We start from the raw sequence: 113131 nt of genomic DNA, 5'->3' as shown, positions 1-113131 counted from the left end.
CGCAGATCTTGTCGCACACCACCAGGACCGAGAGACCGGCGCGAAGCAGTGAGGCCGCCCGGTCCACCTCCATGTAGTAGGCGCTCTGGGTCGCCGCGGACTCGGAGAGCTGGTCCGGCCGTTCCACGACCGTGCCGGTCTGCGTGGCCTCCCGGCCGGCCGGTGGCTCGGGTGCCCCCAGGTCGCGGGCGTGCAGCCGGTGGCCCTCGGCGGTGTACAGCGGGGTGGCCGGGTCGAGTTGGTCCGCGGTGAGACGGGTCGTGACGAAGGCGCGCAGAGGCTGGTCGAGCCAGTCGTCGCGCAGCGGTTCGGTGAAGTGATAGGGGCCGCTCGCCGCGACCTCCCGCAGCCGTGCGTCCAGGGGACAGGAAGTCCAGTCGGCCAGCCCTTCGCCGTCCGCGGTCACGACTGTGAGCGGCAGTCGTACGGTCATCGCGGCTCCCCTTCTTGATTGCGCAGCCACCGATGGAGCCCCACCCCGTCGGCGTAGCCCCGGATCCCTCCGCGCGCCCGGACGAGTGCCGGACGCGCTCGGCGCAGCTCGGCCAGCCCGCGCCACCAGACGCCCATGGGGCGGGCCTGCTCCAGGGCTCCGACGCGCGCGGCGCGGACCGCGGCCTCGGTGCGTCGGCGGTAGGCGACGCCGTAGCGGCTCAGGGCCGTCTCGTACACGTCCAGCACGAAGGCCCAGTGCTGGATCCGGATGCGGGACATCAGCTCGCCCCGCCACAGCGCCTGTGCCGCGCTCGTGGGCGGCACGCACAGTTCCCTGAGGAGCAGCTGCCGTCCGCCCTCGCTCGTCAACGCGGTGAGGAGGACGTCGAAGGAGGCCGCCCGCGCCGACTCGGCCGGGTGGTCGAGGAGCCCGGTCAGCGGGGAGGCGGCGCGCAGGCTCCGCCCCAGTTCGGGGTCGAGGCCGGTGCGCAGCGCGTGGTGGACCATGAGGTGGGCGACGGGCCATTCGTAACCGCGGTTCGGCTCGGGCATCGCGGTGATCAGCCGGCATGCCTGCCGGGGCCGGTCGCGTGCTCCGATCGCGGCGGCCAGCAGCGCCGTGCCGAGCCGGGGTGGGCGAGGGTCGTCGAACGGGGGCGGGTAGAGCCGCAGCCGGGCGGCCGAGACCGCGGCGGCACGGCTGAGCGCGTCGGTCAGCGCCGACGAGGGCGTGTACAGGGCGGCGGCGTCCGTCAGATCTCCTTGGGGCAGGGGTGCGCTCATGTCACCGCTCGTCCACCGCAGCGTCCGCGCGGCGGTATCGGCCGCGGTCATCGCTCGTCCACAGCGGGCAGTCCCCCATCGTCGTGTCGTCGACCCGGCCGAAGAAGCGCAGCCGTCGGCGCTCCCCGTCGAGGTTGATCAGGCCCGCCACCTGCCAGGGGCGGCCGAAGGTGTTCAGATGCAGCCGGTCGTCGGTGTCCGAGAGACCGCCCCCGGAGAAGAGGTGTGTGTGGTACCAGCCGACGAGTTGCTCGTCGGCGTTGCGGCGGGCCAGTTCCTCGTTGACCGCGCGGAAGGAGTCACCGGTGAACGTGAAGTGGAGAGCCCCCGCGCCGGTGTCCTCCGCCGGGGTGATGTGGCTGACCTCGACCAGGTAGCGCTCGCGCGAGCCCTCCAGCCGTCGGGGTCGGCCCAGCAGGAAACCGCCCTCCTCTATGTTCCTGGACAGCGGGAGGTCCCTGGTGAGCAGATCGTGGAGAGAGCTCGGCAGCAGCACCCCGACGGAGCCCTGGCCTCTCCATTGAATGCCGAGCTCCTGACGGGACACCAGCGGCTCCGCGGGTGCGGCGGCCGGGGTCACGGTGAAGGGGAGGTTGCGCGGCCGGTCGAGGTCGACGTCGATGGCGCCCTCGATCTCCGGCGTCGGCCGTTCCCCGAAGAGGGATTCGCCTCGTAGCGTCTCCCGCATCCGGACCGTCCAGGTGTTCTCGTCGGGGTCCAGGGGCCGTACCAGGGCCGTCAGCTGTTCCGCGAAGAGCTGCCCGAAGCCGAACTGCCGCTCCTTGGACGGGGCGCCGTCGTACAGGAAGCGCACGCGTACCTCGTCGTAGTCGGGGTCCATCCTGATCCGCAGGGGAGGCGCTTCGATCCATCCGGTCCGGTGCGACGTGTGGAAACTGATGGCGAGCCGGCCACCGCCGGTCTCGACGCCCAGGCGGCGCAGCGCCTGGCGGACCAGGGGGACCAGTGCCACCCGGCCCACGTAGCGTTCGTCATCGCCCTTCAGCAGCTCCAGTTCGATCACCTCGTCCGCCCCGTCTCCTCGATCCACAGGGCGTCCACGCGGGAGCCGACGGGGGCGTCGGCGTCCGGGATCGTGGGTTCCTCCGCGATCTGCTTGCCGCCGATGCTCTTGATCATGGCCTGACCTTCCGGTGAGCGGGCCCAGCGCGCGGCGATCGGGTCGGGGAAGGTGGTCGCCTCGGTGACGTCGTAGTTGCGGTAGCAGGCGATGTCGACGACGAGCCGGCACAGCAGGCCGAACGGCATGTCCGGGCGCCAGCCGTCCATGAGCGGGCCGAGGCAGGCCTGGCCCTGGAGGGCTCCCGTGCGGATGCTCTGCCAGATGTTCGGATGGAACACGGGCGTGTGCCACACCACGAGCGGGGCACGCACGGGGAAGTCGCGGGTCAGCACGATCTGCGCCTCGTGTCGGCCGATGACGGGCGGAAGCAGCGGCTGCGCCTCGTAGTCCTCGGGCAGGCCGAACCCCGGGACCTCGAAGCCGATCAGATAGCGGATCGGCACGTCCGGGGGGTCCATCTCAAGGATCTTGAAGTCGATGTCCTGGTGGGCCATGGCATAGCGCTTGAGCTGGGCCCTGGCGCGGTACACGGCGTCGGTGTGCAGTACGGGGCTGGCGCCGGCGATCGCCTGGGTGCCGACCTGCATCCGGTCTCCTTCCTGGATGCCGGCCTCGTGCAGGGTCTGTCCGCGTTCGAGGCGCCTTGTCTCGCCGCGCTCGCCGATCACGAGGTCCACGACGGTCCTGACCCGTCGGCCGCGGTTGTCCGTCATCGCCTCGGGGCGCTGCCGGACGATCGCTTCGGCGATGTCCTCCGTGAGCGTGGTCGAGGGAACCAGGTTCATCTCGTACGGGGTCCCGTCCGGCGCGGTGACGGTCAGCAGCCGGTAGAGGAAGGGACGGTCAGGGGCCTCTTCGTACTGCAGTTCCACGTTCTCGCCACACTCCTGACGGATGGGCTTGGCGATCCGGCTGATCAGTTCGACGCCGTCGTCGTCCTGTTGGGGCACCTGTGCGGCCGACTGGCGCTGCGAGGCGTACAGCAGGTCGACGTTGTCGACGCCGAGGGTGTTCTGGAGCAACTTCAGGAACTGTGTGTGGTGTTCACTGCCGATCATCACCATCAGCGGGAACTTGCCGTCGCTGGTGAGCGGCAGGGCGGCGGGAGCCACCGGCTCGGCCGGCCCCAGTTCGGCCTGGAGTTCCGCGTGGAGCGCCCGCAGGTCGGCGGCACCGGGCATCATCTTGGTGGCCCGTGCGAGCAGTGTGAGCAGCCCGTCCACCATGACGCCGGCCTGGAGATCCTGAATGATCTTCGTCCAGAAGCCCAGCGCGGTTTCGAACTTCGGCAGGCGCCCCGCCGGGAAGTCGATCTGGGTGAGGATCACGTCCGCGTGTTCCTGGGTGCGGAATGCCTTGGCGAGCGCGTCTGCGAGCGCGCCTACGTCAGTCAACGGGAGGGTCCTTCCGGGCGGGCGCGAGTTCGAGGTAGCGGACCGAGCGCGGTGCCCGGTGGCGGAGTACGGGGACGAGTTCTCTCGGGGCGATGCCGACCTCGCTCAGCGACACGTCCGGTGGTGCTTGCGACAGCAGATGGGAGGCGGCCAGAGGGTTCTCGTCGCCGGTGACCGAGGCCCAGGTGAGGGCGGTCTCGCCAGGTTGGAGCAGGGCGAGCAGATCCTTCACCGGGGACTTCGCGGTGAGGTCGACGGGAACCACGGGCCGCGCCTCCTCGTGCAGCGGGCAGTCGGGATCGCGTTTCTCGTGTACGACGTTGGCACGTCCCTGCGCCGGTTCCAGACGCACCGTCCCTCCCGCGGGCCGTTCGCCGAACAGTGTCCGGAGCAGCGTGGTGGCCAGCCAGGCCCCGACCAGTGCCGAGACGGGGGCGGACGCTCCGGCCTCCGTGACCGCGGTGACGCTGCCGCAGCTCCAGGGGTCGTCCCGGACGGCGCGCTGCTGTGGGCTCAGCCCGCAGCCGAAGCACCGCTCACCCGGGGCGTAGAAGCGCACCTCGCCGCCCCACGGGTGGGTGCCCGCGTCGAGCATCGGGGCCCCCACGAGGTTGCAGCGGGTGGCCAGCGCGAGCCGTGCGGCCACGCTGTCCAGGGCGCTCACCACCGCCGAGGCGTCCCTGAGTTCGGCCAGTCCGACCCCGCTCAGCAGGCCGGACGCGCGTGGTTCGCAATCGAGGTCCGGCACGAGTTCGCTCAGCGCACGCGCCGCCGCCTCCGCCTTGGGCCGCCCCACGTCGGAGGGCCGGAACAGCGCCCCACGGCTGAGGTTGCTCTCGGAGACGGTGTCCGGATCACACAGGACGAGGCCGCCCACCCCGGCCTGGGCCAGCAGCCGGGCGCATTCCGTACCGAGGGCACCGACACCGACGACGATCACGCGTGCGGAGCGCAGCACGTCCTGGTCCCAGCCCGGTATCAGCCGGTGGCGCTCATGGCGCCCGGTTCCGGTGCGGTTCACGAGCCGTCCAGCTTCTGGAGGTTGGTGGGGCAGCGCGTGAGAGCGCCTTGCACGGTCCAGCTGTCGTAGCAGACGAGTCCCCGTCCCGCGTCGCGGTGCACGCCGAGTCCGCACCGGGGCTCCGCCGGGCTGCACGGGCACACCACCGCCAGCTCGAACGGGCGGAAGGACTGGCAGCACAGGACGCAGTGCCGCCTGGGGATGACGTCGACGAGCAGCGGGTGGCCGGGCTGCAATCGCGTCAGGTGCAGGCCCTGGCGTGGTGGGTTGGCCCGGTCCGCGGCGGCGTAGAACACCTCGACACGGTCCGTCCGCACCGGTTCGGCGACGACGTCGTCGGGCAGTGGCGCACAGGGCAGTTCGGGACTCTGGTGACGGACGTCCGGGTCGTCGTCACCCCGGTACACCACGTACACGGCGTCCCCGCGCCGGAAGGTATGGCCGCACACACGGCAGTAGAGGTCGAACCAGAGCGAGTCGCCCGTGGTGCGGGCCGGACCGTCGTGGCCGGAGTTCGCGGGGTCCTTGGCGTGCTGATTCCCTGTCTTGAAGGCGCGTACCCGCTCCTGTGTCCACGCCTGTTCTTCGGGAGAGACGCCGGAAGGCGGTTCTGTGGTCATCCCGGCACCTACCCTTTCCGGGGAAGAAAGCGGAATTCGTCTTCCGGGAATCCGGAGAGGGCGACTTCCGCCAGAGCGAGGGCATAGGCCGACGACAGTTCACGACCTTTGGCCAATGCTTGATAGAAACCGCGGGTGAAAGCGAGCGCGCACTCGTCGCCCAGCGCCTGGGTCGAACCGATCACCGCCCATGAACTCTCGGACAGCGCTTCGCCGTAGGCGCCCGTGTAACAGGAGTTGAGGACCACGCACTTGAGTGCGGTGTCCGAGTCCGCCGCCTCGAACGCGCGACCGAGGGCCCGGGCGGACACGGGGGCGGACCCGCCCAGCGCATCCTCGAAGATCAGCATTCCGTCCACACTTCCGTGGCCGGAGAAATGCACGACGTCGGGCCGTGCGTCCAGCAGCGCGGGCAGCACGTCGGTGGCACGCGCCGCCGGGCATACCGTCACGTCCAGCCGGGCCGGCTCCCGGATCTCCCGCAGGATGCGCTCCTCGGCCTGCAGACGCAGCCGCGCACGGTCCGTGGGATCGGCCAGGAAGACCAGCACACGCAGCGGACCAGGGGTTTCAACCGATCCTGGCCCGGATCCGGGCGCCGTTGCGGCAACCTCCCCCGCCAGGTGCGCGAGCGTCGGCTCACCCGGAAACCGAGCCGCGGCGGCCGCGACCGTCTCCTGAAGGGAGTGCGGCTCGAAGGCGCCCCGGTACATCTCGGTGAACGCCCCGAACCACCAGTGGGAGGGCGCCTGGGAGCCGAAGGCGGGCAGCCGGGCCGGGTCCACTCCGAGCGGCACGAGCAGCGCTGACGCACTGATGCCGTCGGGGAACAACCGACCGAAAAGATCAAGTACCGTGGAATCGATCAGTCGTCTGTACAGACTTTCCGACATGATTCCTCCCCCCTCAGGAACCCATGAAAAACGCCCCGTCCGCACACTGCGGGGCGTCACTGTGAAAGCAGCGTACCCCTAGGCCAATGGCTGATTCAGAAAAACACCGTAACCCCAACAGCCCACCGCTACTCTATGGTTGACCGGGCGGCGGGGCCATGCGTGCACAAGTCCGCTCGATGGCATCCAGGGTGGGGGATGGGGCGGAAGTGGCACCGGAAATTCTGGAGCTGTACCTGACCGGGGGGTCCGGCACAGCGAAGCAGCCGTATCACGTCTTCTTCGACGGCCGGCAGACAATTCGAAATGGCGTTCGCCTGCGGTACGGCCACAATCAGAAGAACGAGACAGTGGTACAGAAGAGCGTGCCCGCGGGCAGCACCGCACAGACGCTGATCGCCCGCGAGGCCCGCCTCGGCCGAAGACTTCAGGACGCCGGGGCAAGATCGTATCCATCGCAGCTGAGCCGCTGCGTCGGCGCCGACCCGGACGGGCCGCACCCTTTCACACTGATGACGTGCCGTGGCGCCACACTGCGCGAACTCCTGGAGAACGGACAGCTGCCGCTGTCCCCGGCGGGCGTCAACCAGGCGGTCACCGACCTGCTCACCGGCCTCGCCTTCCTGCACACCGACCGGATCGTGCACACCAGGATCGACCTGGACAGCCTCCGCTGGGACGGCACCGGCCTGCAGATCTGCGACTTCGGTCATGCGGTGACCGAAGCCCGGACCCGCTCCCTGCCCGACCTCCCCGCGCCATGGAATCCGCCCCGCCCCGCCCGGTCGACGGTCGCGCACCCTGCCGACGACATCTACACGGCGGCACTCGCCGTGTTCCAACTGGCCACCGGCGAGGCGCTGCACACCGCGCAGGGCGAGCCCGAGACGTCCGAGGGCATGCGGGCCCGGCTCGCGCTTCAGGACGCCGTCCTCCAGGACCTGCTGCGGCACTGGGACCGCCGATCCGGCCGCGCGTCGGACCACGCGTTCGCCGACTCCCCCGAGCACCGGCCCGACGCGCGCACCATGCTGCTGAGGTGGCAGCCACCGGCTCCCCCGCATCCCGTCCCCCGTCCGGACGTGGACCTCCGCGAAACCCGCGCCCGTGAGGACTTCACCCGGCTGCGTATGCACCAACGGGCCTTCGTGCCGCCTCCGTTGCCCGACCTGCCGGCGCAGGAGGGCGGCCCGCTGCGCCGCGGGGCGGACAACAAGTTCGTCGTGTCCACCCCTCTCGCGTACACCATGGCCGCGGCGTTCGGAATCGCCCTCGTGACGCTACTGCTCATGCTGGTGGTCTGAGATGGCGCACGCCTTCTGGCAGAACACGCCCGCATCGAACGGCAGGAACAGACGGGTCCGACTCATCTGCCCCATCTGCCTCCACGACATCCGGAACTGGTCCACCCTGCCGCTGGCCATGCTCACGGACGACGGCCAGGAGATCAGCCTGGTGCGTGGCCCCGCCGAGGGCGCCGAGTCCTGGGCGCAGCGGCTGGCCACCGCCTATCGCAGGTGTCCTGGCGGGGACGCCGGTGAACCCCACTTCCTGCCCCAGGCGTACGGCGAGTACCGGCGCGTGGTGGTGGGAGTGATCGGGGCCAGCCAGGCGGGCAAGACGCACCTGCTCGCCGCCATGATCGGACACCTGCTCCGCAGCGAGGCGCGGCTGCGGCGCATCGGGCTCCAGGTGGATCCGCTCGACCTGCGCATCCACCAGCGGTACATGAAGCAGATCGTCGAACCGTTCCTGGCCCACCGCCGGGGCCTGCCCGCCACACCCCGCGAGGCGATCGAGTTCACCGACGCCCTCAAGATCACCAATCTGCGCGCGGGGGTCCGCCACGCGGTCTCCTTCTTCGACGTCGCGGGCGAGATGCTGGAAAGCGCCGACGACAGCGCTCGCTTCCTCGGCGCGGTGGACGCGCTGCTCTTCGTGGTCGACCCGACGGCCATCCCCCGGATGACCCGGCGGGACGTCCCCACCATCAGTGACAACGCCTTCGACCATGTGCTCAGCCGGCTCGCCGGACGGCCCGGCGCCCACGGGGAGTTCCTGCCGTTCCCGGCCGCGGTCGTGGTGGCCAAGGCCGACATGCTGGAGTTCGGCGCCGAGCCGCTCCCCGGATACTGGCTGCGCCGCGACCGGCAGGAAGCGGACGAGGAACTCGATCTCTCCTCCGTCGAGGGCGAGAGCTCCGACGCCTTCGCCTTTCTCGCCGGCCGCCGCGCCGAGGCCTGGCTGCGGCCGGCGATGCGCTGTTACCGCAGCACGCTGCACTTCGCCTCCGCGACCAACTCCGCACTGTCCGGGGACCGTTACCCGGAACTGGCCTTCCGGCAACGGCGCGTGCTCAAACCGCTGCTGTCCCTGTTGGCGATGGCGGACGTGCTCGATCACCGACTCCTGCGACCCGGGGATGACGATGCTGGGTGAGACCGCACGGAACGAGGGCCGGCTGCATCAGATCGTCTTCCGCTGGAGCGAGCAGTCGCTCAGCGGTCACCGGGGTCTGGGTCCGGTGGCCAGCTCGCTCGGCCCCGAGCAGGTCACCCAGTGGGAGCACCGGCTCCAGGACATGATCTGGGCGGCGCCGGCCGAGGACGCGGCGGTGGCGTACCTGGAGTTCGGCGACGAGGCGGCCGTGATCAGGCGGGTGCCCGCGTCCGACACGACGGGCCGCGAGTCGACCCTCGCCCATGTCATCGTCGGCCCCGGGCTGGACCCCGCCCTGGCACTCGCGCTGAGCCGTTCCGGCTGGCCCGGCTGGATCGGCGTCGGGCACGAACCGATGGACAGCAGCCTTCCGCCACTGTGGATCGATGACCTTCGCGCGGCCGCGGTGTCCGGCGCGGAGGGGCCGGACGGTCTGCGCGCGGGCGCGGCCGCGCTGGCCGGCCCGGTACTGGCCGACGTGGTCACGGCGGCGTTCACGGATCCCCGGGCGGAGCTCACGGTGATCGCGCCCGGTCGTGACCCGGCCGCCGTCATGTTCGCGATCCTGGAGCTGCTGGGCGACGTGATTCCCGGCCCGTTCACCTTCTCCACCTTCGAGGCCACGGACACCGGAGCGGGCCGGCCACGGGTCGTCTTCCTCGCCGACCGGCCGCAGTTCTCGCTGCGCACCTCCGCGCGCCGCAGGGTGCCGCTGCCCGAGCCCGGCGCGCCCCCGCCGCCCGCGTCAGACGCCTTCGACGCCTTCGACGCCCCTGACGAACTGGCGGTCTTCGCCCTGGCCTGGTGCCGGGTCCACCGGGGACGGGGCAGCACGGGTCTGCGACCGCTGTTGCCGGACCGGCCCCTCACCACCCCGAAGGAGGTGCGGTCCTGGCTGCGCTCGGAGGCCGTCGTCAACGGCGTGCTCGCCGACCCCGTCGACCTGCTCCGGCGTGCCGGTGAGGGCGACGTCACGGCGCAGGAGGCACGGCTGCTGGACGACGGTCTCACCGGGCTGGACCTGGACGAGGCGCTCACCCGCCTTCCGGACGCGGCTCTGCGGGAGTTGTCCCTTGCGTGGCATGTGCAATCGCCCCCCTACGAGCGCTGGCCCGCGCTCGGGCGCCGCGTCCACGACGCGCTTCTCCTGGTGGTGCTCTCGGCCTGGAAGAAGGACGACGCCATCGCCCTGATCGAGGCGGTGGGTGACCGCGAAACGGTCGCGACCCGGCTGGTGACGGGTCCCGAACCGGGCGGCGGCGAGCGCCGCGGTCGCCGCCTGCGTCGGGTCCGGCGGCGGACCGGGCCGCAGCCCCGCCTCGCGCCCGCGCCGCAGTGCCTGCCCGCGGTCGTAGTGGCCTGCCGCGCGATCGGGCTCGACGAGCATCAGCTCCATGAGGTGCTCGCCTCGGTACTGCGCCCCGTCGCGCCGACGGACCTGGTGCGGTGGATCGAGGACCATGCCTCATCCTCGCCCTCTGCGGTCGGGACGGTCATCCACGCCCTCCCCGTCCCCCTCGCCTCCCGCGGGAAGAGGGACATCGCGGGGTACGACGCCTTCGCCGCGGCCGGCGCCCTGACCACGGCCGTGGACGCGGTCGCGGTCGCCGATGAGATGCCGTACCCGCCGGCCGATGTGCTGCGTCGCCTGCTGGTGCAGTTCGCCGACGGTGGTCTCGACGACGCGGGCCGTCTGGAGCAGCTGCTCGGGAACGCGGGCCAGGCGCTGCGGCCGGCGCTCATCGGCGCCCTGTGGGCCCTCGTGACGGACCGGCGGACCCATCGGCGTCTCGGCCGGCTGGTCATCCACGAGTACTTCGCCTCGCACGACATCGTCCTGCCCGTCGAACCCGAGCGGCGGCCAAGGCGTCCCGTGCGCGGCGGCGCCCGGCCCGAGGTCCGTGACTGGTTCGCCCTGGGCCTGGTGGGTGTGGGGATTTCCACGATCGTCGCCGCGGTGGCGCTGCTGATCGTGCTCGTCAGTGTGTGACGCCGTGGTGGGCGAACAGGGAGAAAGAGAACAGTGACAGACAACCGGACCGGTCATGACCAACTGGCCCGAGCAGCCACACGACTGGAGTCCTACCGGCGGCACTGCGACACCACCGGCTCGGGTGTCCTCGCGGGCCTGGCCGCGGAGCTGCGCCAGGGGGGCGGCAGTCTCATGGGCACCGATCTCGCCGTGGCCTATCCGGCGGAGTCCCTCCTGTCCCCGTCCGCCGACTCGGGCCTGCTGGTACGCACGGTGGAACTGCTGCGGGACGTCCTGCTGTTCGCGCCGGTGGCCTTCACCTGGTACCGGCTGTCCGACGCACTGGGCGCCTATCGCTCGTCGGACAGCAAGGACTCGTTCTTCACGGCCTGGCAGAACGGAATCGGGGACGTCCCCACGCTGGATGCGACGGCGTCCGACGTCACGTGGATCGTGCTGGTGGTCATCGCGCTGACAGCCCTCATCCATGTGGTCGGCCGACGGGCGGACCGGCGGGCGAACCTGTCCGACGCGCTCACCCGGGACCTCGCCTCGGCCACGTTGCTCGTCAGCGTGCACACCAGGGCGGGCGATCAGACGGGGGTGTCGGTCAGGACGCTGAACCAGATCGGCACACAGATCGCCCGCAGCAGCGACGCACTACAGGTCGGTATGTCGGGCGCGGCCACGGCGATCACACAGGCGATGACCACGGGCCCGGTGGCCGGCCTTCAGACGGCCCTCGACGAGTGGCGACGCTCCACCGCCCAACTCGCCGCTGTGGCACAGTCGTTGCAGGCTCCACAGCAGACGCTGGACCGCATCACGACGTTGCAGACCGCGCTCGGCCAGCAGTTGCAGGCGCTCGGCAAACGACTGGAGTCTCTGGTCGGCGAACTCGCCGAGGCCACCTCGGCAAACCGCGAGCACGCCCACTCGTACAGTCTCGTCTCCGACCAGGTGTCGGCCGCGACGTCCGAGGTGGGCACGGCACTGACCACTCTGAACGACCGGGCCGAGGTCTTCGGTGAGATCGTCGACCGGCTGCGCTACATGATCGCGGCACTCGACGGCGAGGGCGACCGGCGCTGGGACGGCAGGGCGTTCGACAACGTACCGCCGGTGGAACGATGACGAGGCGGGGCGAGGGGCGCCGCACCTCGCGGCACAGCGGCACGGCCGTGCTGGCGGGATGGCTTTTCGCGGATCTGCTGCTGATGCTGTTCCTGGTGGCGATGGCTTCCGTCCCGGCGGATCCCAGCCGGGTCAAGGGTTCCCCGACCGCGAGCCCGAGCGGCACCCCGCCGACCGGGAGTCCGAGCGCGAGCCCCAGCGGGTCGCCGCGGCCCGAGGGCCTCGATCCGGACTACATCAAGGTGGAGATCAAGATCAGTCCCGACTCGGTACGGGACCACGACACCTCGCAGCTGCGGAAGCGTCTCACCGAGGAGCTGGCCCGCAAGAACCCGAAGGGCCTGCCGGTGGGGTTCGTGCTGGTCTTCGCCTCCGGGCCGAACAGCCTCGTGGGGCAGTCCCAGGCGATCGACACCGCCGAGACGGTGGTGAGCGACCTGCGCGACAAGGAGCCCGGCTTCGCCAGATCGGCTGGCCTCGGCTACTGGGAGGCGCCGGGCGGCTACTTCGACTTCAAGATCTTCCTCCTGCGCTGACACCGGGGCGGCGGCCGGGGCGGGCGCGCCGCGGAGCGAGGCGGAGGCGCTCCTCCTGAGCGGGGTGCCGGGGAAACACCGTCCGCACAGGCTCGTTGACATCCTTGGTTCGGCCAGGTGGTCGCGGACGATCGCCCGCAGTTCCTCGTCGGTCATGTCGTCCGCACCTCGGAGCCCTGAGCCCACAGGAGACGGAGATCAAACCTTCACGTGCCGGGCCAGCCAGGACATCATGTCCCTGAGCTCCCCGATCGCTTCGAGGACGACGTCCACCGCCTCCGGGGTGTGCAGCCAGGCCTCGCATCCCAGCGGTCGAGCGGCGATCAGCGAGCGGTGCATCAGGAGTTCGGCGCGGGGATGATCAGCTGGGTAGTCCCGGGGAACCCGCTTCATGAGATCACCCGTGACCCCGTAGTTCCGGTCTCTCAAATCCTCGACGACGGCGACAAGTCTTCGACCACTGTCTTCCGCGGCCACCGCCTGCCGGAACCTTTTGATCTGCTCGGGAACCGGGTACCACCAGGCCCCTTGGATCCGCAGGCCGTCGAGATCGAAGCGGAGGCCCATTTCTACATTGCGCGCGAGCCGGATCACCGCGCCCTGGTGTTGCCACCACCAGGGATTCGTGCGGTAGTGCCAGACGGAGAAGTCCTCGTATTCCAGGTTCGTATCCGCGACTTCGTTCAGCAGCGCGATCATCGGCTGCCGTACCAGCCGCTCGCGATCCTCTCGGCACTCCTCGCGCAGAGCCTGCGAAGGCTCGCCCTGCAACCGCATCAGGACGTCGAACGCCCCCTCGGGCCATCCCGCGAAAGGTCCGCGCATGCGGGTACTTTAGCCCGCGCCCGCGGCCCTGCGCCGTGGGAGCGCGCAGGGCGACGAGATGGGGCGGCGGGGTGAGTTCCGCCATCGTGCCCAGCGGGTCGGTGCGGACCAGTCCGTGCATGGGACGCGCTCGGTCCGTACCCCCACGGCCGGCGCCGACCGACAGCTGCGCTCGTCGTCTTACTCGAAGTGCCCCTCCCCTGAGACCTCGGCGTGCCCCTCCCCGGAGACCTCGGCGTGCACGTACGCGACGGCGAGGGCCGGCGCGACCCGCACCGGCGCCGAACCCCAGCCGAGATCCTCGCTCCGGATCACACCGAACGTGAGTCCGCCGGGCGCCGTCGGAGAAGTGCGCGGTGTGCGCGGCATCTCCGAGGAGCACCAGGTTGTCGTGCCGCCACACCCGGCTGTGGACCACCCGGAGGTCTTCACGAACGGGAAGGTGATTCGCTCCGTCGGCGCCACCGTCCCGTCCCGGATGAATCTTGCCGAACCTCGCCGATCCCGGTCCCGGAAATCTCCCCGCGCGCGTCCCTGGTCTCCGATCCGACACCTTCGGGAGCCACGCCGAACCGATGACCGGAGCACAGCCGCGCCGAGTCCGCCATGGTGGCGAAAGTCGAGCCGCAACCGCCGCCGCAGCCTGCTCCTGGAGGATGTCCAGCAGCACACGCCGGGCGACGGCCGTGAACCCGTACCCGCCATACCGAGGTTCCCGCCCGCCGACGCGAACCTCCATGTCACGCCACGAGCGGCCGGCCGCGACGATCCGGTCATGCGTCTCGCGGTGCGGATCAAGCCCGCCTTCCAGCGCTCCGACGAACGTCACCGGAGACCGATGTGGTGATCCTTCCAGGCGCGTTCACTGGTTGCCCGATTTGCGACATACGATTTGCATCCCTGCCTACAGCCGCGCTCGGGGCGGGATCCCGAGCCGGTTTCGCCCGCCCTTGGACATGCCGCCGAACACCGGCACGATCAAGGCGCGCGCCTCGTCGTCCGCGTCGGTCGCCGCGCCCGCCTCGGGCACCCGCAGCGGCACGCCGTAGCGCACGGACAGCGAGAGGTCGTTGCCGAACAGGGCGCCGCAGCAAGCCCCCTGCAACTCGCCGGTCACTGCCGCGCACCAGCCGGTGCCGGGGGCCGCGCGAGCTGCCGGAGGACGCGAATGAGCCAAGTCACCTCGGGAGATCAGCGATCGGTGGATCCAACCTCAAAAGCCCGAGCACAAATTCCACACATCCCCCTCTTCATAACGGCCCCAATGGTCTAGATTGACCGTGCTTCAGCTGTTCGGACACGAGGCGACCATTAATGATCTATAGGTCCGGCGCTACGGAAAGCCAGCAGCCGCATCACCGGCGCCGGACGTGGGGGTGATCAGTTCCTCGAGCCCGTGACGGGTCTTGGGTGCGGGGAGCACCCGAGGTTTCGACGGGTTCCCGCGCACCTCGAGAGTCCGGCAGATCGAGCAAGTCCGCTGCCGCCAGGGTGAGTTGTTCAAGCAGCCCTGAAGCAGCCGGGCTGTCATGCGGGGCGGGAATCTCTCGGAGGAGGACAGTGCGGCAGTGCGGGAGGCGGGGGCCTCCCGAGGGAGGACCAGTGCGGGAGGCGGGGGCCTCCCGGAGGGGGGAGGCACAGTGTTGGGCGAACACGTCGAGCCACTGGGAACCTGGGGGGTTCTGTGCGGCAAGGGGGACTAGTCAGCCCGTTTCCGTCGGCGCGCGGGCGTCTGGAGAACGGCGCGATCGGACAGCCCGCGATCGAATGGGAGCAGCGGTACCGCCGCGCCGTGATCACCAGCGATACGGTGGCCACCGCATTCGTGGTGGCGGCGATCGGCAACTTCTTCGGGGCCCGGGACGCGGCCAACTGGCACGAGAAGTGGGGAATCCTCGCGTTCGGCACCGAGCTGCTGGTGCTGGGGGCTCTTGCGGTGAGCCGGTCGTGGGCTCCGGCCGTACTCGGCCAGGGCGCCGAGGAATTCCGCCGGCTCGGGCGCTCACTGTTCACGGCGACCGTCGTGCTGGCGCTCGGCGGGATCGCCCTCACCTCGCGCAACATCAAGCTCTGGATCTTCGTCGCGATCCCCGCGATCGCGCTGATCACCATGACCGCGCGGTATCTGCTGCGCCTTTGGCTGCACAAGCAGCGAAAGGAAGGGCGGTGTCTGCGACCGGTGCTCGCCGCCGGGAGTCTGGCCACCGTCCGCGACCTGATCACCCGGACCCGCAAGTTCCCGCACCTCGGCTGGCGGGTGGACGCGGTGTGCACGACGGACGGTCTCGGGGCCGACGGTGACCAACTGGACGGAGTGCGGGTCGTCGGCCGGCTGACGGACGTCGCGGGCCACGTCCACCGCGACGGCTACCGTGTCGTCGCGGTCACACCGGACCCGCACTGGTCACCGGACCGGCTGCAGCGGCTGGCCTGGAATCTCGAGGGCAGCGACGCCGAGATGATCGTGGCCCCCGTGCTCATGGAGGTGGCCGGTCCGCGGCTGCACATAGACGCGGTGCTCGGGATCCCTCTGCTGCGGGTCAGCATGCCCACCTTCACCGGGGGCCGCCGGGCGGTCAAAGGGGTCGTCGACCGAATAGGCGCGACGATCCTGCTGATGCTGTTCGCACCGCTGATGGTCTTCGTCGGGCTGCTCGTGCTGCTGGACAGCCGCGGTGGGGCGTTCTACCGCCAGCGCAGGGTGGGCAAGGGCGGCCGCGAGTTCACCATTCTCAAGTTCCGCACCATGGTCGTGGGGGCTGACAGGGCACGTGCCGGGCTGGCCGACCGCAACGAGGGCGCCGGCCTGCTGTTCAAACTCCGCCGGGATCCGCGGGTGACCCGGGTGGGAGCGGTGCTGCGCCGGTACTCGATCGACGAGCTCCCACAGCTTTTCAACGTGCTCACCGGATCGATGTCGCTCGTCGGTCCGCGGCCTCCGTTACCGGAGGAGTCCGCCGCGTACGGCCCGGACATCCGGCGCCGTCTGCTGGTCAAGCCCGGACTCACCGGCCTGTGGCAGATCAGCGGACGCAGCGACCTGTCGTGGGAGGAGGCGATCCGGCTGGACCTGCGGTACGTGGAGGACTGGTCGCTCGCCCTGGACACAGTGATCTTGTGGAAGACGCTGCGTGCGGTGCTCTACGGGCAGGGGGCCTACTGATGCGCCGGAGTCGCCGTCCGGCCGACGCGCGGACCGCAGGCCCGAAGGGCCTGCCTGGGGGGAGGAACGGATCATGAGGATCAGCGTTTTCGGGCTCGGCTACGTGGGCTGCGTGTCGGCCGCGTGCCTGGCCAGCATGGGCCACGAGGTCATCGGGGTGGACGTGAACCAGGTGAAGGTCGACCTGGTCAACGACGGCAAGGCCCCGGTGGTCGAGGAGCGGATCGGCGAGCTCATCGCCGAGGTCGTGCGGACCGGAGCGTTACGCGCCACCGGCGACGTCCGCGAGGCGATCATGGGCAGCGAGGTGTCGCTCGTCTGCGTGGGCACGCCGTCGGAGCCCAACGGCAGCCTGTGCACCACGTACTTGGAACGGGTCACCGAGCAGATCGGCGCCGCGCTGGCGGAGCGGGGCGGACGGCACACCGTCGTGTTCCGCAGCACCATGCTCCCGGGCACCTGCCTGAACCTGCTGGTACCGATCCTGGAGAAGTCCGTCGGCGGCATGGCCGGGGTGGACATCGGGGTCGCGGTCAACCCGGAGTTCCTGCGTGAGGGCACGAGCGTGCGGGACTTCTTCGACCCGCCCAAGACGGTCATCGGCGAGCTCGACCCGGCCAGCGGCGATGCGGTGATGGCGCTCTACGACGGCTTGCCCGGCGAGGTGTTCCGGGTGCCGGTCCCGACGGCCGAGGCCATCAAGTACGCGGACAACGCGTTCCACGGACTCAAGATCGGCTTCGCGAACGAGCTGGGCTCGGTGTGCCAGGCGCTCGGGGTGGACTCGCACCAGGTGATGGACGTGTTCCTGGCCGACCGCAAGCTGAACATCAGCCCCGCCTACCTGCGGCCCGGCTTCGCCTTCGGTGGCTCCTGTCTGCCCAAGGACCTGCGCAGCCTGGTCCACGCGGCACAGCGGGCCGACGTCTCGGTGCCCATCCTGGCCCATGTGCTGGCCTCCAACTCCGACCATCTCCAGCGCGCGGTGGACCTGGTCGAGCGCACCGGCAAACGCCGGGTCGGCCTGTTCGGGCTGTCCTTCAAGCCCGGCACCGACGACCTCCGCGAGAGCCCGCTCGTCGAACTGGCGGAGAGGCTCTTCGGCAAGGGTTACGACCTGCGGATCCACGACGCCAACGTGAGCCTCTCCCGGCTGCTCGGCGCGAACCGCGAGTACGTCGAGACCCGGCTGCCGCACCTCGCGCAGCTCCTCGCGGATTCCGTCGACGAGGTGCTCGAACACGCCGAGGTGTGCCTGGTCGGAACCAGGGATCCGGCCGTGCTGTCGGCGCTGCCCCATGGCGGCGACGGCCCGGTGATCGTCGACCTCATCCACCTTCCCGACGCCGAGGCGCGCCGGGCCGAACCGGGGTACATGGGCCTTGCTTGGTAACGCGACCGGAGGCGACCGGCCGGACCGGCGTGCGCTGATCCTGGTGGAGAACCTGTCGGTGCCGTTCGACCGGAGAGTGTGGCAGGAGTGCACGACGCTGCGCGACGCGGGCTGGACGGTGCACGTCATCTGTCCCCAGGGCAGTAAACGGGACACGGAGGCGGAGGCGGAGATCGACGGGGTGCGGATCCACCGCTACCCGTTGCGCGCGGCCACCGGCGGGCCGGCCGGCTACCTGCGGGAGTACGGATCGGCGCTGTGGCATACCTTCCGGCTTGCCCGGAAGGTCGGCCCGGTCGACGTGGTCCACGCCTGCAACCCGCCCGACCTGCTGTTCCTGCCGGCGCTGTGGCTGAAGCGGCGCGGAGCGCGGTTCGTCTTCGACCAGCACGACCTGGTACCCGAGCTGTACCTCTCCCGCTTCGACCGCGGCGAGGATCTGCTCTACCGCGCCGTGTGCGCGCTCGAACGGCGGACCTACCGGGCCGCTGACGTCGTGCTCGCCACGAACGAGAGCTACCGGGACGTCGCGGTGCGCCGCGGCGGCCGGCGGCCGGAGGACGTCTTCGTGGTGCGCAGCGCGCCCGACATCGACCGGTTCCACCCCGTGCCGCCCGAGCCGGAGCTGAAGCGCGGCAAGCCTCATCTGCTGTGTTACCTCGGCGTCATGGGCCCGCAGGACGGGGTCGACTACGCCCTGCGGGCCCTCGCGAAGCTGCGCGACGAGCTCGGGCGCACCGACTGGCATGCGGTGTTCGTCGGCGCCGGCGACACCTTCGACGCGATGGTGGAGCTGTCCCGGGAGCTCGGGCTCTCGGAGCAGGTGCAGTTCACCGGGCGCGTTCCGGACGCCGATCTGGTGCGCTACCTGTCCACCGCGGACGTGTGCCTCTCCCCCGACCCGCACAACCCGCTCAACGACGTGTCGACCATGAACAAGGTCCTGGAGTACATGGTGATGGGCCGGCCGGTCGTCTCGTTCGACCTCCGGGAAGCACGGGTCTCCGCCGGTGACGCCGCCGTCTACGCGCCCGCCGACGACGAGGCGGAGTTCGCCGGACTCATCGCGCGGTTGCTGGACGACCCGGAGAAGCGGGCCCTGATGGGCAAGATCGGCCAGGAGCGGATCAGCGGACCGCTCTCCTGGCGGAACTCCCAGCGAGCGCTGCTCTCCGCCTACGCCGCCGCCTGCGGTGACCACACTCGGATGCCGGCGGGCGACCAGGACGAACCAGGGCGGAGGCCGCACCGTTGAACGATGACACGATACGCCTGGTCACGATCGGGCGGATCATCCGTCGGCGCTGGCGGCTTCTCACCATCCTCGCCGTGGTGGGGGCGCTCGCCGGCTACGGCACCTCCCTGCTGTTTCCGCCGCGCTACACGACATCGGCATCGGTACTGCTGCCGGGTGCGTGGGAGGAGCGCGAGCTGCTGACGCAGACAGAGGTCGCGACCAGTTCGGTGGTGGTCGACCGCGCGGCCGCCGCACTCCACTGGCATGGGGTCAGCGGCACCGAGCTCCAGGATCAGGTGAGCGCCAAGGCCGCCGACGGGAACATCATCAGGATCTCGGGCACGGCCGACACCCCGAAGCGGGCGCAGCAGCTCTCCGACCAGGTCGCCCGGCAGTTCGTCACCTTCGCCGCGCGGATCGTGGACGACAACACCGACCCCGAAGCGGCGGCGCAGCTCGAGGCACTTCAGCAGATGGTGGTCCAGACCAACCGCCGTATCACCGACCTGGCCGACGCGGCCGATCCGGGGCAGACCGTGGAGAGCGTGCAGACCCGCACCGAGCTCGAGAAACTGCGCACCTCTCTGCAGGAGGCCATCACCAAACTGGACCAGGCCGGCCCGACCGCCAACAAGGCCAACATGGTCGTCATGGGGTCGTCCGCCCGGCCGACCGGCGAGGCACCGCCGACGAGGGTGCAGCTCATCGTCGGCGGGGCGCTGCTCTTCTTCCTGCTCGCGGTCATCGGCCATCTCACCGCCGCACGGATGAGCCGCCGGCTGCGCACCGAACCGGAGATCGCCGCGGCGCTGGGCTCGACGCTGCTGGGCACCGTCGACGTACCTGGCGGACGGTCCGCGCACCGGCCGGAAGGCCGCGGCACTCGGGCCCCGATACGCCGTCTGCTGGGCGTCGACATCCGGTGGGACACACCGACCCCGCAGACCTCCGGCGACGAGGCCGCCAGACAGATCCGCTACCGGCGGGTGTGCGCCCGCCTCCGGGACCTTCTGCCGGCCCCCCGGCAGCTGCTGGTCGTCGTCCCGGACGGCGACGAGATCGCCCGCCGGGCCGCCGGCCAGCTCGTCGCCGAGGCCGAGAGCGGTCCTTCCCCGAACTCTTCGAGCGGGGAATACCCCTTGCTGCGGGTGGTGGGGGTCTCGGTGTCCCGGCCATTGGTGCCGGACCGCCACGACGAGTCCGGTGCCCTGGTCGTGCTCAGCGCGGGCAACTGGACCGCGGAGGAGCTCGCCGGCATCGCCGAGGCGTGCGCGGACGCCAAGCACGAGGTCGTCGGCATCGTCCTCGCCGGCACGGTCCGGGCCCGGGCGACGCGCTCCGCCGGCCGTCCTCGCAATGCCGCCACGCCGGCGTTCGCGGTCGGCGAAGACGCAACGGGAGGTTCAAGGTGACGACGAGTACGTCTTCGGAGTCGTCGGCCGCCGCTCCGCTGCTGGACCTGCAGGCGCTTGTGGTGGCGGTGCGGAGGCGGCGCCGCGTCTGGTGGACCATGGCGCTGCTGGGGCTGCTCGTCGGCACGGCGGTGGCGGTCCTGCTGCCGCCGCCGCCGACCGCCGTGGCCAAGGTGCTGGTCGCGCATCAGGAGGACCAGCCGAACGATCCCGGAACGCTGATCCGCACCGACGTCGGACTGCTGCAGACGACCCGGATCGCCGCCAAGGCCCTGGAGTCCCTCGGGTCCGCGGAGAAGCCGGAAGACTTCATGCGGGACTACGGGGCCGTGGGCCTGACCAACAACCTGCTGCAGATCACTGTGACCGGTGACAGCGAGGCGCAGGCCGTGGCCCGCGCCAAGGCGCTGGGCGACGCGTTCGTCGCGGACCATGTGGCGCGGATAAAGGACGCCTCCGACGCCGAGGCCAAGGCCCTGCTCGACCAGCGTGACCGGATGCAGGGCGAACTCGCCCAGGTCAACAAGGCGATCGGGGACGGATCGGCGCAGAGCGGGCCGAAGGCGTCGGCGGACCTGGAGTCGCTCTTCGCCAGCCGGGCCGAACTCACCTCACGGATCACCGATTTCAGCCAGCGCGCCGCGGAGGCCCGCATCGGCACGCCCCGGCTCGTCGCCGGCACACAGGTCGTGGACGCACCGCGCGCGGTGCGGCACTCGCTGCCCAAGACCGCTGCCACCAACGCCGTGATCGGGCTCGTCCTCGGGCTCGTCCTCGGGCTCGCGGTGGCAGCGGTCGGCACGGTGGTGGCGGACCGCCCGGTGCTCCGCCGGGAGATCGCGGCGAACCTCGGCGCCTCGGTCATCGCGGAACTGCCCGGCCGGCCGGCCGGGCTTTGGCGGCGCCGGCGGATCCGGGCAGCACGCCAACGGCTCACCACGTCCCTGGCCCGCACCGTGCGCGGCTCCGCGGAACCGGTGTCACTGCTGGAGCTGGGCTGTGCGCGCGGCACGAGCGTGATCGCCCTGGACCTCGCCAGGGCACTGGCGGCGGACGGGCCGGTGGTCGTCGTCGACGGTCTGCCCGGCCCGCAGCTCGCCAGGCGCCGCCCGAAGCCAGGAGACCCGACCGTGGTCACCGGCGAGCGTGTCTCGTCCGGGTCGCATCAGGAGCGCCTGCTCGGCGTCGGCTCGGTGGCGCCCGGCACGGCGTGGACCGACCTCCGGTACCTCGGCGCTCGGACCGTGCTCGTCGTGCGTGCCGGGCACGGTAGCGCCGCATGGCTGCACACCGTCGCGCGACAGCTCGCGGACCAGCGCATTCCGGTGATCGGTGTGGTGCTGATCGACCCCGATCCGCGTGACCGCACCGACGGCACGCTGTGGGACGGGCTGCACACCGCGCTGCGGGGCCAGACCGAGCCGCGGGCACGCCAGAACGCGGCGGGCCCGCGACGGACCGAACGGCTGCCGATGTGGGCCGGACGCGTCCCGGACAGCGACCAGGAGGCGCGCTAGACATGTGTGGCATCGCAGGCACTTACCGGTGGCCGGACGGGAAGGCCGTGGCCGACCGGCTCACCGAAACCCTCGCCCACCGCGGTCCGGACGGGTCGGGCCGCTACAGCCACCCCCTCGGGGACGGCGAAGTGCACCTCGGGCACCGCCGGCTGGCCATCATCGACCTGTCCGAGACCGGCGCCCAGCCGATGGCCTCGGACGGCCTCGTCCTGACGTACAACGGCGAGCTGTACAACGCGCCGGAGCTGCGTGCCGAGCTGGAGGCCGCCGGGGCGCGCTTCCGTGGCACCTCCGACACCGAGGTGCTGCTGGAGGCCTGGCGGCGCTGGGGAACGGACTGCCTGCCCCGGCTGCGCGGCATGTTCGCGTTCGGGATCTTCGACGAGCGAACCGGTGAACTGGTGCTCGCCCGCGACCAGCTCGGCATCAAGCCGCTGTTCCTGCTCCGGCGCGGCGCGGGTCTGGTGTTCGCCTCCGAGCTCAAGGCGCTCGCCGCCGTGACCGGCGGGTCGCTGGAGGTGGACCACGCCGCGCTGGTGGCGTCGCTGCTGTACTACTGGGTGCCGGACTCACGGTGCGCGTTCCGCGAGGCGGAGAAGCTGCCGCCGGGAAGCTGGATCCGGTTCCGGCCCGACGGCCGGGTGGACCGCGGCCGGTACTGGAACCTGAGGGACGTCGCCGCCGAGGGCCGGGAACGGGCCCTCGCCGGCGAGCAGCCGGATATCGCCGCGATCGTCGAGGAGTCGACCCGGCGCCACCTGCTCTCCGACGTCCCCGTGGCGACCTTCCTCTCCGGCGGTCTCGACTCCAGCTACCTGACCGCGCTGGCGGCCCGCGACCGGCCCGGGATCTCGGCTTACACGATCGGGTTCCGCGCCGAGGACGCCAGGTTCGAGGCGATGCCGGACGACCTGCGCTACGCCCGGCAGGTGGCCGAGCGGTTCGGCGTCGACCTGCACGAGATCGAGATCGCGCCGAACGTGCTCGACCTGCTGCCGCGGATGACGTATCACCTGGACGAGCCGATCGGCGACCCCGCCGCGATCAACACGTTCCTGATCTGTTCGGCCGCCCGGGAGGCCGGGGTCAAGGTGATGCTCTCGGGGATGGGTGCCGACGAGCTGTTCGCCGGATACCGCAAGCACCTGGCCAACCTGATCGCGCTGCGCTACCAGCGCGTGCCCCGGCCCCTGCGGCGCGGTCTGTCCAGGGCCGTGGACAGGCTGCCGGTCGCCACGGCCCGCCGGGGGTACCGGTCGGTGCGCTTCGCGAAGCGGTTCCTCTCCTTCGCCGACCTGCCGGAGGAGACGGCGTTCCGGCGCAGCTACACCATGTACGACCAGGACGAGTTGCTCGCCCTGGTCGATCCGGACCTGGCCGGGACGGTGGAGGACGTGCTCACCGAGCACGCGGACATCTACGAGGACAACGACCTCGACGACTTCGTCAACCGTATGTGCCTGGGCGACGCCCGGATGTTCCTGCCCGGCCTGAACCTCGCCTACACGGACCGGTCGAGCATGGCCGCCTCGACCGAGGTGCGGGTGCCGTACGTGGACGTCGAGGTGGTCAGGGCGGCGTTCGCCGTGCCCGGCGATCGCAAGATCGTCGGACGACAGGGCAAGGCCGTCCTCAAGGAGGCGGCCACCTCGATCCTGCCCCGGGAGATCGTGTACCGGCCCAAGGGCCTGTTCAGCGCGCCGCTGCGCGCCTGGATGAGCCGGGATCTGGCACCGCTGGTGCGCGAGGTGGTCAACGACGGCGTACTCGTCGGCTCAGGGCTCCTGCGCCGCGACGCCCTGGCGCGCATGGTCGCCGAGGACGCCGCCGGGCAGCGGGACTTCTCCAAGCATCTGTGGCATGTGCTGACCCTCGAGTACTGGTACCGCGACGCGACCTCCGGGTCCGGCCGGAACGCTCGCTCGGCGGCGTAGAAGACGGCTTAGAAACAAGGGGACTTCGGGTGAAACAGGTCGTACAGAACTACAAGAGCGGCGAGCTGGCGGTGCTCGACGTGCCGGTGCCGGGATGCAAGCCGGGCGGTGTGCTGGTGCGCAGTGCCTACTCGCTGATCTCCACCGGGACCGAACTCATGAAGGTGTCCGAGGCCGGCATGTCGATGCTGGGCAAGGCCCGCTCCCGTCCGGACCAGGTGGCCAAGGTCATGCAGAGCGTGGCCACCAATGGGGTGCCCGCCACCTACCGCAAGGTGATGGGCAAGCTGGACTCCTACACGCCGCTGGGTTACTCGCTGTGCGGGGTGGTCGAGCAGGTCGGCACCGGGATCGACGACGTGAAGGTCGGCGACCTCGTCGCCTGCGCCGGCAACGAGCACGCGCTGCACGCCGAGCTGAACTGGGTGCCGAGGAACCTCTACACCCCGGTGCCGGACGGCCTCGCGCCCCGGCACGCGGCCTTCGGCACCGTCGGGTCGATCGCGATGCAGGGCGTACGGCAGGGCGAGCCGCAGCTCGGCGAGGTGGCACTGGTCATCGGCCTCGGGCTGATCGGGCAGCTGGTGGTGCAGCTGCTTTCCGCCTCGGGGGTCCGCGTCGTCGGGGCGGACCCGGACCCGACGCGCTGCGAACTCGCCGAGCGGCTGGGTGCCGCGGCCTGCGGCGATCCGGCCTCCGCGGCCGTGGAAGCCGCCGTCGCCGAACTCACCGGCGGCCACGGCGTGGACCAGGTGTACCTGGCCGCCGGCGGCGGCAGCAACCAGCCCGTCGAGCTGGCCGCGCGGCTCTGCCGGGACCGCGGCCGGGTCGTCGACATCGGCAAGTGCCGCCTGGACCTGCCCTGGAACGCGTACTACGAGAAGGAGCTCGACGTCCGGTTCTCCCGTTCGTACGGGCCCGGGCGCTACGACCCGGAGTACGAGCTCGAAGGGCGGGACTACCCGATCGGCTACGTGCGCTGGACCGAGCGCCGCAACCTGGCGTGCTTCCTCGATCTCCTCGCCCGCGGCCGCGTCGACGTGGAGCCCCTGGTCTCCCACATCGCCGACTTCGACGACGCCGTCGAGACGTACCGGAGCCTGAAGGACGGCGAACTGAAGGCCGTGGCCGTGCTGTTCCGGTACCCCGAGCAGAAGGAGGAACCGGGGGAGGCGGAGGCCCCGGAGGTGGCCGTGCCCGCGGTGCGACGCGGCGCCGGAGCATCCACCCCGGCCCGGTCCGCCACGGCGCCGGTGCGGCTGGCGTTCGTCGGCGCGGGAAACTACGCGACGTCGATGCTGCTCCCGCACCTGGCACAGCGCGACGGCGTCGAGTTGTCCACGGTCGTCACCACAACGGCGCTGTCCGCGGCCAACGCGCAGCGGAAGTTCGGCTTCGCCGAGGCGACCACGGATCTCGACAGCGTGCTCGGCGACAAGTCCATCGACGCGGTGTTCGTCGTCACCCGGCACAGCTCGCACGCCGAACTGACCCGCAAGGCGCTGCTGGCCGGCAAGACGGTGTTCGTGGAGAAGCCGTTGGCGCTCACCGAGGACGAGCTGGCCGGTGTGCTCGCGGCGGTGGAGGAATCCGGCAACGACCGGCTGCAGGTGGGCTTCAACCGCCGGTTCGCGCCGCTGCTGCGGGAGGCCAGGAAGCGGTTGGGCGCCCGGACCGGTCCGGCGAGCCTGCGTTACCTGGTCAACGCGGGACGCCTCGGACACGGCAGCTGGTACCTCCAGCAGGGCACGGAGGGCTCGCGGTTCGCCGGCGAGGGCGGACACTTCATCGACACGGCGAGCTGGCTGCTGGAGGCCGACCCGGTATCGGTGTACGCGGTCGCCACGTCCGGCAATGAGGACCTGCAGGTCGTACTGCGCTACCCGGACGGGTCGACCGCCACCATCAGCTACGTCACCACCGGCGCGGCAGGCTTCCCCAAGGAGACGCTGGACCTTGTCGCGGACGGCAAGGTGCTGCGGCTCGACGACTTCGTCCGTGCCTCGCTGTATTCGGACGGCACGGCCGGCCGCAAGCGGTGGGTCAGTTCGCGGCTGCCCAAGGCCCGGGACAAGGGCCAGTCCGCCGAGCTGGCCGCGTTCATCAAGGCCGTGCGGACCGGTGGGCCGATGCCCGTGCCGCTGGAGTCGCTGGTCGCCACGACGTCGGCCACGCTCGCCGTGCAGAGCGGCCTGGCCGGCGGCGCGCCCGTGACGCTGGCGAGGGCACGATGACCATGAGCGCGGGCTGGTACCTGCGGCGGCTGTCCCGGATGGGGCCGCGGGAGGTCGGCGGCCGGGCGGGCGACGCGGTGCGCAGACGGCGGTGGCGGTCGGCGCGGCCCGACTGCCCGGGCGTGACCGGCGCCCGGTTCACCGCGGTTCTGCCCGCCGGGACGATCGCCGCGATACCTCCGGACGCCGCGAAGCGTCTCGTCGTCGGGGCGGACCGGCTGATGGACGGGCGTGCCGAGTACTTCGGCGTGGTCCGCGACGACCTGGACGACCCGGACTGGTGGTGCGACCCGAAGACCGGGCGCCGGGCGCCGGGGGGCTACTCGTTCGACGTGCCGTACCGCGACGAGGACGCGGTCGGGGACGTCAAGCAGATCTGGGAGCTGTCCCGGCACCAGTACCTCACGGTGCTCGCCGCCGCCTACGCCGTCACCGGGGAGGAGCGGTACGCCGAGCGGGTGGCCGAGCACCTGCGGTCCTGGTGGACGGCCAACCCACCGCTGCGCGGCGTGCACTGGATCAGCGGCATCGAGCTGGGCATCCGGCTGCTGTCCTGGGTGTGGATCCGCCGGCTGCTCGACGGCTGGCCGGGCGCGGCCGGGCTGTTCGAGGACAACCCCGTGGCGCTGAACCAGATCTGGCACCACCAGCGCTGGCTGGCCGCCTTCCCCAGCCGGGGGTCCTCCGCGAACAATCACGTCATCGCCGAGGCCGCCGGGCAGTTCGCCGCGGCCTGCGCGTTCGGGTGGTTCCCCTCCTCGACGCGTTGGCGGGCCGAAGCGCTGCGGTCGCTGGAGCGGCAGCTGCGCGCCAATACCTTCGAGTCCGGCCTCAACCGCGAGCTGGCCACCGAGTATCACGGACTGGTCCTGGAGCTCGGCCTGGCCGCGGTGGCCGAGGCGGATGCCGCCGGGGTGCCGGTCCCCGAGTCGGTCCGGCTGGTACTGCTGCGGATGACCGACGCGCTCGCGGCCATCGTGGACAGCCGGTTACGGCCGCCGCGCCAGGGGGACGCGGACGACGGGCACGGCCTGGTCGTGGACGGCGAGGGCACCGACCGCTGGGCCTCGCTGCTGGCCACCGGGGACGCCGTGTTCGGCCGGCTCGCCTGGTGGCCGGGAGTGACCGGCACCGATGTGCGCACCCCGCTGCTGGCCGCGCTCGTCCGGCCGAACCCGGCGAACGGAACCGCGCCGGCCGTGTCCCGGCCGGCAAGCCGACCGGCGCATTTCGCCGACGCGGGCATGACCATCCTGCGTGGTCCGGCGGAGATCTGGTGCCGCTGTGACGGCGGTCCGCACGGCTTCCTGTCCATCGCCGCGCACGGCCACGCGGACGCGCTGTCCGTGGAGGTCCGGCACGACGGGGTCGACGTGCTCGCCGACCCGGGGACGTACTGCTACCACGGGCAGCCCGAGTGGCGGCGGTACTTCCGGTCGACCCTCGGCCACAACACCCTGCAACTGGACGGCGCCGACCAGTCCGTCTCCGGCGGCCCGTTCCTGTGGACCCGGCAGGCCCGCAGCCGCGTCCTGGCCATGGACACATCCCACGAGGCAGTGGCCCGCTGGTGCGCCGAGCACGACGGTTACCAGCGCTCGGTGCACCGCCGCCGGGTGGAGCTGACGGCCGCGAGCCAGGAGCTGAGGGTGGTCGACGAGGTGCGCGGCCCGCGCCGGGACGTACGCCTGGCGTTCCACCTCGGCCCGGCGGTCGCCGCGGACCTGACGGGCAGCCGGGCCGTGCTCACCTGGACCCGGGACGGCGAGGACCGCTCCGCCGTGCTCGACCTGCCCGGGCAGCTGCGCTGGCGGGCGCATCGCGGCGAGACCGACCCCCCGCTGGGCTGGTACTCCGCCGGCTTCGGGCGCAAGGAACCCGCCACGACGCTGGTCGGCACCGGCTTCGCCGACGGCGCGCAGGGGTTCACCACCGTGCTCAGGTTCCGCGGCTAGGGGGGCGCGTGGGAATCAAGAGGCGGCACTGGGCGCTGACGGCGGCACCGCTGGCGCTGGCACTGCTGGTGGCGACCGGCTGTGAGAGCACGCAGGGCGCCGGGACGGAGCCGAAGGCCGCGCCGTCCACGTCCGCGGCCCGATCCGCGGCCCGGATGTGCGCCGAGCCCGCGGCCGGGCCGGCGAAGGCACCGGCGGGCGCGGTGACGGTCGACCCCGCTGTGGTCGGTGACCTGGCGGCGAAGACCAGGAAGAGCCCCCCGAACACCACGTTCTGGCTTCGGCCGGGCAAGCACCGGCTCGACCCGGACCGCTACGCCCAGGTCATCCCCAAGAAGGGGGACCGCTACCTCGGTGCGCCGGGCGCGGTGCTCGACGGCCGGAAGAAGAACCAGTACGCGTTCGGCGGCAGCGCCCGCGACGTCACCATCCGCTACCTGACCGTGCAACGTTTCGTGGCGCCGCCCGACGAGGGCGTGGTCAACCATGACTCGGCCGACGGTTGGGTGATCGAGCACGCGACGATCCAGGACAACTCCGGCGCCGGGCTGATGGCCGGTGCCCGCCAGCGGGTCCTCGCGAGCTGCCTGCGCGACAACGGTCAGTACGGCATGAACGCGTACAAGGGCACCGGCCGTATCAGTGGCCTGGTGGTCGAGGGCAACGAGATCGTGGGCAACAACACCGGTGACTGGGAGCGGCGGCGGGAGGGCTGCGGCTGCACCGGAGGCATCAAGTTCTGGGCCGTCGACGGCGCCGACATAAGCGGCAACTGGGTGCACGACAACCGCGGAACCGGGTTGTGGGCGGACACCAACAACAACGACTTCCGCATCGAGGACAACGTGCTGGAGGCCAACGACGGTGCCGCGCTGATCTACGAGACCAGCTACAACGCGGTCATCCGGAACAACACGATCCGGCGGAACAACTGGGTCGAGGGCCGCAGGGAGGCCGACCGCGGCGACTCCTTCCCGTACGCGACCGTCTACCTGTCCGAGTCCGGCGGCGAACCACGGATCCGAGCCCGTACCGACAAGATCGAGATCTATCGGAACGTGCTGGAGAACAACTGGTCCGGGATCACACTGTGGGAGAACGCCGACCGGTTCTGCCACAGTCCGGCCAACACCTCGTCCGGTGACTGCACCTTGCTGGTGCGGGACACCGACCGCTGCGCGAAACCGGCGATCGACACCGCGCCTCTCTACGCGGACTGCCGGTGGAAGACCCAGCGGGTGGACATCCACGACAACCGCTTCGTGCTGGACAAGTCCGTCGTCGACTGCACGGTGAAGTGCGACCGCATGGCGGTGCTGGCCAACTACGGCACCTATCCCGACTGGTCGCCGTACAAGGGCAAGCTCGTGGCCGACGCGATCACCCACAAGCAGCACAACCGCTGGCACGACAACGTCTACATCGGACCGTGGAGGTTCGTCGCCCACGACCCGAGCCGGGTGCTCGACTTCGGGCAGTGGCAGGGAGCGCCGGACCGGCAGGACGCCGGCAGCACCCTCGACCCACGGGCAGGTGGTTGAGATGGGCGGGGGCGTGCTGCGCGACGGGCCGCCGGGCGGACCGGACACGGCGGACACGCGGCCCGGCGCCGAACCGCGCCCGGCCGGCACACCGAGGCTCGTCGGGACCGTCTGGGGGTTGCTGATCCTCAACACGCTGGGCTCCGCCGGGGCGAAGACCATCGTCCCGCTGCCCCGCTCCCTCATCCAGATGGTCACCATGGGCGCGCTGGTCGCCGCGTTCGCGCTGGCGCTCGCGGTCAATCTCCGGCTGCGGATCCGGGCCAGTGCCTTCCTGTTCCTGCTCACCCTGCTGCTGGGACTGAGCGTGATCTCCAGCGCGAACCTGGAGTCCGGGTTCGGCGCGCTGTTCCGCTGCGCCCGGCTGGCTCTCTTCGTCGGCACGCTGTGGCTGCTCAGCCGCTGGTGGGACGGCGGTCCGACGTTCGTCCGGCACCACATCCGGATGTACTTCGCGGTGCTCGGGTCGGTGGCCGCCGGTCTCGTCGTCTCACCGGGCGCGGCCCTGCCCGGGCTCTACGGCGGGCGGCTGGTCGGCGCGTTGTGGCCGCTCACCCCGCCGCAGATCGGACAGTACGCCGCGGTCATCATCGGGCTCACCGTGCTGCTCGCTCTGGGCCGCCGGACCGACAGGACCAGCGCGGTGGTGGTCATCGTGCCGTCCCTCGTCCTGCTCGCGCTCACCCATACCCGGACGGCCACGCTCGGCCTGCTCGTCGGGCTGGCGCTGGCGATCGGCTCGCTCATCCTGACCAGCGCACCCGCCCGCCGGTTCTTCGCCTGGGCGGTGCTGTGCGCGGCGGTGGCCGCGGTGGGGTTCGCCTCCGTGCTGCAGGCGTGGTTCCTGCGCGGACAGAGCCAGGAGAACTTCAGCAGCCTCACCGGCCGGGCCAAGGTCTGGGAAGCCCTGCTGGCGGCTCCGCGGACGACCTCGGAGTATCTGTTCGGCATGGGCCTGGGCGACAAGTCGTTCGGCGGGCTGCCGATCGACAACAGCTGGCTGGCCGTCTTCAACGAGCAGGGGATGACCGGCGTCGCCCTGGTGGCGGCGATCATCATCGTGCTCGGCGGTGTCGCGTTGCTGCGCCCGCCGTCGCTGTCGAGGGCGTGCGCGATCTTCCTGATCAGCTACTGCGCGATCGCGTCCTACACCGAGGCCGGTCTTGGCGACGCCTCGCCGTATCTGCTGCATCTGGCCCTGGCCGCCTCGCTGCTGGCGGCACCGGCATCCACCACTCCCCTCCCGGCACCCGGATTCCCTCGACGCCGCGTCCCGCGATGGGCCCAGAGATCGGAGGCCACCTGAGCATGCACGTCCTCGTGGTGCACAACCGCTATGCCTCGGCGCAGCCGAGCGGGGAGAACAAGGTCGTCGACCAGGAGGTGGCGCTGCTGCGCGGGGCCGGCCACCGGGTCGAGGTGTTCGAGCGGCGCAGCGACGACATCTCCGCCCGGTCCCTGCTGGGCAAGGCCGCGATACCGCTGCTGGTTCCGTGGAACCCGGCGGTCCGCACGGAGCTCGCCGCCAGGCTGCGCGCCGAGCGACCGGACGTGGTGCACGTCCACAACGTCTTCCCGCTCCTGTCGCCGGCGGTGCTGGCCGCCTGCGCCGACGCCGGTGTGCCCGCCGTCGCCACACTGCACAACTACACCCAGGTCTGCCCGCCCGGCACGCTGCAGCGGGACGGCCGGCCGTGCACCGAGTGCGTCGGCTCCTCGCCGCTGCCCGCCGTCCGGCACGGCTGCTACCGGAACTCCCGGCTGGCGACGGTGCCGCTCGCGGTCGGCCTGTCGGTCAACCGGCGGCGGTGGTGGTCCGGCGTGGAGCGGTTCTTCTGCATCTCCGGGGCGCAGCGCGACGTGCTGGTGCGGTCGGGGATGCCGCCCGAGCGGCTGGCGGTGAAGCACAACTTCGTGCCCGACCCGGACACCCGCCGGACGGACGCCGGCGAGCAGCTGCTCTATCTCGGCCGGCTCGCGGAGGCCAAGGGCGTGCGGCTGCTCATGACCGCGTGGGACGAACTCGCCGCCGACGGCGGGGTGGGCGTCCCGCTCGTGATCGCGGGTACGGGGCCGCTGGAGCCGGAGGTGACCGCCTGGGCGGCGGGCCGGGACGACGTCCGGTACGTCGGCCTCTACGACACGGCGGAGTGTCAGAAGGCCATCGCGCGGTCGGTCGCCGTGGTGGCTCCCTCGACATGGCTGGAGGCGTTCGGCCTGGTGGTGGTGGAGGCGATGGCGGCGGGGGTCCCGGTCGTCGCCGCCGGTCACGGCGCGTTCGTCGAACTCGTCGAGGACGGGGTGACCGGGCTGCTGCACCGGCCGGGCGAGTCCTCGTCGCTCGCGTCCCGCATACGCCGGATCGCGGTCGACGCGGACCGCAACCGGGAGATGGGCCAGGCGGCCCGGCGCCGTTACGAGCAGGGGTTCAGCCCGGCCGTCGGCCTTGAGCGCCTGGTGGAGGGGTACCGCACCGCGATCGCGGGTCGGTCCGGCGGCGGGGACAGCCCGTCGCCTGTGGGGGAAAACAGCACTGGCTCGCTGCGGGGACGACCGCGCGAGCGGGATGGGGGAAGTTAGATGACACGATGCCGACTCTGCGGCTCGGCGGCGCTCGCGAGCGTCGTCGATCTGGGGGCGACCCCGCCGTGCGAGAGCTTTCTCGCCGCGGACCAACTGGACCGGCCGGAACCGGCGTACCCGCTGCACCTGCGGGTCTGCACCGACTGCTGGCTGGCGCAGATCCCTCCGCTGATCACGCCGGAGGAGACGTTCAGCGAGTACGCGTACTTCTCCTCCTTCTCGACCTCCTGGGTCGAGCACGCGCGCACGTTCGTCGCCGACGCCGTGCGGCGGGTGGGGCTCGGCCCCGATGCCTTCGTGGCCGAGGTCGCGAGCAACGACGGGTACCTGCTGAGGCATGTGGTGGACCGGGGGATCCGCTGCCTCGGTATCGAGCCGTCGGTGAACGTCGGCGCCGCCGCGCGGGACGCGGGTGTGCCCACGCTCACGGAGTTCCTGTCCCCGGAAACCGGCTCGGCCGTCCGCGCCGAGCACGGCCCGGCGGACCTGGTCGTGGCCAACAACGTGTACGCGCACATCCCCGACGTGGTCGGCTTCACCCAGGGGCTGCGCGCCCTGGTGGCCGACGACGGCTGGGTCTCGATCGAGGTGCAGCACCTGCTGACCCTGATCGAGGAGAACCAGTACGACACGATCTACCACGAGCACTTCCAGTACTACACGGTCGCGTCCGCGACCCGGGCGCTGGCGAGCGGCGGACTCACGCTCGTGGACGTCGAGCTGCTGCCCACGCACGGCGGCTCCATCCGGCTGTGGGCCCGGCCTGCCGAGGTCGCCGGGGAGCCGAGCGGCCGGGTGGCCGACGTACTGGACCGGGAGAAGGCCGCCGGGCTGCAGGAGCTGTCCGGGTACACCGAGTTCTCCTCCCGCGTGGCCAAGGTGCGCCGGGACCTGCTGCGGTTCCTCATCGACGCGGCCGAGCGCGGCGAGACGGTCGTCGGCTACGGCGCCCCGGGCAAGGGCAACACGCTGCTCAACCACTGCGGCATCCGGCCCGACCTGCTCGCCTACACGGTCGACCGCAACCCCTACAAGCACGGCAGGTTCACCCCGGGCACCCGCATCCCGATCCTGCCGCCCGAGCGGATAGCCGCCGACAAACCCGACTACGTCCTCGTCCTCCCGTGGAACCTGCGGGACGAGCTGGTCGAGCAGCTGTCCTTCGTGCACGAGTGGGGCGGCCGGCTGGTCTTTCCCATCCCGGAACTGAGCATTGTCGAGGTCAAGTCGTGAAGGTCGTTCTGTTCTGCGGCGGTTACGGGATGCGTATGCGCAACGGAACCTCCGACGACGTGCCCAAACCGATGGCGATGGTCGGCCCGCGACCGCTGATCTGGCATGTCATGCGCTACTACGCGCACTTCGGGCACACGGAGTTCATCCTGTGCCTCGGGTACGGGGCGCACCACATCAAGGACTTCTTCCTCAACTACGAGGAGACGACGTCCAACGACTTCGTGCTGCGCGGCGGGCGGACCGAGCTGCTGTCCACCGACATCGCCGACTGGACGATCACCTTCGCGCAGACCGGTGTCGAGTCGCCGATCGGGGAGCGGCTGCGCCGGGTGCGGCACCATCTGGACGGCGACGAGATGTTCCTCGCGAACTACGCCGACGTGCTCACCGACGCCCCGCTGGCGGAGATGATCGACCGGTTCGCCCGGCGCGACGCCGGTGCGTCGATGATGGTGGTACCGCCGCAGTCGTCGTTCCACTGCGTGGACCTGGGCGAGGACGGCCTGGTGGGGGGCATCACCGCGGTGAGCGACATGCCGCTGTGGGAGAACGGCGGCTACTTCGTGCTCCGCCAGGAGGTCTTCGACCACATCCCGGAGAACGGGGACCTGGTCGCCGACGGATGTGCCCAACTGGCCAAGCGTGGACGGCTGGTGGCACATCAGCACCGCGGCTTCTGGAAGCCGACCGACACCGTGAAGGAGCGGGCGGCGCTCGACGACGCGTACACCCGGGGCGACCGCCCGTGGGCCGTGTGGGAACGGGACGGCGCGGCGGCCGGCGCGACCGGTGGCAGGGACGCCGCCGGAGCGCGCGCGTGATCCGGCTCGGCGCCGGGCGCCTGGACCGGATCGTCGCGGTGGGCGCGCACTGCGACGACATCGCCATCGGCGCCGGCGGCACGCTGCTGACGCTGTGCCTCGCGCGGCCGGGCATCCGCGTCGACGCGCTGGTGCTCTCCGGCGGAGGCGGCGAGCGGGAGCAGGAGGAGCGGGCCGCGCTCGCCGCCTTCTGCCCCGGCGCCGATCTGCGGCTGACCGTGCTCAAGCTGCCGGACGGCCGGATGCCCGCGCACTGGGACGAGGCCAAGGCCGCGGTCGAGGAACTGCGTCTGCGGACCGAGCCGGATCTGCTCCTCGCACCGCGCACCGACGACGCGCACCAGGATCACCGCGGCCTGGCGCGGCTGCTGCCCACCGCGTTCCGCGACCACCTCGTGCTCGGCTACGAGATCGTCAAGTGGGACGGCGATCTCGGCCGTCCGGCGGCGTACCAGCCGCTGTCGCCGGAGATCGCCGAACAGAAGGTGCGGCTGCTGCAGGAGCACTACCCCTCGCAGCGGCAGCGGCCCTGGTACGACCGGGAGGCCTTCCTCGGCCTCGCGCGGATCCGCGGCATCGAATGCCACGCGCGCTACGCCGAGGCGTTCACCGTCACCAAACTCACTCTCGACCTGGGGGAATGAACCTTGCGCGTACTGCTGACCGGACACCAGGGCTATCTGGGCACCGTGATGGCCCCGGTCCTCGCGGCCGCCGGGCACGAGGTCGTCGGTCTCGACTCCGGCCTGTTCGCCGACTGCGTGCTTGGCCCGCGGCCCGCGGACCCGCCGGGCCCGCGGGTGGACCTGCGCGACGTCACGGCCGAGCACGTGGCCGGGGTGGACGCGGTGATCCACCTGGCCGCGCTGTCCAACGACCCGCTGGGATCGCTGGCGCCGGAGCTCACGTACGACATCAACCACCACGCCTCCGTGCGGCTGGCCCGGCTGGCCCGCGAAGCCGGAGTGCGGCGCTTCCTGTACGCGTCGACCTGCTCCGTCTACGGCGCCTCCGGCGGCGACGACCTGGTGGCCGAGGACGCACCGCTGCGACCGGTGACGCCGTACGCGGAGTCCAAGGTCCGGGTGGAGGACGACCTGCACGCGCTCGCCGACGGCGACTTCACCCCGGTGTACATGCGCAACGCCACCGCCTTCGGCTTCTCGCCCCGGCTGCGCGCCGACATCGTGCTGAACAACCTGGTGGGGCACGCCCTGTTGTCCGGCGAAGTCCTCGTGCTCTCCGACGGCACCCCCTGGCGCCCGCTGGTGCACGCCGCCGACATCGCACGGGCCTTCACGGCCGCGCTGACCGCGCCGCGCGAGGCGGTGCACGACCGGGCGTTCAACATCGGCAGCGAGATCAACAACGTCACGGTCGCCGAGATCGCCGAGCAGGTCGCCGAGGCGGTGTCCGGCTCGAAGGTGGTGATCACCGGGGAGAACGGTGCCGATCCGCGTTCGTACCGGGTTGACTTCTCCCGGTTCCGCGCTGCGGTTCCCGGCTTCGACTGCGAGTGGACGGTGAAGCGGGGCGCGCTCGAACTCGCCGACGCCTACCAGAAGTTCGGGCTGACCCGGGAGAGCTTCGAGCAGCGCTTCACCCGGCTTGCCGTGCTGCGCGCGGCGTCCGACGCCGGGGCCGTCGACGACACCCTGCGGTGGCGCCGATGAGCGCGGCCGGGGAGGAGATGCACGCGCTGGTGGAGCGGTTGTACCCGCTGTGCCGGAGCATCACCGGCGACGGTGTGCGCGCCACCCTGGACATCGTCGGCGAGTACATACCGCTCCAGGTGCACGAGGTGCCGACGGGGACCCAGGTGCTCGACTGGACGGTGCCGCAGGAGTGGAACATCCGGGACGCGTACATCGCCGACGGCGCCGGCCACCGGGTCGTCGACTTCGCCGCGTCCAGCCTGCACGTGCTCGGCTACAGCGTGCCGGTGTCGGCGACCATGCCGTTGGCCGAGCTGCGCGGACACCTGCACACCCTGCCGGACCACCCGGCCTGGGTGCCGTACCGCACCAGCTACTACAAGCCGGACTGGGGGTTCTGCCTGGCCCAGGAGACCTTGGACGCGCTGCCCGACGGCGAGTACGAGGTGCGCATCGACTCCACGCTCGCCGATGGCCACCTCACCTACGCCGAGCACGTGGTCCCCGGACAGGTCCCCGAAGAAGTGATCGTCTCCTGCCACGTCTGCCACCCGTCGCTGGCCAACGACAACCTGGCCGGCATCGCGGTGGCGACGTTCCTGGCGCGAGCTCTGGCGGAGGAGCAGCCGTACTACACCTACCGGTTCCTGTTCGCGCCCGGCACCATCGGGGCGATCACCTGGCTGGCCCGCAACGCGGAGCGGATCGAACGGGTCGGGCACGGGCTGGTGCTGGCCTGCGCCGGCGACCGGGGCCGGCTGACGTACAAACAGAGCAGGCGCGGCGACGCGGAGATCGACCGGGTGATGCGGCACGTGCTGAACGCGTCCGAACGCCCGCACCACGTAACCGAGTTCACTCCCTACGGCTATGACGAGCGGCAGTTCTGCTCGCCCGGGTTCGATCTCGGGGTGGGCTCGCTCAGCCGGACCCCGTACGCGGGCTACCCCGAATACCACACCTCGGCGGACAATCCGGATTTCGTCTCCCCGGAGGCGATGGCGGACACGCTCACCGTCTGCCGCGAGGCGTTCGCCGTGCTGGACCGCAACCGGCGCTACGTCAACCTGAGCCCCTACGGCGAGCCACAGCTCGGCCGGCGCGGGTTGTACGACTCGCTCGGCGGCCGCAGTGACGCGAAGCAGGCCCAGATGGCCATGCTCTGGGTGCTCAGCCTCTCCGACGGCGAGCACACTCTGCTGGACGTCGCCGAGCGGTCCGGGCTGCCGTTCGACACCGTCGCCGCCGCGGCCGACGCCCTGCGCGACGCCGGGCTGGTCAAGGCATGAGGCCGATGGCCGCCGAAGGGGGGACGACGTCGAGACCGTCCGGGTCGGCCAGGCGGGCCCTCGTCGGGCGGCTGTCCTGGGGACTGGCCGACCAGGCGGCCTCCAGCGTGAGCAACTTCGTGGTGGGCATCTACGTGGCCCGCTCGCTGGGGGTGACCGCGTTCGGCGTGTTCAGCCTCGCCTGGGTGACCTACGGCGTGGTGCTCAACGTCTCCCGCGGGCTGGCCACCGATCCGCTCGTGGTGCGCTTCAGCGGAGTGGCGGACACGTCCTGGCGCGGGGCGGTGGCCAGGTCGACGGGTACCGCGCTCGGCGTCGGCGCCGCCCTCGGCGCGGCGTGTCTGGTGGCCGGACTGGGTCTCGGCGGCCGTGTGGGGCCCGCGTTCGCCGCCCTTGGCGTCATGTTGCCGGGACTGCTGCTCCAGGACGCGTGGCGGTTCTCGTTCTTCGCCGCCGGCGCCGGGCGGAAGGCGTTCGTCAACGACGTCGTGTGGGGTGTCGCACTGGTCCCGGCCATGGTGGCGGCGGCCCGAGTGGGCAGCGTGGCCGCTTTCGTGCTCGCCTGGGGCGCCTCCGCCACGGTGGCGGCGGGGTACGGCTGCGTCCAGTCCGGCATCCGGCCCCGGACGGCCCTGGCGCGCGGGTGGCTCCGCGAGCAGCGCGACCTCGGTTACCGGTACCTGGTCGAGAACGTCAGCCTCAGTGGCGCGAGCCAGCTGCGGGCCTACGGGCTCGGCGCGATCGTCGGGATCGGCGCGGTGGGCGCGGTGCGGGGCGCGGAGCTCCTGCTCGGCCCGTTCCTGGCGGTGCTCATGGGGCTTTCGCTCGTCACCGTCCCGGAGGCGGCACGGGTGCTGCGGCAGGCCCCGCGTCAACTGGGCGGGTTCTGCCTCCTCCTCGGCGGGGGGCAGGCCGCCGGCGCGCTGCTCTGGGGATCGGCGCTGCTGCTGATGCCCGGCCGGTTCGGTGAGCTGGTGCTCGGCGGCGTCTGGCACTCCGCCTCGGAGCTCATCGTGCCGATCACCCTCGGCGTCGCGGGCGCGGGCCTCGGCACCGGCGCGGCGGCCGGGCTGCGCGCACTCGGCGCGGCCCGGCGCAGCCTGCGCTGCCAGCTGTTCGCCTCCGCCTGCTATGTCGGCGGCGGGCTCGGCGGGGCGGCCGCCGCCGGCACGGTCGGCTCGGCCTGGGGCGTCGCCGCCGCGACCGTCAGCGGCTCGGCCGTGTGGTGGCTGCAACTGCGGTCCGCCCTGCGCGAGCACCACCGCACTCCCATCCCCGAAGTGAGGACCTCATGACCGACCGACCCAGGCTGAGCATCGGTCTGCCCGTGTACAACGGCGAGGAGTACCTGGCCGAGTCCCTCGACGCCCTGCTCGGCCAGACCTACGAGAACTTCGAGCTCGTCATCTCCGACAACGCCTCGACCGACGGGACCCAGGAGATCTGCCGCAAGTACATGGCGCGGGACTCGCGCATCCGGTATCTCCGGCTGCCCCGGAACATCGGCGCCACGCCGAACCACAACCATGTGCTCGCCGAGTCCCGCGGCGAACTGTTCAAGTGGGCCTCGCACGACGACCTGTACGGCCGGGACCTGCTGCGGGTCTGTGTGGAGGCACTGGACGAGCGGCCTGACGTGATCCTCGCGCACACCGGCCAGGCGGTCATCGACGGCGCCGGCCAGGTGAAGGTCCCCTACGAGTACACGCTCGCCACCGGCTCCGCGCACGCGCCGGAGCGCTTCCGCAGTCTGCTGTTCGAGCCGGGCGGCGACGACTTCTACGGGGTGATGCGGGCCGACACCCTGCGCCGGGTGAAACCGATGGACAGCTACCACCACGCGGACCGCACGTACGTCGCCGAGATCACCCTGCACGGCCCCTTCCACCAGGTGCCGGAGCTGCTGTACTTCCGCCGCGACCACCCGACCCGCGCCGAGCGGGCGAACCCGTCCAAGCGCTCCCGGTGCGTCAACCTGGACCCGCGCCGGGCCGGACCGCTGCACCCGACGCCCCGGCTCCTCGCCGAGTACGTGTGGGGCTTCGTCGCGGCGATCCGGCGAGCTCCGTTGTCCCCGGCCGACCGGCGCGCGTGCTACCGCCACCTGGCCGCGTGGATGACCAGCCGGGTCCGGCCGGGCGCCGGCGAACGGGTCGAGGACCGCGCCCCGGTCGATCCGGGCCTGCCCACGGTCTCCGTCGACGCCCTCGTCGCGGGCCGTGAGGGGAGGCGCGCATGACGGCCGTGGACAGGATCCCGGTGCGCGTCGGGGTGTTCGGCCTGCTCGGCTCCGGCAACCTCGGCAACGACGGATCGCTCGAAGCCGTGCTCGGATACCTCCGCGCCGAGCACCCGGAGGCGGTCGTGGACGCGCTGTGCGGCGGACCCGAGGCCGTGACGACCCGGTTCGGGATCCCCGCGACGCGGCTGCACTGGTACCGAGGTGAGTACCGGACCGCGTCGCGTGCGGGCGCGGTCGCTGCGAAGGGGCTGGGAAAACTCGTCGACGTCTTCCGCACCGCTGCCTGGGTGCGCCGGCACGACGCGGTGATCGTGCCGGGCATGGGCGTCCTGGAGGCGACACTGCCGCTGCGGCCGTGGGGGTTCCCGTACTCGCTGTTCCTGCTCTGCGCGAGCGGCCGGCTGCTGGGCACCCGGGTGGCGCTGGTCAGCGTCGGCGCCGCGACGATCGGCAACCGCCCGACCCGGGCCCTGGTGCGCTGGTCGGCGCGGCTGGCCGCGTACCGGTCGTACCGGGACGCGCAGTCCCGCGACGCGATGCGGGCGATGGGCGTGGACACCTCGCGCGACGAGGTCTACCCGGACCTCGCGTTCGCCCTGCCGACGCCGGTGGCGAGCGCGCCCTTCGACCCTTCGGCCCGGCCGGGGCCGGTCTGCGTCGGCGTCATGGACTTCCACGGCGGCAACGACGATCGCGCCCGGGCCGACGAGATATACCGGCGCTACCTCGACGGGACGATCCGGTTCGTCCGCGCCCTGGCCGGGGAGGGCAGGGCCGTCCGGCTGCTCACCGGTGACGAGTGCGACGCGTCGGTGGTCGCCGCGATCCTCGACTCGGTGGACTCGCCGCTGGTCACCGCCGCCGAGCCGTCCTCACTGGCCGATCTGATGAAGGAGATGGCGGCTGCCGACACCGTGGTGGCGGTCCGCTACCACAACCTGATCTGCGCGCTGAAGACCGGTACGCCGGTGCTCGCTCTGTGCTACGCGGCCAAGAGCGACGCGCTCATGACCGAGATGGGCCTCGGCGCCTACCGCCACCCGGCGCGTGAGGTCGACGCCGACCGGCTGCTCGATCAGTTCCGCGCGCTGGAGAAGGGTTCGGCCGGACTGAGGCGGACGCTCACCGAGCGGAACCTGGCCGCCGCCCGGCGACTCGACCACCAGTTCAGCTCCTTGACCGCGGCCCTGTTCCCGGCGGCCGGCCACGCCCACACCTCGCGGAAGGCTCCATGAAAGCGACCGAAGTCCCGGAGATCACCGGCGCGTACCTCTTCGAGCCGACGCCGTACGCCGACGAACGCGGCTTCTTCTGCCGCACCTTCGACGCGGACGTGGTCCGCTCGGCGGGTCTGGACCCGGACGCCTTCATCCAGGACAGTGTGTCCCGCTCGGTCCGGGGCGTGCTGCGCGGCCTGCACCTGCGCTCCGGAGCGGGCGAGGCCAAGCTGGTGCGGTGCTCGTACGGGAGGATCTTCGACGTCGTCGTGGATCTGCGCCCGGACTCGCCGACCTACCGCAACGTGGCCTCCTTCGAACTGTCCGGCGACACGCAGAAGACCCTGTACATCCCGGCGGGGTGCGCGCACGGTTTCCAGGCCCTGACCGAGACCGCCGACACCTCCTACCGGATCGACCGCCCGCACGATCCCGCCGAGGACGTGACGATCGCCTTCGACGACCCGGAGCTCGCCATTCCCTGGCCGCTGCCGGTCACATCGATGTCCCAAAGGGACCGGGAGGCGCCAAGCCTCGCCAAGGTCCTGCAGCACTAAGAAAGTTGAGGCCGGCGTGCCAACCGAAGACACCCAAGAACTCCTCCTGCCCCGCTCGCGGACCGCGAACGAACGGCTGCACGCCATGATCCCCGGGGGCGCGCACACCTACGCCAAGGGCGACGACCAGTACCCCGACAATCTGGCCCCGGTCATCAGCCACGGCCGCGGTGCCCACGTGTGGGACATCGACGGCAACCGCTACATCGAGTACGGCTCCGGCCTGCGGTCGGTCAGCCTCGGCCACGCCCACCCACGCGTGATCGAGGCGGTGCGGCGGGAACTCGACCGCGGCAGCAACTTCGTCCGGCCGTCCATCGTGGAGGTCGAAGCCGCGGAGCGCTTCCTGGCCACGGTACCTACGGCCGAGATGGTGAAGTTCGCGAAGAACGGCTCCGACGCCACCACCGCCGCGGTGCGCCTCGCCCGCGCCGCCACCGGACGCCCTCGGGTGGCCCTCTGCGCCGACCATCCGTTCTTCTCCGTGGACGACTGGTTCATCGGCACCACGCCGATGTCCGCCGGTGTCCCGGCGGCGACCAACGAGCTCACCGTGACGTTCCCCTACGGGGACCTGGCCGCCACGGAGGAGCTGCTCACCCGCTACCACGACGAGGTCGCCTGCCTGATCCTCGAACCCGCCACCCACACCGAGCCGCCGCCCGGGTACCTCGCCGGGCTGCGCGAGCTGGCCGACCGGCACGGCTGCGTACTGGTCTTCGATGAGATGATCACCGGCTTCCGCTGGTCCGAGGCGGGCGCCCAGGGCCTGTACGGCGTCGTCCCCGACCTCTCCACGTTCGGCAAGGCGCTGGGCAACGGGTTCGCCGTCTCCGCGCTGGCCGGGCGCCGCGACCTGATGGAGCTCGGCGGGCTGCGTCACTCCGGCGACCGGGTGTTCCTGCTGTCCACCACGCACGGTGCGGAAACGCACTCCCTGGCGGCCGCGATGGCCGTGCAGAGCACGTACGTCGAAGAGGGCGTCACCGCGCGGCTGCACGCCCTCGGCGAGCGGCTGGCCGCCGGTGTCCGCGAAGCGGCGGCCGCCATGGGCGTCGGTGACCACGTCGTCGTCCGGGGCCGGGCCAGCAACCTGGTCTTCACCACCCTCGACGAGCACCGGCAGCCCTCACAGGAGTACCGCACCCTGTTCCTGCGCCGGCTCCTCGCGGGCGGGGTGCTGGCCCCGTCGTTCGTGGTGAGCAGCGCGCTCGGCGACGCCGACATCGATCACACCGTCGACGTCGTGGCCCAGGCGTGCGCCGTGTACCGGAAGGCGCTGGACGCCGCCGACCCCAGCCCCTGGCTGGCCGGACGACCCGTGAAGCCCGTGTTCCGCCGCTCGGCGTGACGTGACGTCAGCGACGCTCCCGCCGACCGGCGTCGGCCGTCCGGCCCACCAGCCGGTCGGCCGTTCGGTCGACCAGCCACGCGGTCGCCGGTATCACCGCCAGCGCGGTGCACCAGCCGCCGAGGGCGTCGGTCGGGTAGTGCGCGCCCAGGACGACCTGCGCCCAGCCCATGGCGGTGCCGGCAACCAGGGCCGCGGCGAGCACGAGTGACGTTCCGGCCGTCCTGCCGAGGCCGAGCCGACCGGTCGCGAGCAACGCCACCGCGAGAGCGAGGGCGGTGGCGAAGGCGGTGTGCCCGCTCGGGTAGGACAGGTTCCCGCCGTGGATGGTGCGTCCCACCAGGGACTTGAGCAGTGTCGCCGTCCCCACGGTCAGACCGACGCCGACGAGGACGAGCACCGCCGCGCGAGGGCGCCGAAGCAACAGGCAGCCCGTCACGGTGGCCACGACCAGCGTCGCCGCTCCCACGGGCTCCCCCAAGAAGTCCATGGCCAGAGCGATGTGCCGCCACCGCGGCCCCACACCGTCCACCGCCGCCCAGATCCGCGCGTCCGCCGTGCCGGGCCTGCTGTCGTCGGCGTACAGGACCCCGAGCACGGCGACCACCAGTGCGGCGAGGACCGCGGCCGGCCCGAGCCACACGCGCAGCGGCGGGGGCAGCGCCGCGGGCGCCGGCCGGCCGGTCACCGGCCCACCGCGTCCGGTCGGGCTGCGGCGAGCTCCGGGCTGCGGTCGCGGGCATCCGCCACAGCACCGGCGGAAGCGCGCACTTCACCACCGGGGTCGACCGCGCCGCGACCTCCTGCTCGGCGGCGGTCGAGTTGAACACCCCGCTCATGACCGGGACAGGGAAGAGCCCGCACCACGAGCCCCCCGTCTGCTCCGGCTGGGTCCGCCCGGGAGCCATCAGCCCGCGCGGCCCCGAACGCACCCGTCTGTCCATCACCCCGGCCAAGGACATCGGAACCAGTCCCTGATCGCCACCCTAGCCAACAACACGGCCGCGGCCGGCCCCGGCGGGGAATTCCACGTGTCGACGCCCGCGAATTCTGGTTCTGGACCGTCCTTCCGCGCCGGAGTCACGGACCTTCACCCAAGCCGCGCCGGCCGCGATCGTGACGCGTCGTGGACAAGACCTCCTGCGGGTCTCGACTTGGGCCCGCGGCACGTCGGCCGGCCGTACCGCGCACTGTGCCGCTCGCGGTCGATCACGACCACGCGAGAGGTGGAACGCCACGGAGACGAGGGCCCGGCACGACCGTGAACCGGGCAGCCGCGGCCCGCCTCAACGCCACGATTCCCAAAGTTGTCCTGAAGTCACGTCCTCGATTCTTCACTCCTGTCTCACTGTTGATCACCTGTTCCTCACATCACATACTGCGCTGACCAGCGAGGGCTGTTCCGCCCGCGGCCGGAAACGACCACTCGCCTTCATCCCGAGCTCCTGGGGGAGACTTGCGCCCAACAGTGAAGAGAGCACGCGTCTTAACCGTCACAGCGGCCACGTCGGTGGCCCTCGTGGCAGGCATGACCGGCCCCACGACAGCGATCGGGGCGACCAGGACGACCGCGCCGAACACCACACGCTTCGGCGGCGACCAGCGGATCCAGCTCATCACGGGCGACCGTGTGGTGGTCGGCGCCAAGGGCCGGATGGTGGGCTTCGAGCCCGCCAAGGGCCGTGAGCGCATACCCGTACAGGTGCAGCGCATCAAGGACCACACGCTGGTGGTGCCCAGCGACGCGCAGCGCCTCATCGCCACGGGGAAGCTGGACCAGCGGCTGTTCGACATCGGCGAGCTCACCGACCCGCTGCTGCGCAAGAGCCAGCGCGACGGGCTCAAGCTGATCGTGCAGTACGACGGGGGCGCCGACGCCGCACGGGCCGAGGTGCGTTCGGCCGGTGACACCCAGCTGCGGCGCGCGTTCCCCGCCATCGACGCCGACGCCATCCGTACGTCGCGGGACGACGTGGCCAAGGTGTGGGAGGCGCTGACCGACCGGCGGAAGAGCGGCGTGCGCGCCACCGCCTCCGGCATCAACAAGGTCTGGCTGGACGGGGTACGCAGGGCGAGCCTGGACCGCAGCGTCAAGCAGATCGGCGCCGACAAGGCGTGGGAGGCCGGGTACGACGGCACCGGCGTCAAGATCGCCGTCCTCGACACCGGCGTCGACAAGACCCATGAAGACCTGAAGACCCAGGTCATCGAGGAGAAGAACTTCTCCGGCTCACCCGACACGGTGGACCACGTCGGGCACGGCACGCACGTCGCCTCGATCGCCGCCGGAACCGGTGCCGAGTCGGGCGGCAAGTACAAGGGCGTCGCACCGGGTGCCGAGGTGATGAGCGGCAAGGTCCTCAACGACGAGGGATACGGGGACGACTCCGCCATCATCGCGGGCATGGAGTGGGCTGCCGACGAGGGCGCGGACGTGGTCAACCTCAGCCTGGGCGGCTCGGACTCCCCGGGCGTCGACCCGATCGAGGAGGAGGTCGACAGGCTGTCCGCCGAGAAGGGGGTCCTGTTCGCCGTCGCGGCGGGCAACGACGGCGAGTACGGCGAGTCGACGGTGGGCTCGCCGGGCAGCGCGGACGCCGCGCTGACCGTCGGCGCCGTCGACAAGGACGACAAGCTGGCGTCCTTCTCCAGCACCGGGCCGCGCGTCGGTGACGGCGCCGTGAAGCCGGACCTGACCGCCCCCGGCGTCGCCATCACCGCGGCCGCCGCCTCCGGCAGCCAGTTCGACACCGACCCCGGTATCCCGCACACGGCCCCCGGCTACCTGCGGCTCGACGGCACCTCCATGGCCACCCCGCACGTCGCGGGGGCGGCGGCGATCCTCAAGCAGCAGCACCCGACCTGGAAGGCGGCCGAGCTCAAGGGCGCGCTGATCGCGTCGGCCAAGGGCGGCGACTACACCGTCTTCCAGCAGGGCTCGGGCCGCGTCCAGGTCGACAAGGCGCTGACCCAGAACGTGATCGCCGATCCGGTCTCGCTGAACTTCGGCGTCGCGCAGTGGCCGCACACCGACGACCAGCCCCTCACTCAGAAGATCGGCTACCGCAACCTCGGGAGCAGCGACGTCACCCTCGACCTGTCGGTGTCCGCGCTGGACCCGACGGGAAAGCCGGCCCCGGCCGGGTTCTTCGCGCTCGGCACCACCCGGGTGACCGTGCCCGCCGGCGGCAGGACCGACGTCGACCTGACCGCCGACACCAGGATCGGTGACGCCGACGGCACCTACTCGGGCTACGTCACCGCCATCGGCGCGGGCCAGTCCGTCCGCACGGCCGCGACGGCCGTCCGCGAGGCGGAGTCCTACGACGTCACGCTCAGGACCATCGACCGCGACGGCACCGACGCGCGGAACTTCTCCAACAGTCTGATCGGCGTCGCCGGCCCCGCCAAGGGCTTCCAGGTCCGTATCGGCAACGAGCCGGGCACACACAAGATCCGCGTACCCAAGGGCTCGTACACGTTCGACACGGCCGTCTACCAGGACCCCTCGGACTTCACCAAGGGCACCGACTGGATCGCGCAGCCGAAGCTGGACATCTCCGGCGACACCACGGTCACCGCCGACGCGCGCACCGCCGAACCGGTGGACATCACCGTGCCCGGCCTCGACACGGTGGACTACGGGGGGACCTACTACGAGCGCGCGACCGAGATCGGCCGCGTCGGCAGCGGCTGGGTGCTCAGGGGGTTCACCGGCTTCCGCACCGCGCACCTGGGTCCGGCCGTCACGGACGGCTCGCTCCTGCAGACCTGGGACGCCCACTTCGTCAAGGACGCCACCACTCAGTACTCGGTGGCCTACGGCGGCAAGACGCAGGAGGTCGCGACCGGCTACACCAAGCACGTGAAGGCGGACGAGCTGGCGACGCTCAAGGTTCACGTCGGTGCCTCCGCTGCCGGAAAGACCGCTCTGGCTTCCCCGTTCCCCCATCTGCCGGGTGCGCCGGAGGGCAACGGGTTCACGGCGCCACAGGCGGCCCCCGGCACGCGCACCTTCTACGTCTCCACTGCCGACGGCGTCAAGTGGCTGACCAAGGTCGATCAGCTGGGCGAGCCCGACAAGTGGGGCTACCCGGCCTTCGACGCAGGCTACGAGATGGCCGCGCCGAAGCGCTACGAGGCCGGCAGGACGTACCGCGAGAAGTTCAACACCGGCGTGTTCGGTCCGCTTCTGGGCGAGAACATGGGTGTCTTCCGCACCGCGCCCGACCCGGCCACGGGCGAGCAGCAACTCATCGGCTCCCTGCCGCTCTTCGCCGACGGCAAGGGCCACGTGGGTTTCTCGACGTACACCTCGGCCACGTCGGCGCTGTACCGCGACGGCGTCAAGGTCGGCGAGAACGACGACGCGCTGAGCGGCGCGAAGCCCTTCACCGTTGACTCCGCCGACGCCGAATACCGGCTGACGACCTCCGTCGAGCGCTCGGCGAAGATCGCCTCGGTCTCCACCCGCATCGACGCCGGCTTCACGTTCCGCTCCAAGGAGGTCTCGGCCACCACGGCGCTGCCGGTGTCCACGGTCCGCTTCGCGGCCCCCGTCGACCTCGCCTCGCGCGCCCCGGCGGGCGCGTCGGTCCAGGTCCCGGTGACCGTGCAAGGCTCGGCGGCCGGGAAGAACCTCAAGTCGCTCGTCGTGTCGGTGAGTTACGACGACGGAACGACCTGGCAGCCCGTGCAGGTCGAGGGCGGCAGGATCTCCGTGCGGAACCCGGCGAAGGACAAGGGCATCTCGTTCCTCGCCGACGTCACGGACAAGCAGGGCAACGAGTCGACGCTGACGATCCACAACGCCTACTACGGCAAGTGATGTCGCCCCGGTGACGCGTTTCGCGTGACGCCGACGTGCCGGAAAGCGTTCAAGGACGCTTTCCGGCTTTCCGGCATTCCGGCACGTCGGCGACTGCGCTCGACGGTCGGCCGGTGTCCGGCGCATACCCCGGTGGGGTGCCGCCGTGCCTGGCCCGCGGGTCCGGACGGTGAGGGCGCCGCCCCCGCGGCCCGCCCGCCGCGACAGTGCGCGCGGGCGATAGGGCCGGTTCGCACTTACCGCGCCCCCTCCTGGGCGGTAACCATGAGAAAGGCCGTTTGGCCATTTATGACCTGAATGAGCTGATTCCCAGGAGGGCTCATGAACGCCCCGACCGCGACGACGGCCGACGCCGCCGCGCAGGACGAAGCGCAGGACGACCCGACCGTCCACATTCTCTGGATCAACGCGGGGCTGAGCTGCGACGGGGACTCGGTCTCGCTGACCGCCGCGACCCAGCCGAGCATCGAGGAGCTGGCGCTCGGTGCGCTGCCGGGACTGCCCAAGGTGGCGGTCCACTGGCCCCTGATCGACTTCGAGTGCGGGCCCGTACAGGGCGCCGACAATTTCGTCGAGTGGTTCTTCAAGGCCGACCGGGGCGAGCTGGAGCCCTTCGTGCTGGTCGTCGAGGGATCCATCCCGAACGAGCGGGTCAAGCCGGAGGGCTACTGGTGCGGCTTCGGGGACGATCCGGAGACGGGTCAGCCGATCACCACCAGTGAATGGCTCGACCGGCTCACGCCCAAGGCGCTCGCCGTGGTCGCCATCGGGACCTGTGCGACGTACGGCGGCATCCACGCGATGGCCGGCAATCCGACCGGCGCGATGGGGGTGCCGGACTACCTGGGCTGGGAGTGGAAGTCCAAGGCGGGCATTCCGATCGTCTGCATCCCGGGCTGCCCCGTGCACCCGGACAACGCCTCCGAGACCCTGCTCTACCTGCTGTACCAGGCGGCGGGCGCCGCGCCCATGATCCCGCTGGACGAGGAGCTGCGGCCGACCTGGCTGTTCGGTGCCACGGTGCACGAGGGCTGCGACCGTGCCGGTTACTACGAGCAGGGACAGTTCGCCACCGAGTACGGATCGCCGGAGTGCCTGGTCAAGCTCGGGTGCTGGGGTCCGGTGGTGAAGTGCAACGTGCCCAAGCGCGGCTGGATCAACGGCGTGGGCGGCTGCCCGAACGTCGGGGGCATCTGCATCGCCTGCACCATGCCGGGCTTCCCCGACAAGTTCATGCCGTTCATGGACGAGCCGCCGGGCGGCCATGTGTCCGCGACGGCGAGCAGTATCTACGGATCCGTCATACGGCGGCTGCGGAACATCACCGCGAAGACCCTCGACAAGGAACCGAAGTGGCGCGGCAAGGGCGAGGAGCTCACGACCGGCTACAAGGCCCCGTGGTGACCACGGTTACCCGCTGAGCAGGACACTCGACAGGAAGGTGGCGCGGCACCATGGCGACGGCGACGAACAAGCCGGCCGGTGACGGCCTCACGGAGATGTCGTGGGACCCGATCACCCGCATCGTGGGCAGTCTCGGCATCCACACCAAGATCGACTTCAAGGCGAAGCGGGTCGCGGAGTGCTACAGCACCTCGTCCGTCTTCCGCGGGTACAGCGTGTTCATGCGCGGCAAGGACCCGCGTGACGCGCACTTCATCACCAGCCGGATCTGCGGCATCTGCGGCGACAACCACGCGACCTGCTCGGTCTACGCCCAGAACATGGCGTACGGCGTGGCACCCCCGCACCTCGGCGAGTGGATCATCAACCTCGGCGAGGCCGCGGAGTACATGTTCGACCACAACATCTTCCAGGAGAACCTGGTGGGTGTGGACTACTGCGAGCGGATGGTCCGCGAGACCAACCCCGGCGTGCTCGAACTCGCCGAGCGCACCGAGGCCCCGCACGCGGCCGACCACGGCTACCGCACGATCGCCGACATCATGCGTTCGCTCAACCCGCTGGAGGGCGAGTTCTACCGTGAGGCGCTCCAGGTGAGCCGCTACACACGGGAGATGTTCTGTCTGATGGAGGGCCGCCATGTGCACCCCTCCACGCTCTACCCGGGCGGTGTCGGCACGGTAGCGACCATCCAGCTCTTCACCGACTACCTGACCCGGCTCACCCGCTACGTGGAGTTCATGAAGCGGGTCGTCCCGCTCCACGACGACCTCTTCGACTTCTTCTACGAGGCGCTGCCCGGGTACGAGGAAGTGGGCAGGCGCCGGGTGCTGCTGGGGTGCTGGGGCGCGCTGAACGACCCGGAGTACTGCGACTTCCAGTACGCCAACATGGAGAACTGGGGCCGGCGGATGTTCGTCACCCCGGGTGTCATCGTGGACGGCAAGCTCGTCACCAACAGCCTCGTCGACATCAACCTCGGCATCCGCATCCTGCTCGGCAGTTCGTACTACGAGGACTGGTCGGGCATGGAGAAGTTCGTCGAACGGGACCCGCTCGGGAACCCCGTCGACGAACGGCACCCCTGGAACCAGCACACCATCCCGGCCCCGCAGAAGCGGGACTTCGACGACAAGTACAGCTGGGTGATGTCGCCGCGCTGGTTCGACGGCACCGACCATCTGGCGCTGGACACCGGCGGCGGTCCGATCGCCCGGCTGTGGTCCACGGCGCTGTCCGGGCTCGTCGACATCGGCTACATCAAGGCCACCGGGCACAGCGTGCAGATCAACCTGCCGCGCACGATGACCAAGCCGGAGATGGCGCTGGAGTGGAAGATCCCGCAGTGGAGCAACGCCCTCGAACGCAACCGGGCCCGCACCTACTTCCAGGCGTACGCCGCCGCGGCCGCCCTCCACTTCGCCGAGCGGGCGATGGAGGAGGTGCGCGCCGGACGCACCCAGACCTGGGAGAAGTTCGACGTGCCGGACGAGTCGATCGGCTGCGGCTTCACCGAGGCGGTCCGGGGTGTGCTCTCGCACCACATGGTGATCAGGGACGGCAAGATCGCCAACTACCACCCGTACCCGCCGACCCCGTGGAACGGCAGTGTGCGCGACAGCTACGGCACGCCGGGCCCGTACGAGGACGCGGTGCAGAACACCCCCATCTTCGAGGAGAACCCGCCCGAGAACTTCAAGGGCATCGACATCATGCGGGCCGTCCGCAGCTTCGACCCGTGTCTGCCGTGCGGCGTGCACATGTACGTCGGTGGCGGGAAGACCGTCGAGCAGACGCACATGCCGACCGGGCTCAGCGGACTGGCGGTCTGACCCTCCCCAGGATCCGACCTTCCCCAGATCCGGCCTTCCCCAGGATCTGGACGTTCCCCAGGATCTGACCTCCCGCAGGATCTGACCTTTCTCAGGAGAGGGGCTTGCCGATGGCCGGACAGGAGACGGGCGAGCGGATAGGCGCGCTGCTCGACGAGCTGGCGCAGCAGGCGGGACCGGAGGCGCGCGACACCGCGGACGAACTCGTGCGCTGCCTCATGGAGTTCTACGGCGAGGGCCTGGCCCGGACCGTACGCCTGCTGCGCTCCGCACCGGACCGCGCGGATCCCCTCGCCGTCCTCACCGCCGACGAACTGGTCAGCGATCTGCTGATCCTGCACGATCTGCATCCCGAGGACACCGCGACCCGGGTGGGCCGCGCCCTCGACAAGGTCCGCCCCTACCTCGGCTCGCACGCCGGCGACGTCGAGGTCGCCGGGCTCGACCTGGAGGCGGCCGACGGTCCGACACTGCGGCTCAAACTGCGCGGGAGCTGCGACGGCTGTCCCTCCTCCACCCAGACCGTGCGCTGGACCATCGAGGAGGCGGTCGCCCGGATCGCCCCCGAGGTCGAACACATCGAGGTCGAGGGGATGGCCGAGGAGAGCCCGCAGCCGGCGCTGCTCCAGATCCTGCCGCACCGTCCGGACGACGCTGCGGGCGAGGCGGCGCCGTCAGCGGAGCCCGGGGATCCGGCGCGCTGGTACACCCTCGGCGCGCACGCCCTGCCGGCGGGCGACCGGGCAACGGGGGTCACCGAGGTCGCCGGCCGCACCCTGCTGCTGGTCCGGCTGCCGGGCCAGCTCTACGCCTACCGCGACCGCTGCCCGGTCTGCGCGGCGAGCCTCGCTCCGGCGGCCCTGGACGGCGAGTCGCTGCGGTGCGCGGGCTGCGCCGCCGAGTTCGACGTGCATCGGGCGGGCCGGGGCGAACAGGGCCACCTGGAGCCCGTACCGCTGCTGGAGGAGGACGGGTCGGTGCGGGTGGCACTGCCCGGCGAGCTGCTGGGGGCGGGGCCATGACCACCGACGTCCTCAAGCAGTTCACCCGTAGGCCGCCGCCCGAGGGCGAACGCTGCGACCTGTGCGGGGAGCCGCTGCCCGCCGCGCACCGGCATCTCGTCGACACCTCCCGACGGTCCCTCAAATGCGCCTGTCCGCCCTGCCATCTGCTCTTCACCCGGCCGGGCGCGGGGCAGGGCCGCTTCCGTGCCGTCCCGGACCGGTATCTCACCGATCCCGGGTTCGAGCTGGACGAGGCGGACTGGAACCGGCTGCAGATCCCGGTCGCGCTCGCCTTCTTCTTCCGCAACTCCGAGCTCGACCGGCTCGCGGCCTTCTATCCGAGCCCGGCGGGCGCCACCGAGAGCGAACTCGACCCTCTGACGTGGGACGCGGTGCTCGGGCGCAGCCGGCTCGCGGAGCTGCTGGAGCCCGATGTGGAGGCGCTGCTGCTGCACCGCGGCCGGGGCGGCTCGGTGACGTGCACGCTCGTCCCGGTCGACGTCTGCTACGAGTTGGTCGGCCGGATGCGGCTGCACTGGAAGGGCTTCGACGGCGGTGCCGAGGCACGCGCGGACATCGCCGAGTTCTTCGAGCGGATCACGGCGGCCGCCCGGCCGCTGGACCCCGAACCCGGACCCACCGGCGCATCGACGCACCCCGGGGCCTCCTCCGCGTCGACGCACCCCGGGCCCCCCACCGCACCGCCGGAACGCGAGAACCCCGTCGCACCGGCGGAGGGCGGGCACTCGGCCAGGTCGACGGAATCCGAGGCCCTGGCCGCGCCGGCGGAGAGCGAGGACTCCGCCGCACTGGCGCAAGCCGGTCTCGCCACCGCACCCGCGGAACGTGGGACGCCCGCCGCAGCGGCGGAAGCCGGGCCCTCCCCCGCATGGGCGGAATCCGAGACCCCCGCCGCGCCGGCGGAAGGCGGTGTCTCCGCGGCTCCTGGGGAGTCCGCCGGACCGGCCAGGCACCCCGGGGGCGCCCCGTGACCGATCTCCAGTTCACCTGCACCGGTGTGCGCCCCGAGCCGTACGGGGCCGGGCCCACGCTGTTGTTCGGGCTGCGCATCGAGGAGGCCGACCACCAGCCGGTGCACGCCCTCGCGCTGCGCTGCCAGATCCGTATCGAGCCCGCCGGGCGGACCTACGAACCGGAGGAGGTCGGCATGCTGGGCGACCTGTTCGGCGAGCCGAGCCGCTGGAGCAGCACGCTCAAGCCGTTGCAGTTCGCCCACGCCTCCATCACCGTCCCGGGGTTCACCGGTTCGACGGAGGTCGATCTGCCGGTGCCCTGCACCTACGACACGGAGGTCGCGTCCGCGTCGTACTTCCGGGCACTGTCCCGCGGCGAGGTCCCACTGCTGCTGCTCTTCTCCGGCACGGTGTTCACCGGCCGGGACGGCTTCCGGGCCGAGCCGGTGCCGTGGCACAAGGAGACGTCGTACCGGATGCCGGTGGACGTGTGGCGGAACATGATCGAGCAGTACTTCCCCAACTCGGGCTGGCTGCGCGTCCGGCTGGACGTGCTTGACGCCCTGCGCCGCTACCGCTCCTCGCGCGCCCTGCCGTCCTGGGAGCGGGTCTTCGACGAACTCCTCGCCGGCGCCGACGCGAAGAAGGGGGCCGACTGAGATGAGCAATCCCCTGGAGAACCGCTTCGAGCAGGCCCGCACGATCGCGGACACCGTCCTGTTCGAGGGGTACGTCCTCTACCCCTACCGCGCCTCGGCCGCGAAGAACCAACTGCGCTGGCAGTTCGGCGTTCTGGTGCCCCCCGCCTGGACCGCCACGACCGGAGAGCACTCCGTCCAGCGCACCGAGTGCCTGCTGGAGCCGCGCGACGGCGACCGGCTCCACGCCGAACTGCGCTTCCTGCACGTGCGGCGGCGCACGGTCGAACGGCTCGACGCCGACGGCGGCTACACGGAGGTACCGGAACTGGAGCTTCCCGACCGGGTGTTGGTGCCGTGGGACGAGGGGCACGAGGAACGCGTCCTGATCCATGAGACGTTCGCCGAGCTGATGGGCGATCAGGCCGCCGCCCACGCCGTACGGTTCGACCTGCCGGACGCCGTCGAGTACGAGCCGGTGGCCGACGCCGAGGGCCGGACACTGGGCCGTCTGGTGCGGCGCAGGAAGCGTCTGACGGGCGAACTGCGCCCGCGCGTCGAGGAGTTGCCGGGGCCCTACCGGGTGCTGCGGCTCACGGTGAGCGTGCACAACACCACCACCGCCCCGGAGGGCGCGGGCACCGACCGCGAGACCGCCCTCGCGCACAGCCTGATCGGTACCCATCTGTTGCTCGGTGTGCCCGGGGGACGCTTCCTGTCGCTGACCGACCCGCCCGAGTGGGCCCGCCCGGCAGCGGCGAGCTGTCGCAACGACCACACCTGGCCCGTACTCGCGGGCCCGCCCGGCACGGACGACGTCATGCTGTCCTCGCCGATCATCCTGGAGGACCACCCCGCCGTCGCCGAGGAGAGCCCGGGGCCCCTCTACGACGCCACCGAGATCGACGAGATCCTCTCGCTGCGCACGGCCGCGCTCACCGAACGGGAGAAGCGCGAGGCGCGCGGCACGGACGCCCGCGCCGCCGGGGTCATCGACCTGGTCGACGACATGCCGGAGGCGGTCCGCGAACGGCTGCACGGGGCGATCCGGGGGCTGCGCGAGATCACCGGCGAGGACCTCACGGGCGAGCCGCTCCCCGCTGCTCCCGACACCGGGCTGAGTCTGCCTCAGGGCCCCGGACACCCCTGGTGGGACCCGGCGCAGGACGCCGAAGCCACCGAGGTGCCGGGCGTCGTCGTCATCGACGGCGAGACCGTACGGGCCGGCAGCCGGGTCCTGCTGACCCCCGGCGCCCGCCGCTCCGACGCCCAGGACGCCTTCCTCCGCGGCCGGCACGCCACGGTCGAGGCCGTGGTCGGCGACCTGGACGGCGAGACGCATCTCGCCGTCGTCGTGGACGACGATCCCGGCACCGACGTACGCCGCGCCCAGGGCCGCTTCCTGTACTTCAAGCCCGACGAGGTGACCCCGCTGAGGGAGGAGGAGGCGACATGACGACCGGACCTGATCGCACCGAGGCGTCCGGCACCGGCGGGCCGGACGGGACCCGCCGTGTCCTGGTCGCCGGAGTCGGCAACGTGTTCCTCCAGGACGACGGGTTCGGGGTGGAGACCGTACGGCGGCTCACCGTCCGCACGCCCGAACTGCCGCCCGCCGTCGAGCTGATGGACGCCGGCATCCGCGGGGTGCATCTGGCCTACCGGCTGCTGGAGGGCTACCGGACCCTCGTGCTGGTGGACACCGTCAGCCGCGGAGGGCCGCCGGGCACGCTCTACACGATCGACGTGGGCCCCGAACCCCCCGCGGCACGGCCCGAGCCGGGGCCGCTGGACACGCACGCCATGGACCCGGCCACCGTGCTGGCCCTGCTGCACGATCTGCACGCCGGCGCGGGCGGCACCCTCCCCGAGGAGGTGTACGTCATCGGCTGCGAACCCCGCGACACGGACGAGGGGATGGGGCTGTCACCCCCGGTGGCCGATGCCGTGGAGGCCGCCGCCGACCTGGTGCTCGACCTGGTACACCGCGCTACCTCTGTATCCCGGAGGAGCTGACCGCGATGGAGGCAAGGATGGAATGGCAATGGGTGGGCCTGGCCGCGGGCCTCGTAGTGGCCTACGGAGTCGCGAGGAACCTGTCGGACATCCGCCGCTACTTGCGCATGCGGCGCATGTGATCCGGCGGCCGCGCATGATCCGGTGGACGCGGGCCGGCGCCGGGCCCCGCGCCCTCGCGCCGGCCCGCGCGGCCACCGACGTCCTCGAGCTGCACGTAGCGTTCGAGGAAGAGATGCAGGGTGCCGTGGAGTTCACCCAGGCGGACGAACCACAGGGCGAGGTTCATCGCGCCCTGCTGGGTGATCGCGTAGACGCGGCGCGCGGGACCGCTCTCCGAGGCGTGCCAGTGCGAGGTGACCTCACCGCCGCTCTCCATGCCCCGCAGCAGCCGGTACACATGCGCCTGGTCCGCGTCGCCGCAGCCGAAAGCGCCCAGGCGCTGCACCAGTTCGTAGCCATGACCTTGGCGTTCGGCCAGCAACAGGAGCAGCACCGGGGTGAGCAGAGCGCGTCGCTCGACCTCATGCCCGGTCATCGTCTTCTCAGAGTAACCAGGCATGCGCGCGCCCCACATCCGGGCGCCGCGGCGTCCGCCGGCTGCTCGGCGGCGGGAGGTGAGCACCGTGCATGAGCTGTCCATCGCCGTGGCGGTCGTCGAACAGGTCGAGGAGGCCGTGCGGGAACAGGGCCGCGCGGTCGCGTCGCTGACCTTGCGGATCGGCGAACTGGCGGGAGTGGTGCCCGAGGCGCTGGACTTCTCGTTCGGGCTGGCGACGGAGGGCACCGCGCTGGCGGGGGCCCGTCTGCTGATCGAGACTGTCGATGCGCGGGGCCGCTGCGACGGCTGCGGGCGCGAGGCGCCGACCGGGATGCCTCCGGTGCTGTGGTGCGCCGATTGCGGGGCCACCCTGACCCTGCTCAGCGGCCGGGAACTGGAGATCGTCCGGGTGACGCTGAGCGACGGGCCCCCGGACGGGAAGAGCGCGGGCGACGGGCCACGGGCCGCGCCGTCCGGGCTGCCGGTACGCGACGAGGAGGCGAGCCATGTGCCGCACCGTTGACCTGCATCAGGCCGTGCTCGCCAAGAACGACGAGAACGCGCTGGCCCTGCGGGGCTATCTGGGTGACCGCGGCACGGTGGCGGTCAATCTGCTGTCGAGTCCGGGCAGCGGCAAGACGGCCCTGCTCGAACGGCTGTTGGCGCGCGCCGTCGAGGTCGGTACCCCGGCCGCCGCCGTCACCGCCGACCTGGCGACCGAGAACGACGCGACCCGGCTGGCCCGCTCCGGCGCCCCGGTGCAACAGATCCTCACCGACGGGCTGTGCCATCTGGAGGCGGGCATGCTCCGGCGGCGGCTGGAGGGCTGGCTGCCCGAGGGCACCCGGCTGCTGTTCGTCGAGAACGTCGGCAATCTGGTCTGCCCCGCCTCCTACGACCTCGGGGAGACCCTGCGCATCGCGCTCGCGTCGGTGACCGAGGGCGAGGACAAGCCGGTCAAGTACCCGGCGGCCTTCGGACTCGCGCACCTGGTCGTGATCACCAAGACCGACATCGCGGACGCCGTCGGCTTCGACCGGGAGGCGTTCCTGCGGGGGGTCCAGCAGGTCAATCCCGGGGTGCCGGTCCTGGACACCTCGGCCCGCACCGGTCAGGGTGTCGACGCGCTGCTGGCCCACGTCCTGCGCTGCGCGGCCGGTGACGAGAGGCACGTACCGGTCCTGGCGCGGCAGCACGAGCGATACCTGCACAGCCACGAGAACGGCCACGAACACCCGCATGCCGACGGGCACGAGGGCGCGGACGGGCACCCGCACCCCGACGGGCATCCGCATGCGCGGGAAGCCGGGGCCGGCCCGAGCCGGGAACAGGCGCAGGGGCATCCGCGGTGAAGCGAACCCCGGGGCGCGAGCGCAGGCACATCACCGTCACGGGGGTCGTCCAGGGAGTGGGGTTCCGCCCCTTCGTGTACACCCTCGCGGAGGAGCTCGGGCTGACCGGCTGGGTCACCAACAACGCGCGGGGCGTCGAGGCCGAGGTGGAGGGCCCGGCCGCCGACGTGGCGGCGTTCTGCGCGCGGATCGGTACGCGGCCGCCGCCGCTCGCGGTCGTCGAATCGGTCGAACACCGTGCCGTGCCCCTGGAGAACGGCGGCTCGGTGTTCACCATCCGCCCCTCCTCCGGCGGGCCGGGACGCACGCTCGTCTCCCCCGACACCGCCACCTGCGACGCCTGTCTGAGCGAACTCGCGGACCCCGCCGACCGGCGGTACCGTCACCCGTTCATCACCTGCACGCACTGCGGACCGCGGTTCACCATCGTGACCTCGCTGCCGTACGACCGGGACAGCACCACCATGGCGGGGTTCCCCATGTGCGCGGACTGCGCCCGTGAGTACGCGGACCCGGCCGACCGGCGCTTCCACGCCCAGCCGATCGCCTGCCCCGCCTGCGGTCCCCGGCTCACCCTGCGCACCGGGCCGGACGATCCGGGCGAGCTGTGCGACGGGCAGGCGATCGCCGAGGCCCGTCGGCTGCTGGCCGAGGGCGCCGTGGTGGCGGTCAAGGGGATCGGCGGCTACCACCTGGCGTGCGACGCGGGGGATCCCGCGGCCGTGCGCACGCTGCGCAAGCGCAAGAACCGCGGCGGCAAGCCTTTCGCGGTGCTGGCCGGCTCGCTGGAGACCGTCCGGCGGCTGGCCCATGTCGGCCCGGTGGAACGGGAGTTGCTCCTCGGGCCGCGCAAGCCGGTGGTCCTGCTGCGGCGGCGGGCGAGCGCCGGTGGCGAGCTCGCGGCGGGGGTCGCTCCGGGCAGCCCCGACCTCGGCTTCATGCTCCCGTACACGCCGGTGCACCGGCTGCTGCTCGGTCTGCCCGGAGATCCGCCGGGGCCGGCCGTCCTCGTCATGACCAGCGGAAACCGCTCGGGCGAGCCCATCGTCACGGACGACGACGAGGCACTGACCCGGCTGGCGGGGCTCGCCGACGCCTGGCTCGCCCACGACCGGCCCGTCCATGTGCCCTGCGACGACTCGGTGGTCCGGGTGTGCGCGGGCGCCGAGCTTCCGGTGCGCCGGTCGCGCGGCTACGCGCCCTTCCCGATCGCGCTGCCGGTGCCGGTGGTCCCGGCGCTGGCCGTGGGCGGGGACCTCAAGAACACCTTCTGCGCCGGGGACGGCCGTTACGCCTGGCTGTCCGCGCACGTCGGGGACATGGACGACCTGGCCACCCTGACCGCCTTCGAGCGGGCGACCGGCCATCTGACGGACCTCACCGCCGTCGCACCGCGCCTGTTGGTCGCCGACCGGCATCCCGGCTATCGCGCCACCCAGTGGGCGCGGCGCGCCGCCGAGGCCCGCGGCCTGACGCTGCGCCAGGTGCAGCACCACCACGCCCATGTCGCCTCGGCGATGGCCGAGCACGGTCTGGACGGTTCGGCGCCGGTGATCGGGGTCGCCTTCGACGGGACCGGTTACGGCGACGACGGTGCCGTGTGGGGCGGTGAGGTGCTGCTCGCCGACTACGACGGATACCGGCGGTTCGCCCATCTGGGCTATGTGCCGCTGCCGGGCGGCGACGCGGCCGTACGCAACCCGTACCGGATGGCGCTGTCGCATCTGCGGGCGGCGGGACTGCCCTGGCGGGACGAGCTGCCGTGCGCGGCGGCCGCCACTCCCGAGGAGCGGAGGCTGCTCGGACGGCAGCTGGAACGGGGCCTCAACTGCGTTCCCACGTCCAGCATGGGACGCCTTTTCGACGCGGTGTCCTCGCTCGCGGGGGTCTGCCACCGGGTGGAGTACGAGGCGCAGGCGGCGATGGAGCTGGAGAGCGCGGCGCTGGACGACCTGGCGGGCCCGCTCGCCGACGACGAGCGGAACGACGCGTACCGGTTCATGCTGAGAGCGGTCCGTCAGGACCCCGAGGCGCCGCTGATCGCCGATCCGGCGCCGGTCCTGGCCGCCGCCGTCGCGGACGTCCGGGCCGGTGTCACGGCCGGGCCGGTGGCACGTCGGTTCCATCGGGCAGTGGTCGACCTGGTCCTGGAGGTGTGCACGGTGGCACGAGCAAGGACCGGCATCCGCACGGTCGCCCTCAGCGGCGGGGTGTTCTGCAACGCCCTGCTCACCGAGGGCTGCGGCGCCGTCCTGGAACGGGACGGCTTCACCGTACTGAGGCACCACCGGGTTCCCCCCAACGACGGCGGTCTGGCCCTCGGGCAACTGATCGTCGCCGCCCGAGCACGGGACTAGCGCGCGACGGAAGCGTTGGCGCGAGTCAGGAGCGAGTCATGTGTCTGGCCGTACCCGGCCGAGTGCTGGAGATCGAGGAACGCGACGCGACGCGGATGGCCAAGGTGGACTTCGGCGGTGTCGTCAAGGACGTGTGTCTGGAGTACGTGCCGGACATGAAGGTCGGCGACTACGCCATCGTCCACGTGGGATTCGCGTTGCAGCGACTGGACGAGGAGTCCGCGAAGCAGACCCTGGAGCTCTTCGAGAACCTCGGGGTGCTGGAGGAGGAGTTCGGCGACGCCTGGGGCAGGGCCGCCCGGGACGCCGGCGCCGAACGCCCCGCAGGAACCGGACTCCCGCCCCTGGAGGGCGCCGAGAAGGAGGCGCGGTCATGAAGTACCTGGACGAGTTCAGCGACCCGGTCCTCGCCAAGCGGCTCTTCGACGACATCAGGGCGGTCACCACCCGGCCCTGGTCGATCATGGAGGTCTGCGGCGGCCAGACGCACTCGATCATCCGCCATGGCATCGACCAACTCCTCCCCGAGGAGATCGAGTTGATCCACGGGCCGGGCTGCCCGGTCTGTGTGACCCCGCTGGAGATCATCGACAAGGCGCTGGAGATCGCCTCCCGTCCGGACGTGATCTTCTGCTCCTTCGGCGACATGCTGCGCGTGCCCGGCAGCGGACGGGACCTGTTCAAGGTCAAGAGCGAGGGCGCGGACGTCCGCGTCGTCTACTCGCCGCTGGACGCGCTGAAGATCGCGCAGGAGAACCCCGACCGCCAGGTCGTGTTCTTCGGCATCGGCTTCGAGACCACGGCGCCGCCCAACGCGATGACCGTCTATCAGGCCAAGAAGCTGGGCATCGCCAACTTCAGCCTGCTGGTCTCGCACGTCAAGGTGCCCCCGGCCATCGACGCGATCATGAACTCGCCGGACTGCCGGGTGCAGGCGTTCCTCGCCGCCGGGCACGTCTGCACGGTGATGGGCATGGCCGAGTATCCCGAACTCGCCGAGCGGCACCGGGTGCCGATCGTGGTGACGGGCTTCGAGCCGCTCGACATCCTGGAGGGCATCCGCCGCGCGGTGCGGCAACTGGAGGCCGGACAGCACACCGTGGAGAACGCCTACCCGCGCGCGGTACAGCCCGAGGGAAGCCCGGCGGCCCGCGCCATGCTCTCCGACGTCTTCGAGGTGACCGACCGGGCCTGGCGCGGGATCGGCATGATCCCGCTGAGCGGCTGGCGGCTGTCGCCGAAGTACCGCGAGTTCGACGCCGAGCACCGCTTCTCGGTGACCGGCATCGAGACCGAGGAGTCGACCGTCTGCCGCAGCGGCGAGGTGCTCCAGGGCCTCATCAAGCCGCACGAGTGCGCCGCGTTCGGCAAGGAGTGCACCCCGCGCAATCCGCTGGGCGCGACCATGGTCTCCAGCGAGGGCGCGTGCGCCGCCTACTACCTCTACCGGCGGCTGGAGACCCCGGACAAGGAGGCGAGCTCCGTTGGCTGACTCCGCCTACGCTCCCGCCGACTTCTCCTCCTGGACCTGCCCGGCGCCGCTGCGCGACCACGACAGGATCGTCATGGGGCACGGCGGTGGCGGCACTCTCTCCGCGGAACTGGTCGAGCACCTGTTCGCGCCCGCCTTCGGCAGCGATGTGCTCGCCGAGCTCGGCGACTCCGCGCATCTGCTGATGGGCGGCGCCCGGCTCGCCTTCTCCACGGACTCCTTCGTCGTACGGCCGCTGTTCTTCCCCGGCGGCAGCATCGGGGACCTCGCGGTCAACGGCACGGTCAACGACCTGGCCATGGCGGGGGCCGTACCGGCCTACCTCTCCTGCGGGTTCATCCTGGAGGAGGGCGTCGAGCTCTCCGTCGTGGGACGCGTGGCCGAGGCGCTGGGCGAGGCGGCCAGGACGGCCGGCGTGGTGATCGCGACCGGCGACACGAAGGTCGTCGACGCGGGCCACGGCGACGGCATCTTCATCAACACCGCCGGGATCGGCCTGATCCCGGACGGCGTCGACATCCGCCCGCAGCGCGCGGCACCCGGTGACGTGGTGCTGGTCAGCGGGCCGATCGGCGTGCACGGGGTGGCCATCATGAGCGTCCGGGAGGGCCTGGAGTTCGGCGTCGAGATCCAGAGCGACACCGCGTCGCTCGCCGGTCTGGTCGCGGACATGCTGGCCGTCTGCCCCGACCTCCATGTGCTGCGCGACCCGACCCGCGGCGGTCTGGCCACCTCCCTGAACGAGATCGCCGCGGCGGCGCGGGTCGGCATCGCGCTCGACGAGCGCTCCCTGCCCGTCCCGGAGACGGTCGCCAACGCCTGCGCCTTCCTCGGCCTCGACCCGCTGTACGTGGCCAACGAGGGCAAGCTGGTGGCGTTCGTCGCGGCCGAGCACGCCGACGCCGTGCTCGCCGCGATGCGCGCCCACCCGCTGGGCAAGGAGTCCGTGGCGATCGGCCGCTGCGTCCCCGAGCACCCCGGCATGGTGGTCGCGGCCACCGGCCTGGGCGGCACCCGGGTGGTGGACATGCCGCTCGGTGAGCAGCTCCCGCGCATCTGCTGATCCACCGCGTACGCGCCCACGGCGATGGCTGACACCCCGTCGGCCGGCACGAGCGCTCCCGAGGCCGGTCCTCGGTGACGACCCGCATCACGCGGGCGTCACCGGGGGCCGGTCTCTTCCTTCGCCCGGCGGGTGCAACCCTCTCGCAACGTCCGGGATGGTCGGCTGATCCGTGAGAGCCGTGACATCCGAGAGGGAGAACCGATGGACGCCGTCCCGCGCGTGGAGCTGATGCCCGCGGCCGCCGAGCTGCTGCGGCGACTGCGCACCCAGCACGGACCGCTGATGTTCCATCAGTCGGGCGGCTGCTGCGACGGCAGCGCGCCCATGTGCTATCCGGAGGGCGAGTTCCGCACCGGCGGCTCCGACGTGCTGCTGGCCGAGCTGGAGGTCGAGGGCGTCGACGAGCCGATCAACTTCTGGATCTCGAAGAGCCAGTACGAGCTGTGGAGTCATACGCGCCTGATCGTGGACGTCGTGCCGGGCCGGGGCAGCGGCTTCTCCCTCGAAGCACCCGAAGGAGTGCGTTTTCTGATCCGTTCCCGCGTCGTCGGCGCCTAGCCACCGGCCCGGGTACCAACCTCTGGTGCAATTCCCCTGAGTCCTGGGAAAGTTGACGAGACATCAGGGGGCACGGTGACACGTCGCGGCAGACGGTTCAGAACGGCACTGACGGTCTTCACTGCAAGCGGAGCGCTGGCCGGTGCGGCCCTGACCGGGGCGGCACCGGCCAGCGGCGCGGAGGGCGCGACGGACATCGCGCCCGGCGTCGAGTACACGCAGCTGGACATCCCGGCGGCCAAGGGAGTGGCGCACGCCCATGTGTTGACCGTCGATCTGCGCAATCCCCATGTGCGCGTCGACCTCCTCTACCCCGGAGCCGTGGCGTCAAGGGAGCCCGTGTCCGAGCTTGCCGACTCCCAGGGCGCGGTCGCCGGGGTCAACGGCGACTTCTTCAACATCACGGAGACGCAGCATCCGGGCGTCGAGGCGACGGGCGCGACCGTGGGGCCGGCGATCGCGAGCGGCCGCGGGCTCAAGGCCGCGGTCCCGGACGGCCAGCGGTTCGGGCCGGCACTGCCGCCCGGCACGACCACCGAGGACGTGTTCGGTGTGGGCGTCGACCGCCGGGCCCGGCTGGACAGCGTGGCCCTCGACGGGTCCGTCCGCAGCCCCGACGGCACCTGGCCGCTCGGCGGGTTCAACCAGTACGCGCTCCCGGTCGGCTCCGTCGGCGCGTTCACCGCGGACTGGGGCAGCGTCTCGCGGGTACGCGCGACCTGCGGTACGGACACGGACCGGGCCGCGCCGTGCAGCACCGACACCTACGAGGTGACGGTCCGCCGCGGACGGGTCGTGTCGGCCGCCGACACTCCGGGCGGCGGAGCCATCGCACCCGGCACCACCGTGCTGGTCGGCCGCGAGGCGGGCGCCCAGGAGCTGCGGAAACTGTCCGTGGGCGAGTGGGTCGGTGTGCGGCACCGGCTGGTGGCGAACTCCTCCCGGGTGCCGTACAGGTTCGCGGTCGGGGGCTATCCGATGATGACCGACGGAGTGCCGCTGCCGGGTCTGGACGACAAGACCTCCGCCGTACGGACCGCGGTGGGCTTCTCCGACCACGGGCGCCGGATGCAGCTCCTCGCCCTGGACGGCGCCCCGGCGTACCGCAACGGGCTGACCATCGCCGAAGTGACGGCGACGATGAAGGAGTTGGGGTCGCAGGACGCCTTCAGCCTGGACGGCGGCGGATCCACGACCATGGTCGCCCGGCAGACGGGGGCGGACGCGGTCAGCGTCCTCAACCACCCGAGCGGCGGCGCCGAGCGACCCGTCCCGAACGGAATCGGGGTGTTCACGCGCCCGTGACGCGGCGGCACGTCATGGCGTCAGGCTGCCCACGATGTCCGCCGTCGCGGTGAGACCGCTGTGGATGGTCGGGGCCATGCTCGTGCCCGCCAGCAGGAACCCGAGCAGGGCGCAGATCAGCGCGTGCGACATCTTCAGCCCGCCGCTGCGCAGGAAGATCACCGCCAGCACCAGGAGAAACAGCACCGCAGAGATGGAAATGGCCATCGTCAACCTCCTCCGCCACGTCCACTTCGCGGCGTTCGGCCGTAAGTGTGGCGTAGCGGAGGGATCGTCCGGGCGGCTGACGTGTCCCCCGAACGGGTGGTCTTCTACCGTCGGTCGTAAGCGTCCAGGAACTCTTCGAGACCGCCCAGGTCATCGGTGTTGAGGTAGTCGACGTCGGCGGCGAGGAGTTCGCGCCAGAGCGCCTCGCGTGTCGGACCCGCGAGGTCGGGGGTGGCCCAGAACCGGACCTTCTGCCGGCGCGCGTGCGCGGCCGCCATGATGCTCCGCAGTTTCTCGCGCTCGGCGCCCGGGAACGGGCCCTCGCCCAGCCAGCTGAAGTTGAGTGTCCAGTTGTCACTGATCAGCGGGACGAAGGAGGCGGGGGCGGTGCTGCCGAGGTCGGCGAGCCGGCCGTCGTAGAAGGCGAGCCGCTCGGTCTGCGCCTCCATGGGCACGCGCGCGGCGCGGTCCCCGGAGATCACGGCCGTGACCGGGCCGGGGTGCACCCGGCCGTGCGCGTACCTCGTGAACAGGTGCCGGTAGCGGCGCAGATGACGGTCGAGTTCGAGGTACGTCGAGGAGCCCTCGGTCTTGATGTCGACGAGCAGTTGCAGCGGCGTGCGGTGCCCCCTGTACACCGAGCCGTGGTTGGCCCTGACGCGGGCGGCCAGCGGTTCGAGGTAGAGGGATTCGAGGGTGCGGGTGGGGTCGAGCTCCACCGGGTCGTGGGCGACGAGGAGTTGGTCCCCCACGAGGTAGATGTCCGCCTCGACACTGCCGAAGCGGTGGTCGAGGGCGTCGAAGAGGGGGCGCGGGTGCTCGTAGTCGTTGTGCGCGTGGGCGCGCCACAGGGGGCGCGTGCGGGGCTTCGCCTCGCCGGCCAGGGCCCGCGACGCGGGCAGGGCGAACGAGCCCGCGAGGGCGGCGCCGAGGGTGGTGAGGGCTCTGCGACGGGTGGTAAGGGCCATGCTCTGCCTCCCTTGAGGGGCCGTACGGGACCTCAAGGGAGTATGCGGCGGGCGGGGCTCAAGAAACCCTGCCCTGAAGGGAGTTGGCCGGACCGACGCTACGGGTTCACTTCACCGGATCCGGGCGATCCGGCGTTCCAGCCTTCCCTCCCCTGCGTTTCGTGGGCGTACGGGAAAAGCCCGCCCCAGGTGGGGCGGGCTTCACCCGGAGCGGTGTCAGGGTGCCTGGAGATCGACCAGTTCGGCCAGCGCCGCCCGATGCGCGCCCGCCGTGCCGTAGGCGATCGAGTCGGCCTTGGCGCGCTTCAGATACAGGTGCGCCGGGTGCTCCCACGTCATGCCGATGCCGCCGTGCAGCTGGAGCGCCTCCTCGGCCGCGTGTACGGCGACGGGTGCCGCGTACGCCTGGGCGACGGCGACCGCCAGGTCGCTGTCCGCGCTGCCGGTGGCCAGCGCGTCGGCGGCGTTCCGGGCGGCGGCGCGGGTGCCCACGACCTCCAGCCACACCTGGGCCAGCCGGTGCTTGAGCGCCTGGAAGCCGCCGACCGGCCGGTTGAACTGCTTGCGCTCCTTGAGGTAGCGGACCGTCTCCGTCAACGACCACTCGGCGAGACCGAGTTGCTCGGAGGCGAGCAGTCCGGCACCGGCCCGCAGCGCACGTCGCACGGCCGCGGGGGCGTCCCCGGTGAGCAGCGTTGCGGGCGCCGAGTCGAAGGTGATCCGGGCGAGCGGCCGGGTCTGGTCGAGACAGACCTGCGGGACGATCGTGACAGCGGCCGCGCCGACGGCGTACAGCCCGCCGTCCTCGGCCGGGACCAGCAGGACGTCGGCGGCGGCCGCGTCCGCGATGCCCGTCAACTCCCCGTGCAGGGAACCGTTCTCCAGTCGTACTGCCTGGTGGGCGGCGCCCGGTCCGACGTTCAGCGGGACGGCGAGGGCGCCCACCGTGCGGCCGGAGGCGAGTGCGGCGAGCAGTTCGGCCGCGGCCGGTCCGTCGCAGGCCAGCAGCGCCTCGGTCGCGACCACGGCGCTCGTCAGATAGGGCACGGGCGCGACCGCGCGACCCAGCTCCTCCAGGACCACGGCGGCTTCGCGGTGCGTGGCACCCTGGCCGCCCCGCTCCTCGGGCACCAGCAGGCCGGCGAGGCCCATGCCCTCCGAGAGGGCCTTCCACAGCTCGGGGTCGTGCGGAGTGCCCGACTCGGTGCGGGTGATGACGTCCGCCGCGGCGCAGCGGTCGGTGAGGAGGTCGCGGACGGCGGCGCGCAGCGCCTCCTCCTCCTCGGTGTAGAGCAGATCGGGCTCGGTGCTCACCTGGCTCATCGGGCGAGGTCCTTCCATGCGACGTCCTTGTCGGTGCGCGGCTCGGACGGCAGGCCCAGGACGCGTTCGGCGACGATGTTCAGCAGGACCTCGCTGGTCCCGCCCTCGATGCTGTTGCCCTTGGAGCGCAGGTAGCGGTATCCGGCGTCCCGGCCGGTGAAGTCGACCAGCTCGGGCCGGCGCATCGTCCAGTCCTCGTACAACAGGCCTTCCTCGCCGAGGAGTTCGACCTCAAGGCCGCTGATCTCCTGGTTCAGGCGGGCGAAGCCGAGTTTCATGCCGGCGCCCTCGTGGCCGGGCTGGCCCAGGGCGAGCTGCTGGCGCAGCCGTTCGCCGGAGAGCCGGGCGACCTCGGCCTCGACCCACAGCTTCAGCAGCCGCTGGTGGGTGTCGTGGGTGCGCAGTTCGGGCCGCTCGCGCCAGGTCCTGGAGACCGGGCCGATCATGCCGCCCTCGCGCGGGATGCGCATGCCGCCGATGGAGACGCGTTCGTTCATCAGCGTGGTCTGCGCGACCCGCCAGCCGTCGCCGACCTCGCCGAGGCGGTGCGCGTCGGGGATGCGGACGTCGGTGAGGAAGACCTCGTTGAACTCGGCCTCGCCGGTGATCTGGCGCAGCGGCCGTACCTCGACACCCGGGTCGCTCATGTCGCAGATGAAGTAGGTGATGCCGCGGTGCTTGGGCACGTCCGGGTCGGTGCGGGCGATGAGGATGGCCCAGCGGGCGAGGTGGGCGCTGGAGGTCCACACCTTCTGCCCGTTGATCACCCAGTCGCCGCCGCTCCCCGGCGCTTCCCCGTCCGCGCGGACGGCGCGGGTGCCGAGCGCCGCGAGGTCCGAACCGGCGCCGGGCTCGCTGAAGAGCTGGCACCACACCTCCTCGCCGACCCACAGGGGCCGCAGGAAGCGCCGTTTCTGCTCCTCGGTGCCGAAGCCGAGGATGGTCGGGGCGGCCATGCCGAGGCCGATGCCGATGCGCCGCGGGTCGTTGTCGGGCGCGCCCGCGGCCGCCAGCTCGGCGTCCACGACGGCCTGGAGGCTGCGCGGGGCGCCGAGGCCGCCGAGGCCCTCGGGGTAGTGCACCCAGGCGAGTCCGGCGTCGAAGCGTGCCTTCAGGAAGTCCACGCGATCGGTTTCCAGCGGAGGATGCGCTGCGAGCAACTCCTGGGTGCGGCGGCGCAGTTCGGCTGCGTCGGTCATGCGGCGGCTCCGTTCTCCAGTGTGGGCACCACGGCGATCCGCCCGGTGGTGACTCCGTCGGCGACCCGCTGCACGGCGGCGGCGGCCCCGCTCAGCGGGACCCGCTCGCTCACCAGCGGCTTGATCGCGCCCCGTGCGGCGAGCTCGGTGAGCTGCTCGTGGCAGTGCAGGACCAGCTTCGGGTTCTTGGTGTTGTACAGGCCCCAGTGCAGGCCGAGGATCCCGTAGTTCTTGACGAGGGCGTGGTTCAGCGCGGCGCTCGGGATCGAACCGCTCGCGAAGCCGACGACCACGATCCGGCCCTCGAAGGCGACGACCTTCGTGGACTGGGTGTAGGCCTCGCCGCCGACGGGGTCGTAGATCACGTCCGCGCCGCGTCCGCCTGTCGCTTCCTTGACGGCGCCTATGACGTCCTCGGCGCGCCGGTCGATGACGACGTCGCAGCCCAGTTCGCGCGCCACGGCGGCCTTGTCGGCGCCGCCCACGACGCCGATGACGGTCGCGCCCGCCGCCTTGCCGAGCTGCACGGCGGCGCTGCCGACCCCTCCGGCGGCCGCGTGCACGAGCAGGGTCTCTCCGGCTTCCAGGCGGGCCCGGCGGTGCAGGCCGAACCAGCCGGTCTGGTAGCCGATGTGCAGGGCCGCGGCCTCGGCGTCGTCGAGGGCCTCGGGTGCCGGGAGCAGGGCGGCGGCGTCCGCGACCGCGTACTCGGCGAATCCTCCGTGCGGCAGCGCCGGGGTGGCGATCACCCGGCGTCCGTCCTCGGTCTCGCCGCAGATCTCCACGCCGGGGGTGAACGGCAGCGGCGGCCTGACCTGGTACTGGCCGCGGCACATCAGCGCGTCCGGGAAGTTGATGTTCGCGGCGCGCACCTTGAGCAGGACCTGGCCGTCACCGGGCGTCGGCCGATCCACCTCCTGGAGGCGCATCGCCTCTGCGGGCTCGCCGTTCTGGTGCACTTGCCATGCCTGCATGCGGGGCCTCCAGGGGACTGTGTCGGCTGACCGGGGTCGATCGCATACTAAGCGGTCGCTTGCCAACCTGGGAACAGTCGGCTTCCGTCGTCTTCGCCACGCCCGGCGCAAGTTCCTTCGCCACGCCCGGCGCGAGCGTCTTCGCCACGCCCGGCGCGGGCCGCCCCGCCGCCCGCTCTCACAGCTCCTTGCCCCGCACCTTGGGCCGCGCCCGTACGTGCATCCGCTCCCCCTGCGGACCGAACAGGCTCAGGAACTCCACGGGCCCCTCCCCCGTCGACCCGAACCAGTGCGGAACCCGGGTGTCGAACTCCGCCGCCTCCCCCGCCCCCAGCACCACGTCATGCTCGCCGAGCACCAGCCGCAGCCGCCCGGACAGCACGTACAGCCACTCGTAGCCCTCGTGCGTCCGCGGGTCGGGTTCCAGGGTCCGCCGCGGTTCGGCCATCTTGTAGGCCTGGAGTCCGCCGGGCTGGCGGGTCAGCGGCCAGTACGTCCGGCCGCCCCGCACGATCGGCTCGGCGCGCACCCGGGGGTCGCCGACCGGCGGGGCGCCGACCAGTTCGTCCAGCGGGACCTGATGGGCCCGCGCGATGGGCAGCAGCAGCTCCAGACTGGGCTTGCGCAGCCCCGACTCCAGTCGCGAGAGCGTGCTCACCGAGATGCCGGTCACCTCGGACAGTCCGGCCAGCGTCGCGCCGCGCTCCTTCCTGATGCGCCGCAGCCGGGGCCCCACCTCGGCGAGGACCTCGTCAGTCGCCGCGTCGCCGGCCGCCCGGTGCCCGGCTCCGTCGCTCACCCCCGCGGGGGCCGCGCGCCTCATCCCGTCCATCGTTCCGTCACTCATCCCCTCATTGCAGAATCGGCAAAGCCATTTGTCAATCCGGCGACATCAGGGCGCCCTGTCGACGCCGACGAGCCCCTCGACGCGGCCGTGGCACGGGGCGGGGGCTGAGCCCCGATAGCGGGAGGAGCTGAGCCACCCCCGGGGCCTCCGTACGGGTGTGAACCCGGCGTCCGCGTTGCACCATGGCTGCATGCTGCTCGCCCGGGTCGTGCGCTACCGCGAGGACAAGACACCGGCCGGGGCCGACACGGTCGGCACCCTGTTGGCCGCCCACCCGGAGGTGACGCGATGAGCGGAGAACAGCACGGAAGGCGGAGCGCGGGACTGCTGTTGTTCCGGCACACCGACAACGGCGTGGAGGTATTGGTCGGCCATATGGGCGGCCCCTTCTTCGCGCGGCGGGACGCCGGGGCCTGGACCCTTCCCAAGGGCGAGTACGAGCCCGACGAGACGGCCTGGGACGCCGCACGCCGGGAGTTCCGGGAGGAGCTCGGGCTGCCCCCGCCCGACGGCGACGCGGTCGCGCTCGGTGAGGTGACCCAGACGAACGGCAAGGTCGTCACGGCCTGGGCGATCGAGGCGGATCTCGACCCGGCGGCCATGGTCCCCGGCACGTTCACGATGGAGTGGCCGCCGAAGTCGGGACAGCTGCAGGAGTTCCCCGAGCTGGACCGGGTGGAGTGGATGTCCCCGGAGCGGGCCCGGACGCTGCTCGTGAAGGCGCAGACGATGTTTCTCGACCGGCTGGCGGAGCACTCGGGCTGAGAGCCGGCGTTCGGCCAGCAGCGCCGGCTCACCCCGGGAGCCCTCCGCGTTGCGCCGAGCCGCCCAGCGCGGGAGGGTCGGGGAACAGCCCGCTTTCAGGAGGTCGGCCATGCCCATCGCGACGGTGAACCCGGCGAACGGCGAGACGCTCAAGACGTACGACGCCCTCGGCGCCGAGGAGATCGAGCGCAGGCTCGCTGCCGCCGAGGCCACGTTCCGGACGTATCGCACCAGCTCGTTCGCCGAGCGGGCGCGGCTCCTGCATCGCGCCGCCGATCTCCTGGACGAGGACCTGGAGGACATCGGCCGGGTGATGACCACCGAGATGGGCAAGCCGGTCAAGCAGGCCCGCGCGGAGGCCGCCAAGTGCGCCAAGGCGATGCGCTGGTACGCCGACCACGCCGAGGATCTGCTCGCCGACGAACTGGCCGCCCCCTCCGACGCCGCGGACTCCGGGGCCTCCCGGGTCCTCGCGCGCTACCGGCCGCTCGGTCCCGTGCTCGCCGTGATGCCGTGGAACTTCCCGCTCTGGCAGGTGGTCCGGTTCGCGGCGCCCGCGCTGATGGCGGGCAACGTGGGCCTGCTCAAGCACGCCTCGAACGTGCCGCAGACCGCCCTGTACCTGGAGGACCTGTTCCGCCGGGCGGGCTTCCCCGAGGGCTGCTTCCAGACGCTGCTGATCGGCTCGGGGGCGGTCGAGGGCATCCTGCGTGACCCGCGCGTCAAGGCGGCCACCCTCACCGGCAGTGAACCGGCCGGGCGGGCGGTCGCCTCGGTCGCCGGGGACGAGGTGAAGAAGACGGTGCTGGAGCTGGGCGGCAGCGACCCGTACGTCGTGATGCCGTCCGCCGACGTCGAACGCGCCGCGACGATCGCCGTGACGGCCCGTGCGCAGAACAACGGGCAGTCGTGCATCGCCGCCAAGCGGTTCATCGTGCACACCGACGTGTTCGACGCCTTCGCGGAGCGGTTCGCGGCGGGCATGCGGGCCCTCAAGGTCGGCGACCCGCTCGACGAGGACACCGAGATCGGGCCGCTCTCCACCGAGCAGGGCCGCGCCGACCTGGAGGAACTGGTCGACGACGCCGTGGAGAACGGCGCGACGGTGCTGTGCGGCGGCGAACGCCCCGACGGCTTCGGGAGCGGCTGGTACTACGCGCCGACCGTGCTCACCGACATCACCCCCGCCATGCGCATCCACCAGGAGGAGACCTTCGGTCCCGTCGCCACGCTCTACCGGGCCGCCGGCCTGGACGAGGCGGTCGCCCTCGCGAACGACACCCCGTTCGGGCTGAGCTCGAACGTGTGGACGCGTGACGAGGCCGAGGTGGAGCGGTTCGTCCGCGATCTGGACGCGGGCGGGGTGTTCGTCAACGGGATGACGGCCTCGCACCCGGCGTTCCCCTTCGGCGGGGAGAAGCGGTCGGGCTACGGACGTGAACTGTCGGGACACGGAATCCGCGAGTTCTGCAACATCACCACCGTATGGCACGGAGCGTGAGCGTTCCGCAGTTACGATCCCCTGTGTGAACCGCGAAGTGACCCTCCCTCTGATCGTCGACGACCGCGGCACGTTGCAGGTGGCCGCCGCCGACGTCAGCAAGCTGCTGCGTACGGTGGGCGGCCGATGGCTGCATCTGGTGGAGGCCGGCCAGGACGGCCTCGACGAGGACACGGTGGCCGCGCTCACGATCGAGCTGGCCAAGCTGGCCGACCGGATCGACGTCGCCTGCATCGCGCACAGCAGCGGGACGAGCGGTCGCTGAGCGGCGGCGCCGCGCCGGGCGACGGACGCCTGCCGGGCGTCCTACGGGCCGCTGAGCGGACGCCTGGCGCCGGGCCGGCCCCGGACCGCCCGCGGGTGCCGGCCTCAGACGACCCGCTGGTCCAGCTCCCACAGGGCGTGCCAGAACTTCGATTCGTAGGCCTGGAGCAGCCGTCCGTGGCGGTGGACGTCCTCCCGCGAGATCCGTCCGGCGTCGAGCCCCGCCCGCACGGCGGCCAGGGCCCTGTTCTCCAGCTCGGGCGCGGGCGCGGCGAAGAGGTCGAAGAAGCCGCAGGCCTCGTCGTCGAAGCCGTAGTGCCGGCGCAGGGCCTCGGCGATCGTCTCGCAGTAGCCGCCCCACGCGGCGAAGTTGGCGCCGAGGGCGAGGACCACGTCGGTCGGCTCCCCGTTCAGGGCGAGCCAGGCGACGTAGGCCGGGTAGGCCTGGCAGTCGGCGAGCGGTTCGTACTCCGCCGCCTGTGCCTCGTCGGCCCCCACCGCGGCGGCGAACGCGGTGAGCCGGTCCCCGGCCAGCGCCTCGCCCTGCGCCAGCAGCTCGAAGAAGGCGGCGCTCGCCGGGTCGGCGGCCGACGTCTGCGAACCGGCCGCCGAGCGTTCGGCCAGATGAAGGAACGCGCGGTGGTCCGCGGCGATCACATGGCGCTGTTCGAAGGCGAGGGCCGCGAGCGTGGTGCGCTGGGCGGCGCCCCGGGCGATCAGGGGCAGCAGCCGGTTGGCATGGGGGTCCGGGGCGAGTTTTCCGGTGATGTCCTCCAGCACTTCCCTCGCTGTCGGCGTCATCGCGCGCTCCTTCGGTCCGGCAGACTCCGAGCCCCTTCGACCAGGGTGCCATGCCCGGCCCCGGCATCCCGGTTCCGAGCGGTCCGACGCGATGTCGCAGGTCCGGCGGATGAGGGTCGCGCCCCGGGGCGAGGCGGACGCGCTCGCCGCCGGGCCTCGTGTGTGCTCTCCCGCGACGCGCGCACCACCGGTGCCGCGCGGCGCCCCGTCAGGGACGCGGGGAACGCGACGGGGGCCGTGCCGGCCCCCGTCCCGCGCGCCGGCCTCAGCGGATCGGCATCCCTGAAAGGGTCCGGGCGATCACCAGCCGCTGGATCTCGCTGGTGCCCTCGAAGATCGTGTAGATGGCCGCGTCGCGGTGCATCCGCTCCACCGGGTACTCACGCGTGTAGCCGTTGCCGCCGAGGATCTGGATCGCCTGGCCGGTGACCTTCTTGGCCGTCTCGCTGGCGAACAGCTTCGACATCGATCCCTCCGCGGAGGTGAACTGCTTGCCGTTGACCGCCATCCAGGACGCCCGCCACACCAGCAGCCGCGCCGCGTCGATCGCGGTGCGCATGTCGGCGAGCTGGAAGGCGACACCCTGGTTGTCGATGATCGGGCGGCCGAACTGCTCACGCGTCTTCGCGTAGTCGAGGGCGACCTCGTACGCGGCCCGCGCGGTACCCACCGCCATGGCTCCGACGGCCGGACGGGACGCTTCGAAGGTGGCCATCGCGGCGTTCTTCATCCGCTCGCCACCCGTCCTCGCGCGCTCGCGGGCACGGGCGAGGCGCTCGTCGAGCTTCTCCTTGCCGCCGAGCAGGCAGGAGCCGGGGATCCGGACGTTGTCCAGGACGACCTCGGCGGTGTGCGAGGCGCGGATGCCGTGCTTCTTGAACTTCTGGCCCTGGGACAGTCCGGGCGTGGCCGGAGGCACGATGAAGGAGGCGTGGCCCTTGGAGCCGAGGTCCGGGTCGACGACCGCGACGACGACGTGGACGTTGGCGATGCCGCCGTTGGTCGCCCAGGTCTTCGTGCCGTTCAGGACCCACTCGTCCTTGGCCTCGTCGTAGACGGCACGGGTGCGCATCGAGGCGACGTCGGAGCCGGCGTCGGGCTCGGAGGAGCAGAAGGCGGCGACCTTGACATCGTTGGCATCGCCGTACATCTGGGGGATCCAGACGCCGATCTGCTCCTCGGTGCCGTTGGCGAGGACGCCCACGGCGGCGAGGCCGGTGCCGACAATGGACAGGGCGATACCCGCGTCGCCCCAGAACAGCTCCTCCATGGCCATCGGTATGCCGAGGCCCGTGGGATCGAAGTACTGCTGGGCGTAGAAGTCGAGGGAGTAGATGCCGACCTTCGCGGCTTCCTGGATGACCGGCCAGGGAGTCTCTTCGCGCTCGTCCCATTCGGCGGCCGCGGGACGGATGACATCGGCGGCGAAGCCGTGCAGCCAGTCCCGGACCTCCGTCTGTTCGTCGTTGAGCTCCATGGTGAACTCGGCCATATTCCCTCCAGCGCTGCACTAAACTGTTACTTGCGGTAACTGGAGTCTGTTACCGGCTAGTAGAGAAAGTCAACTCCCGAGCTCCGCTCGGCAGCCCGTTCGATACCCATACGGCGATCAGTGTTAGTTTGCGCAGGCGTCACCGAATCACCACGGGTGGGGAGAGCACATGGACACCACACAGCGGACCGATCAGCAGAGGTCCGCCGACCGCCGCCGGCGCGAACTGCTGGAAGCCGCCGACAGAGTGGTGCTCCGCGACGGCCCCGGGGCCTCCATGAACGCCATCGCCGCCGAGGCCGGCATCACGAAGCCCATTCTGTACCGCCACTTCGGCGACAAGGGCGGCCTGTACGCCGCACTCGCCAAGCGGCACACGGACGCGCTCCTCGAAGCACTGCGGGCGGCGCTGGACGCCCCGGCCGAACGGCGTGAGCGCGTCGAGGCGACGCTCGATACGTACTTGGCCGCCATCGAGGCGCGCCCGCAGGTCTACCGCTTCCTGATGCATCCGGCCGAGGGTGGCCAGCCGGGCGACCCCGGCTTCGACGTGGGCAAGTACTCCGCGCCGGTGCTGCGCCGCATGGGCGAGGAACTCGCCGAGGTCATCGAGGAGCGGGTGGATCTCGGGCCGGGCAGCCAGCAGCTGGCACGGGTGTGGGGCCACGGCATCGTCGGCATGATGCACGCCGCCGGGGACTGGTGGCTCGGCGAACGGCCGTGCACGCGCGCCGAGTTGGTACGCAGCCTGGCCGACCTGCTGTGGGGCCGCCTCGCCGCGGCGGGCGACCGCGTCGGCGGACCGGGTTTCTGACCCCGGCTCACGCGGACACCCCGTCAGGGGCCGGCCGACGCGGCCGGCGGCGCACGACCGCCCTCAGCCGCTCCAGGAAGCCCGCGTCACCTGACGAAGAAGCCGCCGTCGGCGCCACCCGGTGAGCCGGTCCGCGTACACGCCGCCGTCGAGGTGGTCGCACTCGTGCTGGAGGCACCGTGCGAACCAGCCGGTGCCGTGCACGGTGACCGGCTCGCCGGTGACCGTGCACCCCTCGACGACCGCGTGGTCGTACCGCTCGGTGCCGGCCTCCAGACCGGGCAGCGAGAGACAGCCTTCCGGTCCGCGCAGGACCACACCGTCCGCCTCGACAAGACGGGGGTTCACCACATGTCCGACATGACGGACATCGTCGTCGTCCGGGCAGTCGTATACGAAGACCCTGAGGCCGACGCCGACCTGGTTCGCGGCGAGCCCGACGCCCTCCGCCGCGTACATGGTCGCGAACATGTCCTCGACGAGTCCGGCGAGTTGAGGGCCGAAGTCGGTGACGTCCTCGCAGGCCGTGCGCAGGACGGGGTCGCCGAGCAGGGTGAGGGGCCGGACGCGCCCGTGGGTGCCCGGGATGGAACCGTGTCGCATGGCGGCAAGGGTACGGTCCTGGTAGGCGCGCGCATGTCGCGCCGGCACCGAGGAGGTGCCGCGATTCGGGCCCGTGAGCGGATCTCGATAGGCTGAGCCCCCAACGGTGCCGGGGGCAGGGGCGCGGCGCGTACGCAAGGAGGATCGAGAAACGATGTCAGGCAACTCGGACCCGCTGTCGCCGCGGGCCAAGCTGGCCGTGACGGCGGGCAAGGCGGCGGCAGCCGTCTCGCGGGCCGCCGGACGCGGCAGTGGATCGGTGATCGGCGGCCGGGTGGCACTCAAGCTCGACCCCGACCTGCTGGCGAGGCTCGCCACACACCTGGACGTGATCCTGGTGTCGGCGACCAACGGCAAGACCACCACGACCCGGCTGATCGCGGAGGCCCTGGGCGCCGCGGGCCCGGTCGTGTCCAACGCGCTCGGCGCCAACATGCCCGCGGGCATCACCTCGGCGCTGGCCGGGGGGTCGGAGGCCAAGTTCGCGGTCATCGAGGTCGACGAGAAGTACCTCGCCGGTGTGGCACGTGACACCGACCCGAAGTGCATCGCGCTGCTGAACCTCTCGCGCGACCAGCTCGACCGGGCCGCCGAGACGCGGATGATGGCCGAGCACTGGCGTGAGGGCCTGGCCGGTTCCAAGGCCGTCGTGGTCGCCAACGCGGACGACCCGCTGGTGGTCTGGGCGGCCTCCTCCTCGCCGAACGTCATGTGGGTGGCGGCCGGCCAGATGTGGAAGGAAGACGCCTGGTCCTGCCCGTCCTGCGGCGGTGTGATGCAGCGCCCCGGCGACGACTGGTTCTGCGGCGACTGCGGCTTCCGCCGTCCGAGCCCCACCTGGGCCCTGTCCGGGGACCACGTCCTCGACCCGCACGGTTCCGCCTGGCCGATCCACCTCCAGCTGCCGGGCCGCGCCAACAAGGCGAACGCCGCCTCGTCGGCCGCCGTGGCCGCCGTGTTCGGCGTGCCGCCGCAGGTGGCCCTGGAGCGCATGTACCAGGTGCAGGCGGTGGCCGGACGCTACGACGTGGTGCAGTTCATGCAGCGCGACCTGCGTCTGCTGCTCGCCAAGAACCCCGCGGGCTGGCTGGAGACCTTCTCCCTGATCGACCCGCCGCCGACCCCGGTCATCCTGTCGGTGAACGCGCGCGGCGCCGACGGCACGGACACCTCCTGGCTGTGGGACGTCGACTACACCCGCCTGACCGGACACCCGATCTTCGTTCTCGGCGACCGCAAGCTGGACCTCGCCGTGCGCCTCGAAGTGGCCAACCAGCAGTTCCAGGTCTGCGACACCCTCGACCAGGCCGTGCAGATGGCACCGCCCGGGCGTATCGAGGTCATCGCGAACTACACCGCTTTCCAGGACTTGAGGCGTCGTGTCGGCAACTGAGCCACGGAGGACGAAGAGAATGAGTGACAACAGCCTGCGTCTGGTGTGGATCTATCCAGACCTGCTGAGCACCTACGGCGACCAGGGCAACGCCCTGGTCGTGGAGCGCCGGGCGCGTCAGCGCGGCCTCGACGTGGCCCGTGTCGACGTGCGCAGCGACCAGCCGGTCCCGACCTCCGGTGACATCTACCTCATCGGGGGCGGCGAGGACCGGCCGCAGCGGCTCGCCGCGGAGCGGCTGCGCCGCGACGGCGGTCTGGAGCGCGCGGTCGGCAACGGCGCGATCGTGTTCTCCGTCTGCGCCGGCTACCAGATCCTCGGGCACGAGTTCATCAACGACCTCGGCCAGCGCGAGCCGGGCCTCGGCCTGCTCGACGTGGTCTCGGTGCGCGGCGAGGGCGAGCGGTGCGTCGGTGACGTCCTCGGGGACATCGACCCGCGGCTCGGTCTGCCCCCGCTGACCGGTTTCGAGAACCACCAGGGCGTCACCCACCTCGGGCCCACCGCCCGAGCGTTCGCGAACGTGCGGCTCGGTAAGGGCAACGGCACGGGCGACGGTACGGAGGGCGCGTACAACGACACCGTGTTCGGTACGTACATGCACGGTCCCGTCCTCGCCCGCAATCCGCAGATCGCGGACCTGCTGCTGAAGCTGGCCCTCGACGTCAACGCGCTGCCGCCGACCGACGACCGCTGGTACGAGGCGCTGCGCTCCGAGCGCATCGCGTCCGCCCAGCAGCCCGCGTAGGGCCGGCCCGCCCGGCGGGCCGGAGGAACCGTTTCTCAAGGAGGAACGGTTCCTCTTCGCGTTTCCGGGAGGAGCCCTTTCCGCTTCGCCGGACGGTCCGTCCAGCCCCTCCGGGGCCCGTCTGAAACCGCATCCGCACAGGTGAGCGGGTGCGTCCAGCAGGCGGACGCACAGTGCGGCCGGGCCCCCTCCCGCCGGTAGGGTGGCGTCGATCCTTGCCGGACAACGTGGTCCGGTCCCCGGACCACGTTGAGAAGGTATTTCGGGCTATGCGCATTGGTGTCCTCACGTCCGGCGGCGACTGCCCCGGCCTGAACGCCGTCATCCGGTCGGTCGTACACCGTGCCGTCGTCGACCACGGCGACGAGGTCATCGGCTTCCGGGACGGCTGGAAGGGTCTCCTGGAGTGCGACTACCTCAAGCTCGACCTCGACGCGGTGAGCGGGATCCTGGCTCGCGGCGGCACCATGCTCGGCTCCTCCCGGGTCCAGCCCGCGCATCTGCGTGACGGTGTGGAGCGGGCCAAGGGCCACGTGGCGGACCTCGGGCTCGACGCGATCATCCCGATCGGCGGCGAGGGCACGCTGAAGGCGGCCCGCCTGCTGTCGGACGGCGGCCTGCCCATCGTCGGCGTGCCGAAGACCATCGACAACGACATCGCGGTCACGGACGTCACCTTCGGCTTCGACACGGCCGTCGGTGTCGCGACCGAGGCCCTCGACCGGCTGAAGACCACCGCCGAGTCCCACCAGCGCGTGCTGATCGTGGAGGTCATGGGCCGCCACACCGGCTGGATCGCCCTGCACTCCGGCATGGCCGCCGGCGCCCACGCCATCGTCGTACCGGAGCGGCCCTTCGACATCGAGGAGCTGGCCGCGCGGGTCGGCGAACGGTTCGAGGCGGGCAAGCGGTTCGCCATCGTCGTCGCCGCCGAGGGCGCGAAGCCCCGCGAGGGCTCGATGCGGTACGACGAGGGCGGCAAGGACGTCTACGGCCACGAGCGCTTCGCGGGCATCGCCCGGCAGCTCTCCATCGAGCTGGAGGAGCGGCTCGGCAAGGAGGCCCGGCCGGTCATCCTCGGGCACGTGCAGCGCGGCGGCACGCCGACGGCGTACGACCGTGTGCTCGCGACCCGGTTCGGGTGGCACGCCGTGGAGGCGGTGCACCGCGGCGAGTTCGGGAAGATGACCGCGCTGCGCGGGACCGACATCGTGATGGTGCCGCTCGCGGAGGCGGTGGAGACCCTGAAGACGGTTCCGGACGAGCGGTACGCCGAGGCGGAGTGCGTGCTCTGAGCCGTACGCGGTCGGAACCGCCCCCGGTCGCAGCCGCGGCCGGGGGCGGTTCTACTCTGGTGCGGACAGACAGCGCACAACCTCCCCCAGTGCCTTAAAAGGGCCTCGGAGGTACCCCAGAAACAGGAGCCGGCGGATGGATCACAGCGGGCACGGCATGACCACGGATCTGCCGCCGTTCACGCTGGCGCGAGGGCTCGAGTGGTCCGCGGACCCGTTCTTCCTCGTCGCGTGCCTCCTCGGGCTCGGCCTGTACGGCTGGGGAGCCGTGCGGCTCGCCCGGCGCGGCGACGCGTGGTCGTGGGGCCGTACGGCCTCCTTCTTCGTCGGGGTGCTGACCGTGCTGCTCATCACCTGCACCCGGCTGAACGACTACGGCATGGCCATGTTCAGCGTGCACATGGTCCAGCACATGGTGATCAGCATGCTGTCGCCGATCCTGATCCTGCTCGGGGCGCCGATCACACTGGCGCTGCGCGCGCTGCCGGTGGCCGCGAAGCGGGGCAGCAAGGGGCCGCGTGAACTGCTGCTGATGTTCCTGCACAGCCGCTACATGCGGATCATCACCCACCCGGCGTTCACCATCCCGCTGTTCATCGCGAGCCTGTACGCCCTGTACTTCTCCCCCGTCTTCGACTTCCTGATGGGCTCCAGCACGGGCCACGTCGTCATGATGTGCCACTTCCTCGCCGTCGGCCTGGTCTTCTTCTGGCCGATCATGGGCGTGGACCCGGGCCCGCACCGCCCGGGTTATCTGATGCGGATGCTGGAACTGTTCGCGGGCATGCCGTTCCACGCGTTCTTCGGCATCGCGCTGATGATGGCCTCGCAGCCGATGGTCGAGTCGTACAAGAATCCGCCGGCCTCCCTCGGCATCGACGCGCTCGCCGACCAGACCGCCGCGGGGGGTATCGCCTGGGCGTTCAGCGAGATCCCCTCCGTGCTCGTCCTGCTCGCGCTGCTCTTCCAGTGGTACGGCTCCGAGCAGCGGCAGGCCAAGCGCCAGGACCGGGCAGCGGACCGGGACGGGGACAAGGAGCTAGAGGCGTACAACGCCTATCTGGCCTCACTCAACGCACGGGGCCGCTGAATCGACCGATGCCGTTCGCGCTTGCGCGAGCGGCATCTTCGTTCAGCGGCGACGGCGACCGCGCGGCCCTGGCGAACCGCCCCCCTCCGGGTGAAAATGGCCCCAAAGGCCACGGCCCGCGTCGCGGACCCGCCTGGAGGAGGGTGCTGCGATGCCCGGTTCGACGAAGACGATGGGGGTGCTCACCGTGGGAGGGCTCGTCATGGTGACGGCCTACACGGTGGCGCTGGGCAGTAACGGCTGGCTGTGGTTCGGCTGGGTCGTGCTCGGTCTGATCACCGCGGGGATGGTGGTCTCCCGCAGCACCTGACCTGCCTCGGCCCGCCGCCACGGACGCGCACACTTCACGGCACCGCCCCCGGACGCACACGCTTCGGGGCGCCGCCACGGACGCGCACACTTCACGGCACGGACCGCGGACGCACACGCTTCGGGGCGCCGCCCATGGCTCCGGCCACGCCTCTCCACCGGTCCCGGCCCGGCGGCCGTCCGGTCACTGCCGGGGGCGCCGTGCCGCCGAGTGCACACCCGGCTGGTATTTGGGGAGCCGGGCGGTGATCTTCATTCCCGCTCCCGCCGCGGTCTCTATGACGAGGCCGTGATCGTCGCCGTACACCTGGCGCAGCCGTTCGTCGACGTTGGAGAGCCCGATACCGCCGGAGGGGCTGACCTCTCCGGACAGGATGCGGCGCAGCCGGTCGGGGTCCATTCCGATGCCGTTGTCCTCGATGACGACGAGCGCCTCGGCGCCGGCGTCCTGCGCCGTGATGCTGATGTGGCTCTTGTCGGTCTTGCCCTCGAGTCCGTGCTTGACGGCGTTCTCCACCAGGGGCTGGAGGCACAGGAAGGGCAGCGCGACCGGCAGCACCTCGGGCGCGATCTGGAGGGTGACGGACAGCCGCTCGCCGAAGCGGGCCCGGACGAGCGCCAGGTAGTGGTCGATGGCGTGGAGTTCGTCGGCGAGGGTGGTGAAGTCGCCGTGCCTGCGGAACGAGTAGCGGGTGAAGTCGGCGAACTCCAGCAGGAGTTCACGGGCACGCTCCGGGTCGGTGCGCACGAACGAGGCGATCACGGCGAGCGAGTTGAAGATGAAATGCGGGGATATCTGGGCACGGAGTGCCTTGATCTCGGCCTCGATCAGCCGTGTTCGGGACTGGTCGAGGTCGGCCAGCTCCAGTTGGACGGAGACCCAGCGCGCGACCTCGCCGGCGGCGCGTACGAGGACCGCGGACTCGCGCGGTGCGCAGGCGACGAGCGCTCCGTGCACCCGCTCGTCCACGGTGAGCGGTGCGACGACGGCCCAGCGCAGGGGGCAGTCGGGCTCGTCGCAGGCCAGCCGGAAGGCCTCGCCGCGGCCGGTCTCCAGCGGACCGCCGAGGCGTTCCATGATCTCGGTGCGGTGGTGGTCCCCGACGCCGTCCCAGGCGAGGACCGTCTCCTGGTCGGTGAGGCACAGCGCGTCCGTGCCGAGCAGGGTGCGCAGCCGCCGGGCGGACCGGCGGGCCGTCTCCTCGGTGAGTCCGGCTCGCAGTGGGGGCGCGGCCAGCGAGGCGGTGTGCAGGGTCTGGAAGGTGGCGTGCTCGACCGGGGTGCCCAGCCCTCCGAGGTTCTCGGGCCGCGCGGTACGCCTGCCGAGCCAGAACCCGGCGGCCAGCAGCGGAAGCACGGCCACGCACAGCCCGGCGACGAACCCGCTCACCCGCACATCACCCCGCGTACGGGGCCGCACCCGCGTGCCCACCCCGGCGACCACCGAACCACCGGCAGCCCCGCCAGGGCCCCCGCCTCGTCCCCCACCATCGCTCCACCCGCGAGACCGCTCCTGTACGACGGCCCCGGCGACCACCGAACCACCAACAGCCCTGCCAGGACCCCCACCTCGTCCCCCACCATCGCTCCACCCGCGAGACCGCTCCTGTACGACGGCCCCGGCGACCACCGAACCACCAGCAGCCCTGCCAAGGCGCCCTCACCGCGCGCCCGGGCCGTCGCGCCACCCGCAAGACCGTACCTGTGGGGCGGGGCCGGCGGCCGCCGGCCCCGCCGCGCCTGCGGCCAAGACCCCTCGCCTCGCGCCCCGTCGGCCGGGATCCTCACCGTCCGGACTCCTTCGCGCCCGCTGCCGCGCCCGATGTCCCGCCGACCGCCGCGCGGACCTGGCCGTCCGTGAGTTCCTCCGGGAGGTGGAAGCGGGCCAGGATCGCCGCCGTCCCGGCGGGCACCCGGGCGGCGGTGGCCAGGGACACGAGCACCATGGTCACGAAGCCCAGCGGCACCGACCAGAGCGCCGGCCAGGCGAGCAGAGCGTGCAGGGACCCCGTCGTCCCCGGATAGCCGGCCATGGTCGCGCCGACGGCGACGAGTGCCGCGCCACCGCCGCCGAGCATCCCGGCCGCCGCCCCCGGCGGGGTGAGCCGCCGCCACCAGATGCCGAGCACCAGCAGCGGGCAGAAGGAGGACGCGGACACGGCGAACGCGAGCCCCACCGCGTCGGCGACGGGCAGCCCGCCCACCAGCACGCTCGCGGCGAGCGGCACGGCCATCGCCAGGACGGTGCCGAGCCGGAAGTGCCGTACGCCGCGGGAGGGCAGCACGTCCTGGGTGAGCACACCCGCGACGGCCATGGTCAGTCCGGACGCCGTAGACAGGAACGCGGCGAACGCGCCGCCCGCGACGAGCGCTCCGAGGAGGTCCGCGCCGGCTCCGCCGATCATCCGGTCGGGCAGCAGGAGTACGGCCGCGTCCGCGTCGCCGGTGAGGCTGAGTTCGGGGGCGTACATCCGGCCCAGCGCTCCGTAGACGGGCGGGAGGAGGTAGAAGGCGCCGATCAGGCCGAGGACGGCGACGGTGGTGCGGCGGGCGGCGACTCCGTGCGGGCTGGTGTAGAAGCGGACGACGACGTGGGGCAGGCCCATCGTGCCGAGGAAGGTGGCGAGGATCAGTCCGTAGGTGGCGTACAGCGGACGTTCCTCGCGCCCGGCGGCCAGGGAGGTCGACATGGCGCTGCTGCTGCCGCGGTCGGCCGCCGGGACCGGGTCGCCCCGGCCGAAGGTCAGCTTGGTGCCGCTCTCGATATGGTGGGCGCCTCGCGGGAGCCGGAGGCGCTCGTCCTCGTACCGGCGGCCGTCGACGCTGCCCGTCGCGGTGACGGTGAGGGCCCGGGACAGCTTCAGGTCGAGCGTGGAGTCGACCTGGACGAGGCGCCGTTCGCGGAAGGCCGGCGGTTCGTCGAAGGCGTCGTGGGGGGCTCCGTGGGACTGCCAGGCGAGGGCCAGGAAGACGGCCGGGACGAGAAGGGCCGTGAGCTTGAGCCAGTACTGGAAGGCCTGTACGAAGGTGATGCTGCGCATGCCGCCCGCGGCGACCGTGGCCACCACCACGACGGCGACGAGCACCCCGCCGAACCAGTCGGGGGCGTCGGTCAGCACCGCCAATGTCAGCCCCGCACCTTGCAGTTGGGGCAGCAGATAGAGCCAGCCGACGCCCACGACGAACGCCCCGGCGAGCCGTCTGACGGCCTGGGAGCCGAGCCGCGCCTCCGCGAAGTCCGGCAGCGTGTAGGCGCCGGAGCGGCGCAGCGGCGCCGCGACGAAGAGGAGCAGGACGAGATAGCCGGCGGTGTATCCGACCGGGTACCAGAGCATGTCGGGCCCCTGGACGAGCACCAGCCCCGCGATGCCGAGGAAGGAGGCGGCGGAGAGGTACTCGCCGCTGATCGCGGCCGCGTTGAGCCGGGGTCCGACGGTGCGTGAGGCGACGTAGAAGTCGGAGGTGGTCCGGGATATGCGCAGCCCGAACGCGCCGACCAGGACGGTCGCGACGACGACGAGGGCCACGGCGGGAACGGAGTAGTTCTCGTTCACGGTTCAGCGGTCCTCGACCAGGCGCACGAAGTCCTCCTCGTTGCGCTCCGCCCGCCGTACGTACCAGCGGGCGAGCAGCACGAGCGGCGGGTACAGACAGAAGCCGAGGACGGCCCATTCCAGGGTGGCGCCGTCCGGCGTCGCGGCGAAGACCAGCGGCAGCGGGCCCACGAGCAGGACCAGCACGGCGAACACCACCAGTGCGACGCGGAGTTGACTGCGCATCAGGGAGCGTACGTAGGTGTGGCCGAGTGTGGTCTGTTCGTCGATCTCGGTTCTCGGCCGGTAGTAACCGGAGGTCTGGGGGTACCGCCCGCGCGAGCGAAGCCGAGCGTGGGGGAGGGTGCGCCGGGGCGTTCCGGTGACGACCACACGGCGTTCGGTGGGGTCCTGCGGCACGCGGTGCTCCTCAGCTCGTGGTCCGGCGCAGCAGCAGATCGCGCAGTTGGCGGGCGTGACGTCGGCTCACCTGGAGTTCGACGGAGTCGACGAGGACGCTCACCGTACCCGCGTCCAGGCGGAGTTCGCCGATATGGCGCAGCGCGACGAGGTGGCGCCGGTGGATGCGGACGAAGCCGCGGGAGCGCCATCGCTCTTCCAGGGTGGACAGCGGGATGCGCACCAGATGGCTGCCCTGCGCGGTGTGCAGCCGGGCATAGTCGCCGTGGGCCTCGACGTGGGTGATGTCCTCGACGGCCACGAAGCGGGTCACTCCGCCGAGTTCGACGGACATGTGGTCGGGGTCGGGCTCGTGGACGGGTATCAGGGGTGCGGTGTCCCGGAGTTGGACGGCTCGGCGGACCGCCTCGGCGAGCCGTTCGCGGCGTACGGGCTTCAGGACGTAGTCGACGGCCTTGAGGTCGAAGGCCTGCACGGCGAAACCCTCGTGGGCGGTCACGAACACGACGAGCGGCGGCTGCGCGAACCCGCCGAGCAGCCGGGCCAGGTCGAGCCCGTCCAGGCCGGGCATGTGGATGTCGAGGAAGACGACGTCGATCGCCTCGGGTCCACCGGGTCCGGACTCCAGGGCCCGGTTGATCCTGCGCAGCGCCTCGGTCGCGTCGCTCGCGCCCTCGGCGCTGCCGACCCGGGGATCGGCGTTCAGCAGATACAGGAGTTCTTCGAGGGACGGTTGTTCGTCGTCGACGGCGAGCACGCGCAGCATGAGAGTGGAGTGTAAGAGCGATCGGCATGGCTGGACATGTGCGGGACACGGCCGTTGTCCCCGGCCGGCCGGCGGTTGACGCTGGATAAAGTGCGGCCATGAACAGCAAGCCCGCGATGTTCGACGAGCTCGACCGCAAGATCATCACGGCTCTGATGGCCAATGCCAGGACGAGCTTCGCGGAGATCGGCGCGGCGGTCGGGCTGTCCGCGACGGCGGTCAAGCGCCGTGTCGACCGGCTGCGCGAGACGGGTGTGATCACCGGGTTCACCGCCACGGTGAAGCCCGCGGCGCTGGGCTGGCGCACGGAGGCGTACGTCGAGGTGTACTGCGAGGGCGCGGCGCCGCCCCGGCGGCTCGCGGAGGTGGTGCGCAACCATCCGGAGATCACCGCGGCGATGACGGTGACCGGGGGCGCGGACGCCCTGCTGCATGTGCGGGCCGTCGACGTGGAGCACTTCGAGGAGATCCTGGAGCGCATCCGGGTGGAACCGTTCATCCGCAAGACGATCAGCTACATGGTGCTGTCCCATCTGCTGCCCGAGGCTCCGGAGGCCGGGGCGACCCACGCAGCTCCGGATGACGCAGGAAACGTGCGCTGACCCAGCCGATCACGCAGCAGTACTGCGTATACGCGCAGCTCTCGACGCTTGTCGTCCGTATCCCCCGCTTCTTACCGTGGAGACATCCCACTAGCCGACACCGCAGGAAGCGGAGGAACCTCTTCGTGCCCGACAGCCGTGTGCCGCGCCCCCGGCGCTTTCTCGTCTGCGAACCCAGACACTTCGCCGTGCAGTACGCGATCAACCCCTGGATGCGTCCCGACACCCCCGTGGACGTCGATCTCGCGCGCGCTCAGTGGCAGGCGCTGATCAGCGCCTATCGCGCGCACGGCCACACCGTCGACTCGGTCGAACCGGTCGCGGGCCTTCCCGACATGGTCTTCGCCGCGAACTGCGCGCTCGTCCTTCAGGGCCGTGTCTTCGGCTCGTCCTTCCACGCGCCCGAACGCCGCCCCGAGTCCACCGCGTACGAGACCTGGTTCAAGGCGGCCGGTTTCGACGTCTACCGCCCCGAGTCGGTGTGCGAGGGCGAGGGCGATCTCGTCCCGACGGGCCGGTACGTCCTCGCGGGTACCGGATTCCGTACGACGCCCGAGGCCCATCGCGAGGTCCAGGAGTTCTTCGGCGTCCCGGTGATCAGCCTTCAGCTGGTGGATCCGCTCTTCTACCACCTGGACACCGCGCTCTTCGTCCTCGACGACGACAACATCGCGTACTACCCGGAGGCGTTCTCGCCGGGCAGCCGCGAGGTGCTGAGCCGGCTGTTCCCGGACGCGGTGCTCGCGACCCGCGACGACGCCCTCGCCTTCGGCCTCAACTCGGTCTCCGACGGCCGCCACGTCTTCATCGCGCCGCGCGCCGAGGCCCTCGCCGACCAGCTCGTCCGCCACGGCTACACCCCTGTCCCCGTCGACCTGTCGGAGTTCCAGAAGGCCGGCGGTGGCATCAAGTGCTGCACTCAGGAGATCCGTTCATGACCGCTCCCGCCCGTACGACCGCGTCCGCCGGCGCCGGTACGCGCAGTTCCGCCGAACTGATCCGGGCCGAGGCCCCCGTCCTGGCGCACAACTACCACCCGCTGCCCGTGGTCGTCGCGCGTGCCGAGGGCAGCTGGGTCGAGGACGTCGAGGGCCGCCGCTACCTCGACATGCTCGCGGGCTACTCGGCCCTGAACTTCGGCCACCGCAACCCGGTGCTGATCGAGGCGGCGCACCGCCAGCTGGACCGGCTCACCCTCACCTCACGGGCGTTCCACAACGATCAGCTGGCCGGATTCGCCGAGTCCCTGGCCGCGCTGACGGGCCAGGACATGGTCCTGCCGATGAACACCGGCGCCGAGGCGGTGGAGAGCGCCGTCAAGGTGGCCCGTAAATGGGCATACGAGGTGAAGGGCGTCGAGCCCGACCGGGCCACCATCGTGGTGGCGGCCGACAACTTCCACGGCCGTACGACCACGATCGTCAGCTTCTCCACCGACGAGAGCGCCCGTTCCGGTTTCGGACCCTTCACGCCCGGCTTCCGGGTCGTGCCGTACAACGACCTGGCCGCGCTCGAAGCGGCGATCGACGAGACGACGGCCGCCGTTCTTCTCGAACCCGTCCAGGGCGAGGCGGGCGTGATAATCCCGGACGACGGCTATCTCGCCGGCGTCCGTGAGCTCACCCGCCGCGCGGGCTGTCTGTTCGTCGCGGACGAGATCCAGTCCGGCCTCGGCCGCACCGGCACCACGCTGGCGGTGGAGCACGAGTCGGTCGTCCCCGATCTGCTGCTGCTCGGCAAGGCCCTCGGCGGCGGCATCGTGCCGGTGTCCGCGGTCGTCGGACGCCGGGACGTGCTGGAGGTACTGCGTCCGGGTGAACACGGCTCGACTTTCGGCGGCAATCCGCTGGCCGCGGCGGTCGGCTCCGCGGTCGTCGGCCTGCTGGAGACCGGCGAGTACCAGCGCAGGGCGGCCGAGCTGGGCGTTCTGCTGCGGGACGGGCTGACGGCCCTGGTGGGCCGGGGCGTCGAGGGCTTCCGCTCGCGCGGGCTGTGGGCGGGCGTCGACATCGACCCGTCGATCGGCACCGGCCGCGAGATCAGCCGGGGTCTGCTGGACGAGGGGATCCTGGTCAAGGACACGCACGGCTCGACCATCCGGCTGGCGCCACCGCTCACCATCACGGCGGAGGAACTGCAGTCGGCTCTCGGATCCCTGGAGAAGGTGCTGGCGCACGGGGCGTGAGCACCTCGGTCCGTGGCCGCCGACACGCACGCCGTCCCGCGGCGTCGGCGGCCGCGTAACGCTCCGGAGCCGCGAACCGGGACGGGCGCGAAGGCGATCACCCGCGCGGGCGGACCGGCTTCCGAGGACACGCGCGGCGCCGCCGTCCGGCCGGCGCCACCGCTCACGGCCGACGCACTCCGGTCGCGTCCCGGGTCCCTGGAGAAGGCCGTGACGCCTGGGGTCCGATACCGGCCAAGAGGCCACAGAGGGTGACACCGCGCTGGTTACGCCCGGCGACGGCCGCGCCTACACTGATCGCTCCCCGGGGGAAATGAGGAGCGCCCCAGTGTTTTATTACGTGCTCAAATACGTGCTTCTGGGTCCACTGTTGAGACTGGTCTTCCGGCCTCGGATCGAGGGCCTTGAGCACGTACCGTCGTCGGGTCCGGCCATCGTGGCCGGCAACCACCTTTCCTTCGCCGACCACTTCCTGATGCCGGCGATCCTGAAGCGCCGGATCACCTTCCTCGCGAAGGCCGAGTACTTCACCGGGCCCGGCATCAAGGGGCGGCTGACGGCGGCCTTCTTCCGCAGCGTCGGACAGATTCCGGTGGACCGTTCCGGCAAGGAGGCGGGGCAGGCCGCGATCCGCGAGGGACTCGGCGTGCTGCGCAAGGACGAGTTGCTCGGCATCTACCCCGAAGGCACCCGCTCGCACGACGGACGGCTCTACAAGGGCAAGGTCGGCGTCGCGGTGATGGCCCTGCGGGCCCAGGCCCCGGTCATCCCGTGCGCAATGATCGGCACCTTCGAGGCCCAGCCCCCGGGCCGGAAGCTCCCGCGGATCCATCCCGTGGTGATCCGCTTCGGCAAGCCTCTCGACTTCTCGCGCTATGCCGGGATGGAGGGAGAGAAGGCCGTCCTGCGGGCCATCACGGACGAGATCATGTACGCCATCCTGACCCTCTCCGAGCAGGAGTACGTCGACCGGTACGCGGCCGTCGTCAAGGCCGAGGAGGCCGCCGCGAAGGCCGAGGCGGGCCGCAGGTTCCCCCGGATCCCGCGGAAGTGAGCCGAGGGCGGGTCAGGGCCGCCGGCAGGAACGAGTGAGGGGGCGGCCGGTCGGAACCGGCCGCCCCCTCATGCGGCGAGGACTACGGCTGCGGAGTGGCGTGCGCGGCGCACGTCACATCGGCGGCGTCCGTCTTGCCGGTGAGCAGGTAGGAGTCCACCCGCCCGTTGATGCACGGGTTGACCAGACCGGTCACACCGTGCGAGCCCGCGCCCTGCTCGGTGATCAGGCGGGAACCCTTGAAGCGCTTGTGCAGTTCGACGGCGCCGGCGTACGGAGTGGCGGCGTCGTTCGTGGACTGCACGATCAGGACGGCCGGCAGACCCTTGCCGGTCTTCACCTCGACCGGGGACTGCTGCTTGACCGGCCAGCTCGCGCACGGCAGGTTCATCCACGCGTTCGCCCATGTCATGAACGGATACTGCTTGTTGAGCCGCGTGTTGTCCCGGTCCCACTTGCGCCAGCTGGTGGGCCACTGGGCGTCGGTGCACTCGACGGCCGTGTACACGGCGTTGCCGTTCTCCGAGGAGATGTTGCCCGCCGTGTCGGTCAGGTCCGGGGCCGCCGCGTCGACGAGCGCCTGGGTGTCACCGGCGGCGTACTTGCTGAACACCGAGGCCACCGGCACCCACGAGGAGTCGTAGTACGGGGCGCTCTGGAAGAAGGAGATCAGCTCGGCGGGGCCGACGACCCCACCCAGCGGGCTCTTCTTCGCGGCGGCCCGCAGCTTCAGCCACTGGTCCTGCACCTTGGCGCGGGTGTCACCGAGGTGGAAGGCCGCGTCGTTCTTGGCGACCCAGTCCTCCCAGTCCTTCCAGCGGCCCTCGAACGCGACGTCCTGCTCCAGGTTGGCCTGGTACCAGATGTTCTCGCGCGCCGGGTTGACGACGCTGTCGACGATCATGCGGCGCACGTGCCCCGGGAAGAGCGTGCCGTAGACGGCACCGAGGTACGTACCGTACGAGACACCCAGGTAGTTGAGCTTCTTCTCGCCGAGCCCGGCCCGGATGACGTCGAGGTCACGTGCCGTGTTGGGCGTGGTCATCTGCGCCAGCACGGCCTTGCCTGAGCGCTCGGCACAGCCGTCCGCGTACTCCGCGGCCAGCTTGCGCTGAACGCGCTTGTCCGCCTCGGAGTCCGGGACCGGGTCGGCCTTGGGCGCCTTGACGAACTCCTGCGGGTCTATGCAGGAGATGGGTGCCGAGTGGCCGACACCACGCGGGTCGAAGCCCACGAAGTCGTACGCCTTGGAGGTGTTCACCCACAGGGGGCTCTTGGTGGTGACACGGCGCGGGAAGCGCATGCCCGAACCACCGGGGCCGCCCGGGTTGTAGACGAGCGCGCCCTGGCGCTCCTCCTTCGTACCGGTGTTCCCGATACGGTCCACGGCCAGCTTGAGCTGCTTGCCGTAGGGGTGGGCGTAGTCCAGCGGCACGCTGACCCAGCCGCACTGGATCGGCTTCTCGAAACCCCAGTCCGCCGGGCAGTCCTGCCAGTCGATCCCGGCCTTGGCGGCCCGTTCGGCGGCGATGGCCGCTCCGCGCTGCTCGCGGCTCTGCCCGTAGCTCCGGCCGTCCCGCGAGTCGGCGGTGGCCGACGGCGCCGCGACGGCTCCGGCTATCAGGGTCGCGGTGACGAGCGCTCCGGCCGAACCGAGCGCTGCCACCCGATTCGTCGGTCTCTTGGACCTCAAGTGTGACCTCCCCGTACATCGTTGCGATGGATACGGGGATCCTTTCTGCTCTGAGGCCCCCGGCAACAGACGTGACCGGTGTTCTTTACCAATCCGATAGCCGGTACGCCGTGTTCCGTTGAGCGGTGAACCTGACGTGAACCCGCCTTCGATCGAAGAAAGTTGACGTTATGTTAGGTCACGAAGCGCCTCGTCCAGCACCCGCCGCAGCAGCAGCGCGTCGGGGGCGAGAGCCGTCACCAGCACGGCGGGCCCGGCGAGCGGGGTGAGCGCGGCGTACTCGCCCAGCAGGCGTGCCGTCGGCAGCCCCTTCTCGAACTCGGGTCGTACGACGACGAGTTGCCCGAGGGCCCGATGCCCCGCCAGGACAGCGGGCCCGTCCCAGCCGCCGGGTGCACCCGGACCGCACGCCAACTCCTGGTCGAGCAGGGCCCGTCCGCCCCGTCGCACGGTGAGACGGCTGGTGAGCCGCCCGGGTTGCTCGCCCACACGACCGAGCACCTGCTCCTCCCGGAAGACGAGGCGCGCCTCGCCCCGGAGGTCGACGCGCGAGGAGACGAACAGTTCACTGCCGCCGGCGGAGATCAACTGTTCCGGCAGCCAGACCAGTTCACCTCCGTCGGCGACGTCGAGGCGCACGTCGTAGCGGGCCTCGCCCTTGACCTGTCCGGGAAGGGCGATGGTGGCGGCGACCGAACCGACCCGCAGTCGCGCGCCCGGACCGACCCGCGCCTCGACGGCGAGGTGATCGCCGCCGAGCGGTCCGCTCATCGCCCCGACCAGCATCACGCGCGCCTCGCACCCGCTGCTGCGGATCCGGCGCAGGGCGAGCGGCCCCTCCCCGTCCAGCACCGGCAGTGAGGTCCCGCCCCGGCCGTCGTCCCTGGCCTCGATCCGCGCGGTGGCGCGCACTCCCGCCGTCGTCATGCCGTCCACGCGACAAGCCGTTCCCGCACCCAGGCGGCGACCGCCGTGACGCCGCTCTCGGTCCTGAGCGACTGGAAGACCACCGGCAGTTCGGCCCGCTGCGCCTTGGCGTCGGTCGCCATCCGTCCCAGGTCGGAGCCGACGTACGGCGCCAGGTCGGTCTTGTTCACGACGAGCAGGTCGGCCGTCGTGACACCGGGACCGCCCTTGCGCGGGATGTCGTCCCCGCCCGCGACGTCGATCACGAAGATCTGAGCGTCGACCAGCCCCTTGGAGAAGGTCGCGGTGAGGTTGTCGCCGCCGGACTCCACGAGGATCAGGTCCAGCGGCCCGATCTCGTCCTCCAGGTCCTCGACCGCTTCGAGGTTCGCGGAGATGTCGTCCCGGATCGCGGTGTGCGGGCACGCGCCCGTCTCGACGGCGGTGATCCGTTCGGGCGGCAACACCGCTTCCCGCAGCAGGAATTCGGCGTCCTCGCGGGTGTAGATGTCGTTGGTGACGACGGCGAGGGAAATCTCGTCGCGCAGCGCCCGGCAGAGCGCGGCGACAGTGGCGGTCTTCCCGGAACCGACGGGTCCGCCGAGCCCTATGCGCAGGGCACGGCGTGTGCCGTCGGGCCGGTGGGCGTCGGCGCTGATCGCGGACGGCCCGTCGTGAGTGTGGTCGAGGTGCACGGTTCGGCTCCAGCTTCGTTCGGTACGCGCCGGCCCCGAGGGGGCCTGTCCGTGGTTCGCGGACCAGGCCTTTCGGGGCCGCTGGTGGAGTTCTGACGGTGACTGCCCCGGAGGCTATGGGTCCCCTGACGGATCGAGCGGGACCGACACCTCCGGGAAGTGCGGGGGACATCCAGGTGGCCGCGCCCGACGGCGCCACCCCGCGGGTTCGCTGTGATGCGGAGTCCCGCGTCATCTCGGCGCCGTGAGGTCCCGCGGCCTCTCGTCAGTCCGAGAGGTCGAGAGGTCGAGAGGTCCGAGGTACCCGACGATCCGCGGGCTCCCGGGCTCCCGGGCTCCCGGGCTCCCGGGCTCCCGGGCGATACAAGGCCCACGCTCGCTACGACGCGAAGAGACGTACCGGCCAGGCCGCATGCGACTCCGCGCTGATCTCCAGCAGCGGCGCCGAAGCCGCGGGAAGCGCATCGATCCCGTCGTCGAGGACCCGCCGCGCCGCACTCGCCGCCGCGTGGGCGACGACGTCCAGCTCCGGCGCGAGCCTGGCCAGCGCGGCCGTCGCGTCGAACGGATCAAGACTCAGCAACCGCACCGTCGCCGACGCCGGCCCGCTGACGCACTCGTACGCGGAGCAGTACGCGGCGTCCTCGGGCCCCAGTCCGGCAGCCCGCGCCGCCACACCCAGCACGACAGGCTGATGGGCCCCCTTGGGGAACTGCTGTGCCAGCGCGTCGAGTTCGGCGGAGGGCCAAGTCGCCCTCGCCGCCCTCATGAGCTGCCGCCCCAGCCGACGCGCGGCGACCCGCAGTGCGAGGGAGGGCGTGCGCGCGTCGGCGGCCGCGTCGAGGGCCGGCGGATCGACCCCGAGCGCACCCGCCGCCGCCAGCGCGGCCGAGACCAGTCCCGTCGTATGCAGCCGGCCCCTGCAGAAGTCCTCCAGCGTCGCCGCCCCGGTGATCCGCCCGGCCCTGACGGCCGCCTCGGCCCCGCCGGAGTGCGCGTGCCCTCCGGCGGGAAAGCGGCCGTCGGCCAGGACGAGAAGTGCTGCCCGGGACATCAGAAGAGGAAGTAACGCTGGGCCATGGGCAGTTCGGCGGCCGGAGTCGCCTCGACGAGCTCCCCGTCGATGTGCACGGCGAAGCTGTCGGGGTCGATCCGGACCTCGGGCCGCGCGTCGTTCTCCCGCATGTCGGCCTTGGTCACCGCGCGCGTCGACTCGATGGCGACGAACCGCTTGCCGAGGGAGAGCCGTTCCGGCAGCCCGTCCTCGATGGCCAGCGGCGCCACGAAGTTGAACGAGTTGGCGGCCGGGGCCCGCCCGATCGCCCCGAACATCGGCCGGGGCAGGATCGGCTGCGGCGTCGGGATGGAGGCGTTGGCGTCGCCCATCTGCGCGTACGCGATCACCCCGCCCTTGATGACGAGGTGCGGCTTGACCCCGAAGAACGCCGGCTCCCACAGCACGAGGTCTGCGAGCTTGCCGGTCTCGACGGAGCCGATCTCCCGGGCGAGTCCCTGCGCGAGCGCCGGGTTGATCGTGTATTTGGCGACATAGCGACGTACGCGATGGTTGTCCGCGCGGCCGTCCCCCGGGAGTGCGCCCCGGCGGCGCTTCATCACATGGGCCGTCTGCCAGGTCCGCATGATGACCTCGCCGACCCGGCCCATGGCCTGGGAGTCGGAGGAGATGATCGAGATGGCGCCGAGGTCGTGGAGTATGTCCTCGGCCCCGATGGTCGACGGCCGGATACGGGACTCGGCGAAGGCCAGGTCCTCCGGAACCGCCGGGTTCAGGTGGTGGCAGACCATCAGCATGTCGAGGTGTTCCTCGGCGGTGTTGACGGTGTAGGGCCGGGTCGGGTTGGTGGAGCTGGGCAGCACGTACGACTCGGAGACCACGGACATGATGTCCGGCGCGTGCCCGCCGCCCGCACCCTCGGTGTGGTACGCGTGGATGCCGCGTCCGGCGATCGCCGCGAGGGTGTCGGCGACGAACCCGGCCTCGTTGAGGGTGTCGGTGTGGATCGCGACCTGGATGCCGGTGCGGTCGGCGACGGTGAGCGCGGCGTCGATCGCGGCGGGTGTCGAGCCCCAGTCCTCATGGATCTTCAGGCCGAGCGCGCCGCCCCGGATCTGCGACAGCATCGCGTCGTGCGAGACGGTGTTGCCCTTGCCGAGCAGACCGAAGTTGAGGGGGTACCCCTCCATCGCCTCCAGCATCCGGGCCAGATGCCAGGGGCCGGGCGTGACGGTGGTCGCCTTGGAGCCCTCGGCGGGGCCCGTGCCGCCTCCGACGAGCGTCGTGATGCCGGAGGCGAGGGCCTCGTCGGCGATCTGCGGACAGATGAGATGGACGTGCGCGTCGATGGCGCCCGCGGTCAGGATCCGCCCGTTGCCCGCGATGATCTCGGTCTCGGGGCCGATCACCAGATCCGGATGGACACCGTCCATGGTGTCCGGATTGCCGGCCTTGCCGATACCGGCGATCCGGCCGTCCCGGATGCCGACGTCGGCCTTGACGATCCCCCAGTGGTCGATGACGACGACACCGGTGACGACCGTGTCCGGGGTGCCCTCCGCGCGCGTGGCGCGGGACTGGCCCATGGACTCCCGGATGACCTTGCCGCCGCCGAACACCGCTTCGTCGCCGGCGAGTCCGGGCCCGCCGCTGCGGTCCTCCTCGATCTCGATCAGCAGGTCGGTGTCCGCGAGGCGGATACGGTCACCGGTGGTCGGACCGAACAGATCGGCGTACGCGGCGCGCGAGATCTCAGGCATCGAGGGGACCTCCGGTCTCACCGCGCAGTCCGGGCACCACACGGGCGCCGGCGAGCGGGACGAGTTCGACGTCGACGGGGATCCCGGGCTCGAAGCGCACGGCGGTGCCGGCGGCGACGTTGAGCCGCTTGCCGCGCGCGGCGCCGCGGTCGAAGTCCAGACCGGGATTGGCCTCGGCGAAGTGGTAGTGGGAGCCGACCTGGACGGGGCGGTCGGCGGCGTTGAGTACGGTCAGCCGGGTGACCGCACGGCCCTCGTTGAAGACGACGGGCTCCTCGGCGAAGAGGATCTCTCCGGGAATCATGGCGCTCGCTCCCCGTCAGACGATCGGGTCGTGGACGGTGACGAGCTTGGTGCCGTCCGGGAAGGTCGCCTCGACCTGGACGTCGTGGATCATCTCGGGGATGCCCGTCATGACGTCGTCCCGGGTGAGGATCTTGCGCCCGGAGGACATCAGCTCGGCGACGGTACGGCCGTCACGGGCGCCTTCGAGGATGTGCGACGTGATCAGGGCGACGGCCTCGGGGTGGTTCAGTTTCAGTCCGCGGGCCCGGCGCTTCTCGGCGACATCGGCTGCCACATGGATCAGCAGCCTCTCCTGCTCGTGCGGGGTCAGTTGCACGGCGTCCCACCTCACATCCTCGCTCCGGACCGTGCGGGGCCCGGTGGCCGCAGCCACCAAAACCCCTGGTGGCGTGGATGGGCACGCTAGTTGGCCGGAGTTTCGAGGACGTTAACCAGCCTGTGATCCCTCCCGGGCGGGGCGGAAGGACTCCGTCGGACCCGCGAGGCCACCCCGCTTCCCCGGTTCCGGGTCATCGGGCCACTTCGGCACCCCGGGAAACCGCGAGGGCGTCGGGGAAGGGACCGTATACGGCATACCGCGCGGTCGTGGAGCGGTCCGGGACAGCGGGACGGCCACCGGCCGTGGTCCGGGCCGACGGTCAGGAAGCGCTGGGCCCCCGGTGCTCCGCGGCGATGCCGAACCGCTGGTGCTCACGGGGCGCGGACGTGACCTCGCGGACGCTGGACAGCGCGCTGACGACCTGATCGTCCGGGGGCCCCTGAAGTTCTTCGAGGCGTTCCAGATCGGCGGCGGAGACCAGGGCGACGAGGGGCTTGCCGTGCCGCGTCACGACGACGCGCTCACCCCCGTACACGACGCGGTTGATCAGTTCGGCGAGCTCAGCCCTGGCTTGCGTCACCGGAATCTCGTAGGCCATGACGTCCAGCTTAGACCGGGTCTCCCGCACTCCGCGGGGGTCGAGATCCCGTCGGCGGGCGGCACGCACCGCCCCTCGGGGGGCTCCCGATCCCCGGCGCCCACCGTTTCGCTCTCGGCATGACCCCCTTCCACGAGGGCGTACGTCCTGTACATTTTTTACAGACGTCGGCCTGAGGAGGCGCGCCATGGACAGCCCGTCCGCCCGCTATGTCCTGCCCGAATTCACCGAGCGCACCGGCACGGGGCACCGGACTCTGGATCCGTACTCGAAGCTGCTCAGCGAGCGGATCGTGTTCCTCGGGACGCCGATCGACGACACCTCGGCGAACGACGTGACGGCGCAGTTCATGTACCTCGAACACGAGGCGCCCGAGCAGGACATCTCGCTCTACATCAACTCTCCGGGCGGCTCCTTCAGCGCGATGACCGCGATCTACGACACGATGCGGTTCGTCACCTGCGACGTCGAGACGATCTGCCTCGGCCAGGCGGCGTCGGCCGCGGCCGTCCTGCTGGCCGCCGGCACTCCGGGCAAGCGGCTGGCCCTGCCGGGAGCGCGCGTCCTGCTCCACCAGCCGTCGGTCCCGGAGCCGGTCCAGGGGCAGACGAGCGATCTGGTCATCCAGGCCGAGGAGTTGCTGCGCACCCGCGGGATCCTCGAGGAGATGCTCGTAGGGCACACGGGACAGAGCCCGGAGCAGGTCGCCACGGACATCGAGCGCGACAAGATCTTCGACGCTCCGGCGGCGCTGGCCTACGGGCTGATCGACCGGATCGTCGCGAGCCGCAGGGCCTCGCTCCAGACGCACGGCGCGAGGTGAGCGGCCGATGATCCCGGACCTGCCGCCGCTGCCGGCCCTGACCCGCGCCGAGGCCGAGCTGATCGACCGCTACCTCGACGTGGTCGACCTGGTCGGCCGTATCAACCCGTCCCGTCCCGGGGACACCTACCGCGGCCTGAGGGCGGCTCAGGCACTGGTCGGCAAAGCGGCGGCCCTGCGGGACGCTCTCACACTGATGCACCAGCGGGGCGAGAGCGAGCTGCACGCCCCGACGCTGGCTCAGGCGCTGCGGGTCCTCGACGGAGAGCGGCGGGCGGCCCGGGTCACCGTGGCGCCCGAGTCGGGCAGTTGACGGACCCCCACCCAGGAGCCGGCACGCGCCGCGGCTGCGCGGTGTCCGGCCAGGACTCAAACGGACCGGATGGTGTACCCCCTGATGGCGTATTGAACGATCCTTTCTGCGACCCCTCCGAGTTGCGCAACACGCGGAGCGGAAAGGCGGGATGGAGCCCTTCACCGCAGGTGCGGGCCTCGTCGATGTCCCCAACACCCCCTCGAACAGAGGGGTGTCCACCCGAACGGGTGAGTGGTGAGTAAGCCCACAAAACGCCGGTTCCGCTCGGATTTCCGACACTCATGAGTGAAGATCCCTTCCGACGACAAGCCCCCGCCACAACGGCGGGGCGGTCCGGGCGGACGCCGAGTCCTGCCGCCGCCCGGATGACCGGTCGACAGATGTGCATCGGCAGGAGTGGAGGACCCAGCACGACGGGTCGCCGGAACAGTTCCGGGCGGTCCTTGGGGTGAAGCCGCAGCTGCGGCCGGGCAACTTCGCCAGCCCGAATCCGACAGGTCATCCTTCACAGGCGGCTGACGAAGGGTTGCGCATGACTGCGCTCAATCGTGTCCCGTCGCTGTGGACCCGGGCCGGTACGGCCTCGGCGCTCACTCTTGCCGCCGTGGGCGGCAGCCTCGTGGTCCCCGGCGTCGCGCCCGACGCCGAGGCGGCCACCCCCGCGACGAGGGCACTCCAGGTCGCGGCGTCGAAGCACGGCTCCCCGTACCAGTGGGGCGCCGCGGGGCCGCACCGCTTCGACTGCTCCGGGCTCACGCTCTACTCGTACAAGAAGGCGGGCAAGAAGCTGCCTCGTACGGCCGCGGCGCAGTACAACAAGACGCACCATGTCTCGGCCTCGCACCGCAAGGCCGGTGACCTCGTGTTCTTCCACTCGGGCCGGAACGTGTACCACGTCGGCATCTACGCCGGGAAGGGAAAGATCTGGCACTCCCCGAAGACCGGGGAAGTGGTGAAGCTCCAGAAGATCTGGACGAGAAGCGTCTGGTACGGCAGGGTCAGCTGACCTCACCCTGGGGGCGGTGGCACGCGCGTGCCACCGCCCCCAGGGGCACGCAGCGCGTGGATCATGTGCAACACGGGCCGGAGTGGTTACTCGCTCCCCATGACCGCCGACCCGTCCCGCCCGTCCCGCCCGTCCCGCCCGTCCCGCAACGAGACGTCCGCGCGAAGCGACCCGTCCCCGAGGACGCGGACGTCCGGCCGCGACGAGACGCCCCTCGAACGGGCGGACCGCAACTTCGCCGAGCTGCTCCAGGAGTTGCGCGTCACCCAGACCGGGGTGCAGATCCTCTTCGCCTTCCTGCTGACGCTCGCCTTCACCCAGCGTTTCCCCTCCCTGGACACCGTGCAGCGTGCGACCTACGTGGTCACCCTGCTGCTGGCGGTGCTGGCCGCCGCCCTTTTCACGGCCCCCGCGGCACTGCACCGGTCGCTGTTCCAGCACAACGCCAAACCCACCATCGTGCGGGTCTCCTCGCGGCTCGCCACCATCGGTCTGTACGTCCTCGCGGCGGCGTTCAGCGGTTCGGTGCTGCTCGTCGTGGACGTGACGCTGGGGCGCGCCGCGGGAATCGCCGCGGGGGCGGGCACCCTGGCCGTCTGTCTGGCGCTGTGGAGCCTGCTGCCCCGGCTGGTGCAGCGCCGTCTCAGCTCCTCAGAGGCTCCAGCCCCAGGACGAGCCCCGGAACGGTGAGGACGCCGCCCGTGACCCCCTCCACGGCGCGTGCGGCACGCGGCACGCGGCCCGCGCAGCCACCGGCCGAGCCGGTCCGCGAGCAGCGCGACCGCCGGGAACCACACGCACCGGTCCTGGTCGAGGAAACCGGTGCCGGTGACGGCTCCCGGCCGCCTCCTCGCGTGCGGTTCCGCGGCTGCCGCCCGCCGGGCCGGCCGGACAGCACCGGCCCGGCAACCGACCGGACGTCCTGGACCGTCCAGGACGGTCCAGGACACGTCCAGGACCTGTCCGCTCGACCCGTACGAGCAGCGAGCGCCGAGCGCCGTGTACGAGCGGCCTGCCCGAACGGCTCATCCGCACGATCCGCCGGCTCCTCCGCACGGCCTGCCCGCCCGGACCGGCTGCCCGGACGACAGCACTCAAGGCTCTTGAGGCCCCCCGGACGGCACCGGCTGGACCGGTACCGTCCACGGGAGTTCGATGGAGACGGTCTTGCCGCCCTCCCGGGTCGGCAGGACGGTCAGTCTGCCGCCGCGTTCCGCGGTCAGCCAGCGGATGATCACCATGCCGCGGCCGTTGTCCTGCTGGACGGCCGCGGGCAGCCGTTTCGGGAAACGCGGATGGCTGTCGGTGACGCCGATGCGCAGGTGCTCCTCGCGCTCCAGACGCACGCCGACCGTGAAGGTGGGCGACTGCCCGAACGTGTGCTGGACGGCGTTGGTGGCCAGTTCGGACACGATCAGGCGGACGGTCTCGGCGACTTCGCAGTCGCGCGGCAAGCCCCATTCGGCCAGCACTTCGGCCACGAATTTACGGGCCACGGAAACCGAGACCGGTTCGCTCGGCAGCGTGACGGATGCTTCCTGGTGATCTGCCATGGCGACGTCGTCCCTTTCCCACGGGACCGGAGCCCGACACCGAGCGGTTGGTTCGAGTACGGTCCCGGACTGGTGCTTGCGCCAGACTGCCATTACCGGGCCGGTCGCGGGTGCGATCCACCGAGTAATGCATATATCTGTCGCTCGATGCGGTGAACTCTGCGTCGGCAGAGCGTATTCGGGCGACTTGGAAGGAGTAAGGAGAACAACCATGCAGCACGGTCCCGCGGTTCGCCGCCGCAAGCTCGGTGCCGAACTGCGCGCGCTGCGCGCGGGCTCGGGTCTCACGAGCGGTGAGGCGGCCCACCTCCTCGGCTGGCACCAGTCGAAGGTGAGCCGCATCGAAACCGGCACCAGCGGGGTGAAACCGGCCGATGTGGAACGCCTGTTGAACGCCTACGGCGTCGAGGATCCGGAACTGCGCGAGCTCCTCGTCGTGCTGGCGGGGTCCGAGGGCAACGGCCGCCACCACTGGTGGCACGCGTACCGCGGGGTTCTCCCCCCGACGTACCGCGACTTCATCAGTCTGGAGTCGGGAGCCAGTGGAATGCGCACGTTGGAGACCTCGGTCGTACCCGGGCTGCTGCAGACGCCGGAGTACGCCCGCGCGGTGACGCGGGCCGCCGTGGACGGACTGGAGGAGAGCAAGCTCGACGCCTTGGTCGAAGTGCGCCTGGCCCGGCAGGACGTGCTGCGTTCGGACCCGCCGCTGGAACTGTCCGCCGTCCTCGACGAAGCGGTGTTACGGCGGGAGGTCGGCGGACCCGATGTCATGGCGCGCCAACTGCGCCGCCTGAGAGAGGCCGCCGTCCTGCCTCAAGTGCGGCTCCAGGTACTGCCGTTCGCCGCCGGGGCACACATCGGAGTCACCGGCCCTTTCGTTATCTTCTCATTTCCGAACACAACTGATCTGGATGTGGTTGTTCTCGACCACTTGACGAGTAGCCTCTATCTCGAACGGAAAGAAGACCTCCAGGCCTACGCCGAGGCCTTCAACGCCCTTCAGTTCCACGCCCTTTCGCCCGAGGACTCGTTGGACTACATCGCCGGGATAGGTGACGGCGCGTAAGGAGGCACCTCATGTCTGCAATGCCTCGGTACGTACCCTCCAGCACTTCACTGCACGACGCGCGATGGCTGCGCAGCAGCCGCAGTACGGGAATGAACAACTGCGTCGAGACGGCGCGCCCGAGCTCCGGGCGCTGGTCCGGAATGGTCGCCGTGCGCGATTCCAAGAACACGGCGGGCCCGGCCCTGATGTTCGCTCCCGACGTCTGGGAGGAGTTCATCACCGGTCTGAACTGACCCCGCACGGTTCGCCGCTCCACCGGTTCACTTATCGAACCCACCATCGCTCCATGGGTTCACCGCTCCACCGGTTCACCGGTCGATCACCTCACCGGTTCACCGGTTCCGGCTGATCACGTCCACCGCGTACTCGATCTGCTCCTCGGTGAGGTCCGCGCGGGCCGTCAGCCGCAGCCGCGAAACACCGTCGGGCACCGACGGGGGACGGAAACAGCCGACAGCGAGGCCCGCCTCGCGGCAGTCGGCCGCCCATCGCACCGCCCGTTCGGGGGACGGTGCCCGCACGGAGACGACCGCGGCGTCCGGTCGTACCGCGGAGAGACCCTCCGCCGTCAGCCGGGTGTGCAGCGCCGTGGCCACCTCGCGCGCCCGCGCCGCCCGCTGAGGTTCACGGCGCAGCAACCGCAGCGCCGCGAGCGCCGCGCCCGCCGCCGCCGGCGCCAGACCGGTGTCGAAGATGAAGGTGCGCGCCGTGTTGACCAGGTGGTCGATGACCGCCGCCGGGCCGAGGACGGCGCCGCCCTGGCTGCCGAGCGACTTCGACAGCGTGAGCGTCACGACGACGTCCGGGTCCCCCGCGAGCCCCGCCGCGTGCGGTGCGCCCCTGCCGCCGTCGCCCAGGACGCCGAGTCCGTGCGCGTCGTCGACGATCAGTCCGGCGTTGAACTCCCGGCAGGCGAGGGCGAGTTCGCGAAGCGGTGCAGCGTCGCCGTCCACCGAGAAGACCGTGTCGGAGACGGTGACGGCGGGTCCGTCGTGGGTGCCGAGCGCCTTGCGCACTCCGTCGGGGTCCGCGTGACCGACCACCTGTGTGGTGCCGCGGGCCAGCCTGCAGCCGTCGATCAGGGAGGCGTGGTTGCCCGCGTCCGAGACGACCAGCGAGCCGTGCGGTGCGAGCGCGGTGACGGCGGCGAGGTTGGCCGCGTAGCCCGAGGACAGGACGAGAGCGGACTCGAAGCCGCAGAAATCGGCCAGCTCGCGTTCCAGCTCGCCGTGCAGTTCGGTGGTGCCGGTCACGAGCCGGGAGCCCGTCGCGCCGCCGCCCCAGGTGCGCGCGGCACGGGCCGCGCCCTCGGTGACCTCCGGATGGCGGGCGAGCCCGAGGTAGTCGTTGCTCGCGAGATCGAGGAGCGGCGAGTCGGCGGGACGCGGGCGCAACGTACGCACGAGTCCGGCCCTGCGGCGCGCCTCGGCCTGCTCGTCGATCCAGCCGAACGCCATGTGTCCTCCGGGGCTCGCTGCCAGTGCGGTGGCGGTGTTTTGTAGGCAGTGAACAGACCCTAGCGGTCGCTCCGGCGGCCCGAGATGTGGCAATACCCACACGTCGAACCGTCTCTGTTGTGCAAACTCTCCTTGGCCGAGAGCGGTCGCATGGTCCAGGATCGGACCTCATGGACCTGCTGAACACGCTGGTGGACAAGGGGCTTCGGCGCGAGCTGCCGACCCGCGAAGAGGCACTGGCCGTACTGGCCACCTCCGACGACGACGTGCTGGACGTGGTGGCCGCGGCCGGCAAGGTACGCCGCCACTGGTTCGGCCGTCGGGTGAAGCTGAACTATCTCGTCAACCTGAAGTCGGGCCTGTGCCCGGAGGACTGCTCGTACTGCTCGCAGCGCCTCGGCTCCACGGCCGGGATTCTCAAGTACAGCTGGCTCAAGCCCGACGAGGCCTCCCGGGCCGCGGCGGCCGGGCTGGCCGGGGGCGCCAAGCGGGTCTGCCTGGTGGCCAGCGGGCGCGGCCCGACGGACCGTGACGTGGACCGGGTCTCCGACACCATCAAGGCGATCAAGGACCAGAACGAGAACGTCGAGGTGTGCGCGTGCCTCGGTCTGCTCTCCGACGGCCAGGCCGAGCGGCTGCGCGCGGCGGGCGCGGACGCCTACAACCACAACCTGAACACGTCCGAGGGGACGTACGGGGAGATCACGACCACCCATACGTACGCCGACCGGGTGGACACCGTCCAGAAGGCGCACGCGGCGGGGCTGTCCGCGTGCTCGGGTCTGATCGCGGGCATGGGCGAGTCGGACGAGGACCTCGTCGACGTGGTGTACGCCCTGCGCGAGCTCGACCCCGACTCCGTTCCGGTGAACTTCCTGATCCCGTTCGAGGGCACCCCGCTCGCCAAGGAGTGGAACCTCACCCCACAACGCTGTCTGCGCATTCTCGCCATGGTCCGGTTCGTCTGTCCGGACGCCGAGGTCCGTATCGCCGGCGGCCGCGAGGTGCATCTGCGCACCCTCCAGCCGATCGCCCTGCACCTCGCCAACTCGATCTTCCTCGGTGACTACCTCACCAGTGAGGGTCAGGCGGGCAAGGCCGACCTGGAGATGATCGCGGACGCCGGTTTCGAGGTGGAGAACGCGGGCGAGGTGACGCTGCCGGAGCACCGCGCGCCGTCGGGCGGCGGCTGCGGATCGCGTGCGGAGGACGGGTGCGGATCGCACGGTGGCGCGGGGTGCGGATCGCACGCCGAGGCCGGCTGTGGGTCCCACGAGGGCGGCGGGGTGTGCGGTTCGGCCTCCGCGGCTCCGGCCGAGGCGCCTGCGGCCGCGGCGCCGGCGGCTCCGGCCGAGCTGCCCGCGGCCGCGGCCGAGCTGCCCGCCGACGCCCGTACGGACCTCGTCTCCGTGCGTCGCCGCGGTGCCGGAACGGATCTCGCGCCCAATGCCTGACCTGTCCGCGCCCGAGCTGTCCGTGCGGGAACTGCTCGACCTCGACCGGCGGCATGTCTGGCATCCGTACGGGCCCATGCCCGGCCGCCAGGATCCGCTGGTCGTGGAGTCGGCGAGCGGGGTCCGGCTGCGGCTGGCCGACGGCACGGGCGAGCTGGTCGACGGCATGTCGTCCTGGTGGTCGGCGATCCACGGCTACAACCACCCGGTCCTGAACGAGGCGGCACGCGGCCAGCTGGACCGCATGAGCCATGTGATGTTCGGCGGGCTCACCCACGAGCCCGCCGTCCGACTGGCGAAGCGGCTGGTCGACATCTCGCCGGAGGGTCTGGAGCACGTCTTCCTCGCCGACTCCGGCTCGGTCTCCGTCGAGGTCGCGGTCAAGATGTGCCTCCAGCACTGGCGCTCGCTCGGCCGTCCGGGCAAACAGCGGCTGCTGACCTGGCGGGGCGGCTATCACGGGGACACCTGGCAGCCCATGTCGGTGTGCGACCCCGAGGGCGGGATGCACGAGCTGTGGCAGGGCGTGCTCCAGCGGCAGGTGTTCGCCGACGCGCCGCCTGCCGGGTACGAGGAGTCGTACGCCGACCATCTGCGCGAGCTGATCGGGCGGCACGCCGACGAGCTCGCCGCCGTCATCGTGGAGCCGGTGGTCCAGGGCGCGGGCGGGATGCGGTTCCACTCCCCCGCGTATCTGCGGGTGCTGCGCGAGGCCTGCGACGCGCACGACGTGCTGCTGGTCCTCGACGAGATCGCGACCGGCTTCGGCCGTACGGGTGAGCTGTTCGCGGCGGACCACGCGGGTGTCACCCCGGACGTGATGTGCGTCGGCAAGGCGTTGACCGGCGGCTATCTGACGATGGCGGCGACGCTGTGCACCAGCCGGGTGGCCGAGGGCATCTCGCGCGGCGAGGTCCCGGTGCTCGCGCACGGCCCGACCTTCATGGGCAACCCGCTCGCCGCCGCGGTGGCGTGCGCCTCGATCGACCTGCTGCTGGGACAGGACTGGCGGACCGAGGTGAAGCGGATCGAGACGGGTCTGCGGGACGGCCTCGCGGAGGCCGCGTCCCTGCCGGGCGTCCGGGACGTACGCGTGCTCGGAGCGATCGGAGTCGTCCAGCTCGACCACGAGGTGGACATGAGGGCGGCGACGGCGGCCGCGGTACGCGAGGGCGTGTGGCTGCGGCCGTTCCGCGACCTCGTCTACACGATGCCGCCGTACGTCACGGGCGACACGGACCTGGCACGGATCACCCGCGCGGTCCGCGCGGCGGCACGGGAGGGCTGAGATGGCGGTACTGGTGATCACGGGGACGGGCACGGAGGTCGGCAAGACGGTCGTCACGGCCGCCGTCGCCGCCACGGCTCTCGCGGCCGGGCGGTCCGTGGCGGTCCTGAAACCCGCGCAGACAGGCGTGGGACCGCACGATCGCGGCGACGCCGACGAGGTGGCCCGGCTCGCCGGTGCCGTCACGACGCTCGAACTGGGCCGCTACCCGGAGCCGTTGGCGCCCGCGACGGCCGCCCGGCGAGCCGGACTGGCGGCGGTGTCCCCGCAGTCGGCGGCGGAGGCCGCCGCCAAACTGGCCACCGAGCACGATCTGGTGCTGGTCGAGGGCGCGGGCGGCCTGCTCGTCCGGTTCGACGACGAGGACGGGACGCTGGCGGACACGGCACGGCTGCTCGACGCGCCCGTGCTGGTCGTCGCTTCGGCGGGACTGGGCACGCTCAACACGACGGAACTGACGGCCCGTGAACTACGGCGCCGTGAGCTGGACTTCGCGGGCCTGGTGATCGGCAGCTGGCCCGACTCCCCCGATCTCGCGATGCGGTGCAATCTCGCGGACCTTCCGGCGGTGTCCGGCGCGCCGCTGCTGGGCGCGGTACCGGCGGGCGCGGGGTCGTACTCTCCCGCCGAATTCCGTGCGGGGGCGCCGAGTTGGCTGGACCACCGGCTGGGCGGGCGCTGGAACGCGGACGCCTTCGCGGCGGAACACAGGATCTGACGGGCACCCCCTGCCGGCTACCCCGGGTGCGAACGGCTCCGCACCCCGGGCTCCGCACCCCGGGCTCCGGGCACGGCACTCCGGGCTCCGGGCTCCGGGCACGGCACTCCGGGCTCCGGGCTCCGGGCTCCGGGCTCCGGGCTCCGGGCAGGGGTACCCGGGCGCGTGTGGCGGCACGGCGCACCCTCACCCGTCCGGGCGAGCATCGGTGTCGGGCCCTTTGACGTAGCGGGCGCTCCCGCGTGCGGGGCGCGTGCGGCGGACGTCCCGGGGGGAGAATCCCGGTAAGCCCTGTTCCCCGGGAGGTCCGTCATGCCGATCCTGCCGCTCCGGTCCGCCGGCTCGGGAAAGGTCTCGCCGGAGGCCGTGCACCATCCGGTGTTCGCCCGCTACTACGCCCGCTTAAGCGTCGGCGCGGAGACCCGCATGGGGATGGGCGGGGTGCGACAGCGCCTGCTCGCCGGGCTGTCCGGGCGGGTCATCGAGATCGGCGCGGGCAACGGCCTGAACTTCGCCCACTATCCGGGCACCGTCTCGGAGGTCGTCGCCATCGAACCCGAGCGGCTGCTCCGGCAGTTGGCGGTGGAGGCGGCGCTGCGCCGCGAGGTGCCCGTCGATGTGGTGCCGGGTACCGCGGAGGCCCTGCCGGTCAAGAGCGAGGCGTACGACGCCGCCGTGCTCTCGCTGGTGCTGTGCAGCGTGCGGGACGTGCCGAGGGCGCTCGCCGAGGTGCGGCGGGTGCTGCGCCCCGGCGGCACGGTGCGGTTCTTCGAACACGGCAGGGGCGGCGGACGGCTGATGGGGTCCGTCCAGCGGGGCCTGGACGCCACGGTGTGGCCCCGACTGTGCGGAGGCTGTCACGTGGCCCGCGAACCGATCGCCGCGCTGCGTGCGGCGGGGTTCGAGCTGGGACCGTACCGACGCTTGTCGATGCCCGAGAAGGGACCGCGCCTGCCGACGTCGTACTGCGTCCTGGGCACCGCCCGCCGACCGCTCGACTAGGACGTTCCCGAGACGTTCCCGGTCGGCCCAGGACTCTCCCGTCGGTCCGGGACCACCCGGTCGGTCACGGGAGCATTGTCAAAGGCTCCAGCGGCGCAGTTCGTGCGCGATGTCGTGCACGGTGGCCTCGCCGCTCTTCACCAGGCGGGCCAGTTCCCTCACCTGTTCGGGTGAGGTGACGACCTTCAGGCCGCTGGCGACGAGATAGGCGTACGCGACGGCCGAGGCGAACATCGCGTTGGAGCGTTCGAGCGCCGGGACGTGCAGCAGGAGCTGGAGCAGCGCGGCGGCGCGGGCGTGCGGGCTGTCGTAGACGGGGATACCGAAGATCTCCGCCTCGTGCCGGCTGACCGCGGCGACGAGGGCTCCCCAGTCGGTGACCTGGGGATCTCCGGGCGTTTTCTGTTCGGCGATCATGAGGAGCCAGGCAAGATCGACTCTGAGACTGCTCAAGGGATCAACGACGACCTTCGCGGGTGCCTTCACGGTCCGGGCCGAATTCCTCGGCGAACACGGACTCGTACTGCTTCATGAAATCGGCGGCCGCCTCCACGAAGGTGTGGCCCACCTCCCCGGTGTCCTGCCGGACCAGCTCCTCGATGTAGCGGTTCACGCTCATCCCCCGTTCCAGGGCTCGCTCCCGGGCGGCCCGCGCCGTGCCTTCGTCCACCCGGACGTTCAGCTGAGTCTTCGCCATCCTTCGAAGCTAGCGCGATATCGCTAGCACGGGCAAGAGGGCCTGACCCAGGGGTGGAGAACCACGGTGGAGATTGCCCCTTACATCGACAACAGGGACACACCCTGGGACGGAGACCGCCCGGGACCTAGGGGGGATACCGGGTGTGCCCCCGATCACACTACGCTCGGGCCGGACGAGGAGTCCGGACATCCATGACAGAGGAGGCGGTCTTGTCCACAGTTGCTGCGGAGCAGGTTCCCGGCCGCGCGGAGGGGGACGGGATCGCCGCCCGCGCCCGCGGCCTGACCAAGGCGTACGGTTCTGGCGAGACCACGGTGCTGGCCCTCGACTCGGTCGACGTGGACATCGCGCGCGGCCGGTTCACCGCCGTCATGGGCCCCTCGGGCTCCGGGAAGTCCACCCTCATGCACTGCCTGGCGGGCCTCGACACCGTCTCGGCCGGACAGGTCTGGCTGGGCGACACCGAGATCACCGGACTGAAGGACCGCGAGCTGACCCGGCTGCGACGGGACCGGATCGGCTTCATGTTCCAGTCCTTCAATCTGATCCCCACCTTGAACGCGGCGGAGAACATCACGCTGCCCATGGACATCGCGGGCCAGAAGCCCGACCAGAAGTGGCTGGACCAGGTCATCGACACCCTCGGGCTGCGCGACCGGCTGAAGCACCGGCCCGCCCAGCTGTCCGGGGGACAGCAACAGCGCGTCGCCTGTGCGCGGGCGCTCGCCTCCCGGCCCGAGCTGATCTTCGCGGACGAGCCGACCGGCAATCTGGACTCCCGCGCGGGGCTCGAAGTCCTCGGCTTCCTGCGCGAGGCCGTCGATGAACTGGGCCAGACCGTCGTCATGGTCACGCACGATCCCGGCGCGGCGGCCCACTCCGATCTGGTGCTCTTCCTCGCGGACGGGCGGATCGTGGACGAGATGGAGCGGCCCTCGGCCGAAGCCGTGCTGGAGCGGATGAAGCGTTTCGACACGACCCGGGTGACCTTCGACGGCGGGCGCGGCGAGTCCGGTGAAGCGACGCCCGCCGACGGTTCCGGCGCCGCACCCCGCGCCGAGGCCGACTCCGGTGCCACGGCCCCCGCCCAGGTCGACTCCGCTGCTAGGGCCCCCGCCGACGACGCGGGTGACACGGCCCACGGCGGATCCGGTGGCATCGCTCCCGGCCGCGACTCCGGTGACGTAACCCTCGACAAGGACTGAGGCGGTCGTGCTCAAGGCGACACTGCGAAGTTTTCTCGCGCACAAAGGCCGGCTGCTGCTCTCGGCGCTGGCCATCGTGCTGTCCGTGGCCTTCGTCGCGGGCAGTCTCATCTTCTCGGACACGGTGACCCGCACCTTCGACCGGCTCTTCGCCTCCACCGCGGCCGATGTGACCGTCGAGCCGAAGAACGACCTGAAGTCGCAGCTGCCGACCGGCGCCACCGAGACCGTGCCCGCCTCGCTCGCGGACCGGCTCGCGAAGGTCGACGGAGTCGCCGCCACCCATGTCGACGCGTCGGTGGAGAACGCCCCGGTCGTCGACAGCGCCGACAAGTCGGTCGGACCGACGACGGGCGCCCCCACCATCGTCACCAACTGGCAGATCACCGAGCGCAGTCCGGTGAAGCTGACCTCCGGGCACGAACCGCAGGGCAGCGGCGAGGCACTGCTCGACGCGGACACCGCCGACAAGAAGCACCTCGGCATCGGCGACACCCTGACCGTGCAGGCGCAGCCCGGCTCGTTCGAGGTGCGGATCGTCGGGATCGCCACCTTCACCACCACCAACCCCGGTGCCGCGCTGATCTTCCTCGACACCCCGACCGCGCAGACCAAGCTGCTCGGCGCCTCCGACGTCGCCACGAGCGTCTCCGTGGACGCCGCGCCGGGTGTCGACGACGCCGTGCTCAAGCAGCGGGTCTCCGCCGAACTCGGCAGCGGCACGTACGACGTGAAGACCGCGGAGGAGCAGGCGAAGTCGGCCGCCGCCCAGCTCGGCGGATTCCTCGACGTCATCAAGTACGTGATGCTCGGCTTCGCCGGGATCGCGGTGCTCGTCGGCATATTCCTCATCGTCAACACCTTCTCCATGCTGATCGCCCAGCGCACCCGGGAACTCGGGCTGCTGCGGGCACTCGGCGCCGACCGCCGCCAGGTGCGCCGGTCGGTGCTCACCGAGGCACTGCTCCTCGGCCTGGTCGGCTCGACACTCGGTCTCGCCGCCGGGATCGGACTCGCGGTCGGCCTGATCAAGCTGATGACCGCGTTCGGCATGAACCTCAAGTCCACGGAGATGGTGATCGGTTGGCCGACACCCGTGGCGGCGTACGCCGTCGGGGTCGGCGTCACCTACGTCGCGGCCTATCTCCCGGCCAGGCGCGCGGCCGGTGTCTCCCCGATGGCGGCGCTCTCGGACGCCGAAGTCGCGGGCGTGGGACGGCCGTTGCGGGTACGGGCCGTGGTGGGCGGGGTCGTGGGCGCGGCCGGAGCCGCGGCTCTCGCGGGATGCGCGGCCTCGACGAAGACCTCGACCGCGGCCTCCCTGCTGGGACTCGGTGTCGTCCTGACCCTGATCGCAACGGTGATCGCGGGACCGCTGCTCGTCCGGCCGGTGATCCGCGTCCTCGGGGGCGCGTTCCCGGCGATCTTCGGCCCGGTGGGCCGGATGAGTCAGCGCAACGCGCTGCGCAACCCACGGCGCACGGGCGCCACCGCGGCTGCGCTGATGGTCGGGCTCGCCCTGGTCGGCGGGATGTCCGTGGCCAGCGCGTCCATGAGCAAGTCCTTCGACCAGCAGATCGACAAAACCCTCGGCGCCGACTTCGTGCTCCAGAACGCCAACTTCGTGCCGTTCTCGCACGAGGTCACGGACAAGGTGCGCGCCACCGATGGTGTCGGGCTCGTCATCCGCCAGCGGTTCACCCCGGTCGCGGTGCGGCTGCCCGACGGCAAGCGGGTCGAGACGACGGCCAGCGCCTACGATCCGCGGCTCGACGAGGTCGCCCACATCACCTACGCGCGGGGCGACACCGCGGCGGCGCTCGGCGACGGGCACATCGCCATGGACGCGAAGTTCGCGGAGGACCACGACGTGCGGGTCGGCAGCAGGATTCCGGTCGAGTTCCCGGCGGGCCGCAGGACCGATCTGACGGTGGGCGCGCTCACGGACCAGGCCGGCAGCGGAGGGTTCGGGATGCAGGGCGGGCTCGTCATCGGCTTCGGCACGATCGAGAAGTACGTGCCCGGCGGGCAGGACTCGGCGCTGTACGTGAACGCGGCCCCGGGCACCGCCCCGGACCGGCTGCGCCCCCGTCTGGAGAAGACCCTCACTCCGTATCCGCAGGTCCAGGTCCGTGACCAGGCCGACTACAAGAAGCTGGTCCACGACCAGATCGCCGTGCTGCTCTACCTCGTGTACGCGCTGCTCGGGCTCGCGATCGTCATCGCGGTGCTCGGCGTGGTCAACACCCTCGCCCTGTCGGTCGTGGAGCGGACCCGCGAGATCGGACTGCTGCGCGCCATCGGTCTCGGCCGGCGCCAGTTGCGCCGGATGATCCGTCTGGAGTCCGTGGTGATCGCCGTGTTCGGCGCGGTCCTCGGTCTGGCGCTGGGGATCGTATGGGGTGTCTGTGTCCAGCAGGTGCTCGCGCTGCAGGGCATGGAGGCGCTCGCGATCCCCTGGACGACGATCGTCGCGGTCGTGATCGGCTCGGCGGTCGTCGGGATCGTCGCGGCGCTGCTTCCGGCGCTGCGCGCGTCCCGCATGAACGTGCTCGCGGCCATCGCACACGAGTGACGACCGGCTCGCCCCGGTCCGCCGGGACCGGGGGGAGCCTCCCGCAGTCGCGGCGAGCCGCCGGCGCCGGGGCAAGCGCCGGGGCAAGTCCTCGGTCCTCCAGGAGAAGGGATGGTTCATGCCGCGCCCGTTCCGTTTCGGCGTCAGCCTGATCGACGCGGCGCCCGCCGCCGAGTGGGCCGCCAAGTGCCGCCGCGCCGAGGAGCTCGGCTACGACGTGATCACCGTGGCGGACCATCTGGGCATGCCCGCCCCCTTCCCGTCGCTGGTCGCCGCCGCCGGGGCGACCGAGCGGCCCCGGCTCGGCACGTTCGTGCTCAACGCGGGCTTCTGGAATCCCGCGCTGCTGGCCCGTGAGGTGGCGACCACGGACGCGCTGACGGGCGGCCGCCTGGAACTCGGCCTCGGCACGGGGTACGTACCGGCGGAGCACGAGGCGGCGGGCCTGCCCTGGGGCACCGCGCGCGAGCGCGTCGACCATCTCCTGCGCACGGTCGAGGAGTTGGAGCGGCTCCGCGGCTCGGACCAGCTCGCCCGCGCCACGCCGCGGCCGGGCGGGGCGACTCCCGGAGCGCGGCCCGGCGAACCGCCGCGGGTACCGTTGTTGATCGGGGCCAACGGCGACCGGATGCTCCGTATCGCTGCCGAGCACGCGGACATCGCGGCGTTCACGGGCGCGCGCGCCCGGCGGAACGGCGCTCTGGAACCTGTCACGGCCACCGAACTCGACGAGCGCGTCGCGCTCTACCGGGAGGCGGCCGCCGCGCGCGAGGAGCCCGCCGAGCTCAACCTGCTGATCCAGATCGTCTCCGTCACCGACAACCGCAGTGCCGCGATCGGGCCGTGGCTGCCCCGGATCCCGCGGCTGACCGAACGCCAGGTCCTGGAGCTGCCCATCGTCCTGGTGGGCACCGTGGAGCAGATCACCGAACAGGTGCGGGCCCAGCGGGAGCGGTACGGATTCTCGTATCTGACGGTGCTGGAGCCGAACCTGGAGGCCTTCGCTCCCGTGGTCCGCGCACTGCGCGGCCGGTGACCGTCCGCATGGCGGAAATACCGTTCCGGCGTGCGGCCCGCGTGATGGGATCGGACCATGACCGACTTGCGCATACGAGCCGCGCGGCCCGAGGACCTGGATGCCGTTCTCGCCTTCTGGAAGGTGTCCGCCGAGGGCACGAGCATCAGTGACGACCGGGATGGGGTGGAACGGCTGGTCGCCCGGGATCCCGGGGCCCTGCTGCTGGCGGAACGCGCCGGGGAACTGGTCGGCACGGTGATCGCGGGCTTCGACGGCTGGCGCTGCCATCTGTACCGGCTGGCGGTCCATCCCGATCGACGCCGCCTCGGCATCGGCTCGGCGCTGCTCGCCGCGGCGGAGGAGCGTTTCGTACGGCTCGGAGGGCGGCGCGGGGACGCCATGGTGCTGAAGCGGAACGAGACCGCCCACCATGCTTGGCGCGCGGCCGGGTATGCGCCCGAGGAGCGCTGGCGGCGCTGGGTGAAGCCGCTCACCGACTAGGACTCCAGGGCGCCGACGGGCGGCAGGGGCCACCAAGGAGGCTCCTTTGCCTTTCCTTTACCCTTGTTGGGCAATCGTTCCTTCGACGAAAGGTGTGAGCGTCCGCCCATGGGCGAGCCTCCCAGTACCCGGAGCCGTGATCCCCACGGTGGCCG

At 71.5% G+C, this 113131-nt stretch carries 107 protein-coding genes, 2 pseudogenes and 1 riboswitch (1 of these 110 only partly in view); of the genes and pseudogenes, 71 read left to right on the top strand and 38 right to left on the bottom strand.

Features of this window, described 5'->3' with window-relative positions; all coding sequences use genetic code 11:
* The 7 genes in view from ACFYW8_RS21705 to ACFYW8_RS21675 are tightly spaced (at most 8 nt apart) and all read right to left on the bottom strand, a layout consistent with a single transcriptional unit that may run on beyond the window.
* A protein-coding gene (locus ACFYW8_RS21705) for an ATP-binding protein (RefSeq protein ID WP_389078052.1) crosses the window boundary here: on the bottom strand, window positions 1-433 show its start. 1463 nt of this gene lie to the left of the window's left edge; the window shows 433 of its 1896 coding nt (coding positions 1-433); its start codon is at window positions 431-433; its stop codon lies off the left edge, out of view.
* On the bottom strand, window positions 430-1218 hold the full coding sequence (locus ACFYW8_RS21700; protein WP_389078047.1) for a hypothetical protein: 789 nt from the start codon (window positions 1216-1218) through the stop codon (window positions 430-432). The genes ACFYW8_RS21705 and ACFYW8_RS21700 overlap by 4 nt, the downstream gene beginning before the upstream one ends.
* Before the next feature lies 1 nt (window position 1219).
* Complete coding sequence (locus ACFYW8_RS21695) at window positions 1220-2269, bottom strand: JAB N-terminal domain-containing protein (protein WP_365870486.1); 1050 nt, start codon at window positions 2267-2269, stop codon at window positions 1220-1222.
* The gene (locus tag ACFYW8_RS21690) at window positions 2239-3696 is read right to left on the bottom strand and encodes an effector-associated domain EAD1-containing protein (protein ID WP_389078040.1); all 1458 of its coding nucleotides are present in this window, start codon (window positions 3694-3696) and stop codon (window positions 2239-2241) included. Before ACFYW8_RS21690 ends, ACFYW8_RS21695 begins: the two co-directional genes overlap by 31 nt.
* A complete protein-coding gene (locus ACFYW8_RS21685) occupies window positions 3689-4717 on the bottom strand; it encodes a ThiF family adenylyltransferase (protein WP_389078035.1) in 1029 nt (342 codons plus the stop codon). The genes ACFYW8_RS21690 and ACFYW8_RS21685 overlap by 8 nt, the downstream gene beginning before the upstream one ends.
* Window positions 4714-5337: a hypothetical protein gene (locus ACFYW8_RS21680; protein WP_365870490.1), complete on the bottom strand. Its 624-nt coding sequence runs from the start codon at window positions 5335-5337 to the stop codon at window positions 4714-4716. Before ACFYW8_RS21680 ends, ACFYW8_RS21685 begins: the two co-directional genes overlap by 4 nt.
* An 8-nt stretch (window positions 5338-5345) precedes the next feature.
* Complete coding sequence (locus tag ACFYW8_RS21675; RefSeq protein ID WP_389078028.1) at window positions 5346-6290, bottom strand: CHAT domain-containing protein; 945 nt, start codon at window positions 6288-6290, stop codon at window positions 5346-5348.
* 149 nt (window positions 6291-6439) lie between these two features.
* Here ACFYW8_RS21675 and ACFYW8_RS21670 point away from each other — a divergent pair, with 149 nt between their 5' ends.
* Genes ACFYW8_RS21670 through ACFYW8_RS21650 form a run of 5 tightly spaced genes read left to right on the top strand, consistent with a single transcriptional unit; the run spans window position 6440 to window position 12311 of the window.
* Window positions 6440-7534 carry a hypothetical protein gene (locus tag ACFYW8_RS21670; protein ID WP_389078023.1) on the top strand — a complete coding sequence of 365 codons (1095 nt, stop codon included), beginning with the start codon at window positions 6440-6442 and terminating at the stop codon, window positions 7532-7534.
* 1 nt (window position 7535) lies between these two features.
* The gene (locus ACFYW8_RS21665; protein WP_389078018.1) at window positions 7536-8669 is read left to right on the top strand and encodes a hypothetical protein; all 1134 of its coding nucleotides are present in this window, start codon (window positions 7536-7538) and stop codon (window positions 8667-8669) included.
* Window positions 8653-10659 carry a hypothetical protein gene (locus tag ACFYW8_RS21660; RefSeq protein ID WP_389078013.1) on the top strand — a complete coding sequence of 669 codons (2007 nt, stop codon included), beginning with the start codon at window positions 8653-8655 and terminating at the stop codon, window positions 10657-10659. Before ACFYW8_RS21665 ends, ACFYW8_RS21660 begins: the two co-directional genes overlap by 17 nt.
* A gap of 33 nt (window positions 10660-10692) precedes the next feature.
* Window positions 10693-11775, top strand: a complete 1083-nt coding sequence (locus ACFYW8_RS21655; protein WP_389078008.1) for a hypothetical protein — start codon at window positions 10693-10695, stop codon at window positions 11773-11775.
* Window positions 11772-12311, top strand: coding sequence for a hypothetical protein (locus tag ACFYW8_RS21650; RefSeq protein WP_389078003.1), 540 nt, complete (start codon window positions 11772-11774; stop codon window positions 12309-12311). Before ACFYW8_RS21655 ends, ACFYW8_RS21650 begins: the two co-directional genes overlap by 4 nt.
* Window positions 12312-12509: 198 nt before the next feature.
* On the opposite strand, the gene ACFYW8_RS21645 is transcribed toward ACFYW8_RS21650, so the two are convergent.
* From ACFYW8_RS21645 to ACFYW8_RS21635, 3 genes are all read right to left on the bottom strand, one after another.
* A complete protein-coding gene (locus tag ACFYW8_RS21645; RefSeq protein WP_389077998.1) occupies window positions 12510-13136 on the bottom strand; it encodes a DUF2461 family protein in 627 nt (208 codons plus the stop codon).
* A gap of 180 nt (window positions 13137-13316) precedes the next feature.
* Window positions 13317-13505, bottom strand: coding sequence for a hypothetical protein (locus ACFYW8_RS21640; RefSeq protein ID WP_389077993.1), 189 nt, complete (start codon window positions 13503-13505; stop codon window positions 13317-13319).
* A 535-nt stretch (window positions 13506-14040) separates the two neighbouring features.
* Window positions 14041-14253 (bottom strand): hypothetical protein, encoded by a 213-nt coding sequence (locus tag ACFYW8_RS21635; RefSeq protein WP_389077988.1) that lies wholly within the window; start codon window positions 14251-14253, stop codon window positions 14041-14043.
* Window positions 14254-14820: 567 nt separating this feature from the next.
* On the opposite strand from ACFYW8_RS21635, the gene ACFYW8_RS21630 reads away from it, so the two are divergent.
* The 21 genes from ACFYW8_RS21630 (at window position 14821) to ACFYW8_RS21530 (ending at window position 42476) form a co-directional block, all read left to right on the top strand.
* Window positions 14821-16299 (top strand): sugar transferase, encoded by a 1479-nt coding sequence (locus ACFYW8_RS21630; protein ID WP_365870499.1) that lies wholly within the window; start codon window positions 14821-14823, stop codon window positions 16297-16299.
* 73 nt (window positions 16300-16372) lie between these two features.
* Window positions 16373-17692 (top strand): nucleotide sugar dehydrogenase, encoded by a 1320-nt coding sequence (locus ACFYW8_RS21625; protein WP_365870500.1) that lies wholly within the window; start codon window positions 16373-16375, stop codon window positions 17690-17692.
* Entirely contained in the window at window positions 17682-18947 is a 1266-nt protein-coding gene (locus tag ACFYW8_RS21620) for a glycosyltransferase family 4 protein (protein ID WP_389077977.1), read from the top strand. The genes ACFYW8_RS21625 and ACFYW8_RS21620 overlap by 11 nt, the downstream gene beginning before the upstream one ends.
* Window positions 18944-20341: a Wzz/FepE/Etk N-terminal domain-containing protein gene (locus ACFYW8_RS21615; protein ID WP_389077972.1), complete on the top strand. Its 1398-nt coding sequence runs from the start codon at window positions 18944-18946 to the stop codon at window positions 20339-20341. The genes ACFYW8_RS21620 and ACFYW8_RS21615 overlap by 4 nt, the downstream gene beginning before the upstream one ends.
* Window positions 20338-21858, top strand: a complete 1521-nt coding sequence (locus ACFYW8_RS21610; RefSeq protein ID WP_389077967.1) for a Wzz/FepE/Etk N-terminal domain-containing protein — start codon at window positions 20338-20340, stop codon at window positions 21856-21858. Before ACFYW8_RS21615 ends, ACFYW8_RS21610 begins: the two co-directional genes overlap by 4 nt.
* A gap of 2 nt (window positions 21859-21860) precedes the next feature.
* On the top strand, window positions 21861-23795 hold the full coding sequence (asnB, locus tag ACFYW8_RS21605) for an asparagine synthase (glutamine-hydrolyzing) (protein WP_389077961.1): 1935 nt from the start codon (window positions 21861-21863) through the stop codon (window positions 23793-23795).
* Between the two features lie 29 nt (window positions 23796-23824).
* A complete protein-coding gene (locus ACFYW8_RS21600) occupies window positions 23825-26029 on the top strand; it encodes a bi-domain-containing oxidoreductase (protein WP_389077957.1) in 2205 nt (734 codons plus the stop codon).
* A complete protein-coding gene (locus tag ACFYW8_RS21595) occupies window positions 26026-27984 on the top strand; it encodes an alginate lyase family protein (protein ID WP_389077952.1) in 1959 nt (652 codons plus the stop codon). Before ACFYW8_RS21600 ends, ACFYW8_RS21595 begins: the two co-directional genes overlap by 4 nt.
* An 8-nt stretch (window positions 27985-27992) precedes the next feature.
* Entirely contained in the window at window positions 27993-29525 is a 1533-nt protein-coding gene (locus ACFYW8_RS21590; protein WP_389077948.1) for a right-handed parallel beta-helix repeat-containing protein, read from the top strand.
* 1 nt (window position 29526) lies between these two features.
* Window positions 29527-30831: an O-antigen ligase domain-containing protein gene (locus ACFYW8_RS21585; RefSeq protein WP_389077945.1), complete on the top strand. Its 1305-nt coding sequence runs from the start codon at window positions 29527-29529 to the stop codon at window positions 30829-30831.
* A gap of 2 nt (window positions 30832-30833) precedes the next feature.
* Window positions 30834-32105: a glycosyltransferase gene (locus tag ACFYW8_RS21580; RefSeq protein WP_389077940.1), complete on the top strand. Its 1272-nt coding sequence runs from the start codon at window positions 30834-30836 to the stop codon at window positions 32103-32105.
* On the top strand, window positions 32106-33341 hold the full coding sequence (locus ACFYW8_RS21575) for a class I SAM-dependent methyltransferase (RefSeq protein WP_365870666.1): 1236 nt from the start codon (window positions 32106-32108) through the stop codon (window positions 33339-33341). It begins immediately after the preceding gene.
* Entirely contained in the window at window positions 33338-34165 is an 828-nt protein-coding gene (locus ACFYW8_RS21570) for a glucose-1-phosphate cytidylyltransferase (RefSeq protein WP_365870510.1), read from the top strand. Before ACFYW8_RS21575 ends, ACFYW8_RS21570 begins: the two co-directional genes overlap by 4 nt.
* Complete coding sequence (locus ACFYW8_RS21565) at window positions 34162-34809, top strand: PIG-L family deacetylase (RefSeq protein ID WP_365870511.1); 648 nt, start codon at window positions 34162-34164, stop codon at window positions 34807-34809. The genes ACFYW8_RS21570 and ACFYW8_RS21565 overlap by 4 nt, the downstream gene beginning before the upstream one ends.
* A 3-nt stretch (window positions 34810-34812) precedes the next feature.
* Entirely contained in the window at window positions 34813-35838 is a 1026-nt protein-coding gene (locus tag ACFYW8_RS21560; protein ID WP_389077929.1) for an NAD-dependent epimerase/dehydratase family protein, read from the top strand.
* The gene (locus tag ACFYW8_RS21555) at window positions 35835-37109 is read left to right on the top strand and encodes a DUF4910 domain-containing protein (RefSeq protein ID WP_389077924.1); all 1275 of its coding nucleotides are present in this window, start codon (window positions 35835-35837) and stop codon (window positions 37107-37109) included. Before ACFYW8_RS21560 ends, ACFYW8_RS21555 begins: the two co-directional genes overlap by 4 nt.
* Window positions 37106-38404, top strand: coding sequence for a hypothetical protein (locus ACFYW8_RS21550; protein WP_389077919.1), 1299 nt, complete (start codon window positions 37106-37108; stop codon window positions 38402-38404). The genes ACFYW8_RS21555 and ACFYW8_RS21550 overlap by 4 nt, the downstream gene beginning before the upstream one ends.
* The gene (locus ACFYW8_RS21545; RefSeq protein ID WP_365870515.1) at window positions 38401-39348 is read left to right on the top strand and encodes a glycosyltransferase family 2 protein; all 948 of its coding nucleotides are present in this window, start codon (window positions 38401-38403) and stop codon (window positions 39346-39348) included. Before ACFYW8_RS21550 ends, ACFYW8_RS21545 begins: the two co-directional genes overlap by 4 nt.
* Window positions 39345-40586 carry a polysaccharide pyruvyl transferase family protein gene (locus tag ACFYW8_RS21540; protein ID WP_365870516.1) on the top strand — a complete coding sequence of 414 codons (1242 nt, stop codon included), beginning with the start codon at window positions 39345-39347 and terminating at the stop codon, window positions 40584-40586. Before ACFYW8_RS21545 ends, ACFYW8_RS21540 begins: the two co-directional genes overlap by 4 nt.
* Window positions 40583-41125 carry a dTDP-4-dehydrorhamnose 3,5-epimerase gene (gene rfbC, locus ACFYW8_RS21535; protein ID WP_365870517.1) on the top strand — a complete coding sequence of 181 codons (543 nt, stop codon included), beginning with the start codon at window positions 40583-40585 and terminating at the stop codon, window positions 41123-41125. The genes ACFYW8_RS21540 and rfbC overlap by 4 nt, the downstream gene beginning before the upstream one ends.
* 16 nt (window positions 41126-41141) lie before the next feature.
* Entirely contained in the window at window positions 41142-42476 is a 1335-nt protein-coding gene (locus tag ACFYW8_RS21530) for a glutamate-1-semialdehyde 2,1-aminomutase (RefSeq protein WP_389077907.1), read from the top strand.
* A 7-nt stretch (window positions 42477-42483) separates the two neighbouring features.
* Here the strand turns inward: ACFYW8_RS21530 and ACFYW8_RS21525 are convergent, their stop codons facing one another.
* Window positions 42484-43164: a phosphatase PAP2 family protein gene (locus tag ACFYW8_RS21525; protein WP_389077903.1), complete on the bottom strand. Its 681-nt coding sequence runs from the start codon at window positions 43162-43164 to the stop codon at window positions 42484-42486.
* A 149-nt stretch (window positions 43165-43313) separates the two neighbouring features.
* On the opposite strand from ACFYW8_RS21525, the gene ACFYW8_RS21520 reads away from it, so the two are divergent.
* From ACFYW8_RS21520 to ACFYW8_RS21475, 10 genes and pseudogenes are all read left to right on the top strand, one after another.
* On the top strand, window positions 43314-43454 hold the full coding sequence (locus ACFYW8_RS21520; protein ID WP_389077898.1) for a hypothetical protein: 141 nt from the start codon (window positions 43314-43316) through the stop codon (window positions 43452-43454).
* A 550-nt stretch (window positions 43455-44004) separates the two neighbouring features.
* Window positions 44005-47304, top strand: coding sequence for a S8 family serine peptidase (locus ACFYW8_RS21515; RefSeq protein ID WP_389077894.1), 3300 nt, complete (start codon window positions 44005-44007; stop codon window positions 47302-47304).
* Window positions 47305-47625: 321 nt separating this feature from the next.
* Complete coding sequence (locus ACFYW8_RS21510) at window positions 47626-48708, top strand: hydrogenase expression protein HypE (protein ID WP_389077891.1); 1083 nt, start codon at window positions 47626-47628, stop codon at window positions 48706-48708.
* 50 nt (window positions 48709-48758) lie between these two features.
* Entirely contained in the window at window positions 48759-50540 is a 1782-nt protein-coding gene (locus ACFYW8_RS21505) for a nickel-dependent hydrogenase large subunit (RefSeq protein ID WP_389077888.1), read from the top strand.
* A gap of 110 nt (window positions 50541-50650) precedes the next feature.
* On the top strand, window positions 50651-51562 hold the full coding sequence (locus ACFYW8_RS21500; RefSeq protein WP_389077883.1) for a NifU family protein: 912 nt from the start codon (window positions 50651-50653) through the stop codon (window positions 51560-51562).
* A pseudogene (locus ACFYW8_RS21495) lies at window positions 51559-52164 on the top strand (DUF5947 family protein); the annotation flags it as partial. The gene ACFYW8_RS21500 and the pseudogene ACFYW8_RS21495, both read left to right, overlap by 4 nt.
* Before the next feature lie 368 nt (window positions 52165-52532).
* A complete protein-coding gene (locus ACFYW8_RS21490; protein ID WP_365870526.1) occupies window positions 52533-53177 on the top strand; it encodes a DUF6084 family protein in 645 nt (214 codons plus the stop codon).
* Between the two features lies 1 nt (window position 53178).
* Window positions 53179-54612, top strand: coding sequence for a hypothetical protein (locus tag ACFYW8_RS21485; RefSeq protein WP_389077877.1), 1434 nt, complete (start codon window positions 53179-53181; stop codon window positions 54610-54612).
* The gene (locus ACFYW8_RS21480) at window positions 54609-55172 is read left to right on the top strand and encodes a hydrogenase maturation protease (protein WP_389077873.1); all 564 of its coding nucleotides are present in this window, start codon (window positions 54609-54611) and stop codon (window positions 55170-55172) included. Before ACFYW8_RS21485 ends, ACFYW8_RS21480 begins: the two co-directional genes overlap by 4 nt.
* A gap of 17 nt (window positions 55173-55189) precedes the next feature.
* A complete protein-coding gene (locus ACFYW8_RS21475; protein ID WP_376453418.1) occupies window positions 55190-55294 on the top strand; it encodes a DUF6893 family small protein in 105 nt (34 codons plus the stop codon).
* Here ACFYW8_RS21475 and ACFYW8_RS21470 read toward each other — a convergent pair.
* Window positions 55270-55734: a helix-turn-helix transcriptional regulator gene (locus ACFYW8_RS21470; protein ID WP_365870529.1), complete on the bottom strand. Its 465-nt coding sequence runs from the start codon at window positions 55732-55734 to the stop codon at window positions 55270-55272. The two genes, ACFYW8_RS21475 and ACFYW8_RS21470, sit on opposite strands and share 25 nt — an antisense overlap.
* Window positions 55735-55798: 64 nt before the next feature.
* Here ACFYW8_RS21470 and ACFYW8_RS21465 point away from each other — a divergent pair, with 64 nt between their 5' ends.
* The 8 genes from ACFYW8_RS21465 to ACFYW8_RS21430 all read left to right on the top strand — a co-directional run bounded on the left by ACFYW8_RS21465 (window position 55799) and on the right by ACFYW8_RS21430 (window position 63843).
* A complete protein-coding gene (locus ACFYW8_RS21465) occupies window positions 55799-56236 on the top strand; it encodes a hydrogenase maturation nickel metallochaperone HypA (protein WP_389077865.1) in 438 nt (145 codons plus the stop codon).
* A complete protein-coding gene (hypB, locus tag ACFYW8_RS21460; RefSeq protein ID WP_389077861.1) occupies window positions 56220-57065 on the top strand; it encodes a hydrogenase nickel incorporation protein HypB in 846 nt (281 codons plus the stop codon). The genes ACFYW8_RS21465 and hypB overlap by 17 nt, the downstream gene beginning before the upstream one ends.
* Window positions 57062-59422, top strand: a complete 2361-nt coding sequence (gene hypF, locus ACFYW8_RS21455; RefSeq protein WP_389077858.1) for a carbamoyltransferase HypF — start codon at window positions 57062-57064, stop codon at window positions 59420-59422. Before hypB ends, hypF begins: the two co-directional genes overlap by 4 nt.
* 38 nt (window positions 59423-59460) lie before the next feature.
* Window positions 59461-59799: a HypC/HybG/HupF family hydrogenase formation chaperone gene (locus tag ACFYW8_RS21450; protein ID WP_103550655.1), complete on the top strand. Its 339-nt coding sequence runs from the start codon at window positions 59461-59463 to the stop codon at window positions 59797-59799.
* Window positions 59796-60914: a hydrogenase formation protein HypD gene (gene hypD, locus ACFYW8_RS21445; RefSeq protein ID WP_389077854.1), complete on the top strand. Its 1119-nt coding sequence runs from the start codon at window positions 59796-59798 to the stop codon at window positions 60912-60914. The genes ACFYW8_RS21450 and hypD overlap by 4 nt, the downstream gene beginning before the upstream one ends.
* Before the next feature lie 73 nt (window positions 60915-60987).
* The gene (hypE, locus tag ACFYW8_RS21440) at window positions 60988-61977 is read left to right on the top strand and encodes a hydrogenase expression/formation protein HypE (RefSeq protein WP_389078408.1); all 990 of its coding nucleotides are present in this window, start codon (window positions 60988-60990) and stop codon (window positions 61975-61977) included.
* A gap of 204 nt (window positions 61978-62181) precedes the next feature.
* Window positions 62182-62538, top strand: coding sequence for a DUF779 domain-containing protein (locus ACFYW8_RS21435; RefSeq protein WP_389077850.1), 357 nt, complete (start codon window positions 62182-62184; stop codon window positions 62536-62538).
* A 75-nt stretch (window positions 62539-62613) separates the two neighbouring features.
* A complete protein-coding gene (locus ACFYW8_RS21430) occupies window positions 62614-63843 on the top strand; it encodes a phosphodiester glycosidase family protein (protein ID WP_389077845.1) in 1230 nt (409 codons plus the stop codon).
* Window positions 63844-63855: 12 nt separating this feature from the next.
* Here the strand turns inward: ACFYW8_RS21430 and ACFYW8_RS21425 are convergent, their stop codons facing one another.
* From ACFYW8_RS21425 to ACFYW8_RS21400, 6 genes are all read right to left on the bottom strand, one after another.
* On the bottom strand, window positions 63856-64050 hold the full coding sequence (locus ACFYW8_RS21425) for a hypothetical protein (protein WP_365870537.1): 195 nt from the start codon (window positions 64048-64050) through the stop codon (window positions 63856-63858).
* Window positions 64051-64154: 104 nt separating this feature from the next.
* Window positions 64155-65018, bottom strand: coding sequence for a phosphatidylinositol-specific phospholipase C/glycerophosphodiester phosphodiesterase family protein (locus tag ACFYW8_RS21420; protein WP_389077838.1), 864 nt, complete (start codon window positions 65016-65018; stop codon window positions 64155-64157).
* A gap of 216 nt (window positions 65019-65234) precedes the next feature.
* On the bottom strand, window positions 65235-66341 hold the full coding sequence (locus tag ACFYW8_RS21415) for an acyl-CoA dehydrogenase family protein (protein ID WP_389077835.1): 1107 nt from the start codon (window positions 66339-66341) through the stop codon (window positions 65235-65237).
* Entirely contained in the window at window positions 66338-67540 is a 1203-nt protein-coding gene (locus ACFYW8_RS21410; protein WP_365870540.1) for an acyl-CoA dehydrogenase family protein, read from the bottom strand. Before ACFYW8_RS21410 ends, ACFYW8_RS21415 begins: the two co-directional genes overlap by 4 nt.
* Complete coding sequence (locus tag ACFYW8_RS21405) at window positions 67537-68514, bottom strand: NADPH:quinone oxidoreductase family protein (RefSeq protein ID WP_389077827.1); 978 nt, start codon at window positions 68512-68514, stop codon at window positions 67537-67539. Before ACFYW8_RS21405 ends, ACFYW8_RS21410 begins: the two co-directional genes overlap by 4 nt.
* A 178-nt stretch (window positions 68515-68692) precedes the next feature.
* Window positions 68693-69337: a helix-turn-helix domain-containing protein gene (locus tag ACFYW8_RS21400; RefSeq protein WP_389078404.1), complete on the bottom strand. Its 645-nt coding sequence runs from the start codon at window positions 69335-69337 to the stop codon at window positions 68693-68695.
* Window positions 69338-69649: 312 nt separating this feature from the next.
* Between ACFYW8_RS21400 and ACFYW8_RS21395 the strand changes: the two genes are divergently transcribed.
* The 3 genes from ACFYW8_RS21395 to ACFYW8_RS21385 all read left to right on the top strand — a co-directional run bounded on the left by ACFYW8_RS21395 (window position 69650) and on the right by ACFYW8_RS21385 (window position 71892).
* Window positions 69650-70126, top strand: coding sequence for an NUDIX domain-containing protein (locus tag ACFYW8_RS21395; RefSeq protein WP_389077824.1), 477 nt, complete (start codon window positions 69650-69652; stop codon window positions 70124-70126).
* Between the two features lie 109 nt (window positions 70127-70235).
* The gene (locus tag ACFYW8_RS21390) at window positions 70236-71627 is read left to right on the top strand and encodes an NADP-dependent succinic semialdehyde dehydrogenase (RefSeq protein WP_365870543.1); all 1392 of its coding nucleotides are present in this window, start codon (window positions 70236-70238) and stop codon (window positions 71625-71627) included.
* A 25-nt stretch (window positions 71628-71652) separates the two neighbouring features.
* Complete coding sequence (locus tag ACFYW8_RS21385; RefSeq protein WP_261704260.1) at window positions 71653-71892, top strand: DUF6213 family protein; 240 nt, start codon at window positions 71653-71655, stop codon at window positions 71890-71892.
* 104 nt (window positions 71893-71996) lie between these two features.
* On the opposite strand, the gene ACFYW8_RS21380 is transcribed toward ACFYW8_RS21385, so the two are convergent.
* Both ACFYW8_RS21380 and ACFYW8_RS21375 read right to left on the bottom strand, forming a co-directional pair.
* Complete coding sequence (locus ACFYW8_RS21380) at window positions 71997-72692, bottom strand: transcriptional regulator (RefSeq protein ID WP_389077817.1); 696 nt, start codon at window positions 72690-72692, stop codon at window positions 71997-71999.
* A 265-nt stretch (window positions 72693-72957) separates the two neighbouring features.
* Window positions 72958-74184, bottom strand: coding sequence for an acyl-CoA dehydrogenase family protein (locus ACFYW8_RS21375; protein ID WP_365870545.1), 1227 nt, complete (start codon window positions 74182-74184; stop codon window positions 72958-72960).
* 169 nt (window positions 74185-74353) lie between these two features.
* On the opposite strand from ACFYW8_RS21375, the gene ACFYW8_RS21370 reads away from it, so the two are divergent.
* Window positions 74354-74998, top strand: a complete 645-nt coding sequence (locus ACFYW8_RS21370; RefSeq protein ID WP_328556921.1) for a TetR family transcriptional regulator — start codon at window positions 74354-74356, stop codon at window positions 74996-74998.
* A 63-nt stretch (window positions 74999-75061) separates the two neighbouring features.
* Here ACFYW8_RS21370 and def read toward each other — a convergent pair whose 3' ends face one another.
* The gene (gene def / locus ACFYW8_RS21365) at window positions 75062-75601 is read right to left on the bottom strand and encodes a peptide deformylase (protein ID WP_389077809.1); all 540 of its coding nucleotides are present in this window, start codon (window positions 75599-75601) and stop codon (window positions 75062-75064) included.
* A 154-nt stretch (window positions 75602-75755) separates the two neighbouring features.
* On the opposite strand from def, the gene ACFYW8_RS21360 reads away from it, so the two are divergent.
* The 5 genes from ACFYW8_RS21360 (at window position 75756) to ACFYW8_RS21340 (ending at window position 80437) form a co-directional block, all read left to right on the top strand.
* The gene (locus ACFYW8_RS21360; RefSeq protein ID WP_365870547.1) at window positions 75756-76994 is read left to right on the top strand and encodes a MurT ligase domain-containing protein; all 1239 of its coding nucleotides are present in this window, start codon (window positions 75756-75758) and stop codon (window positions 76992-76994) included.
* Window positions 76995-77013: 19 nt separating this feature from the next.
* A complete protein-coding gene (locus tag ACFYW8_RS21355) occupies window positions 77014-77742 on the top strand; it encodes a type 1 glutamine amidotransferase (RefSeq protein ID WP_261704254.1) in 729 nt (242 codons plus the stop codon).
* Between the two features lie 269 nt (window positions 77743-78011).
* The gene (locus ACFYW8_RS21350) at window positions 78012-79037 is read left to right on the top strand and encodes a 6-phosphofructokinase (RefSeq protein WP_389077801.1); all 1026 of its coding nucleotides are present in this window, start codon (window positions 78012-78014) and stop codon (window positions 79035-79037) included.
* 136 nt (window positions 79038-79173) lie between these two features.
* Window positions 79174-80127, top strand: a complete 954-nt coding sequence (locus tag ACFYW8_RS21345; protein WP_389077798.1) for a cytochrome c oxidase assembly protein — start codon at window positions 79174-79176, stop codon at window positions 80125-80127.
* A 151-nt stretch (window positions 80128-80278) separates the two neighbouring features.
* Window positions 80279-80437 (top strand): hypothetical protein, encoded by a 159-nt coding sequence (locus ACFYW8_RS21340; protein WP_365870551.1) that lies wholly within the window; start codon window positions 80279-80281, stop codon window positions 80435-80437.
* Window positions 80438-80620: 183 nt separating this feature from the next.
* Here the strand turns inward: ACFYW8_RS21340 and ACFYW8_RS21335 are convergent, their stop codons facing one another.
* The 4 genes from ACFYW8_RS21335 to ACFYW8_RS21320 all read right to left on the bottom strand — a co-directional run bounded on the left by ACFYW8_RS21335 (window position 80621) and on the right by ACFYW8_RS21320 (window position 85155).
* Window positions 80621-81826 (bottom strand): sensor histidine kinase, encoded by a 1206-nt coding sequence (locus ACFYW8_RS21335; RefSeq protein ID WP_389077792.1) that lies wholly within the window; start codon window positions 81824-81826, stop codon window positions 80621-80623.
* Between the two features lie 394 nt (window positions 81827-82220).
* The gene (locus ACFYW8_RS21330) at window positions 82221-83990 is read right to left on the bottom strand and encodes a cation acetate symporter (protein ID WP_389077788.1); all 1770 of its coding nucleotides are present in this window, start codon (window positions 83988-83990) and stop codon (window positions 82221-82223) included.
* 3 nt (window positions 83991-83993) lie between these two features.
* Window positions 83994-84389, bottom strand: coding sequence for a hypothetical protein (locus tag ACFYW8_RS21325; protein WP_389077784.1), 396 nt, complete (start codon window positions 84387-84389; stop codon window positions 83994-83996).
* Between the two features lie 10 nt (window positions 84390-84399).
* Window positions 84400-85155, bottom strand: coding sequence for a LytR/AlgR family response regulator transcription factor (locus tag ACFYW8_RS21320; protein WP_389077779.1), 756 nt, complete (start codon window positions 85153-85155; stop codon window positions 84400-84402).
* A 98-nt stretch (window positions 85156-85253) separates the two neighbouring features.
* Between ACFYW8_RS21320 and ACFYW8_RS21315 the strand changes: the two genes are divergently transcribed.
* From ACFYW8_RS21315 to ACFYW8_RS21300, 4 genes are all read left to right on the top strand, one after another.
* Window positions 85254-85757, top strand: a complete 504-nt coding sequence (locus ACFYW8_RS21315) for an Lrp/AsnC family transcriptional regulator (RefSeq protein ID WP_365870557.1) — start codon at window positions 85254-85256, stop codon at window positions 85755-85757.
* A gap of 125 nt (window positions 85758-85882) precedes the next feature.
* On the top strand, window positions 85883-86695 hold the full coding sequence (ddaH, locus tag ACFYW8_RS21310; RefSeq protein WP_365870558.1) for a dimethylargininase: 813 nt from the start codon (window positions 85883-85885) through the stop codon (window positions 86693-86695).
* On the top strand, window positions 86692-87942 hold the full coding sequence (gene rocD / locus ACFYW8_RS21305) for an ornithine--oxo-acid transaminase (protein ID WP_389077767.1): 1251 nt from the start codon (window positions 86692-86694) through the stop codon (window positions 87940-87942). The genes ddaH and rocD overlap by 4 nt, the downstream gene beginning before the upstream one ends.
* A gap of 328 nt (window positions 87943-88270) precedes the next feature.
* Window positions 88271-88996, top strand: coding sequence for a lysophospholipid acyltransferase family protein (locus tag ACFYW8_RS21300; protein WP_365870560.1), 726 nt, complete (start codon window positions 88271-88273; stop codon window positions 88994-88996).
* Window positions 88997-89078: 82 nt separating this feature from the next.
* Here ACFYW8_RS21300 and ACFYW8_RS21295 read toward each other — a convergent pair whose 3' ends face one another.
* From ACFYW8_RS21295 to ACFYW8_RS21260, 8 genes are all read right to left on the bottom strand, one after another.
* On the bottom strand, window positions 89079-90689 hold the full coding sequence (locus ACFYW8_RS21295) for an alpha/beta hydrolase (protein ID WP_389077762.1): 1611 nt from the start codon (window positions 90687-90689) through the stop codon (window positions 89079-89081).
* A gap of 168 nt (window positions 90690-90857) precedes the next feature.
* Window positions 90858-91616, bottom strand: a complete 759-nt coding sequence (locus tag ACFYW8_RS21290) for an urease accessory protein UreD (RefSeq protein ID WP_389077757.1) — start codon at window positions 91614-91616, stop codon at window positions 90858-90860.
* Complete coding sequence (ureG, locus tag ACFYW8_RS21285) at window positions 91613-92290, bottom strand: urease accessory protein UreG (protein ID WP_365870563.1); 678 nt, start codon at window positions 92288-92290, stop codon at window positions 91613-91615. Before ureG ends, ACFYW8_RS21290 begins: the two co-directional genes overlap by 4 nt.
* Before the next feature lie 379 nt (window positions 92291-92669).
* Window positions 92670-93344: an urease accessory UreF family protein gene (locus tag ACFYW8_RS21280; RefSeq protein ID WP_365870564.1), complete on the bottom strand. Its 675-nt coding sequence runs from the start codon at window positions 93342-93344 to the stop codon at window positions 92670-92672.
* Window positions 93344-95065, bottom strand: coding sequence for an urease subunit alpha (locus tag ACFYW8_RS21275; protein WP_389077747.1), 1722 nt, complete (start codon window positions 95063-95065; stop codon window positions 93344-93346). The genes ACFYW8_RS21280 and ACFYW8_RS21275 overlap by 1 nt, the downstream gene beginning before the upstream one ends.
* Complete coding sequence (locus tag ACFYW8_RS21270) at window positions 95058-95369, bottom strand: urease subunit beta (protein ID WP_389077742.1); 312 nt, start codon at window positions 95367-95369, stop codon at window positions 95058-95060. Before ACFYW8_RS21270 ends, ACFYW8_RS21275 begins: the two co-directional genes overlap by 8 nt.
* A 15-nt stretch (window positions 95370-95384) precedes the next feature.
* Window positions 95385-95687: an urease subunit gamma gene (locus ACFYW8_RS21265; RefSeq protein ID WP_326789136.1), complete on the bottom strand. Its 303-nt coding sequence runs from the start codon at window positions 95685-95687 to the stop codon at window positions 95385-95387.
* Between the two features lie 322 nt (window positions 95688-96009).
* Complete coding sequence (locus ACFYW8_RS21260) at window positions 96010-96288, bottom strand: type II toxin-antitoxin system Phd/YefM family antitoxin (protein ID WP_365870567.1); 279 nt, start codon at window positions 96286-96288, stop codon at window positions 96010-96012.
* 187 nt (window positions 96289-96475) lie between these two features.
* Here ACFYW8_RS21260 and ACFYW8_RS21255 point away from each other — a divergent pair, with 187 nt between their 5' ends.
* The 4 genes from ACFYW8_RS21255 (at window position 96476) to ACFYW8_RS21240 (ending at window position 99123) form a co-directional block, all read left to right on the top strand.
* Window positions 96476-97111: an ATP-dependent Clp protease proteolytic subunit gene (locus ACFYW8_RS21255; protein ID WP_389077733.1), complete on the top strand. Its 636-nt coding sequence runs from the start codon at window positions 96476-96478 to the stop codon at window positions 97109-97111.
* Window positions 97112-97118: 7 nt separating this feature from the next.
* The gene (locus ACFYW8_RS21250) at window positions 97119-97424 is read left to right on the top strand and encodes a hypothetical protein (RefSeq protein ID WP_365870569.1); all 306 of its coding nucleotides are present in this window, start codon (window positions 97119-97121) and stop codon (window positions 97422-97424) included.
* Window positions 97425-97791: 367 nt separating this feature from the next.
* Window positions 97792-97957, top strand: a riboswitch (cyclic di-AMP (ydaO/yuaA leader).
* A gap of 2 nt (window positions 97958-97959) precedes the next feature.
* The gene (locus ACFYW8_RS21245; RefSeq protein WP_365870570.1) at window positions 97960-98433 is read left to right on the top strand and encodes a C40 family peptidase; all 474 of its coding nucleotides are present in this window, start codon (window positions 97960-97962) and stop codon (window positions 98431-98433) included.
* Window positions 98434-98532: 99 nt separating this feature from the next.
* A complete protein-coding gene (locus tag ACFYW8_RS21240; protein ID WP_389077725.1) occupies window positions 98533-99123 on the top strand; it encodes a DUF6328 family protein in 591 nt (196 codons plus the stop codon).
* Here ACFYW8_RS21240 and ACFYW8_RS21235 read toward each other — a convergent pair.
* Both ACFYW8_RS21235 and ACFYW8_RS21230 read right to left on the bottom strand, forming a co-directional pair.
* A pseudogene (locus ACFYW8_RS21235) lies at window positions 99077-99230 on the bottom strand (LysE family translocator); the annotation flags it as partial. The gene ACFYW8_RS21240 and the pseudogene ACFYW8_RS21235 sit on opposite strands and share 47 nt — an antisense overlap.
* A gap of 297 nt (window positions 99231-99527) precedes the next feature.
* The gene (locus tag ACFYW8_RS21230) at window positions 99528-99986 is read right to left on the bottom strand and encodes an ATP-binding protein (RefSeq protein WP_365870572.1); all 459 of its coding nucleotides are present in this window, start codon (window positions 99984-99986) and stop codon (window positions 99528-99530) included.
* Between the two features lie 211 nt (window positions 99987-100197).
* Here ACFYW8_RS21230 and ACFYW8_RS21225 point away from each other — a divergent pair, with 211 nt between their 5' ends.
* Complete coding sequence (locus ACFYW8_RS21225; protein WP_365870573.1) at window positions 100198-101055, top strand: helix-turn-helix transcriptional regulator; 858 nt, start codon at window positions 100198-100200, stop codon at window positions 101053-101055.
* An 11-nt stretch (window positions 101056-101066) separates the two neighbouring features.
* A complete protein-coding gene (locus ACFYW8_RS21220) occupies window positions 101067-101291 on the top strand; it encodes a DUF397 domain-containing protein (RefSeq protein ID WP_365870574.1) in 225 nt (74 codons plus the stop codon).
* Between the two features lie 99 nt (window positions 101292-101390).
* Here the strand turns inward: ACFYW8_RS21220 and ACFYW8_RS21215 are convergent, their stop codons facing one another.
* Complete coding sequence (locus tag ACFYW8_RS21215) at window positions 101391-102515, bottom strand: 8-amino-7-oxononanoate synthase (RefSeq protein ID WP_389077714.1); 1125 nt, start codon at window positions 102513-102515, stop codon at window positions 101391-101393.
* 170 nt (window positions 102516-102685) lie between these two features.
* On the opposite strand from ACFYW8_RS21215, the gene bioB reads away from it, so the two are divergent.
* The 4 genes from bioB (at window position 102686) to ACFYW8_RS21195 (ending at window position 106977) form a co-directional block, all read left to right on the top strand.
* Window positions 102686-103969 (top strand): biotin synthase BioB, encoded by a 1284-nt coding sequence (gene bioB, locus ACFYW8_RS21210; protein WP_389077710.1) that lies wholly within the window; start codon window positions 102686-102688, stop codon window positions 103967-103969.
* Entirely contained in the window at window positions 103962-105257 is a 1296-nt protein-coding gene (locus ACFYW8_RS21205) for an adenosylmethionine--8-amino-7-oxononanoate transaminase (protein WP_365870577.1), read from the top strand. The genes bioB and ACFYW8_RS21205 overlap by 8 nt, the downstream gene beginning before the upstream one ends.
* 1 nt (window position 105258) lies before the next feature.
* Window positions 105259-105975 carry a dethiobiotin synthase gene (bioD, locus tag ACFYW8_RS21200; RefSeq protein WP_365870578.1) on the top strand — a complete coding sequence of 239 codons (717 nt, stop codon included), beginning with the start codon at window positions 105259-105261 and terminating at the stop codon, window positions 105973-105975.
* Between the two features lie 321 nt (window positions 105976-106296).
* Window positions 106297-106977, top strand: coding sequence for a class I SAM-dependent methyltransferase (locus ACFYW8_RS21195; RefSeq protein ID WP_389078400.1), 681 nt, complete (start codon window positions 106297-106299; stop codon window positions 106975-106977).
* A 78-nt stretch (window positions 106978-107055) separates the two neighbouring features.
* Here the strand turns inward: ACFYW8_RS21195 and ACFYW8_RS21190 are convergent, their stop codons facing one another.
* Together ACFYW8_RS21190 and ACFYW8_RS21185 are read right to left on the bottom strand one after the other, a co-directional pair.
* Window positions 107056-107430: a hypothetical protein gene (locus ACFYW8_RS21190; RefSeq protein WP_028800408.1), complete on the bottom strand. Its 375-nt coding sequence runs from the start codon at window positions 107428-107430 to the stop codon at window positions 107056-107058.
* 4 nt (window positions 107431-107434) lie between these two features.
* Window positions 107435-107674 (bottom strand): toxin-antitoxin system HicB family antitoxin, encoded by a 240-nt coding sequence (locus ACFYW8_RS21185; RefSeq protein WP_365870579.1) that lies wholly within the window; start codon window positions 107672-107674, stop codon window positions 107435-107437.
* Window positions 107675-107886: 212 nt separating this feature from the next.
* Between ACFYW8_RS21185 and ACFYW8_RS21180 the strand changes: the two genes are divergently transcribed.
* The 4 genes from ACFYW8_RS21180 (at window position 107887) to ACFYW8_RS21165 (ending at window position 112976) form a co-directional block, all read left to right on the top strand.
* Window positions 107887-108882, top strand: coding sequence for an ATP-binding cassette domain-containing protein (locus tag ACFYW8_RS21180; RefSeq protein WP_389077698.1), 996 nt, complete (start codon window positions 107887-107889; stop codon window positions 108880-108882).
* Between the two features lie 7 nt (window positions 108883-108889).
* The gene (locus ACFYW8_RS21175) at window positions 108890-111457 is read left to right on the top strand and encodes an ABC transporter permease (protein ID WP_389077693.1); all 2568 of its coding nucleotides are present in this window, start codon (window positions 108890-108892) and stop codon (window positions 111455-111457) included.
* 118 nt (window positions 111458-111575) lie between these two features.
* Window positions 111576-112493: a TIGR03621 family F420-dependent LLM class oxidoreductase gene (locus ACFYW8_RS21170; RefSeq protein WP_389077688.1), complete on the top strand. Its 918-nt coding sequence runs from the start codon at window positions 111576-111578 to the stop codon at window positions 112491-112493.
* A gap of 57 nt (window positions 112494-112550) precedes the next feature.
* A complete protein-coding gene (locus ACFYW8_RS21165) occupies window positions 112551-112976 on the top strand; it encodes a GNAT family N-acetyltransferase (protein WP_365870583.1) in 426 nt (141 codons plus the stop codon).
* Window positions 112977-113131 lie beyond the last annotated feature (155 nt).

Origin of the sequence: Streptomyces sp. NPDC002742 (genome assembly GCF_042888885.1) — a bacterium.
In the GTDB taxonomy this organism is placed as follows: Bacteria; Actinomycetota; Actinomycetes; order Streptomycetales; family Streptomycetaceae; genus Streptomyces.
Note: the sequence above shows the minus strand (reverse complement) of the source record. Positions and strands in the feature narration are given on the sequence as shown.

What these genes read in the sequence shown, in the direction of transcription:
- ACFYW8_RS21410 (WP_365870540.1), bottom strand. Translation starts at nt 67,540, where the DNA reads ATGACCGACGCAGCCGAACTGCGCCGCCGCACCCAGGAGTTGCTCGCA.
- ACFYW8_RS21230 (WP_365870572.1), bottom strand. Translation starts at nt 99,986, where the DNA reads ATGGCAGATCACCAGGAAGCATCCGTCACGCTGCCGAGCGAACCGGTC.
- ACFYW8_RS21255 (WP_389077733.1), top strand. Translation starts at nt 96,476, where the DNA reads ATGGACAGCCCGTCCGCCCGCTATGTCCTGCCCGAATTCACCGAGCGC.
- ACFYW8_RS21170 (WP_389077688.1), top strand. Translation starts at nt 111,576, where the DNA reads ATGCCGCGCCCGTTCCGTTTCGGCGTCAGCCTGATCGACGCGGCGCCC.
- ACFYW8_RS21540 (WP_365870516.1), top strand. Translation starts at nt 39,345, where the DNA reads ATGACGGCCGTGGACAGGATCCCGGTGCGCGTCGGGGTGTTCGGCCTG.
- rfbC (WP_365870517.1), top strand. Translation starts at nt 40,583, where the DNA reads ATGAAAGCGACCGAAGTCCCGGAGATCACCGGCGCGTACCTCTTCGAG.
- rocD (WP_389077767.1), top strand. Translation starts at nt 86,692, where the DNA reads ATGACCGCTCCCGCCCGTACGACCGCGTCCGCCGGCGCCGGTACGCGC.
- ACFYW8_RS21510 (WP_389077891.1), top strand. Translation starts at nt 47,626, where the DNA reads ATGAACGCCCCGACCGCGACGACGGCCGACGCCGCCGCGCAGGACGAA.
- ACFYW8_RS21680 (WP_365870490.1), bottom strand. Translation starts at nt 5,337, where the DNA reads ATGACCACAGAACCGCCTTCCGGCGTCTCTCCCGAAGAACAGGCGTGG.
- ACFYW8_RS21405 (WP_389077827.1), bottom strand. Translation starts at nt 68,514, where the DNA reads ATGCAGGCATGGCAAGTGCACCAGAACGGCGAGCCCGCAGAGGCGATG.
- ACFYW8_RS21220 (WP_365870574.1), top strand. Translation starts at nt 101,067, where the DNA reads ATGTCTGCAATGCCTCGGTACGTACCCTCCAGCACTTCACTGCACGAC.
- ACFYW8_RS21215 (WP_389077714.1), bottom strand. Translation starts at nt 102,515, where the DNA reads ATGGCGTTCGGCTGGATCGACGAGCAGGCCGAGGCGCGCCGCAGGGCC.
- ACFYW8_RS21420 (WP_389077838.1), bottom strand. Translation starts at nt 65,018, where the DNA reads ATGGCCCTTACCACCCGTCGCAGAGCCCTCACCACCCTCGGCGCCGCC.
- ACFYW8_RS21270 (WP_389077742.1), bottom strand. Translation starts at nt 95,369, where the DNA reads ATGATTCCCGGAGAGATCCTCTTCGCCGAGGAGCCCGTCGTCTTCAAC.
- ACFYW8_RS21165 (WP_365870583.1), top strand. Translation starts at nt 112,551, where the DNA reads ATGACCGACTTGCGCATACGAGCCGCGCGGCCCGAGGACCTGGATGCC.
- ACFYW8_RS21240 (WP_389077725.1), top strand. Translation starts at nt 98,533, where the DNA reads ATGACCGCCGACCCGTCCCGCCCGTCCCGCCCGTCCCGCCCGTCCCGC.
- ACFYW8_RS21485 (WP_389077877.1), top strand. Translation starts at nt 53,179, where the DNA reads ATGAGCAATCCCCTGGAGAACCGCTTCGAGCAGGCCCGCACGATCGCG.
- bioD (WP_365870578.1), top strand. Translation starts at nt 105,259, where the DNA reads ATGGCGGTACTGGTGATCACGGGGACGGGCACGGAGGTCGGCAAGACG.
- ACFYW8_RS21505 (WP_389077888.1), top strand. Translation starts at nt 48,759, where the DNA reads ATGGCGACGGCGACGAACAAGCCGGCCGGTGACGGCCTCACGGAGATG.
- ACFYW8_RS21425 (WP_365870537.1), bottom strand. Translation starts at nt 64,050, where the DNA reads ATGGCCATTTCCATCTCTGCGGTGCTGTTTCTCCTGGTGCTGGCGGTG.
- ACFYW8_RS21595 (WP_389077952.1), top strand. Translation starts at nt 26,026, where the DNA reads ATGACCATGAGCGCGGGCTGGTACCTGCGGCGGCTGTCCCGGATGGGG.
- ACFYW8_RS21290 (WP_389077757.1), bottom strand. Translation starts at nt 91,616, where the DNA reads ATGACGACGGCGGGAGTGCGCGCCACCGCGCGGATCGAGGCCAGGGAC.
- ACFYW8_RS21250 (WP_365870569.1), top strand. Translation starts at nt 97,119, where the DNA reads ATGATCCCGGACCTGCCGCCGCTGCCGGCCCTGACCCGCGCCGAGGCC.
- ACFYW8_RS21375 (WP_365870545.1), bottom strand. Translation starts at nt 74,184, where the DNA reads ATGGCCGAGTTCACCATGGAGCTCAACGACGAACAGACGGAGGTCCGG.
- ACFYW8_RS21645 (WP_389077998.1), bottom strand. Translation starts at nt 13,136, where the DNA reads ATGCGCGGACCTTTCGCGGGATGGCCCGAGGGGGCGTTCGACGTCCTG.
- ACFYW8_RS21580 (WP_389077940.1), top strand. Translation starts at nt 30,834, where the DNA reads ATGCACGTCCTCGTGGTGCACAACCGCTATGCCTCGGCGCAGCCGAGC.
- ACFYW8_RS21205 (WP_365870577.1), top strand. Translation starts at nt 103,962, where the DNA reads ATGCCTGACCTGTCCGCGCCCGAGCTGTCCGTGCGGGAACTGCTCGAC.
- ACFYW8_RS21370 (WP_328556921.1), top strand. Translation starts at nt 74,354, where the DNA reads ATGGACACCACACAGCGGACCGATCAGCAGAGGTCCGCCGACCGCCGC.
- ACFYW8_RS21650 (WP_389078003.1), top strand. Translation starts at nt 11,772, where the DNA reads ATGACGAGGCGGGGCGAGGGGCGCCGCACCTCGCGGCACAGCGGCACG.
- ACFYW8_RS21345 (WP_389077798.1), top strand. Translation starts at nt 79,174, where the DNA reads ATGGATCACAGCGGGCACGGCATGACCACGGATCTGCCGCCGTTCACG.
- ACFYW8_RS21475 (WP_376453418.1), top strand. Translation starts at nt 55,190, where the DNA reads ATGGAATGGCAATGGGTGGGCCTGGCCGCGGGCCTCGTAGTGGCCTAC.
- ACFYW8_RS21585 (WP_389077945.1), top strand. Translation starts at nt 29,527, where the DNA reads ATGGGCGGGGGCGTGCTGCGCGACGGGCCGCCGGGCGGACCGGACACG.
- hypE (WP_389078408.1), top strand. Translation starts at nt 60,988, where the DNA reads ATGGGGCACGGCGGTGGCGGCACTCTCTCCGCGGAACTGGTCGAGCAC.
- ACFYW8_RS21435 (WP_389077850.1), top strand. Translation starts at nt 62,182, where the DNA reads ATGGACGCCGTCCCGCGCGTGGAGCTGATGCCCGCGGCCGCCGAGCTG.
- ACFYW8_RS21225 (WP_365870573.1), top strand. Translation starts at nt 100,198, where the DNA reads ATGCAGCACGGTCCCGCGGTTCGCCGCCGCAAGCTCGGTGCCGAACTG.
- ACFYW8_RS21245 (WP_365870570.1), top strand. Translation starts at nt 97,960, where the DNA reads ATGACTGCGCTCAATCGTGTCCCGTCGCTGTGGACCCGGGCCGGTACG.
- ACFYW8_RS21500 (WP_389077883.1), top strand. Translation starts at nt 50,651, where the DNA reads ATGGCCGGACAGGAGACGGGCGAGCGGATAGGCGCGCTGCTCGACGAG.
- hypD (WP_389077854.1), top strand. Translation starts at nt 59,796, where the DNA reads ATGAAGTACCTGGACGAGTTCAGCGACCCGGTCCTCGCCAAGCGGCTC.
- bioB (WP_389077710.1), top strand. Translation starts at nt 102,686, where the DNA reads ATGGACCTGCTGAACACGCTGGTGGACAAGGGGCTTCGGCGCGAGCTG.
- ACFYW8_RS21555 (WP_389077924.1), top strand. Translation starts at nt 35,835, where the DNA reads ATGAGCGCGGCCGGGGAGGAGATGCACGCGCTGGTGGAGCGGTTGTAC.
- ACFYW8_RS21390 (WP_365870543.1), top strand. Translation starts at nt 70,236, where the DNA reads ATGCCCATCGCGACGGTGAACCCGGCGAACGGCGAGACGCTCAAGACG.
- def (WP_389077809.1), bottom strand. Translation starts at nt 75,601, where the DNA reads ATGCGACACGGTTCCATCCCGGGCACCCACGGGCGCGTCCGGCCCCTC.
- ACFYW8_RS21355 (WP_261704254.1), top strand. Translation starts at nt 77,014, where the DNA reads ATGAGTGACAACAGCCTGCGTCTGGTGTGGATCTATCCAGACCTGCTG.
- ACFYW8_RS21315 (WP_365870557.1), top strand. Translation starts at nt 85,254, where the DNA reads ATGAACAGCAAGCCCGCGATGTTCGACGAGCTCGACCGCAAGATCATC.
- ACFYW8_RS21350 (WP_389077801.1), top strand. Translation starts at nt 78,012, where the DNA reads ATGCGCATTGGTGTCCTCACGTCCGGCGGCGACTGCCCCGGCCTGAAC.
- ACFYW8_RS21185 (WP_365870579.1), bottom strand. Translation starts at nt 107,674, where the DNA reads ATGGCGAAGACTCAGCTGAACGTCCGGGTGGACGAAGGCACGGCGCGG.
- ACFYW8_RS21545 (WP_365870515.1), top strand. Translation starts at nt 38,401, where the DNA reads ATGACCGACCGACCCAGGCTGAGCATCGGTCTGCCCGTGTACAACGGC.
- ACFYW8_RS21520 (WP_389077898.1), top strand. Translation starts at nt 43,314, where the DNA reads ATGACCGGGACAGGGAAGAGCCCGCACCACGAGCCCCCCGTCTGCTCC.
- asnB (WP_389077961.1), top strand. Translation starts at nt 21,861, where the DNA reads ATGTGTGGCATCGCAGGCACTTACCGGTGGCCGGACGGGAAGGCCGTG.
- ACFYW8_RS21380 (WP_389077817.1), bottom strand. Translation starts at nt 72,692, where the DNA reads ATGACGCCGACAGCGAGGGAAGTGCTGGAGGACATCACCGGAAAACTC.
- ACFYW8_RS21360 (WP_365870547.1), top strand. Translation starts at nt 75,756, where the DNA reads ATGTCAGGCAACTCGGACCCGCTGTCGCCGCGGGCCAAGCTGGCCGTG.
- ACFYW8_RS21280 (WP_365870564.1), bottom strand. Translation starts at nt 93,344, where the DNA reads ATGTCCCGGGCAGCACTTCTCGTCCTGGCCGACGGCCGCTTTCCCGCC.
- ACFYW8_RS21415 (WP_389077835.1), bottom strand. Translation starts at nt 66,341, where the DNA reads ATGAGCCAGGTGAGCACCGAGCCCGATCTGCTCTACACCGAGGAGGAG.
- ACFYW8_RS21340 (WP_365870551.1), top strand. Translation starts at nt 80,279, where the DNA reads ATGCCCGGTTCGACGAAGACGATGGGGGTGCTCACCGTGGGAGGGCTC.
- ACFYW8_RS21260 (WP_365870567.1), bottom strand. Translation starts at nt 96,288, where the DNA reads ATGGCCTACGAGATTCCGGTGACGCAAGCCAGGGCTGAGCTCGCCGAA.
- ACFYW8_RS21550 (WP_389077919.1), top strand. Translation starts at nt 37,106, where the DNA reads ATGAGGCCGATGGCCGCCGAAGGGGGGACGACGTCGAGACCGTCCGGG.
- ACFYW8_RS21275 (WP_389077747.1), bottom strand. Translation starts at nt 95,065, where the DNA reads ATGCCTGAGATCTCGCGCGCCGCGTACGCCGATCTGTTCGGTCCGACC.
- hypB (WP_389077861.1), top strand. Translation starts at nt 56,220, where the DNA reads ATGTGCCGCACCGTTGACCTGCATCAGGCCGTGCTCGCCAAGAACGAC.
- ACFYW8_RS21575 (WP_365870666.1), top strand. Translation starts at nt 32,106, where the DNA reads ATGACACGATGCCGACTCTGCGGCTCGGCGGCGCTCGCGAGCGTCGTC.
- ACFYW8_RS21665 (WP_389078018.1), top strand. Translation starts at nt 7,536, where the DNA reads ATGGCGCACGCCTTCTGGCAGAACACGCCCGCATCGAACGGCAGGAAC.
- ACFYW8_RS21450 (WP_103550655.1), top strand. Translation starts at nt 59,461, where the DNA reads ATGTGTCTGGCCGTACCCGGCCGAGTGCTGGAGATCGAGGAACGCGAC.
- ACFYW8_RS21400 (WP_389078404.1), bottom strand. Translation starts at nt 69,337, where the DNA reads ATGAGGCGCGCGGCCCCCGCGGGGGTGAGCGACGGAGCCGGGCACCGG.
- ACFYW8_RS21480 (WP_389077873.1), top strand. Translation starts at nt 54,609, where the DNA reads ATGACGACCGGACCTGATCGCACCGAGGCGTCCGGCACCGGCGGGCCG.
- ACFYW8_RS21625 (WP_365870500.1), top strand. Translation starts at nt 16,373, where the DNA reads ATGAGGATCAGCGTTTTCGGGCTCGGCTACGTGGGCTGCGTGTCGGCC.
- ACFYW8_RS21640 (WP_389077993.1), bottom strand. Translation starts at nt 13,505, where the DNA reads ATGCCGCGCACACCGCGCACTTCTCCGACGGCGCCCGGCGGACTCACG.
- ACFYW8_RS21320 (WP_389077779.1), bottom strand. Translation starts at nt 85,155, where the DNA reads ATGCTGCGCGTGCTCGCCGTCGACGACGAACAACCGTCCCTCGAAGAA.
- ACFYW8_RS21700 (WP_389078047.1), bottom strand. Translation starts at nt 1,218, where the DNA reads ATGAGCGCACCCCTGCCCCAAGGAGATCTGACGGACGCCGCCGCCCTG.
- ACFYW8_RS21660 (WP_389078013.1), top strand. Translation starts at nt 8,653, where the DNA reads ATGACGATGCTGGGTGAGACCGCACGGAACGAGGGCCGGCTGCATCAG.
- ACFYW8_RS21470 (WP_365870529.1), bottom strand. Translation starts at nt 55,734, where the DNA reads ATGCCTGGTTACTCTGAGAAGACGATGACCGGGCATGAGGTCGAGCGA.
- ACFYW8_RS21515 (WP_389077894.1), top strand. Translation starts at nt 44,005, where the DNA reads ATGACCGGCCCCACGACAGCGATCGGGGCGACCAGGACGACCGCGCCG.
- ACFYW8_RS21395 (WP_389077824.1), top strand. Translation starts at nt 69,650, where the DNA reads ATGAGCGGAGAACAGCACGGAAGGCGGAGCGCGGGACTGCTGTTGTTC.